The following is a 110,978-nucleotide window of genomic DNA, read 5'->3' on the forward strand; positions in this document are numbered from 1 at the left end:
GCCCGTCCGGGTTCGGCGTCGACGAGGGTGAGGGAGTCGATGAGGCCCGCGAACCGGCCGGAGCCCAGCGCGCGGTAGACCAGGGGAACGCGGAATCCTCCGCCGCCGACAATTACAAGCTTCATGGTCCTCCCCTCCCAGGCCGCCCGGCCTACGAGTATTGTGCCGCACGCCGCGGCCGGCCTTCCGTCCGTCCAATGAGCGATGCCTGATGAGCGATGCCGTGAATCTTGCTACAGCGTGAACACGTAGATCCCCATGAGGCCATAACCGAGCAGATAGCAGACGCGGTACGGCCAGCGCCCTCCAACGACAAGCTGTTCGTCCAGCGGTTTCTCATGACGCCCACGCGGCGGTCGGGCCTTCTCAAACGGGAAGGCGTACCCACGCACGAACTGGGCGCCGACGACGCAGGCGGCCCCCGCGTAGGAGAAGAGGAACGGGCCGGAGAAAGACCCCCAGGGCGGCGCAATGATGCCAACGACGATCACGACGTAGTTCGCGACGGTGACGAGGTGCTCGAAGAACCGGTCGGTTCTCGAGCCCCGCTTTATGTAAGGGGGGATTTCGTGCGTGTTCAATGAGAAAGAAACGGCGAAGATGAAGATCAGCACTAGAGAAGGGATGACCCGCACCCCCAACGTGTAATCAAGTCCTCACCAGGTTGATTCGGAACCGGATGCCTCACTCGGCGTCACCCCTCGTACAACAATCGACTTCTCTCCCGCCGTCGCGCCGGTGCCAATCGGATCGCCAGCAGTGGCGACCCGCCTCGTCGATACAAACACAGTGCCGCGATCGATGAGGACGGATGGCCTCCCGCAGCGAAAAACTAGCCATAATCTGCGGTGAAAATGCGGCAGTGGGATTTCCGTGGCATTTCACGAACCTGCCTGCGTTCCACCTCCATCGGCTCCTATCGGTCGGGGGCAGCGAGTATTGTGCCCTACATGGCTAAGCAGCACCGCTTCGACCCCCTCGCCGGGCTGCGGTCTCCGGACGACCCCGAATTCGACCTCCTGCTGGCCGGCCAGGTCTTCTTCGACATCACCTTCACCGGGCTGGACCAGCTCCCGCGCCCCGGCACCGAGGTGTGGACCGACGGGATGGGTTCCAGCCCCGGCGGGATCGCCAACCAGGCCATCGCCGCGGCCCGCCTCGGCCTCCACACCACTCTCGCCGCCGCGTTCTCCGACGACGGCTACGGCCAGTTCAACTGGGACATCCTCAAGGACCAGGAGCACGTCGACCTCTCGCGCTCCCAGGTCTTCAAGAACTGGCACTCCCCGGTGACCGTCTCCCTCTCAGTGGAGCGGGACCGCTCGCTGGTGACCCACGGGCACGCCCCGCCGCTGAGCGCCTCCGAACTCATCGGTGTCCCACCGAGCTGCCGCGCCGCCATCGTCAGCGTCGGCGGGGAGCTCGAGCCGTGGGCGGCTGCCGCCACGGCCAACGGCACCCGGCTCTACGGGGATGTGGGCTGGGATCCCCACGGGGAATGGGCCCCGCAGGTCCTCACCACGCTCGGCCACTTCTACGCGTTCATGCCCAACGACGTCGAAGCGATGGCGTACACGCGCACCGAAGACCCCTGGGCGGCCCTCTACGCGCTCGCCGACCATGTCCCGGTGGCCGTCGTCACCGTGGGGCAGCAGGGCGCCATGGCCATCGACTCCCTCACCGGAGAGGAGGAGTGGGTACCCGCGCTGCCGGTCACCGCCTTCGATCCGACCGGCGCCGGTGACTGTTTCGGTGCGGCGTTCGTTATGGCCGACCTCGCCGGATTCTCCCTGGCGGACCGGCTGAGCTTCGCCAATCTGTGCGCGTCCCTGTCGGTGCAGGAGGTCGGCGGCTCCCTCGCGGCCCCCGGCTGGGGGGACATCGCCGACTGGTGGCACCGGACCAGTTCAACCCGCGACGGCGTCCGCCGCCAGTGGGTGCGCCGCTACGGATTCCTGGAACACCTCGTCTCCGATGTCCCCGTGGAGGCGGTGCGCCGCGCGTCAGCGACCATCGCCCGCCATTCCGATGCCTGAGGGGGACCCAACCGGCGACGGTGGCAGAATAGGGCAAGTGAGTTTTTCTTCCGCCCCCACCGAACGCACCGTCGAAGTTGACCTTGAGGCCATCCGGCACAACCTCCGGCACCTGCTCGAGGTGGCCAGTCCGGCGCGGGTCATGGCGGTCGTCAAGGCGGACGGGTACGGCCATGGTGCGGTCGCCGTCGCGAAGGCGGCGCTTGAGGCCGGAGCCTCCTGGCTGGGCACGGCGCACATCTCGGAGGCGCTGGATCTGAGGCGCGCCGGCCTAGACGCCCCGGTGCTGGCCTGGCTCCACACCCCGGAGAGTGATTTCGCGGGAGGCATTGAGCAGGGCATCGACATCGGGGTTTCCGGCTGGGAACTTGAGCACGTGGTGGCGGCGGCCCGCCGGCTCGAGCGGCCCGCACGCGTGCATTTGAAGATCGATACCGGGCTGGGCCGCAACGGCTGCTCTCCGGAGCTGTGGGGAGACCTCCTGGACCGGGCGCTCGAACACCAGGAGGAGGGCCTGCTGCGGGTGGTGGGGGTGTTTTCCCACCTCGCCGTCGCCGATGAACCGCACCGCCCCGAGACCGACGAGCAGCTGCGCCGCTTCCGGGACGCCGTGGCCGTCGCCGAGGACGCCGGCGCGGACCTCGAGGTGCGCCACCTGGCCAACACGCCGGGTACCCTCTCCCGCCCGGACTGCCACTTCGACATGGTGCGGGTGGGCCTGGGCATGTACGGGCTCTCGCCCTTCTCGGACCAGAGCGCGGAGGACCTCGGCCTGCGCCCGGCCATGACCTTCGCCACCGTCGTCGCGGGCTGCAAGGAGGTCCCCGCCGGCCAGGGGGTCTCCTACGGGCTGTCCTACCGCACGGAGCGGCCCACCACCCTCGGCCTGATCCCCACCGGCTACGGCGACGGCGTTCCGCGCATCGCCACCGGGGGACCGGTGCGGATCGACGGGCGCACCTATCCCGCCGTCGGGCGGATCGCGATGGACCAGTTGGTCGTCGACTTCGGCACGCAGGGCCTGGTCGGTACCGACCGGAGCCCGCTCGGCCACCGGGCGGTCATCTTCGGGGGCGCCGGCGACCCGCCCGTCGAGGAATGGGCCGCCGCCTCCGGGACGATCAACTACGAGATTGTCACGCGCATCAGCGGCCGCGTGCCGCGGACCTACCTCAACGAGGGCCCGGCCGGTGACTGAGCTGGCCCAACACTGGCTGCGCAGCCGGTTCGTCCATTCCGCCGCCGAACTCCAGGCCGTCGCCGAGGACCTGGGGCCGGCGCTGCAGGGCGGGGACCTGCTGATCCTCACCGGCGGGCTCGGGGCGGGAAAGACGACCTTCACCCAGGGTCTGGGCCGCGGCCTCGGCGTGCGCGGCACCGTCATTTCCCCTACCTTTATCCTGGTCCGCAACCACCCCTCCCTCACCGGCGGTCCGGGCTTGGTGCACGTCGACGCGTACCGGCTGGAAGGGACCGAGGAGGTCGACGACCTCGACCTTGACGCCACCCTCGATTCCAGCGTGACGGTCATCGAGTGGGGGGCCGGGCGCGCCGAACACCTCTCCGACAGCCGGCTCGAGATCACCATCACCCGGCCCACCGGCGCCGGAGCCGCGCCGGCCGGAAAGGCAATCACCACCGACTTCAGCGACGACGTGGACGAAGAACGGGAAGTGCGCATCGCAGGCTTCGGCCCCCGCTGGTCGGCAGGGCCGCCGCCCGGGCTGCTCGACTAGGCTGTTACGGTGCTTCTTCTTGCCCTGGACACCTCAGCCGCCGCCAGCGCCGCGCTTCTCGACGGTGACACCGTCATCGGCCGGTTCGCGAGCACCGACACGCGCTCCCACGCGGAGGTCCTCGCGCCCGCGGTCCAGGACCTGCTCCGTGACGCCGGCGTAGCAGGCCCGGACCTCGCAGCCATCGCCGCCGGGGTCGGTCCCGGACCGTTCACAGGCCTGCGGGCCGGCCTGGCCACCGCACGCACCCTCGCGTTCGTCTGGGGCGTGCCCCTGCACGGGGTCATGAGCCTCGACGCCCTCGCCTTCGAGGCCGCAGGGGACCCGGCGGTCGGCGGCGAGTTCCTCGTCGCCACCGACGCCCGCCGGCGCGAGGTGTACTGGGCCCGCTACCGGGGCCCGGAAGCCCCGCATGGGCTTCCGGTCCTGGTCGACGGCCCGCACGTAAGCCCGGCGGCCCAGCTGCCGCAGCTCCCGGTCTTCGGCGCCGGGGCCGGGCTGTACCGGGAGGAGCTGCACGCCGTCGATGCCTTCTCCACAGCGCTGCCCCATGCAGCCGCACTGGGCCGGACCGCCTCGGCCCGGCTCGCCGCCGGCGTGCCGCTGCTGGACACCACCCCGCTGTACCTGAGGGAATCCGACGCGAAGGTTCCCGGGGCCCGGAAGAAGGTCGGGTCATGAGCTTCAGCCTGAGGAACCTCGACTACGAGGACATCAAGACGGTCGGCGCGCTGGAGCAGGAGCTCTTCCCCGTCGACGCCTGGCCCCTGCAGATGTTTTACGAGGAGTTCTTCCGCCCCGACACCCGCCGCTACATCGTGGCCGAGGTGGACGGGGCGATCGTCGGCTACGCCGGCGTGATGATCATCGACACCACGGCCGACATCCAGACCATCGCCGTCCTGCCGGGCCACGAGGGCCGCGGCATCGGCACGGCAATGCTGCACGAGATGCTCTCCGAGGCCGCCCGGCGCGGCGCCCGGGAGGTGCTGCTGGAGGTCCGCGCCGACAATCCCCGCGCCCAGCTGCTCTACACCCGCACCGGGTTCGCGAAAATCTCGACCCGCCGCCGGTACTACCGCGACGGCGTCGACGCCTGGGTGATGCGCCGGGAACTGCCGCCCGAAGGCGCCCCCGGGGACGCCGGTCCGGAATCCGGCCCGAACGGCGGCGGCGTCAACGAAAACACCGGCGGCAACGTCAACGAAAACACCGCCGGGAACAGCAGCGGCACCGAAGGAGACCGGCCATGAACCACAGTGAACCGCTGGTGCTCGGCATCGAATCCTCCTGCGACGAGACCGGCGTCGGCGTCGTCGCGGGCACCCGGCTGCTTGCCAATGTCGTCTCCTCCTCCATGGACGAACACGTGCGCTTCGGCGGGGTGATCCCCGAGATCGCCTCCCGCGCCCACCTCGACGCGTTCGTGCCCACCCTGCAGCAGGCCCTCGCCGAGGCGGGGGTGGGGCTGCAGGACATCGACGCGATCGCCGTCACCACCGGGCCCGGGCTGTCGGGGGCGCTCATGGTGGGGGTGGCCGCGGCCAAGGCGCTGGCGGTGGCCACCGGGAAGCCCCTGTACGCGGTGAACCACCTGGTGGCCCACGTGGGCGTCGGCATGCTTGGAGGCACGTTCGCCGACGGCGTCCCGCCAAACCTCGGCGCGCTGCTCGTCTCCGGGGGCCACACCGAAATCCTCAAGGTGGGAAGCATCGCATCGGATGTGACGCTGCTGGGATCCACGATCGATGACGCCGCCGGGGAGGCGTACGACAAGACGGCGCGCATCCTCGGTCTCGGTTACCCCGGCGGTCCGGCCATCGACCGCATCGCCGCGCAGGGCGACCCGCGGGCCTTCCGGTTCCCCCGCGGCCTGACCCAGCCCAAGTACATGGGATCCGCCGAGAATCCCGGACCGCACCGCTACGACTGGTCCTTCAGCGGTCTGAAGACGGCGGTGGCGCGCAGCGTCGAACAGTTCGAGGCCAACGGGGAGCCGGTCCCGGTGGCCGACATCGCCGCGTCCTTCCAGGAGGCGGTGGTCGACGTCATCACCGCCAAGGCCGTCCTGGCGTGCTCGGAGAACGGCATCGCCAGCCTGCTGCTGGGCGGGGGAGTGGCAGCGAACTCGCGCCTGCGCGCCCTGACCGCCGAGCGGTGCGCCGCGGCGGGCATCGAGCTCACCGTGCCGCCGCCGTCGCTGTGCACCGACAACGGGGCGATGGTCGCCTCGCTGGGCGCGCAGATCGTCCTCAACGGCGGAACCCCCAGCGGCCTCTCCTTCGCCACGGACTCGGCGCTGCCGGTCTCGAGCATCCTCCTCTAGGACCCCGGCGGGGGCCGGGAGGCCGGGGGCTCAGAGACCGAGGGATTCGAGGACGGGCAGCTCTGCGCGGACGCGTGCACGGGCCTCCTCCGCGCTGGGCGCCTTCACCGCGATCTCGGCGAGCTTGCGCGCCTCGTCGAGGCTGACGCTGTTCAGCACCGCCCCGACCCCGGCCAGCGCCCGCGGCGTCATCGACAGCGTCGAGACGCCCAGGCCGACGAGCACCACGGCGAGCGCGGGGTCGGCGGCGGCCTCCCCGCACACCCCGACGGGCTTGGCGTTGCCCTCGGCGACCGAGCCCTCCACCGTGAGCCCGATCAGGCGCAGCACGGCCGGCTGCCAGGCGTTGTTCAGCGCCGCGAGGGAGCCGAGCTGCCGGTCGGCGGCCATGGCGTACTGGGTGAGGTCATTGGTTCCGATGCTGGCGAACCCCACCTCGGTGAGGATCGATTCGCTCATCAGCGCGGCCGAGGGCACCTCGACCATCACTCCGGGTTTCTTCAGCCCCGCCTCGGTGGTCATCGCCGCGAAGTCGGCGGCCTCCTCGGCGGTGGAGATCATGGGCGCCATCACCCAGACCTCGGCGGAGGACTGGCCCTCGGCGTCGGCGATGGCCTTGAGCTGCCGGGCCAGCACTCCGGGGCTGGTGATGTCCGTGCGGTAGCCGCGGACGCCGAGGGCGGGGTTCGGCTCGGTGCTGTCGGTGAGGAAGGGAAGGGGCTTGTCCGCGCCGGCGTCGAGGGTCCGGACCACCACCTTCTTGCCGGGGAAGGCGTCGAACACCCCCTTGTAGGCCTCCACCTGCTCGTCGTGCGTCGGTTCGCTGTCCCGGCCCAGGAAGCAGAATTCGGTGCGGAGCAGACCCACGCCCTGGGCCCGGGCCTCCGCCGCTCCGCGGGCGTCCTTGGCGCCTCCGACATTGGCCAGCAGCGGCACTTCGTGGCCGTCCGAGGTCCTGCCGGTGCCGTCGAATTCGGTGAGGGCCGCCGCGGCGGCGGCGTAGGCCTCGGCCGCGGCCTCCTCCTCGGCGCCGGGGTCCACGCTGATGGTTCCGGCAGCGCCGTCGACGTAGACGCGCGCACCGGTTTCGAGCTCGTCGACTCCCGTCGCGGCGACCACGGCCGGCAGGCCCAGGGAACGGGCGATGATGGCGGTGTGGGACTGCGGTCCGCCGCCGGAGGTGACCAGGGCCAGGACCTTCTCGGGGTCGAGGGTGGCGGTGTCGGCGGGCGCGAGGTCCTCGGCGATCAGGATGAAGGGAGTGTCCGAGGACGGGATGCCCGGCGCGGGCAGCCCGCGCAGCTCGGCCACGATCCGGGCCCGGACGTCGAGGACGTCGGTGGCGCGTTCGGCCATGTACCCGCCGAGATTGTGGAGCATCTCGGCCACCGAGGCACCGGCATCCCAGGCCGCGCGCTCGGCGGAGGTGCCTGCGTTGATGAGTTTGACTGCGCTCTTGACAAGCATGGGGTCGGTGGCCATCATGGCGGTCGCCTCGAGCACGGCGCGCGCGTCGCCGCTGGCCGTCTCCGAGCGCTGCTTCAACTCGGCCTGGACGGCCTTCGTGGCCGACCGCAGGGCCGCCGCGGCATCCTCGGGGGTTACGCCCTCCCGGAGCCGCTCGCCCTTGGGGGGCTCGCTCACGGGCTTCGGCATCTGGCGGATGGTTCCGATGACCCGCCCCGGGCTGACGCCTACTCCTGAGAAATTCCGCATTGAACGTCCTCATTTCCTCGCCGTGTGCGCATGGACTTCCACCGTACCCGCCCGGGCCGGGAAGCGGCATTGAAGCGTGTGACCCACTTCATATATCAACGCTATAGGTGTTACGGTAGCAGGCATGGATACCGCTGGCGAGCCCGCGCCGAAGACTAGGCTGCTGAGGGCAGCCGCGTCGCTGCTGGCCGAGTCCGGCGGTTCACCGGTATCAACGCGCCAGGTGACCCGGCTCGCCCGGGTCACCGCTCCCACCCTGTACCACCACTTCGGGGACAAGGAGGGCCTCTTTGACGCCGTCGTGGCCGAAGGTTTCACCCAATACCTCGAGGGTGAGCGCAACCTACCCAGCTCGGGGCAGCCGGTGGAGGACCTGCGCCGTCATTGGGACAACCACGTGCAGTTCGGTCTCGACCATCCACACCTGTACCTGGTCATGTTCGGCAATATCCGTCCGGAACGCCGGCCCTCAATGGTGGCCGAGGCCGAGGCGTTCCTCGAAGAAGTCCTGAAGCGGGCGGCCGCCGCGGCCCGCCTGGTCGTGCCGCCTGCCGAGGCGGCCCGAAGCCTGCTCGCAGCGAACATCGGCGTGACCCTCATGCTGATCGCCGAGCCCGCCTCAAACCGCAGCCTCGAACTGTCAGTGATGACACGCGAGGCTGTCATCTCCGCCATCGCGACCGATTCCGACTCGGACCCGGTCATCGACACCGAGGGCACCCCTTCGGTGGTGGTCGCGGCCATCGCGTTGAATGCCGCGCTGCAGGCATCGCACCCCGACCAGCTCTCCAGCTCCGAGCTGAAGCTCTTCCTCGAGTGGCTCCAACGGATTTCCACCCGGACGGGCTGACAAGAAACCGATTTATCCATCACTCCCCGCACTGACGCAGGGACAACGGTTAGGAACGCACGTGGCAACACAAGCAGAAGCGGCGCCCCGCACCAGTGCGAGGGTCCGCGTCCAAAAATTCGGGACCTTCCTGTCCGGAATGATCATGCCCAACATCGGGGCCTTCATCGCGTGGGGCTTCATCACGGCACTGTTCATCCCTGCAGGGTTCTTCCCCAACGAGTCCCTGGCAGCCCTCGTCGGCCCCATGATCACCTACCTGCTCCCGCTGCTCATCGGCTACACCGGCGGACGCATGGTGCACGGGATCCGCGGCGGCGTCGTCGGCGCGGCGGCCACCATGGGCGTCATCGTGGGCACCGACATTCCGATGTTCATCGGGGCGATGCTCATGGGCCCGCTGACGGCTTTCATCATGAAGAAGCTTGACGGACTCTGGGAAGGCAAGATCAAGCCCGGTTTTGAGATGCTCGTCGACAACTTCTCCGCAGGCATCGTCGCGGCCGTAATGGCGGTCTTCGGGCTCCTTGCCATCGGGCCGCTGGTGACCGCCTTCAGCAATGCCGCGGGGGCCGTCGTCGACTTCCTCGTCACGAACGGGCTGCTCCCCTTCACAAGCATTTTCATCGAGCCCGCCAAGGTGCTCTTCCTCAACAACGCCATCAACCACGGCATCCTCACGCCGCTGGCGACGGAGCAGTCGCTGGAGAACGGCAAGTCGATCCTGTTCCTGCTCGAGGCCAACCCCGGCCCCGGCTTCGGCATCCTCTTGGCCTACATGGTCTTCGGGCGCGGCATCGCCAAGGCGTCCGCTCCCGGCGCGGCCCTCATCCACTTCGTCGGCGGCATCCACGAGATCTACTTCCCCTACGTGCTGATGAAGCCGATCATGATCCTCGCCGCCATCGGCGGCGGCATGGCCGGTATCCTCACCCTCGTCCTCACCGGTGCGGGACTGCGCTCCCCGGCAGCCCCCGGCAGCATCATCGCCGTGTACGCTGCGACGGCCTCCGACAGCTACGTCGGGGTCACCCTCTCGGTGCTGCTCGCCACCGCGGTATCCTTCCTGATCGGTTCGGTGATCCTCAAGACCACCAAGAACCCCGCCGATGACGACGACAGCCTCAGCAACGCCACCACCAAGATGGAAGGCATCAAGGGCCGCAAGAGCTCGGTCTCCGGCCTGATCGGAGCCAAGGGAGAGGCGCCCGCCGGCCCGATCCGCAACGTTGTCTTCGCCTGCGATGCAGGCATGGGCTCCAGCGCTATGGGAGCTTCCGTGCTGCGGAACAAGTTTAAGGCAGCCGGCCTGACCGATGTGAAGGTCACCAACTCCTCGATCGCCAACCTCACCGATTCCTACGACCTGGTGGTCACCCACCAGGACCTGACGGACCGGGCCCGGCCGCTGACCGCCGCAGCAACGCATGTCTCCGTGGACAATTTCATGAACAGCCCGCGGTACGACGAGATCGTCGACCTCGCCCGCAGCCAGCGCGAGGGCGACGGCACGCCTGCACCCGACAGCGGAGCGCCCGACCTTTCGGAGCAGGCCCAGCCCGCGGGCGGGGAGGTCCTCGCTGAGCGGAGCGTCGTGCTGCAGGGAAGCGCGACCACCCAGGCCGATGCCATCAACGAGGCCGGCCGGCTCCTGGTGGACCGGGGCGCGGTTGAGGAAAGCTACATCGCCGCTATGCACGAACGCGAGCAGTCGGTGCCGACCTACATGGGCAACTTCCTCGCCATTCCGCACGGCACCAACGCCGCGAAGGAATACATCAAGCGCTCGGCCGTCTCGATCGTGCGTTACCCCGAGGGCATCGACTGGAACGGCAAGCAGGTGAAGTTCGTCGTCGGTGTCGCCGGCGTCAACAACGAGCACCTCTCCATCCTCTCGGCCATCGCGCGCGTTTTCTCCGACAAGGAGCAGGTGGCCCGCCTCGACCGGGCCGAAAGCGTCGATGAGGTCCTCGCTCTCTTCGGGAAGGTGAACGCCTAGTGAAGGCCGTGCACTTCGGGGCAGGCAACATCGGCCGCGGCTTCGTGGGGCTGCTGCTCCACGAAGCCGGCTACGAGGTGGTGTTCGCCGATGTGGCCGAGGCGCTGATCGACCAGCTCGCCTCAACGCCCTCCTATACGGTCCACGAGGTCGGAGAGGAACCCACCGACAAGACGGTGGACAACTACCGGGCCCTGAACTCGCGCGCCGAGGAGGCCGCGGTGATCGAGGAGGTCGCCACCGCCGACATGGTGACCACCGCCGTCGGACCGGGGGTGTTGAAGTTCCTGGCTCCCGTGATCGCGGCCGCCATCGCGCGGCGGTCACCGGACGCGCAGCCGCTGCAGGTGATGGCGTGCGAGAACGCGATCAACGCCACCGACCTGCTGCGGCAGGCTGTGGTGGACGCGTACTCGGGTGACCGGAGCGGGCTGGACACACGGGCGGTCTTCGCGAACACCGCGGTTGACCGGATCGTGCCGAACCAGGCGCCCGGGCAGGGCCTCGACGTGACGGTGGAGACCTTCTACGAGTGGGTCATCGACCGGACGCCGTTCGCGGGCAGCGAGCCGCGGATCCCCGGGGCCACCTACGTGGACGACCTCGCCCCGTACATCGAGCGCAAGCTGTTCACGGTGAACACCGGGCACGCCGCCTGCGCCTATTTCGGCTACGCGGCAGGGGCAGAAAAGATCTCCGATGCCATGGCGGACTCCGAAGTGGCGCGCCGGGTGCGGGCCGTGCTGGAGGAGACGAAGCAGCTGCTGGTCACCAAGCACGGTTTCGCCGCCGACGAGCAGGAGGCGTACGTGCAGAAGATTCTGCGCCGGTTCTCCAACCCGCACCTGCCGGACACGGTGGTGCGGGTCGGACGGGCACCGCTGCGCAAGCTCGGACGCCACGAACGCTTCGTCGGCCCCGCGGCCGAACTCGCCGAGGGCGGCACGCATCCGGCCGCCCTGCTGGCGGCGATGGAGGCGGCCCTGGTCTTTGATGACCCGGCAGATCCGGAAGTCGAGGAACTCGCCCGCATCATCGGGGACAACCCGGCGGAGGACGCGGTCACCCGGATCACGGGCCTGGACGAGGGGCACGTCCTGTTCCCCTCGGTCCTTGACCTCGTGAAGGCCCGAGCCGCGGTGTAGGCCCGGCCGGCCAACCGGCGCAGGTCAAGGCGGAAGTGCTCCCTCTCCGGTCCGGAGGGGAAGCACTTCGGCGTTGGGGCCTCGGGATCAGCCGGAGGCGGCCCGGTGGGCGGCCTCGATTCCATCCAGGATGAGCCCAAGCCCGAACGCGAATTCATCCCCATAGGCATAGCCGGGTTGAAGGATATGGGTCTGCGCCATCTCGGCGAGGTGGGGGAAAGCTCCGGACATCATGTGCTGCTGGGCGAGGATGCTTTCGGTTGCCGTGTTGACGTTCCCGGCCTCGCTGAGCGGCAGGGAGGCCTCCTGGAGAGCGAATCCGTCGACGTAGCTGTCGAGCAGCGACACCGCGTGCGCGGTGAGCGTCATCGAGAATCCCGCGCCGCGCAGGCAGGCGATCACGGCGTCGAGGTGCCTCAGCGTTGCAGTGCCCGGTGTGGAGCGCATCAGGCTGATCGCCCACGGGTGCCGGGCCCAGGCGGCGCGGGCGGAGTGCGCGCGGTCCTCCATCGCCGTCCGCCACGGGGTATCCGTCGAGGGCAGGGCGATTTCGTCGAATACCAGATCGACCATGCCGTCGATGATGTCGTCCTTGTTGTTCACGTGGTAGTAGAGCGACATGGCCTCCACTCCCAGTGCCTGGGCGAGCCTGCGCATGCTCAGGGACTCGAGGCCGCCGGCGTCGGCAAGGTCCACGGCCACCCGGACTGCCCGCTCCCGGGAGACCGGATCCCGGTGGGCCTTCGGACTTCGTGTCGATGCCATCCTTCTCCCTCCATGGATTCCCGCAGCCGGTTCCTACCCGTTCCTCCGAAAGCCTACCTTACGGCGTAAGGTGAGAGCAGTTCCGCACCTTACAGCGTCAGGTAAGCAGTGCGGCCCCTACCACGGGACGGCGCGCCAGGCCATCGAAAGTGGATGCGCTGCGGAGGGGGCAAATGCCGGCGGCGGGGGAGGGCTGCGGCGGTACGATCGGCGGAAGATCCCGGTGCGACGGCACGGACACCACAGCAGGGAGGATGCCATGACCAGCGAGACGCCCGACCCGGCGCAGGAAATCGACAGCAGCGACGTCGAAGCCATCCAGAACGACGAGGGCCTGATTCAGGCCGACCGGGTGGACCTGATCACCAGCCAGCTCGAGGAAGAGGACGCCGACCCGGACCGGGATCCGCCCGCCTCCTAAGCAACGCAGGACCCCGGGGCGCCTGTCCGCTTGCTGCCGGGTTCCTGCCGGCATGCGGCGGGATCAGCCGGCGGCGTCAGCGGTTGAGGAAGGCGCTGACCCGGTCGGCGAGCCGCGCGGGGTCGACGTCGTGGCCCTGACCGTCAAGGAGGTCGAATTCGGCCCCGGGAACCAGCTCCGCGATGCCGCGCGCACCCCACTGCAGGAAGTCCGGGGAGGCGCCGCCGGCCAGGGACAGGGTGCGGGCGGTGATGGAGGCCAGCTCGGCCGGGATGCTGCTGTCGCCCATCACGGCGTCGTCGTATCCGAGGGTGGGGGCGATGGCCGTCATCCCCTCCCAGGCGGGCGAGGACTTCATCTGCTCCACCGCCGGGCCGGGTACTCCGACCCGGGCCAGGAATGCCGTCACCGCGCCGTCGCGGTCTCCGCCGCTCAGCGCCGAGCCCAGTTCCGCCGTATAGGCGAGGGCCGCCGGCCGGGCGGGCTCGGGCATGAAGGGCACCTCGTACACGATGAGGTCGGTGACCTCCCCGCCGAGGCGGGCGGCCGCGAGAGCGGCCAGCGCGCCTCCGGAGGACATGCCCACGAGGGCGGCCGGAGCGCCGACCGCAGTGATCAGGGCCGCGATGTCCTCGATCTCCCGATCCACGGCATAGGGAAGGGTGTCGCCGCTGGCGCCGCGGCCCCGGCGGTCGTAGAGCGCGACGGTGCACGTCGGCGCCAGCCCGGGGGCGACTGCGCGCATTGGACCCGCACCCCGGTGGCACATGGCACCGTCGATGAGGATGACCGTCGGGCCTGTCCCCTGGGTTTCGTATCCAATGCGGGTTCCGTCGGAGGAGTGCACCTCGCTCATCGGGTGGTCCTTTCCGGAAGGGTCGGTTCCGCGCCGGCGTCCTGGCCGGACAGTTGCTTCTTCATCTGGATCGCGGTGGTCGTATAGCCGAGCTGTTCGTAGAGCCGCTGCGCGGGCTGGTTGTGCCCGAAGACGTTGAGCCCGAGGGAGGTCGCACCGCCGCGGCGGGCCTCCTCCTCGGCCAGCAGCATGGCCTGCCGGCCCACGCCCCGGTGTCGAAACGGTTCGTCAACCTCGATGTCGTACACCCACCACGCAGCCTCTTCCGACTCCGTTGGCCCGATCCAGAGGTAGCCCACGGGTGATCCGTTGGCCATCAGGTGATAGACACGATGGCCGGGCGCGGGGCGTCCGGCGGGGAAGAACGCCTGGAGCGAGCGCTCGGCGTTGGCCCGTGCCTGCCCGGGTGTCTCCCCGGACCTCATCCGCTCGGCGATGTAGGCGCTCATGCTGCCGGCAAGCCAGCGGCCGAGCCGTTCCGCGGGCATGAGGGAAAGGGTGATCTGCATGGCTGATCCTTTCACGCAGGCTCCCCGGGCACCAGAGCGCCCGGAGCCGGTCCCGGCGCCGGCCGTTGGCCCGCCGGGGAAGGCCGCAGCGACCGGGCGTTACCGGCGCAGCTGGTCGACCATGTCCATGACGACGGCGCGCAGGTTGCCGCCGTTCTCCTCGGCAACCCGGCGCTGGCGCTGGTACCCGGCACCCCGGCTCAGGATCGTCTCGACGTCGGCCAGTTCGTCACTGCAGCCCAGCTTCGCGGCGACCGGCTCCAGCCGGTTGAGCACCTCCGTGAGGTGCTCGGTGACGAGCTGTTCCTTGCCGGAGGCATCGAGGATGATGATGGCGTCGAGGCCGTACCGGGCGGCCCGCCACTTGTTCTCCTGCACATGCCACGGCGGCATCGTGGGGATGGCCCGGCCGGCGTCGAGCTGGGAGGAGAACTCGTCCACCAGGCACTGGGTCAGCGCGGCCACCGCTCCGACGTCCTGAAGGGTGGAGAGCCCGTCGCAGACGCGCATTTCCACGGTGCCGAGATTGCCGACCGGTCGCACGTCCCAGCGGATCTCGCTCACCGAATCGATGACCCCGGTGGTGAACATGTCCGAGACGTACGCCTCGTAGGCCTCCCAGTCCGGAAACTGGAAGGGCAGCCCGGCGGTGGGAAGCTGCTGGAACATCAGCGCCCGCTGCGAGGCGTATCCCGTGTCCTCCCCGCCCCAGAAGGGGGAGGAGGCCGAAAGCGCCTGAAAGTGGGGGAAGTAGTTGATGAGCCCGTCAAGCACCGGCAGGGCCTTGTCCCGCGAATCGAGCCCGACATGGACGTGCACGCCGTAGATCACCATCTGGCGGCCCCACCACTGGGTGCGGTCGATCAGCTTGAAGTAGCGTTCCTTGTCCGAGACGGGCTGGGAACGCGGAGCGCTGAAGGGATGGGACCCGGCGGAGAACAGCTCGACGCCCATCGGATCGGTGACCTCCCGCACCGCGGCCAGGGACCTGCTCAGGTCCGCCTTCGCCTCGGCGACGGTCGTGCAGACGCCGGTGACCAGTTCGACGGTGTTCAGCAGCAGCTCCTGCTTGATGTGGGGGTGTTCCTCGTCGTCCTGAAGTTCGGGGTGGTTGGCCGTGACGCCCCGCAGGACCTCCTCGGCGGCCGACACGAGCTCCCCGCTGTTCCGGTCGACCAAAGCCAGCTCCCACTCAACGCCCAGGGTGGACTGGGCTGAGCGTGCAAAATCGATCTTCATGGGCTGGCTCCTGACCGGTACCGGACTGTGTGCTGGGTTTTCGCCTCGGCAGCGCGTCATCGCGAATGAGAACTGAGCCAATCGTAGTGCAGGGCCCGCACCAGCACGTGCGGCGAACGGATGGAACAATGGGCACGTGCCGATCCTCAATAAAGACATGACCCTGTGCATCTCCCTCGCCGCGCGACCCAGCAATATCGGGACCCGGTTCCACAACTACCTGTACGACGAGCTGGGGCTGAACTATATCTACAAGGCGTTCACCACCACGGACCTGCCCGCGGCGATCGGCGGCGTGCGGGCGCTGGGGATCCGCGGCTGCGCCATCTCCATGCCCTTCAAGGAGGACGTCATCGCCCTTGTGGACCGCATGGATCCCTCGGCGACGGCGATCGATTCGGTCAACACCATCGTCAACGATGACGGCGTGCTCACCGCGTACAACACCGATTACCTCGCCGTGGCCCGGCTGCTGGCCGACCACCGGGTGTCCACTGACCACACGGTGCTGGTGCGCGGATCCGGCGGCATGGCCAAGGCGGTTGTGGCGGCGGTGCGCGACTCGGGATTCCGGGACGTGACGGTCGTGGCGCGGAACGAGGAGGCCGGCCGGGCCCTGGCCGGGCTGTACGGGTTTGCCTGGCAGCAGGACGTCGGCTCCTCGACCGCAGGGCTGCTGATCAACGTCACCCCAGTGGGGATGGCGGGCCCGGACGCGGACGAGGTTTCCTTCCCGGCCGCCGCGATCGACGCGGCCTCGGTGGTCTTCGATGTCGTCGCGCTGCCCTCGGAGACCCCGCTGATCCGTGCGGCCCGGGCAGCGGGCAAGCCCGTGATCACCGGCGCCGAGGTCATTGCCCTGCAGGCTGAGGAGCAGTTCGTGCTCTACACCGGGGTGCGTCCCTCCCCGGAGCAGGTGGCCGCCGCCGGGGAATTCTCCCGGCAGGGCTGACGCGGCAAGCGTGCTGACCCGGCCGGCGCTCAGGCGAGCAGCTTCGCCAGGGGGCTGTCGGTGAAATTCTTCAGGAGCGTCCGAACGTCCTTGTACACCTCGGCGGCGCCGGCCTCGCGCAGTTCGGCCTCGCTGGTGCCCCCGGTGGTGATGCCGATGGTGGGAATGTCCAGCTCCGTCGCCGAGAACACGTCCCAGACCGAATCGCCGACGAACACCGCGTTGCCCGCCTCCAGGCCGCCGGCCTTGAGGGCCGCCTGCAGGATGTCGGGGGAGGGCTTGCTGTTCTCGGCGTCGGAGGAGCTCGTGGCGTCGGTGATGGCGGCGTCGGCGTCGATGACGCCGCGGAGCACCTCGAGCTCCTTTCCGGAGGCGGAGGAGGCAAGGACCACGACGAGGCCTTCGTCGAAGCAGCGGCCGAGCAGGTCGCCGGCGCCGTCGAACGCGCGCAGGGAGGGCCAGTAGGTCGAGAACACGGCGCCGTGCGTGGCGTCGAGTTCCCCGTCGAGGGAGGCGTCGCGGTCCTCGCCGAGCAGGTGCGCGACGAGCTTGTCGCCGCCCATGCCGATCGCCCGGTGGATCTCCGCCATCGGCACGTCATGCCCGAAACGGCGGAAGGCCTGCCACCAGGCGATCGTGTGCTGGTAGTTCGAGTCGACGAGGGTGCCGTCGACGTCGACGAGGACACCGCGGCGCGGTGATGCTGGCTGGGGGGTCATGGCTGCCACCTTAGCTGTCCGGGGGTTTCTCCGAGTCTAGTGAGTCCGTACCTGCGGCCGGAGGAATTCTGCGGCTGGCCCGTGGGGCGGCCGTCCTATACGGAATGGCGGGCGGGGAATTCTTCGAGTTCTTGAATAGTTGTTCAATAACTGACAGGCGGCAGCGCGGCCGACATCCCCGAACGAACGTTCCAATCGAACGTTTCCAACCCGAGAAGAGCCTCAATGAACTCCAGCACAGCCACCGCGCAGGACGCACCGCCAGCGCCCTACGGTTCGCCCCGCACCCGGTCGCCCTGGTGGGGTGTGGCCTCCCTGTCCGTCGTCCTCTTTGCGATCGTGACGAGCGAATTCCTTCCGGCGAGCCTGCTCTCCCGCATGTCCTCGGATCTCGGCATCTCCGAGGGCCTCGCGGGCCAGGCAGTGACCGCCACCGCTGTCGCCGCGGCGGTCACCGGTCCCGCCATCGCGCTGGTGCTGCCGCGCCTTGACCGCCGGATCGCGCTGATCGGGCTCGTGGTCCTGGCGGCGGTGTCCAACCTCCTGGTCGCCCTGGCCCCGTCCTTCGCGGTGCTGCTCACCGCGCGGCTCCTGCTCGGGGTGTCGGTCGGAGGTTTCTGGGCGCTGGCCATCGCCGTCGTCGCCGCCCTCGTCAGCCGCGAAAGGATCGGCCGCGGCATGATGGTCGTCAACGTCGGCGTCTCCCTGGCCACGATCCTCGCCGTTCCCCTCGGGCTCGTGCTCGGCGAGCTGTGGGGCTGGCGCGTCCTGTTCCTGCTGGCGGCCGCGGCGAGCGTTGTCGGCCTCGTCCTGGCCTCGGCCTGGCTTCCGCCGGTGGCGCCCGAACCCTCACCGGGCCGGGCCTTCCTGGCGACCCTCCGGTCGCCGCTGGTAATCGTCGGAATGGTCGGCATGTTCCTCATCGCCGGCGGACATTTCGCCGGCTTCACCTACATCCGCCTGGCCGGTGACCTCGTCGCCGGGCTCAACGCCGAGGGATTCGCCCTGGCGCTGGCCGCCTTCGGCATCGCCTCGTTCGTGGGCAACCTCGCCAGCGGCCCGGCCGCCGACGGCGCGCTCCACCGTTCCGTCGTCGTTATGGGCGCGGCAGTTGGCATCGCGACCATCCTGTGGGCCACCCTGGGCAGCAGCCTTCCGGTCGCTGTCGCGGCCATCGTGCTCTGGGGACTCGGCTTCGGCGCCATCCCCACCCTTATCCAGTCCTGGATGGCGCGGGCTCACCCGGAGAGCCTCGAATCGGTCTCCGGGGTCACCGTCGCCGCCTTCCAGCTGGCCATCGGCCTCGGCGCGGCGGTGGGCGGGGTGCTCGTCAACAGTTTCGATGTCCGGGCGGCGCTGATCGCCGGTGGCGCGGCCGCCTTCCTGGGCGGTGTGCTGCTCGGAGTGGTGCGGACCCGCAGGCTTGGGGCCTAGCCGGCCGCTGGGGCCGGGTGCGCCGGGACGGGCTCGACGACGATGGCCACGCGGTCATCGCCGATGCGGGTCAGGACCAGCGTGGCCTTTTTCCGGGCCTTCCCGGAGCCGCTGAGCAGCTGGCGCCGCACCTCCTCGGGGGTGACGGAGGTTCCGCGCTTCTTGATGTCGAGGACGCCGATGCCTTCGGCGCGCACCCACTGCTTGAGGGCCTTGAGATTGAACGGGCGGGTCTCAACGATCCGGTAGGGGCGGGCGAACGGCGTCTCGTGAAGCTCCGGCGCGCAGATGTACGCGATCCGGGGATCGAGCAGGTGCCCGGAGAGCCGCTCCGCGACGTCGGCGACGAGGCCCGCCCGAATGACGGCTCCGTCCGGCTCGTACAGGTAGCCCTCCGGCGGGCCGACGGGCGCCTCCGGGCCGGCGCCGAAGTCCTCGGCGCTGGTCAGCTCCGCCGCGCCGTGGGCGCTGAGCACGAGGGCGGCGCGGCGCACTCCGGGCCGGCGCAGCGCGTTGAACCACAGGGCCGCCTCGGTCACGTCGCCGTCCACGGAGACCCACTGGGCCTCGCAGTCCGCCGGTACCGCCTCGTGCGGGATGCCGGGGCCAAGCTTCACCCCGACGGGCGTGCCTCGGGCGGCGAGGTCCTCGACGAAGGACAGCGGGGGAGAAAACGCCTCGGGGTCGAAGAGGCGGGTGGTACCCGAGGTGGAGGTGCTGCGGCGGGCCGGATCCAGCCAGACGCCGTCGTACTTCGTCACATCCACGGCGGACGCATCGACGTTCAGCACCGACGCGTTCGGCCAGGGGAGCAGGTTCATGGTCGCGGCGGCCGCGGTGGTCTCGTCGAGCTCGACGGCGGTCACCTCACGCTCCAGGGTGGCCAGCGCCATCGAGTCCGCGCCGATCCCGCAGCCCAGATCGGCCACCCGCACCAGGTCCGCGGTCACGAACCGCTGCGCGTGGTGGGCCGCGACCCGCAGCCGCGTCGCCTGCTCCAGGCCCGCCTGCGTGAACACCATCCGGTCCGCGAACCCGCCGAACTTCGCGTGGGCCTTTGCCCGCAGGCGGCACTGGGTCAGGGCCGCCGCCACGACCTCGGGGGCGTGGCCGGCCCGGCGCAGCTGCTCGCTCAGCTGCAGGCTGCCGGCCTCCGAGTACGGGCCCAGCGAGTTCAGCAGCTCCCAGCCCTGGGGCGTGAGGATCGGTGCGATGGAGTCGGTGACGGGGTTCTCGGAAGCCATGATCCAACCCTAGGCGACGTACCCGGCGGTGCGCTCCGTGCTCCGGGGCGCGGGGCGCGCTCCGAAAACCCGCGCGTTCTGGCACTCGCCTTGACCGAGTGCTAACCAGTGCATAAAGTCAGGGTTGGCACTTTCAGTAGGAGGGTGCTAATCCCGAGGAAAGTGCCGGCCGGCACCGCGACGACGGCCAGTGCGGAACCAACGGCCTTCAATCCATTAGTAACGAACGCAAAGGAGAGCCCGAGTGTCGGTCTCTATTAAGCCTCTTGAGGATCGTATTGTTGTCCGCCCGCTGGAAGCCGAGCAGACAACTGCTTCCGGTCTGGTCATCCCGGATACCGCTAAGGAGAAGCCCCAGGAGGGCGAGGTTGTAGCTGTAGGACCGGGCCGTGTCGACGACAACGGCAACCGCGTTCCCGTCGACGTCGCCGAGGGCGACGTCGTCATCTACTCGAAGTACGGCGGAACCGAGGTCAAGCACGGCGGCCAGGAATACCTGGTGCTCTCGGCGCGCGACGTCCTGGCGGTCGTCGTTAAGTAAGCTTTTTCCGATGAAGACCCCGGCCAGTACTGGCCGGGGTCTTCTCACTGCACCAGCCTGAAAGGAACAAACCATGGCAAAGCAGTTGGAGTTCAACGATGCAGCCCGACGCGCACTCGAGGCCGGCGTCGACAAGCTTGCAAACACCGTCAAGGTGACCCTTGGCCCGCGCGGACGCAACGTCGTGCTGGACAAGAAGTGGGGAGCGCCCACAATCACGAACGACGGCGTCACCATCGCCCGCGAGGTCGAACTCGATGACCCCTACGAGAACCTCGGCGCCCAGCTGGCCAAGGAAGTCGCGACGAAGACCAACGACGTCGCCGGTGACGGCACCACCACGGCCACCGTGCTCGCACAGGCCCTGGTCAAGGAAGGCCTGCGCAACGTTGCCGCGGGCGCCGCTCCGGGACAGCTCAAGCACGGCATCGAGGTCTCGGTCGAGGCCGTTGCCGCGCGCCTGCTGGAGAACGCCAAGGAGGTTGTCGGCCACCAGACCGCCAGCGTCGCGGCCATCTCCGCCCAGAGCACCGAAGTCGGCGACCTGCTCGCCGAGGCCTTCGACAAGGTCGGCAAGGACGGCGTCATCACCATTGAGGAATCCTCCTCGACGGTGACCGAGCTCGTCCTCACCGAAGGCATGCAGTTCGACAAGGGTTACCTCTCGCCGTACTTCGTGACCGACGCCGAGCGCCAGGAAGCCGTCCTCGAGGACGCGCTGATCCTGATCAACTCCGGCAAGATCTCCTCCCTGGCGGAATTCCTTCCGCTGCTGGAGAAGGCCCTCCAGGCCGGCAAGCCGCTGTTCATCATCGCCGAAGACATCGAAGGCGAAGCGCTGTCCACCCTCGTGGTGAACAAGATCCGCGGCACCCTGAACGCCGTCGCCGTCAAGGCGCCCGGCTTCGGCGACCGCCGCAAGGCCATGATGCAGGACATCGCCACCCTCACCGGTGCGCAGGTCGTTTCCCCCGACCTGGGCCTGAAGCTGGACCAGGTCGGCCTTGAGGTGCTGGGCTCCGCCCGGCGCATCACGGTCACCAAGGACGCCACCACCATCGTCGACGGCGCGGGCGAAGCCTCCGACGTCGCCGACCGCGTGGCGCAGATCCGCGCCGAGGTCGAGCGCACCGATTCCGACTGGGACCGCGAGAAGCTCCAGGAGCGCCTCGCGAAGCTCTCCGGCGGTGTGGGTGTCATCAAGGTCGGTGCCGCCACCGAGGTTGAGCTGAAGGAAAAGAAGCACCGCATCGAAGACGCCGTCTCCGCGACGCGCGCCGCACTCGATGAGGGCATCGTCGCAGGCGGCGGTTCCGCACTCGTCCAGGCTGGCAAGGCCCTGGACACCGACAGCCGCGTCCTCGCCCTCGAGGGCGACGCCGCAACCGCCGTCGGTCTGGTGCGCCGAGCCCTGGCGCAGCCGCTGCGCTGGATCGCCGAGAACGCCGGCCACGAGGGTTATGTCGTCGTCGCGAAGGTCTCCGAACTCGAAGACGGGCACGGCTTCAACGCCGTCACCGGCGAGTACGAGAACCTGATCGACGCCGGCATCATCGACCCGGTCAAGGTGACCCGCTCGGCGCTGCGCAATGCAGCCTCGATCGCCGCCCTGGTCCTGACGACCGAGACGCTCGTCGTCGAGAAGCCCGCTGAGGACGACGAGGACGGCCACGGCCACAGCCACTAGTCCCCGCACGACAGGGCCCGCCACCGGGCCCTGCCGGCAGGCAGCAAACACCCCGGCCGGGTCCACCGGCCGGGGTGTTTCGCTTAACGGGCACCACCCAACGGATGCGGTCCGCCCTCGGCACACCCGACCCGATTGCTCCCGGCCAGGGGCCGGCCGGGGCCCGGCGGCAGCGACTGGAGGGGACCCGGAGCCCCTCCAGATCACGAAACGGTAAACTGGAGCATTGTGCCGCCGCTTCCTGTGGCACACCGGGCGCTCCGCGGCGCCGACAGGCCAAGCGAAAGGGTCGATGTGGGTGCAACCAAGACCGCGCCGGAGGAGAACCTTCCCGCGGCCCCCGCAGCGCGCCAGCGGCGTCCCGAGGTGCAGGGCCTGCGCGCCCTCGCCGTCGTCATGGTGGTGCTCTACCACGTGTGGCTCGGCCGGGTCTCCGGCGGCGTCGACGTGTTCCTGCTGATCTCCGCCTTCCTGCTTACGTTCTCCTTCGTCGGCAAGGTCGAGTCGGGCCGGCCGCTGCAGCTGCTGCGGTACTGGCTGGGCCTCTTCCGGCGCCTCCTGCCCGCCGCCGTCGTCGTCCTGGTGGCTGTCCTGGCCGCAACGGCCGTGCTGGCCCCGCCCTCCCGGTGGCCGGGAATCTTCGACCAGACGTGGGCGTCCCTGCTGTATGTGCAGAACTGGGAACTTGCCGCCAACGCCGTGGATTACTACGCCCAGGACGACAGCAACGCCAGCCCCCTGCAGCACTTCTGGTCCCTCTCCATCCAGGGCCAGGTGTTCCTGCTGTGGCCACTGCTGTTCGCCGTCTCCGCCCTCGCGGCGCGGGCCGCCCGGCGGCGCTATCGCACCGTCCTCATCGCCGTCTTCTCTGCGGTCTTCGCCCTGTCCCTCGCCTTCTCGATCTGGCAGACCACGCACCACCAGGCGGCCGCATACTTCGACACCCGGTCCCGGTTGTGGGAGTTCGCGCTGGGCTCCCTGATCGCGCTGCTGCTGCCATATGCCCGGTTCGGAATGCGTACCCGGGTGGCGCTCGGCTGGGTCGGGCTGGCCGCCATGCTCAGCTGCGGGCTGCTGCTGCAGGTGCAGCAGCAGTTCCCCGGCTGGATCGCCCTGTGGCCGACCCTGGCCGCCGCCTGCATCCTCGCAGCCGGCCGCACCGGGAGCCGCTTCGGCGTCGACCGCCTGCTGAGCGCGGCACCCCTGGTGCGCCTCGGCGACAACTCCTACGCCCTGTACCTGTGGCACTGGCCGATCCTCGTCTTCTGGCTCCTGACCGCCCGCAAGCCCGAGGCCGGACTGCTCGACGGCGCGCTCGTGATCGCTGCGTCGCTGCTCCTCGCCTTTGCTACCACCCGGTTCGTCGAGGTACCCGTGCGCTCATGGTCCTGGCCCACGCTGCGCAGGCGCCGCACCGGGCTCGTGGTAGCCGCGGCCCTGGCCGTCGTCGCCGTGCCCCTCTCGGGGTGGGAGCTGCAGGTCCAGGCCCAGGAAGACGCCGCCCGGATGCAGACGGTGGACGACAACCCCGGCGCGCGGGCGCTGGCCCCCGGGTTCGAGTACCGCGGGGCCGAGGACGCCGTGATCCTTCCCCTCGCCAGCGCCCTGGGCGACGAGTGGGCCGAGTACGACGGCCCCTGCGAAGGCACCCTGGTCCCCACCGACCCCCGGATTGAATTCTGCTCCCAGGCCGGCAACGCCAAGTCGCCGGAGCGCACCGTACTGATCCTCGGCGACTCCCACGCCCAGGTGTGGCTGACCGCGGTGGGCGCCCTGGCCACCGAGCGCAACTGGAACGCCGTCCTGGTGCACAAGCCCGCCTGCCGGTTCGGGGCGGAATCGCCTGCTACGAGCCCTGAGTGCAATGCGCACAACGCCGCGGCCCTCGACTACGCCCTCGACCTCGCGCCGGACGCCGTGCTGACGGTCGGATCCAAGACGGACTGGAGCTCGCCCGCGGAAACCGTCCCGGACGGCTACGCCGCCGGGGTGCAGCCCTTCCTTGACCGGGGCATCGAGGTCGTGGCCCTGCGCGACACCCCGCGGTTCGAGTTCGACATGGCCAAGTGCATCGAGCTCAACAGCGGCGATCCCGACGCCTGCGCCCTGCCCCGCTCCGAACTTCTCGCCCCGGAGTCCCCGCTCGAGCAGGTCGCCCGGGACAATCCCGGAATCGGCGTGCTGGACCTGACCGACCAGGTCTGCACCGACACCTCCTGCCCGGGCCTGATCGGGAATGTGCTCGTCTACAAGGACCGCGACCACCTCACCAGGACCTACGTCAAGACCATCCAGCCGGTCTTCAACGAGCGGTTCCTCGCCCTCACCGGCTGGTGAGCCGCCGACGGCTGGTGATCACCCGTCGCCAGGACGCCGTCGTGCGGTCGGGGGAAGTCGTGCGGTCGGGGGAATAGGGCGCGGCGAAGATTGGTTTTAGAATGGTTAACAGCCGGACGGCAGAGCCGCCGATGGCACCCCACCCGCGGTGACACCCCCGAAAGAGGACTATCAGTGACCCTGTCTGAGCAGAACGAACCCCACGATCCCTTCGGATTCATTGGCCTCACCTACGACGACGTGCTGCTGCTTCCCGGCCACACCGACGTCATCCCGTCCGAAGCCGACACCTCCTCGCGGGTCTCCAAGCGGATCTCCGTCCAGACCCCGCTGCTCTCCGCCGCCATGGACACCGTCACCGAGGCGCGCATGGCCGTCGCCATGGCCCGCCAGGGCGGCCTCGGCGTGATCCACCGCAACCTCTCGATCGCCGATCAGGCCGAGCAGGTCGACCGGGTCAAGCGCAGCGAGTCGGGCATGATCACGAACCCGCTGACCATCGGCCCCGACGCCACCCTCGCCCAGCTCGACGAGCTGTGCGGGCAGTACCGCGTCTCAGGCCTCCCGGTCGTCGACGACTTCGGCCACCTCCTCGGCATCGTCACCAACCGCGACACCCGCTTCGTCTCGGAGCAGGACTACCCGCACCGTCTGGTGCGCGAGGTCATGACCAAGATGCCGCTGATCACCGGCCGCGTGGGCATCAGCGGGGATGAGGCCATCGCGCTGCTTGGCACGAACAAGATCGAAAAGCTTCCCCTCGTCGACGACGAAGGGATCCTGCGCGGACTGATCACTGTCAAGGACTTCACCAAGGCCGAGCAGTACCCCCTGTCCACCAAGGACGACGACGGCCGCCTCCGGGTCGGTGCCGCCATCGGCTTTTTCGGTGACGGCTGGGAGCGCGCGATGGCCCTCGTCGACGCCGGTGTCGACGCGCTCTTCGTCGACACCGCCAACGGCCACAGCGCCGGGGTCCTGGAGATGGTCGCCCGGCTCAAGGCCGAGAAGTCCCTGGCGCACGTTGACATCATCGCCGGGCAGGCGGCCACCCGCGCCGGCGCCCAGGCCCTGATCGACGCCGGCGCCGACGGCATCAAGGTCGGCGTCGGACCCGGCTCGATCTGCACCACCCGCGTCGTCGCCGGCGTAGGGGTGCCCCAGGTGACCGCCATCTACGAATCCGCCAAGGCGGCCATCCCCGCCGGCGTGCCCCTCATCGCCGACGGCGGCCTGCAGTACTCGGGCGACATCGGCAAGGCGCTGGTGGCCGGAGCGGACACCGTGATGCTGGGCTCGCTCCTCGCCGGTTCGGCAGAGGCCCCCGGAGAGCTGATCTTCGTGAACGGCAAGCAGTACAAGACCTACCGCGGCATGGGTTCGCTCGGCGCCATGCAGACCCGCGGGAAGAACACCTCCTACTCCAAGGACCGCTACTTCCAGGCCGACGTCAGCGGGGACGACAAGCTCATCCCCGAGGGAGTCGAGGGCAGGGTCGCGTACCGCGGGCCGCTGGCCTCGGTGGCATACCAGCTGGTCGGCGGGCTCCGCCAGACGATGTTCTACACCGGTGCACGTACCATCCCCGAGCTCAAGGCCAAGGGCAAGTTCGTGCGCATTACTCCGGCCGGGCTCAAGGAGTCCCACCCGCACGACATCCAGATGACAGTGGAGGCCCCGAACTACGGTTCGAAGTAGGTTTCCGGCCCACCCGGTCGTTTAAGCAGGAGGCCCCCGCCACCCACCAGGGTTGCGGGGGCCTCTTCGTGCGTAGGGGTCGGGGCAGCCCGCGCCTCGCCGACGCCGCCCGGACTCCTATTCGGGAATCGGCACCGCACTGCCGCTGACCGAAACGCGCGCGTCCGTGGGGGAGACGTCGATCTCGAGGGTGCTCGGCCGTCCCATGTCCTGGCCCTGGAGGATCGTGATCCGCTGCGGTGCGGTGATGAGTCCCAGTTCCCGCAGGTAACCGCCCAACGCTGCAGCGGCGGCGCCGGTGGCCGGATCCTCCACCACCCCGCCGACGGGGAAGGGATTGCGGGAATGGAAGGTGACGGGGTTCTCGCGCCAGATCAGCTGCAGCGTGGTCCAGCCCCGCTCGGTCATGAGCCTCCCAAGGCCGTCGAAGTCGTAGTGGAGGTCGGCGAGGCGTTCCCGGCTGCGGGCCGCCAGCACCAGGTGCTCGTTTCCGGCGAAGGCCACCTGGGCCGGAAGCGCTGGATCGAGATCATCCGGCGCCCACCCGAGTGCGGCGAGGGCCCCGGCGGTCTCCGCGGCGGAGGCCGCCCGGCTCCGCGTCGGTGCACTGACCAGGGTGGCCCGGTGGCCGGAGGCCGTGCCGGCCGTTGAGACGGCGATATCCCCGACGGGGGTGCCGAACATCAGGTCTCCGGGCCCGATCCGCTCCGCCAGCGCAACGCCCGTGGCGATGGTCGCGTGGCCGCAGAACGGCACCTCCGCCAGGGGGCTGAAGTACCGAAGGGTGTAGTTCCGCCCGTCTCCGGGCCAGACAAAGGCCGTCTCCGAATATCCCAGGTCGGCGGCGATGCGCTGCATTCGGCTCTCGTCCAGTCCGGTGGCGTCGAGCACGACGCCGGCAGGGTTCCCGCCGGCGGGGTCGCTGGTGAAGGCGGCGTACCTCAGAATCTCCATGGCACTACTTTGCCCCACCGGCCCCGTCCCGGGGGAGTACCGCGGCCGGCGGGGCCGGCGGCGGTTCGGCCTCGGTTCGGTCGCCAGCGTGGCAAGGTGCTGCGCGGCGGCTCCCCGACGGAGGCGCCGCGCACCGGCCTACTCCCTTCCGGCGAGGAACCGCTCCAGGGCAGCCAGGTCGTCGGTGTTGATGTGGTCGACGCCGGCGGTGAGCAGTTCTGCCCACACCGCCTCGCGGGCGGGTCCGGGCAGGTCCGGAGTTGCCCAGAAGCGGACCCGCGCGCCCTGTGCGTGGGCGGCCGCGACGTAGGCCGTCAGCTTCTCCCGCTCCGCGGCGGGCATTGCGCCGGCCCCCTGCCAGGAAAAGAGCTGCTGCCAGTTGTTGCTGATCAGCGGCATGAGTTCCGCGGGAAGGGCGCCGCCAAGATCCGCCGCCCGCCCATCGTAGAAGCCGAACCGCTGTTCGGCGGCGCTCATGACGGACAGCGGGCGGTTTCCGCTGATCACCGCGGTCACGGCCCCCGGTTTGGTCTTCCCGTGCGTGTAGCGGGTGAGCATCGTGCGGTGCTCGGCGAGTTCCTCCTCGATCGCGGCGTAGGTCGCCGGGCCCTCGCTCTTGATATCGATGAGCAGCTGAAACTCCCCCTCCCACCCCGGGTACACGCTGCCTCCATGGCCCTTGACCAGCGCATCGAGGGGCCCCAGGTACAGGCTTTCGAGGGTCGCCCCCGCGCGGACGTCCTCGCGGTCGTGCGCGACGAGGAGTTCGCCGTCGACCAGCCAGACATCGGCCTCCACGCTGGTGAACCCGTGCCCGAGCGCATCGTAGAGCGGGCGGTCGTGTTCGTAGTCATTGTGGGCGTGGGCGGCGGCGCGGGGCACGCCCAGGTCGACGTCGTCCTGTGCCGCCGGGGCCGGTGCGGTGCCCAGAGCGGTGAGGGCGGTGAGGGCTGCCGCCAGTGCGGCCGTCCTTCGAAGGAGCATGGTCTTCCCTTTCGTTGCTGGCCCCGGGTCCGGGGCACCCTCACGCTAGGAGCCAGGGATGATCGATTGGCCTCCAGCAGGTGACGCGCCGGTGAACTCGGGAAGGACGACGCCGATGCGGGAAGAAACCGGGTCCAAGGGCCCTGTCGAACGCTCGGTCCCCGGAGCAGGATATGCGCAGGGCAGGCAGCGGAGGAGGGTCCATGGCCATCGACAATGACATCTACAACCGCCTCGGCGAGACCTGGTGGGACGAGGACAACGTCCTGAACATCCTCCACGGCAGCTGCACCCCGGGACGGATGGCCTACTTCCGTGAGGTCCTGCGGACGTTGCTGTTCGGCACCTACGCCGGCCGAACAGCGTTGGACGTCGGCTGCGGCTGCGGCTTCCTGGCCGAGGAGTTCGCCCGGCTGGGCTTCTCGGTCACCGGTGTGGACCCGTCCGAGGTGGCCATCTCCGCCGCCCGGAAGCACGCAGGACAGGCCGGGCTGAGCATCCGGTATGTCGTGGGCACGGGGGAGGAGCTGCCGGTCGGCAGTTCAACGTTCGACGTCGTCTACTGCTGTGATGTGCTCGAACACGTCACGGACCTTCCGCGCGTCCTTGAGGAGGCCGCCCGGGCCCTTCGACCGGGGGGCCTCTACCTGTTCGACACCATCAACCGGACCCGGACCAGCAGGTTCCTCGGCATCAAGGTCATGCAGGACTGGTCCCTCACGAAGGTCACCGACGCCGCCCTGCACGACTGGAATCTGTTCATCACGCCGGATGAGCTGACCGCCCAGCTCTCCCAAACGGGGCTCGGCGTCGAGGAGATCGCCGGGCTGGCGCCCCGGGCCCCAAAGCCGGTGGTGCTCAAAAGCTTCTACGACGCCCGCAGGGGCCGGATCAGCTACGGGGAACTCAGCCGGCGCCTGGATTTCGGCAGGGTCAAGAACACCCGGGTTTCCTATATGGGCTACGCCCGCAAGCCGGCAGCGGCCGGGACCTAACAGCGCCGGGAGGCACCGATGGCAACGTATCTTCTCTGCAGCTCCCCGATCTACGGGCACGTAGTGCCCCTGGTCGAGATCGGCCGGTACCTGCGCAGCCAGGGGCACCAGGTGGGCATGCTCACCGGTGCCCGGTTCGAGGATACCGTCACGGGTGCCGGCCTGAGGTTCCTCCGGCTGCCGGAGGCCTGCGACTTCGACGACCGGGACCTTGACCTCTCCTTCCCGGGGCGCGTCGGGAAGAAGGGGCTGGCCCGGCTCCGCTTCGACATGGCGGAAGTCTTCATCAAGCCCATGCCCCAGCAGTACCGCGCCCTGCGGGAGGAGCTCGACCGGACCCCCACCGACGCCGTCCTGGCCGAATCCAGTTTCACGGGCGCCGTCGTCCCGCTGCTGCGCGCGGAACCGCGCCCGCCGATCCTCTTCAGCGGGATCATCCCGCTCGCCTTCTCCAGCAGGGACACCGCCCCCTTCGGTCCGGGCCTGCCGCCCCTGCCGACGAAGGCCGGGGTGCTCCGCAACCTGATGCTCAACACCCTGATCCAAAAGGTCGTGTTCCGGCCCACGCACCGGGCGGCGAACCGGCAGATGAAGGCCGCCGCGGGGGTGCCCCTGCCCGTCCACTTCCTGGACGCGGCCTCCCTCGCGGACCGGTTCCTGCAGTTCACCTGCCCCGGCTTCGAATACCCCCGCAGCGACCTGCCGGCCAGTGTGCGCTTCGTGGGCCCGGTCCTTCCCACCGGGAGCGCTGATTTCACGCCGCCGTCCTGGTGGGGCGACCTCCGGGCCGGGCGCCCGGTCATCCACGTCACCCAGGGCACCATTGACAACAAGGACCCGGGCCGGCTCATCCTGCCCACGCTCCGGGCCCTGGCGGACCTGGACGTCCTGGTGGTCGCCACCACCGGCGGTGCGCCCCTGCCGCCCGGTGACGTGCCGCCGAATGCCCGCGTCGCCGGTTTCCTACCGCACGAGCACCTGCTGCCTCTGGTGGACGTGATGATCACCAACGGCGGATACGGCGGAACCCAGCGCGCGCTGGCGGAGGGCCTGCCGGTGGTCGTCGCCGGGGACCGCGAGGACAAGCCCGAGGTCGCGGCCCGGGTGGCCTGGGCCGGGGTGGGGATCAACCTGCGCACCGGCTCGCCGTCGCCTCGGGCGATCCGCAAGGCCGTCCGGCGGGTCCTGTCCGACCCCTCCTACAAGGAGGCGGCTGGACGGCTGGCCTCGGAGTACGCGCGGTATGCCGCATTGCCGATGATCGCCCGCGAACTCGAGACGGCCGAGGCAGGACCGCTCGGGGGCCGCGGTGACGCGGCCCGCCGGGGCCGTGGCCGGAAGGGCTTCGCCCTTGTCTCAGCGGCCCAGCTGGCCCTCGGTGTCGCAGGATTGCACCGGGCGTTGAGGAAACGCACGGCCTACGACATAGGATTTCTCCGTGGCTCAACGGACACCATCGAGCGTGACCAGTGGTTGACCGGCACGAACCTCTCGGCGCCCGGTGGAATGCTCGTGCTCCAGGCGGTCTGCACCGCCGCCCTGTTCCGGCGGCCCAGCCGCGCTGCCGCGAGAACCCTGGGCATCCTTGGAGCCATCATGACGGGCGGTTACCCCGCGGAGCGGTCGGTCCGGGCCAGCTGGCGGCGGCCCGACGACGGCGTGGCGCCCCTGACGGCGGCGGCGGCACTGCTCGCGGCGCTCATGGCGGCCCTGGGCTTCCGGACCGCCGGGAGGTAGCCCCGGCCGGCGGCGGGTGCGCACGCCGTGGCTGAGCGCTCCGCCTCGCGCCTGGCCCTCGTCCCGTACGCCCGCGCCGTCGGGCGCATCCTGGCGCTGAGCGCCAAGGCTTCGCCGGGCGCCGTCGTCATGAAGGTCCTCGGCTCCCTGATCGGGGCCGTGCTGCCGTTGGTCACGACCTACTTCGCGGCGCTGACGACGACGGCGCTCGCCGAGGCCTACGCCGGTGAGCCCGAGGCCGGGCAGCGGGCCGTTCTCTATGTGGTGATCACCGCTGTGCTGGGGCTGTTCTGGGGCGCCTTCACCAGCGTCGACCGGTACATCCAGCAGGTCCTCAGCTTCAGGGTCGGCGCCATCGTGGGCGATTCGATGTACGAGAGGTTCCTCGCGCTGGAGTTCTGGCGCTACGACGACAAGGAGACGGTGGACCTCTACGACCGGGCGCGCCGGTTCTCCGACTCCTACCCCCGGGTCCTCGACCGGATCGCGGCCATCTTCACCCAGCTGGTCTCGGTGGTGCTGGCCATCGGGGCGCTGCTGCTGGTCAGCTGGTGGGTGGCGCTGATCGTCCTGATCGCGATCGTGCCCAGCGTGTATCTGCAGTTCCGCCTCTCGCGGGAGCAGATGGCGCACTGGAACACGCAGGTCGACTCCCGCCGTCAGCGCCGGATGATCGAGACGAACATCATGCGCCCGCAGTACATCGCCGAGATCCGGTTGTACGGGGTGGTGGACTATCTCATGCAGCTGCGGTCGCGGCTGCGTGACGCCGATGAAAAACGGCGGCTCGACTTCCAGCGGCGCTATATCCCCAAGCAGTTGCTCGCCGACGCGCTCCAGTACGGCGCGGAGGTCATCGCGCTGCTCTGGGTGGTCGGGCAGATCATTGCGCGGGCGCAGCCGGTGGGCCAGTTCCTCTACATTCAGCAGATCGTCAGCCGGGCCCTGAGCACAGCCAACGACCTCGTCAGTTCGCTCAGTTCCATTGACGAAGACCTGGCGAACCTGAACGACTACGAGCTGTTCATGGGGCTCCCGGTCCCGGCCGCGACGGGTGAACCGCTGTCCGGGCCGCCTTCGCGCGTCGAGCTTGAGGACATCCACTTCACCTACGCGGGCAGCGACCTGGAAGTGCTCAAGGGCATTTCGATGACGATCGAGCGCGGCCGGCATATCGCCATCGTGGGGGAGAACGGGGCGGGGAAGTCGACGCTGATCCGCATCCTCGCCGGGCTCTACGTCCCGAGCGCCGGCAGTGTACTGCTCGACGGGCGGGACCTGCGCACCGTTGGCACGTCCTCCTGGCACCGGCACCTCGCGGTCATGTCGCAGGACTTCCTGAAGTACGAGTTCGCCACGGCGGGGAACAATATCTTCTTCGGCGACGTAGGCGCCCCCCGGGACGAGGAGCGCATCGAACGCGCGGCCGCCGATGCGGAGGCCGCGGACTTCATCCGCCGGCTGCCGAACGGATTCGAGAACCATGTCAGCAACTGGATGGAAGACCCGCGCGGGCGCAAGGGCAGCGGGCTGTCCGGCGGGCAGTGGCAGCGCCTGGCGATGGCCCGCAACTTCTACCGGGATGCCCCGTTCATTGTCATGGACGAGCCGACCTCGGCCATCGACGCCCTCGCGGAGCACCGGATCTTCACCCGGCTCTTCGAGGACCGGTCCCGCACCATCGTCGCCATCAGCCACCGGCTCGCCACGATCGAGAAGGCCGATGTGGTCTACATGCTTGAGGACGGGCGGGTGGTGGAGTCCGGGACGCACCGCGAGCTCGTGGCGCTGCGCGGCCGCTACTACCGGATGTTCGAGAGCCAGCTGCAGCCCACGGTTCCCTGAGGCCCGGCCGCAAGCCCACACCGACCCGCAGCCGAATTAAACCAAAAACCGGCCCCGCGCCGGGAAGGCGCGGGACCGGTTCAGGTGCTGCTGGGAGCCGGGTGCTGCTACGCGTCGACGACGATCGCGGTGATCACCGGGGTGCGGTTGTAGAACCGGCGCATCCAGTTCGCCGTGGCCCGCTCGATGACGGCCTCCGGGTCCAGATTGCGGGCTCCGCGGCCGCCCTGGCGGCCCGACGGGCCGTCGGTGAGGGCCTTCTCGACGGCGGTGCCTGCCTTGTCGAGGTCGGCCGGATCGCAGGAGAAGCCCTGGATGAAGAACTCCGGGGGCTCGGCCATGGTGCCAGTCTCGGCGTCGATGATCGCCAGGACGGTCACCGAGCCTTCCTCGGCGAGCCGGCGGCGCTCGCGCAGGGTCTCTTCCGTGATGCCTCCGACGCTGGCGCCGTCGACGAACACAAGCCCGGCGGGCACCTTGCCCGAGACGGTGGCGCGTCCGCGTTGGAGGTCGACGGTGACGCCGTCCTGGGCGATGATCACGTTGCGGGGCTCCACGCCCGTCGCGACGGCGATCTCGGAGTTGGCGCGCAGGTGGCGCCATTCGCCGTGGACCGGCATGACGTTGCGCGGCTTGACGATGTTGTAGCAGTAGGCGAGCTCGCCGGCGCTGGCGTGGCCCGAGACGTGCACCTTGGCGTTGCCCTTGTGGACGACGTTGGCGCCGATCTCGGTCAGGGCGTTGATGATGCCGTAGATGGCGTTCTCGTTGCCCGGGATCAGTGAGCTGGCCAGTAGGACGGTGTCGCCCTCGCTGATCTTGATGGCGTGGTCGTTGTTGGCCATCCGGGACAGTGCCGCCAGCGGCTCGCCCTGGGAGCCGGTGCAGATCAGCACGACCTTGTGGTCGTCGCTGCGCTCGAGCTTCTTGAAGTCGACGAGCAGGCCCTGCGGGATCTTCAGGTAGCCCAGGTCCGCCGCGATGGTCATGTTGCGGACCATCGAGCGGCCCACGAAGGCGACCTTGCGGCGGTGCTGGTGGGCGGTGTCGATGATCTGCTGGATCCGGTGGATGTGGCTCGCGAAGCTCGAGACGATGATGCGCCGCGGAGCGGTGCGGAACACGGCGTCGATCGCGGGGGCGAGGTCCTTCTCCGAAGTGGTGAAGCCCGGCACGTCGGCGTTCGTGGAGTCGGTGAGGAACAGGTCCACGCCCTCCGCGCCGAGGCGTGCGAAGGCGCCGAGGTCGGTGATGCGGCGGTCAAGCGGGAACTGGTCCATCTTGAAGTCGCCCGTGTGCAGCACCATGCCGGCGGCGGTGCGGATCGCGACGGCGAGGCTGTCGGGGATCGAGTGGTTCACCGCGACGAACTCGAGGTCGAATACGCCCAGAGTGCGGCGGTCGCCTTCCTTGACCTGGATGGTCTTGGGGGTGATGCGGTGTTCCTTGAGCTTGGCCTCGATGAAGGCCAGGGTCAGCTGGGAACCGACCAGGGGGATGTCCGCGCGTTCGCGCAGCAGGTACGGAACGCCGCCGATGTGGTCCTCGTGGCCGTGGGTGAGCACGACGGCGACGACATCGTTGATGCGTTCGCGGATGTAGGAGAAGTCGGGCAGGATCACGTTGACGCCGGGCTGGTGGTCCTCGGGGAACAGGACGCCGCAGTCGACGATGAGCAGCTTGCCGCCGAATTCGAAGACGGTCATGTTTCTGCCGATTTCGCCGATGCCGCCGAGGGCGACGATGCGCATTGCGCCCTTGGCGAGTGTCGGGGGAGTTTTCAGTGCGGCGGGTGTTTTATTCACGAATTGGTATTCTCTCGTCGATGTCGCGGCGGGCGGGCCGCCGCGTGGAATGGTCGTGCTCGAAGGGTGTTGCTCTAAAAATAATTCCGCGCAGTCCGCGGGACCGGTCGGTGCTGTTCCACCGGGTGGAGCGGTGCGAACCTCCGGGGCCCGGTGGCTGCGCCGGGTCGAATGGCCGAGGGAAACCGCCCGCTTCGTTGCGGTGCGGGGGTGCCGGCGCCCGCAGTTCTGCTGCCCGGCCGGTGTTTCACAGCGGTGTTCCTTTGTGCAACTCTATTCCGTACGGGGGTAAGAGGGTTAATTGGGTCGGCCCGGCGGGGGCACGGGAGCGGGCCGGAGGCCGGACAATATGCCCTGATGAGAGTGCCGTGCAGGGCTGGGATAACCTAGAGCAGTGACTTACGAGATTGAAATTGGCCGGGCCAAGCGTGGACGCAGGGCGTACTCCCTCGACGATGTCGCCGTGGTGCCCTCCCGGCGCACCCGCGACCCGCTCGATGTGTCGGTGAGCTGGCAGATCGACGCCTACCAGTTCGAGATGCCCGTCATCGCGGCGCCCATGGATTCGGTGATGTCGCCGGCCACCGCGATCGCCCTGGGCCGGCTCGGCGGGCTCGGCGTGCTCAACCTCGAGGGCCTGTGGACCCGCTACGAGGATCCGCAGCCGGTGCTCGATGAGATCGCTGGGCTCAGCACCGAGAACTTCAGCCCCGCCGCGACCGCGCGCCTGCAGGAAATCTATGCGGCGCCCATCCAGGCCGACCTCATCACGAGCCGGCTGGCCGAGATCCGCGAGGCCGGCGTGACCGTCGCCGGGTCGCTGACCCCGCAGCGCACCCAGCAGTTCTACAAGACCGTCCTCGCCGCCGGCGTCGACATCTTCGTCATCCGCGGCACCACCGTCTCCGCCGAGCACGTGTCGAAGAACGAGGAGCCGCTGAACCTCAAGCAGTTCATCTACGAATTAGACGTCCCGGTGATCGTCGGCGGCGCCGCCGGCTACACCCCGGCCCTGCACCTGATGCGCACCGGTGCCGCCGGGGTCCTCGTGGGCTTCGGGGGAGGGGCGACGACGACGACGCGGCGGGCCCTCGGCATCCACTCCCCGCTCGCCTCGGCCATCTCCGATGTGGCCGCGGCCCGCCGGGACTACATGGATGAATCCGGCGGACGCTACGTCCACGTCATCGCCGACGGCGGCATGGGCGCCAGCGGCGACATCGTCAAGGCCATCGCCATGGGCGCCGACGCCGTCATGCTCGGTTCGGCCCTGGCCCGCGCCGAGGAGGCGCCGGGGAAGGGCTGGCACTGGGGCCAGGAGGCCCACCACGCCGAGCTTCCCCGCGGCGACCGGTTCAACCTTGGAACCGTCGGCCCGCTGAAGGAAGTGCTGTGGGGCCCCTCCCACCACACCAACGGCACGTCGAATCTGATCGGGGCGCTGCGCCGGGCCATGGCGACCACGGGATACTCGGATCTCAAGGAGTTCCAGCGGGTGGAGGTTGTCCTTTCACCCTATGTTTCGAACGATTGAGTGCGCTCCGGGCGGTTGAGTGCCTAAGGTTGGGGTACGCAGAACTCAACGTTTCGGAGGGTTACGGCCATGGCAGCAGGCGCACTCAGTCCCCAGTACCGCAGCGAGGCGCTTGAGGCGCTGAAGGCCACGAGCCGGCCCGGCGGAGAACTCGACATCCTGATCGTCGGCGGCGGGGTGGTGGGCGTCGGCTCAGCCCTGGACGCGGCGACGCGCGGACTGACCACCGGCATCGTCGAGGCCCGCGACTGGGCCTCCGGGACTTCCTCGCGGTCCTCGAAGCTGATCCACGGCGGCCTGCGCTACCTCGAGATGCTCGACTTCGCCCTGGTGCAGGAGGCGCTGAAGGAACGTGGGCTGCTGATCCAGCGGATCGCCCCGCACCTGGTGAGGCCGGTGCCGTTCCTCTATCCGCTGGGCAAGCGCTTCGTCGAACGCCCCTACGTCGGGGCGGGCATCGCCCTCTACGACGCCCTGAGCATCGGCGGCGGGCACTCCCGAGGGGTGCCGTTCCACAAGCACCTCACCCGGCGCGGCACGCTGCGCGCGGCGCCCAGCCTGAAGAAAGACGCGATGGTCGGCTCCATCCGCTACTACGATGCCCAGGTCGACGACGCCCGGTACGTGGTGAACATGACCCGCACCGCCGTGCACTACGGGGCGCACGCGGCCAACCGGGTCACGGTGGTCAACTTCCTGCGCGAGGGCGAGCGGGTGGTCGGCGCCCAGGTCAAGGACCAGGAGACCGGCGAGGAGTTCAGCATCCGCGCCAAGCAGGTGGTGAACGCCACCGGAGTGTGGACCGACGAGACCCAGGCGATGGTGACGGACCGCGGGCAGCTCAAGGTCCGGGCCTCCAAGGGCATCCACCTCGTGGTGCCGCGCGACCGGTTCCAGTCCACCGTGGGCCTGATCCTGCGCACCGAGAAGTCGGTCCTGTTCGTCATCCCGTGGGGACGCCACTGGATCATCGGCACCACCGACACCAAGTGGGACCTCGATAAGGCCCACCCGGCGGCGTCGTCGCAGGACATCGACTACATCCTCGAGCACGTGAACCGGGTGCTGAACCGCCCGCTGACCCGCGAGGACGTCGAGGGCGTCTACGCGGGGCTGCGTCCCCTGCTGGCCGGGGAGAGCGACTCCACCGCGAAGCTCTCCCGCGAGCACATCGTCGCCCACCCGGTGCCCGGGCTCGTCGTCGTCGCCGGCGGCAAGTGGACCACCTACCGGGTGATGGCCAAGGATGCCGTCGACGAGGCCTCGCGCGCCCTCGACGAGCGGGTTCCCGAAAGCTGCACCGACTCCGTTCCCCTGCTCGGCGCGGAGGGGTACAAGGCAGCGTGGAACATGCGGGCGAGGATGGCCGAGGCCGCGGGGATCCATGTGGCCCGCGTGGAGCACCTGCTCCAGCGCTACGGCACGCAGGCCGACTCGGTCCTTGAGCTGATCAAGTCCGACCCCGCGCTGGGCGAGCCGCTGCCCGGCGCCGACGACTACCTCGCGGCCGAGGCGGTCTTCGCCGTCACCCACGAGGGCGCCCGTCACATCGAGGACATCCTCACCCGCCGCACCCGGATCTCCATTGAGTCCTGGGACCGCGGCGTGTCCGCGGCGCCGGTCGTCGCCGAGCTGATGGGGCCGCTCCTGGGCTGGAGCGAGCAGCAGGTCAACCGCGAGGTGAAGCACTACCTCGCCCGCGTCCAGGCGGAGCGGCTCAGCCAGGAACAGCCCGACGACGAGTCGGCGGACAGCGCCCGCACGGGTGCTGAGGACATCGTCCCGGTAAGCTAGGGAACGGCCGCGGCCGCGGTACGAACACCGCAGGGCATCGGCGGCCGCGGGCACGATGAGAGGCACAAATTGAGTGAGCTGTCCCTGGAGCTGCACGAGGCCGGGCTGACAACCCCGGACCTGGTGATCCTCGAAATGGAGGCCGAGTCCAAGGAGGACGCCAGCGCGCAGCTGGCCGCCCGCATGCACGCCGCGGGCAGGATCACGGACCTCGACGCGTTCCTCGATCAGGTCAACTCCCGGGAACACCAGATGGCCACCGGCCTGCCCGGCGGGGTCGGCCTGCCGCACGCGCGCAGCGAGTATGTCTGCCAGACCTCCATCGGGGTCGGCATCACCAAGTACGGGCACAGCCTCGACTTCGGCGCGGTTGACGGCCCCGCCACCCTGGTGCTGCTGATCGCCACCCCCGCCTCGTCGTTCTCCGAGCACCTGGAGGTGCTGGCCACCATCGCCCGCAGCCTGTTCAAGGAGAACTTCCGGGACTCCCTGCGGAGGGCCCACGACGCCGAGGTCATCGCGGAACTGATCAACTCCTCACTGGTGTTCTTCGACCACTGAGGGAGCCTGGCCGCGCCCGTTACTCGGTGCGCCAGGAGCGCCACAGCGAGGCGTAGGCGCCGTCGAGGGCCAGCAGTTCCTCATGGGAGCCGAGCTCGGTGATGTTGCCGTCCTCGACCACCGCCACCCGGTCGGCGTCGTGGGCGGTGTGGAGGCGGTGGGCGATGGCGATCACCGTCCGGCCTTCAAGGACGACACTGAGCGAACGCTCGAGGTCCCGCGCGGACTGCGGGTCGATGAGCGAGGTGGCCTCGTCGAGGACCAGGGTGTGCGGGTCGGCCAGGATCAGGCGGGCCAGGGCCAGCTCCTGCGCCTGGGCCGGGGTCAGCTCGTGGGCGCCGGAGCCGACCTCGGTGTCGATCCCCTCCGGCAGGGTGGCGGCCCAGGACAGCGCGCCCACCGACGCCAGCGCGCCGGTGATCTCCGCTTCGAGGGCATCGGCGCGCCCCAGCCGCACATTGTCGGCGACCGAGCCGACAAACACGTGGTGCTCCTGGGTGACCAGGGCGACCTCGCGGCGCAGGTCGTCGAGGGGGCGGTTTACCAGCGGCACCCCGCCGACGGTGACCGACCCTGAGGTGGGCGGGTGGATCCCGGCGATCAGGCGGCCGAGCGTCGACTTGCCGGCACCCGAGGGCCCGACGACCGCAAGGCGCTCCCCGCGCCGCAGGGCCAGGTCCACGCCGTGGAGCACGTTGTGCCCAGGCCGGTAGGCGTAGGTCGCCCCGGAGACGCGGATGTCCTCGTTCGCCGGCGCTTCGTCCGTCGCGGTGCGGTCTGGCGGCACCTCCTTCACTCCGATGATCCGGGCCAGCGACGCGGCCCCGACCTGGATCTCGTCGGTCCACATGATGAGCAGGTCGACGGGATCGATGAGGCGCACAGCCAGCAGGGCCACCGCCGCGACGGCCCCGGGGGTCACGATGTCGAGCGAGGCCAGCCAGCCGCCCCACACCAGCACCCCGGCGACCGGCAGCCAGAACGCGATGTCCGCCGCGGGGAAGAGGACGCTGCGCAGCCACAGCGTGTAGCGCTCGGCGCGGTAGCTGTCCGCCACGGCGGCGTCGATGGTGGCCCTGCGCGCACCGCCCAGGCCCAGCGCGTCCACGGTCCGCGCCCCTTCGATGGTTTCGGTCACGGCACCGTTGATCACCGCGTAGGTCTCGCGTTCCCTCTGGTACCCGGCCGAGGAGCGGGTCAGGTACCACCGCGTCACCGGGTAGAGCAGGGGAAGGCCGGTCAGCAGGGCCACCGACAGCAGCGGGGAGGCGACGACGGCGGCCGCCAGCGTCAGCACGATGGTCACCGCCGACACCACGACCTGCGGCACGCCGAACCGCACCGTGTGCGACACGGCGTCGATGTCGTTCGTGGTGCGCGCCACCAGGTCGCCGGTGCCGGCCTTCTCCACCGTCGACAGCGGCAGTGCGGTGACCTGCTCCATGAAGTCCTCCCGCAGCCGGGCGAAAACGCGTTCGCCGAACACCATGCCGGACCGCACAGCGAACCGGCGCAGGAGGGACTGCAGGAGCAGGGAACCGAGCATCGCCAGCGAAACCCAGGTGATGAAGTCCCGGGTGGTGCCGGCGAGGACGGCGTCCACGACGACGCCCAGCAGCAGCGGACCGGCGAGCCCGGCCACGGCCGAGCCCACGTACAGGGCCACCACGGCCGCCAGGCCGCGGCGGTGGTGGCGGATCAGGCGGGCGGCCTCGGCTCGAACGGCACGTGCGCCGGCCACCGGGAGGCGGTCCGGTTCCCCGCCGCGCTGCCCGGCGTCCGGGCCGGTGCGGGTTGCTGTATCACTCACTGCGGATCACAACATTTCGATAGTTCGGATTGCCTGCCATCAGGTCGCGGTGCGGACCGGCCGCGCTGACCCTGCCGTCCTCGAGGAAGACCACCGAGTCCACGACGCCCAGGAGCAGGGGACTCGCGGTCACCACCAGGGTGGTGAGGCCGGGGTGGGCCCGCTCCCTGCGGAAGCCGGCGGCGATCCGGGACTCGGTGTGAGCATCGACGGCGCTCGTCGGCTCGATCAGGATCAGGGTCTCCGCGCGGGTCAGCAGCGCCCGGGCCAGCACGATGCGCTGGCGCTGGCCGCCCGAGAACCCTCGGCCGCGCTCGGTCACCGCGGTGTCGAGTCCGTCCTCCACCCCGTCCAGGATGTCCAGGGCGCTGGCGGCCTGCAGGGCGTCGAGGATCGCGGCGTCGTCGTGGCGCTGCTGCGGGTCAAGCTGGGACCGCAGGGAACCGGTGAAGAGCTGGGGTGCCGCCTCGCTGACGACGATGCGGCGGCGGATCTCCACCAGCGCCACCGCGCCCAGGCCCACGCCGCCCCAGCGGACGCCGTCCGCGCCGTCCGCGGCGTCGTCGAAGCGTCCGAGCCGGGTGGCGACGGCGGCTGCGCCGGCGGGGTCGGACGAGACCAGTGCGGTGATCCGGCCCGGCTCAAGGGCCAGCCCGCTCGCAGTGTCCAGCAGGGCCGCGCCGGGCGCCGGGGGCGGCACCGGCGCCGGGGCGTCGGAGACCGAGGATTCCACCCGGAGCACGGCGAGGATCTTCCGGGCCCCGACCTGGGCGCGGATGGTCCGCGACACGGCGTCGGCCGCGGTGCGGATCGGGGTCACGAGGAACACCGAGAAACCGTAGAGCGCCACCAGCTCACCGGGAGAGATGGTGCCGTCGAGCACCAGACCGGCACCGACCCAGGTGAACACCACGCTGAAGGCACCGGCGATGAACACCTGGGACGCTTCGAGGTCGGCGAGGGAGCGGGCCACGCGGATGCCCGAATCACGGGTCGCCGCGGAACGGGCACGGTAGCGGCGGACGAAGATGTGCTCGCCGCCGATGCCGCGCAGCACGCGCAGCCCGGCGACGGTGTCGGCCCCCACCGCCGTCATCTTCCCCGAGTCGGCCCGCTGCTCGCGCTGGCGGGCCTGCAGCGGGCGCACCACGAACAGCAGCAGGGCGCAGCACGCCGGAACGCCGGCCAGCACCAGGAGCCCCAGTTCGGGGGAGGTGCCGAAGATCAGGGCGCTGACCACGAGCCACGCCGCGAAGGCGCCGGCCAGCCGGGCCGAGACGTCGAAGATCTCCCCGAGCCGGAAGGTGTCCGACGCGGCGGTCGAGACCACCTCGCCGGTGGAGAGGGTGTTCGGCAGGGCGTCACCGGTGCGGGTGACGTGGTGTCCGACCAGCTGGACCGACCGGAAGGAGGCCTGGAGCCAGTTGCTGACGGCCACGCGGTGCCCGAAGGTGTCGGCCGCGGCCTGCACCACCATCAACCCCAGCAGGATCAGGACCTCAACCGCGAGGGCGCGGGCGTTCCCGGCCAGGATGCCGCGGTCCACAGCCCGGCCGAGGAAGAAGGGCATGAGGGCCTGCGCCACCATCCATACGGCGCCGAGCAGGGCGCCGGCGGCCAGCGTGGCCTTCTGCTTCGAGGCAAGCCACACCAGGAACCGGGTGGGGGAGCGGAGGTCCGGAGGGCCGGAATCGGGGTAGGGAAAGGAGCGCACGAACAGTCATCCTAGACCGGTTTCCACCCCATTGATAGAGGTTTCCCAATCGCTTCGGCGGAGGCAGAAACGGGCGGCTCCCACGCTCCCTCCGGCGATGCTCTGGATATCCGCAGGATCGGCGCAGTATTTCAGTAGGAATTCCACGCTGTTTTTGCACCTCGCTATTTCGGCCCTGAACGTGGTCTTACTGTTGGAAAACCGGGAAATTCACCGGCCAACGCCTCCGGGGAACCGGGCCCCGGCCGGCGAAAATCCACAGCCACCGGCGCGGATTGCAAATCGTGTTTATGAGGGGATGTCCGAGTTGAACCGTGAAGAACGCAACAAGATGATTGTGGAGAATCTTCCGCTGGTTGGATATCTTGTCTCGGAAATCTGCGCACGGTCCCCGCACCTCTCCCGCGAGGACCTCGCCGGTGCCGGCGCCCTCGCGCTCGTCTCCGCCGCCCAGTCATTCGACCCTTCCTATGGCGTGCGGTTCGGCACCTTCGCCCGGCGGCGCATCCTTGGCGCCTTCGCCGACGACATGAGGGCCTCCGACTGGGCCAGCCGGGACACCCGCCGTCGGATCAAGGAGACCCTCGCGGTGTCCGAACTGCTCACCGGGGCGCTGCAGCGCAACCCCACGGTCGGTGAGATCGCCGAGGTGCTGGGCGTGGGACGGGACGCGGTGGCCGCGACCCTGGCCGACGCCTCACGCACCGTTTCCACACTCGACGAGAACGCGCCCGAGTCGCTCACCGCGGTCATGGCCACCCCCGAGGAATCCCTGCTGGTCTCCGAGCAGGCCCAGTATCTGCGGGCCGCGGTGCAGGCCCTGCCCGACAAGATGCGCTACATCATCGAGCAGACCTACTTCGAGGACCGCCCGGTTAAGGACCTGGCCGAGGAGTTCGGGTCCACCCACTCGGCGGTGTCCCAGCAGCGGGCCGAGGCCATCCGGTTGCTGCGCGACGGGATGGCTGCGGTGTATTCCGACACCGACGGCGCCGCACCCGCGCCGGAGTCCCGCGTCGCCCCCGCCCGGCGCACCGCCTATCTCAATTCCCTCGCGGCCCGGACCCGGGGTGGATCCACCCTGAGCGCCCCGGTGCGGCTGGCCGCCATGGCGCCTGTTTCCGCCTGAGGCCCCGGCGTATGCCGCAACGCCTGTTTTCGCCTGAGGCCCCGGCGTATGCCGCAACGCCCCCGGAGCCTGGAAGTCTAGGAGCGGGCGTCCGGCTCGGCGTCCGGTTCGGGGTCCCTACGGCCCAGCAGCGCCTTGAGCTGTGATTCGGCATCCGCATCGGAGACATTGGCCGAAAGATTCGCTTCGATCACGGCCTGGAGAATCTCACCGCGCTGGATCTTAACGCCCCGCGGCGCCTCGATCCCAATCTTGATGCCATCACCGCGCGATTCGAGAATGGTAATGACGATATCCTCGCCGATATGAATTTTCTCGTTGAATTTCCGCGTTAGTACCAGCACAGTGAAAGCCTATCTTTGAATCCGCGTCGGAGGGAAAACTGCGGTCTGGTGGGCGGCCGAAGACGGGCCCGCGGGCCGCGCAGGAACCTCCGGGGCGTCGTCCACCCAACTGACCGGAAAGCGCAGCGCCTGAACCGTATCGGGGGTGGCGGTGTCCCGGCGGGAGAAGGCAGCAACGGCGTCGGGTTCGGCCACGGCCTCCACCGCCTCAACCCACGACATCGTGTCCCCGTGTTTGCGGGTGGCATCCACCGCCAGCCACAGCTGGTCGAATCCCACGAGGGCCAGCGCGGGCAGGTGGACAAAGGCCTCGGAGGGGTAGCCCAGCCCGAAGGCGACGACCACCGGCGCCCCGGCGAGCACCCCGGCGGCCCGCGCTTCGGTGGCCGCGCGCCGGTCGGCCACGTGCGCCAGCCCCTCGACCCGAAGCGCCCCGGCCGTCAGCAGGGCCGCCGGAGCCGCGGGAGCCAGCAGGGACCGGCCGGCCTCGAGGGCGTCGCGGCCGGGCCCTGCCACGACGATGAGGTCGCCCGGGCCGTCCAGCGGCCACGGCGGCCGGTGGGCGCCCGCGGCGGCAGTGGCCGGGGTCGACCCCGCGGCACCCGCGGCAGGGTCGACGGCGGACTCCAGGTCCTTCAAAAAGGAGGAGAACTCTCCGGATTCCGTTGACACCGGCACGGCGTTGAGCGCCGCCTCGGCGGTGTCCGCGTCCGCCAGCAGGGCGGCGATGCCGGTGCGCTTGACCACCGGAAGGGGATCGGTCGACGGGGCGGCGGCGTCGGGCAGATCGACCGTGACCTCGTAGTGGTGGCGGGCCAGGAATCCGCCCAGCCCGCCCACCGTGACGGCCTCGGCCCGCACGATTACGGCCTCGGGTCCGTACTCGGCCCGGACCTGCCGGCGGAGCACCTCGATCGACGGGCCGCTAAGGTGAAACCTGTTCAGCGCCACGGACCACTCCTATCGTCTCGATGGGCACGTTGGCCGCCTGGGCCTCCTGATAGGACAATACCGGCAGTCCCCCCACCCGGGCGGAGACCAGCCGGCGCACCGCGGGGCGGATCAGCGGCGCGCAGACCAGGACGGGCTCGTGTCCCTGGTGACCGGCCGCCGCCACGGTGGCGTGGAGGGAGGCCAGGACCGCCTCGATGCGGTTGGCGTCGAGGAGGATCTGGCTGCCTCCTTCAGCGGGGCGCAGGCCCTCGAGCATCGACTGTTCGAGGCCCGGCTCGATCATGACCACGCTCAGCTGGCCGCCGCTGAGATGACGCACCGCCAGCGCCGGCCCCAGGGCGCGCCGGGCCGCCTCGATGAGCCCCTCGGGGTCCGTTGAGACCTTGGCCCGAAGGGTGAGCGCCTCGAAGATGCGCGGCAGGTCGTTGATGGGCACATGCTCCTCGAGCAGGCCCTGCAGGACCCGCTGGACCTCGGCGAGGGAGAGCAGCCCGGGGACCAGTTCGTCGACCGCCGACGGGCTTGCCTCCTTGACGCTTTCGGTGAGCAGCCGGACGTCCTCGCGGGTCAGCAGGCGCGCCGCATTGGCCGTGACGATCGAGGAGAGGTGGGTGATGAGCACCGAGACCCGGTCGATGACCGTCGCCCCGGTCATCTGGGCGCTGTGCGCCATGCCGGCCGGCACCCATTTGCCGGGCAGCCCGAACACCGGTTCCATGGTCGCGGTCCCGGGGAGGGCGTCGAGCGCATCGCCCAGGGCGAGCACCTTGCCCGCCGGGGCCTCCCCGCGGCCGGCCTCCACCCCGCCGATGCGGATGGCGTAGGTCCCCGGCGGCAGGTCGATGCTGTCGCGGGCGTTGACCGGCGGCAGCACGAACCCGAGGTCCATGCCGATCTTCTGGCGCAGGCTGCGCACCCGGGCCAGGAGGTCGTCCGAGGCGCCGGTGACGGTGTCCACCAGGTCCGCCGCCAGCAGGATCTCCAGGGGCTGGACGCGGAGCCTGCGGATGAGCTCCTCGGGCGACTCCGGGGCGGGTTCGGCGGCAGCGGAGGCCTCCCGCTGGGCCGCGGCCGCGGCGGCGGTCTCGGTGGCCTTGATCTTCCGCGAGGCGAAGATCAGTGCCCCGCCGATGAGCAGGAACGGGAGTTTCGGCATGCCCGGGATCAGGGCCAGGGCCACGGCCGCCGTGCCGGCGATCAGCAGGGCGTTGCGGGACTGGGCCACCTGGTTCGAGGCGGTGGTGCCCATGTCGGCCTCGGCGTTGGAGCGGGTCACGATCATGCCCGTGGCCACCGCCATCAGCAGCGCCGGGATCTGGGTCACCAGTCCGTCGCCGATGGTGAGGATCGCGTAGGTGCGCAGCGCCTCGACGGCGGGCATGCCGTGCATGGCCATACCGATGGCGATCCCGCCGACCAGGTTGATGATCAGGATCACGATGCCTGCGATCGCATCGCCCTTCACGAACTTCGAGGCCCCGTCCATGGCTCCGTAGAAGTCGGCCTCGGCGGAGACCTCGGCCCGGCGCTCCTTGGCCTGTTCGTCGGTGACCAGGCCGGCGTTGAGGTCGGCGTCGATGGCCATCTGCTTGCCCGGCATCGCATCGAGGGTGAATCGCGCGCCGACCTCCGCGACCCGCTCGGCGCCCTTGGTGACGACGAGGAACTGGATGACCACGAGGATCAGGAAGACCACGCTGCCGATGATGATGTTTCCGCCCACCGTGACCTGCCCGAACGCCTCGATGATCTTCCCGGCGTGGGCCTCCCCGAGGATCAGGCGGGTCGAGGCGACGTTCAGTCCGAGGCGGAACAGCGTGGCCACCAGCAGCAGCGAGGGGAACACCGAGAAGTCGAGGGGCTTCTGGACGAACATCGAGGTCAGCAGCACCACCAGCGCCAGCAGGATGTTTGCGGCGATCAGGAAGTCGAGCAGGCCTGCGGGAACGGGCACGATGAGCAGCATGATGATGCCGACCACGCCGATCGGCACCGCGAGGCGGGCGAGCTTGGAATTCATGGTGCGCTCCTTCGGGGGAGGACTCGGGGGTGGTGGTGAGGGGCGGGGGTCTCAGTCAAGGAAGGACCCCTTCCGGAAGGCCCGGTGGATGCCGGCCGCGCTGCCGCGCTGCTTCAGCCGCAGGACGAAGGCCAGGACCCCGGCGACGGCGGCGTAGAACTCGGCGGGGATCTCCTGGCCCAGGTCGCAGGCCCCGTGCAGGGCCCGGGCCAGCGGGATGTCCTGCACCAGCGGGACCTTCTCCTGTTCGGCCTTCTCCCGGATCTTCAGGGCCACCGGGCCGGCCCCCTTGGCGACGACCCTCGGCGCGGAGACCCCGGCCTCGTACTTGAGGGCGACGGCCACGTGGGTGGGGTTGACCAGGACGACGTCGGCCCCGCCGACGGCGGCGATCATGCGGTTCCGCGACAGGGCCATCTGCCGGGCGCGCCGCTGGGACTTGATCAGGGGGTCGCCGTCGGTGCTCTTGTTCTCGTCCTTGACCTCCTTGCGGGTCATCCGGGTCTTCTTCCGGTTCCGCCGGCCGACCACGAAGACGTCGGCGAGGGCGAGCACCACTCCGGCCAGGACGGCGAAGCGCAGCAGCGCGGCCACGCCCCCGCCGGTGGCCGAGAGCAGAGCGGCCACCGACATCCCGCCGGCGCTCATCAGGGTGGGCATGAGTCCCTGGACCACCCAGTACAGCACCGCTCCGAGGACGGCGGTCTTCAGCAGCGCCTTCACCCCGTTCCAGAGGGCCTGCGTTCCGAAGGTGTTCTTGACCCCGGTGACCAGGTTGAACTGCTCGAACTTGCCGCGGAACTTCTTGAACTGGATCCCGCCCTGGCCGGCCGCCCCGGCCAGGACCGCTCCGACGACGGCGAGCAGCATCGGAAGCAGCGTTCCGGCCATCGAGGCCAGGGCCTCGCCGAGGACGCCCAGGGCGATGCCGGGCTCCGGCGCCGCCGCGATGGTGCGGACGCTGAAGAGCTGGTCGGCGGCCGCGTCGGCGCCCCGGGAGATGGTCGAGGGAAGCATGACCGCGGCCGCGCCGATGCCGAGCCAGGCGGTCAGGTCGGAGGACTTGGACAGCTGCCCCTTCTCGCGGACCTCCTTCATCCGCTTTTCGGTGGCCTGTTCGGTCCGTTCCTGGGAGGAATCGTCGGCCATCTATCCCACACCTCCCAGCAGCGCCAGCGCCTCCTGTGTGAGCGCGGACACGACCCGCGGCAGGGCGAGCATGATGACAGAGCCGAGGACGAGGGCCAGCAGAATCTTCAATGGGAATCCGAGGGCGAACGCGTTGAGGGCCGGGGCGACCCGGTTGAGCAGGCCCAGGCCGACGTCGGAGAGGAAGAACACGACGAGCAGCGGCCCGGCGATCTGGACCGCGGCCAGGAACATCCCGGTGAACGCGGTGATGATCGCCGCGACGGGGTCGGTGAGGAAGACCCCGCCGCCCAGCGGGATGGCGGTGAAGCTGCGGATCAGCCCGCCGAGGATCAGCTGGTAGGCGTCGGAGGAGAACATCAGGGCCAGGGCGGTCATCTGGAACAGCCGGGTGAACTGGGCGCCGTTGATCAGCGAATGCGGGTCGAAGGCCTGGGCCATCTGAAACCCGCTCATCAGGTCGATCAGGCCGCCGGCGGACTGGATCGCGGCGAAGACCAGGTACACAAGGAAGCCCATGAGCACCCCGGCGCCGATCTCCAGCACGAGCGCGCCGAAAAACGCCGCCGTGCCGCGTTCGGTGTAGCCGGGGGTGACGGCGGGGGAGACGGCCAGTGCCAGCCCGAGGGCCAGCATGACCTTGATGCGCGCCGGAAACGCGGTATAGGAAAACGGCGGGGCGATGACCAGGAAGGACACCATGCGCACGCCGGCGAGCATCACCGGTTCAAGCCAGCCGAGGTTCAGCGCCAGTTCCACTCAGCCTCCCTCGAGCAGCGAGGGGATCTTGTCGAACAGGGCGTGGGTGAAGGACACCATCTCGGAGATCATCCAGTGTCCTGAGATCAGCAGCACGACGCCCACGGCGGCGGCCTTGGGGACGAAGGAGAGGGTGACCTCCTGGATCTGGGTGATCGACTGCAGCAGGGAGATCCCGAACCCCACGGCGAGCGCGGTGATCAGGACCGGCGCGGCGAGCTTGGCGGAGATCCACAGGCCCTGGAGGCCGATGTCGAGGACGGCGTTGGTGTCCATGGCTCAGGCGTAGCTTCGGATCAGTGCGGTGACGATCAGGCCCCAGCCGTCGACGAGGATGAACAGCAGGATCTTGAACGGCAGGGAGATGATCACCGGGGGCAGCATCATCATGCCCATGGACATCAGCGCCGAGGACACGACGAGGTCGATGACCAGGAAGGGGATAAAGATGACGAAGCCGATGATGAACGCGGCCCGCAGCTCGGAGATCATGAACGCCGGAATCAGGGTGGTCAGCGGCACGTCCTCGGGGGTGGCCGGGTTGTCCATCCCGGCGGCCCGGGTCATCAGGGCGATGTCCTCCTCGCGGGTGAACTGGAGCATCCACTGCTGGATCGGGCCGGCGGCCTCGGTGTAGGCCTCCTGGAACGTGAAGTCGCCGTCGAGGTAGGGCTGCACGGCGCCGCTGTTGATGTCCCCCAGCACCGGGCCCATGATGAAGAACGAAAGGAACAGCGCCAGCCCGGCGATCACCTGATTCGGCGGGATCGAAGGCAGGGACAGGGCGTTGCGCGTCATTACCAGCACCACGAAGATCTTCGTGAACGAGCTCATCATCAGCAGCAGGGACGGCGCGACGGTGAGCAGCGTGATGCCCAGCAGCGTGACCACGGCCGAGGAGGGGGTGCCGTTGGGGCCGTTGATCACCACTGACCCGTCGCCGTCCGGCGCGGAAGGATCGGTGGGCGGGGCCGGAGGCGCCGGGTCCACCGGTGCTGTGGGGTTCAGCGGATCAGGTGAGGCCGGGGCGGGGGCCTCGGGGGCCGGCTGCAACGGGGCCGGATCGGCCGGGGCGGGGACCACGGGCGCGGGAACGGGCGGCTGCGGCGGAGGAAACTGGACGGCGGAGGCGGCGGGCGCCTGCAGGAGCAGCAGGAGCACCCCTGCGGCGAAGGCCAGCAGGGCCAGGGGTAACCGGAGTGCGGCGCGGCGCGGCGGCAGGCACCTCACCCCTTCGGCCCGCCGAGGCCGGCGGTGAGGACCTGCTTCAGCGCCGCCGGCGACAGGATGGACCCGGTGGGCGCCGGTGAGCGGTGCTTGCCGGCGGTGGCCTGGTGCAGGACGCGCGAAAAGGCCTCGGCGCCCTGCCCGGCGGTCTCCGGGGCGGGGGCATCCGAGGTGGACAACACGGTGACCGAGTGTTCGGTGACGCCGAGCAGGAGGCGCTGGCCGCCGGTTTCGACGACCACGACGGAGGCCTTGGAGCCGACGCCCTGGCGGGCGAGGACCGTCAGCAGCCTCTCACCGGTCGCCGTACCGGCCGTACGCCGGGCGTACCGGTGCGCGAGCACAAGGACCGCCAGCACGGCGCCCAGGGCGAGCAGCACCCTCAGGATGAGGATGAGTGAATCCATCGTCAGTTGACGCCCTCTGCGACGTCGAGGATCTTGGTGATGCGCACGGCGAAGTCCTGGTCCACCACGACGACCTCGCCGTGGGCGATCAGCCGTCCGTTGAGCAGGACATCCGCGGGGGCGCCGGCCGACCGGTCAAGCTCAACCACTCCGCCGGGCTCGAGGTTGAGCACGTCGCGCACCGACATCCGGGTCCGGCCGATCTCCACGGTCAGGGCCATCTCCACGTTGTTGATGCGGCCGAGCTTGCCGACCACCGAGTCCCCGGAGACCGGCGTGGGGTTGAGGGTTCCGTACTCGCGGACCCGGATGGCGAACCAGCCCGCCGTCCCGCCGCCGGAGGTCAGTTCGAACACCGTCGTCTCCGGGTCGGCGAACAGCGCCGACGCGTCCTCGATCAGGGCCTCGCCGAGCACTCCTCCGCCGAGCACTCCGGCCGCCGCCTCGAGGGCGGGGCGCAGCACGTCCTTGAAGGAGACAAGCGGGGTGTCGGTGCCGGCGGCAGCGACGAGGGATCCGGTGCCCTCGAGCACGACGGCGAGGTCCGCCGAGCGGCTCCCGACGTAGGCGGCGGTCACCGCGCCGGCCGCGCGGGCGGCAGCGGCGGTGCGGTCCGGGGCGGGAACCGCGCTGACCGGGGCTGCGGAGGGAAGCAGCCCGATCAGCGCTTCGGCGGCGGAGTCCTTGAGGGTGGCAACGGAAACGGTCATGCGGGGTTCTCCTCGGTATCGACGATCTGGGCCGCCAGGCGGGCGCCGTTCCGGCCCAGGCCGGCCCGGGCGATGCGCTGTCCGGCGATGCGGACCTCAAGGGGCCGCCGTTCGGGATGGTTCAGGGGAATCAGGTCTCCCACCGCGAGGCGGAGGATGGCCTCGGGCCTCACGGCCACCGGCATCAGGCCCACCGACACCTCGACGGGGACCCACGCCATCTGCTGGCGCAGCAGCTCCGCGGCGTTCTCGGGGGAAGTCGTCGGGTTCGTCGCCCCGAGCTGCGGCAGGACGGTCTCAGCCGGCAGGGCCACGGTCCCCTCGGCGGTGTTCTCCCCGACCCGAAGGGTGAAGGTGGCGACCACCATCAGGTCCGACGGTGCGGCAGCCTGGGCGAACTGGGCGTTGTACTGGATGGAGTTGAAATTCAGCGGCATGGGCAGCAGGGAACCGAAGGAGTAGCGCAGGTCCTCGAGGGCGTCTTCCATGAGCCGCTTCACGAGGGCCTGTTCGATCTGGGTGAACTTCCGGCCCGGCGCCGGCTGGCTGCCGTTGCCGCCGAGCATCCGCCCCACCCAGGCCAGCGCCGAGGAGGTCGGGAACTGGATGACCGCCTGCGGCTCGTAGTCCTCGAGCCGGCACAGCACCATGGCCGTGGTCGCGGGCAGGGAGGCGGCGTATTCGTCGTAGGTCTGCATCAGGACCTGGTGGGTGGTGACCTGCGCCTTGACGCGCACCTTCGCCGTCAGCTGCGTGCCCCACTGCCGGGCGAAGGTCTCGAAGGCCACTTCGAGGGCGCGGCTGTGCTCGCGGGCGAGCGTCGTGGGCCGGCGGAAGTCGTAGACCTCGACCGTGCGTGCGGGCTCGGGCAGGAGGGTTTCCTGAAGGTTGGAGGGGGTCACGATAATCACTATCGGCGGTCCGGCCCGGCCCGTAAGCCGTTGCCGCCTCCTCATCGGGCCGCAGCCCGTTCCGGGCGCCCGCCGCCGTCGAGCTGCGGTCGAGCCGTCGCCGTCACCGTCAAGCCATGCCGGATGCCGGATGCCAGCGCCGGGGACACCTGCCCGCCCGCAGGCGGACATCCGCCGTCAGGGGCGCTGTCCGACAACTTCCGGGATCAGGGACCGGACGCTCTCCGGCTGGTCGGAGAGAACGACGATGTCGACCCGGCGGTTCAGCCTCAGGTCGGCCTCCGTGCGGCCCTCGTTCAGGGGCCGGGACTCGCCGTAGCCGCTGGCCTCCATGCGGGTGCTTTCCACCCCGCCCTGCTCGACCAGGTGCCGGACGACATTGACCGCCCGCGCGGTCGACAGTTCCCAATCGAGGACGTAGCGGTCGTCGGGGAGCTTGGCGGTGTGGCCCTCCACGGTGACCTCCCGCGTCGTCGTCTGCAGTTCCGGCGCGGTCGCGTCGAGCACCCGCTGGGCGGCGTCCGTCAGTTCCGCCCGGTCGGGGTTGAAGAAGGTCTCCGAGCTGACCATGCGGACGGTGAGGCCGCGTTCGTCGAGGGTGAAGCGGACGGTGTCCTCAAGACCCTCCTTCGTCAGGGCGGCCGTGATGCGCTCCTTAATGGCCTCGAGGTCGTCCACCTCCTGGATGGCTAGCTCGAGGTCGGTGAGGTCCTCGCCCTCATCCTCGGCCAGCTCCGGCGGCAGGACGATGCCCTCGGCGGTGTCGACCTTGCCCACGTTCTCGACGCCGAAGCCGGTGGCCAGGGAGTTCTTGAGCTTCTCGAACTTCGCCACGTCCACCGAGGACATGGCGAACAGGACGATGAACAGGCACATCAGCACGGTGACCATGTCGGCGTAGGACACAGCCCAGCGCTCGTCGGCGTGGAACTCCTCGAGCTGGCTCGCGCGGTAGCCGCGGCGCGGGCCCCTACGGCTCACGCGGCCGCCTCAAGGTCGGAGGCGGTGGGGGGTCCTTCCTTCCGCTTCCCGCCCCGCTTATGGGGAGGAATCATGGCGGTGAGCCGTTCACCGAGGAGGATGGGCTGGGCCCCTTCCTGCACGGCGAGCAGGCCCTCCATCTGGAGGTTCATCTGTTCGAGCTCGAGCTCGGACAGCCGGGCGAGGCGCGCACCGATCGGCAGCCAGATGAAGTTGGCCGAGAGCAGGCCCCACAGGGTCGCCACGAAGGCCGCGGCGATCATGTGCCCGAGTTCCTCGGGGTTGGAGAGGTTCTCGAGGACATGGGTCAGAGACACGACCGTGCCGACGATCCCGACGGTCGGGGCGTACCCGCCGAGGCTGTTGTAGAACTTGGAGACGGCGTGGTTCGCCTTCCGGCGGGTGCTGATTTCGTCCTCGAGCAGGATGCGCAGGTCCTCGCCGTCGGTGCCGTCGGCGATGTTCTGCAGGCCGTTCTTCATGAAAGGATCGTCGGTTTCGGCCGCCTCGGCCTCAAGGGCCAGCAGGCCGTCGGCGCGGGCCTTCTCCGCGAACCGGATGATCTGGTCAACGCTGTCCTGCGGGGAGTCGGTCCGGCCGCGGAACGCCTTGGGCAGGGACTTCACCGCCTGGACGACATCCTTGATGGTCGAGCTGGCGATGCCGATGGCGATGGTGGCGCCAAGCACCAGGATCATCGGGGCGGGCAGCAGCAGGGAGCTGACGTGGGCGCCCTCCATGAAGATCATGGCGTAGAGGGAGCCGAACGCGAGGAGGAGACCGATCAGGGTTGCGGGATCCATGGCGCTACTTTCTGGGGCGCTGGCCGGCGGGACCGGGCAGGACGTCGTGCGGGTGGACAATGCTCAGGTGCGCCGGCTCCCGCCCGCTCTCGGCGCGGGCCTCCGTGCCGGTCGCCGGCCCGGTGAAGCTTCCCGCGGCGTCGCCGGCGTCGGCCAGGCGGTGGGCGTAGGTGAGGACCCGTGCGCGGAATTCCACGACGAGCGTGATCACCTCATCGAGGGATTCGGCGACGATGTGGCGCATCCCGTTGACCATGACGAGCGTGGTGTCGGGGCTGGCATGGATGCGCTCCACGAGATCGGGATTGATGCCGAACCGGTCTGTGCCGTTCAGCCGGGTCAGGACAATCATGGGTTCCGTTTCCGCGCGTTCTCGTGTCGGCGGCCCGGGCGGGCTGCTCCTTAGTAACAGTCGGCAGCCGAAGTGGTTTCGTAAGGTGCAGGGGCCCGGCCGGACGGCGGCCGTCGCATCCAGGGGTCGGCCCTGCGGGAGCGGTGCGGAGTCTCTGGCGTGCGGCCTGCCCTCCGCCGAAACTGCAGCTCTCCACGCATACGCGCCGCCGAAGGGTGGTTACGTGCCGTCTCGGCGGGCGGAGTCTCTGGCGTGCGGCGCGGAGGTGCCGAGCCGGGGCCTGGAATGCGCCGCTCCGGGATGCCGAAAGTGCCATCTCCGGGGAGCGTACGTGAGCCGCGCGCGTCATTTATGCTGAGCCGATGAGGAAGCGGGTGGTCTTCGCGGCGGCGGGATCGGTAGCTGCCGGACTCGCGGCGCTTCTGATTTGGCGAGGACCTCCTCTGCCGCCCGGCACCGTGAAAACAGTTGCTCGGATCCGCGCTGGCCCGGTGACGGGAGTCATCACCGGGGAATCCGGGTACGCCCGGTCCGGAGGGGTGCGGATCTGGTACGAGTCCATCCCTCCCGTCAGGCCCGAGAAGGGTGTTGTACTGCTCAACTCCTCCCTCGGAGTGGGCTCCCTATTTTGGCCGCCCGCGTTCCTCGGTGCCATGTCGGCGGCCGGATATCGGGTGGTCAGGTACGACCACCGTGGCGCCGGCGCGTCGAGTTGGATGACGGGCTGGAGCCGAAAGCATCCGTACTCTCTCATCGAGATGGCGAACGACGCGATTGCGGTGCTCGACGAACTTCGCATCGACCGCGTTCACGTGCTTGGAGTCTCCCTCGGAGGTTTCGTCGCTCAGGAAGTTGCAATCGCGCACCCCGAGCGCGTCCTATCCCTCACCCTCATGTCAACATCGGCGGACCCGACCGACACCTCGCTGCCCGGACCCCGGACCTGGCCGCTGATCCGGTCCGCCCTAGCCAGTCTTCCTCTGCTCCGGTACCACCTACTCGGCGGGGAATCGAATGTTGTGAAGGGGGTCCTCGCGGGGTTGGTCGCGCAAGGAAGTGACGAACCCGTCGACGTGGAGGCGTGGACCAGGATCGTTCTTTACGACCTGCGCGAACGCGGCGGGCTCAACCTCCGGGCGCTGCGGCAGCACCAGGCTGCCGTCGCCGTGACGCGCTCCCGATACCCGCTCTTGAACACGATTGCGGCGCCCACCCTCGTCGTACATGGGACCGCCGATGCCTTCTTGCCGATCGAACACGGCCACCGACTCGCCGCAGCTATTCCCTCTGCCCACGGTCTCTGGCTGGAAGACGCTGGTCACCCGTTCCCATATCCAGGCATGCCCCGAGTGATGAGGGCAATCATGAGCCACCTCGACTCCGCGGCAACTGCGACTGGTTGCTTGGGCGCTCCTCTGTGAACTAGAGTGAGTAAGTACTCACTTACCACGTTCGGTCCGCCTTGGGTGTTTCTTCAAGACCCGCGGACAGAACATGGTCCAGTGCAACGAAGAGGAGATAGTAATGAGTAGTTCTGGAGCAGATTCAGGCACGGTTCTTGTGACAGGTGCAACAGGTACGACGGGGAGTCGGGTGCTCAGGCTCCTTCTCCGAGCGGGAGTAGCGGCTCGGGGTGCAACGAGGTCTCCTGGCAGCAACCGCGATCTCGTGAAGTTTGACTGGTCGGATCCGACGACGTACGCCGCTGCCAGCAAAGGGTGCAGTGCCCTCTATCTCGTTGCTCCCGTTGCCGAGCCGGCAGCGCTCGACCTGGTCAAAGCCTTCACTTCTGTCGCGAAGGCAAACGGGGTAAAACGGGTCGTTGTCCTGAGTTCTTCCTCGCTTCCGACCGATGATGAGTCCATCGGGCATCCTCTGATCGAGATCGCGCGGTACGTGCGCTCCGAGTTCGAACAAGTCGCCGTCTTGCGGCCCTCCTGGTTCATGTCCAACGTGATCGGTTCCACACCGCTTGCACGCGCGATTCGTGACCGCGCCGTCGTTGTCTCCGCCACCGGCGAGGCGAAGGTGGCGTTCATCGATCCAGATGACATCGCCGAGGTCGCCGTGAAGATGCTGCAGGAGGACGAGGAAGCGTTCCCCGCCGGCGATGCTGTGCTGACAGGGCCCAGCACCCATAGCTTCCGTGAGGTGGCCTCGCTCATCTCGCGCGAGGTAGGGCACCAGATTTCTCATCTTGCCTTGGATATTGACGACTTTGCGTCGTTTTTGGTGGAGAGCGGTGTTCCCGCCATTCCTGCTCGTGAACTTGCCGCCTTGGACCGGGTCGTTGCCGCCGGCGCTGAGGATCGAGTCACAGACACCGTCGAACGGATCCTCGGGCGCCCGGCTCACCACCTCGAGCAGTACATCAGGTCACACGCCGATGAATTGCGGGACCGGGGAGGGGCGGGTCCCGACCGGGAAGCGGCGCGTGATGCACTGTCAACGATGGCGTGGCTCGTTGACCGGGGGCGGTGGCAGGACCTCGAAGCTCTCTTCACACAGGAAGTCAGCCTCGACTACTCACGCGCCCGAGGCACGAGCTCGATTATCAGCCGAACCGAACTCGTGAAGAACTGGCGGGAACGACTCGACCCGTTGGAGGCATCGCAGCATGTCCTCGGAGGCATTCGAGCGTCGGTGACTGGAGACGTTGCCCGCGTCTCGGCAAATGTACTGGCTTATCTCCTTGCTCGCCCGACCGACGGGGGAACCGGCGAACTTACAAAAAACGGAGGTCAGTGGGAAGTCGAAATGGTGGTCCGGGAGGGTAGTTGGAGAATTCAAAGCATGACGGCATCTCTGAGTTGGGCCGAGGGACGACAGGATGTCCTGGAGGGGGAACAGAGCCGCAGCTCACACGCCTGACCCTCGAAGACTGTCGGCCCAGGCGCTCCTTTCTTCCGGGGTGGGATCCAACGCATTGACACTGTTGATGAGCTGACCGATGGCAAGATATTGCTGGATTTCTACGTCCGTCGCACCAAGGCGCCGACGGAGAAAATCGACCTGGTCGGAATAGCATTCAGCCACGGCCTGACGAAGCGCCGGCACCGAGGATGCGGCGGTCGCATGAAGCAGGACCATCGCCGCATTTCGATCAATCCCCGTACGCGCAGCGCGTTCTCGTAATACATCACTTGCCGAGAACGGGCGTCCGGACGCCTCGAAGCTTTCAAGGCTTTCCAGGATCGCTGCCCTCAACCGCAGCTTGACCTCCTCAAGGACCGCGACAAAGAGAGCCTCCTTGCTCGGCCAGATCTTGTAGAGGTAACCCTCAGACAGATTGGCTGCTCCAGCGATGGCGGCTGTCGTCGTGCCGTAATATCCACGAACACCGAATACCTCAAGAGCTGCATCGATGATCTCGGCACGCCGTTCAGTGCTTGTGGACAATCGACGCGACTTGGCTTCCATTCTGGAAGGGTAGCAAGTGTGGGAGGCGGTGCCCGCCACGCTGCTTGAGCTCGGAACTGCTGCCGATGGGACCTTCACCGCGCGTCCCAGGCCCTCGAGGCCCTCGCGGACAGCGTGAGAAGGCCCCGCCCTTATGGGCAGGGCCTTCTCACGCTGTCTTGCGCTCCGGTCGATGCTTAGATGCTGTTGGAGATGCGCTCGTAATCCAGTTCGCCGTCTCGGGTCTGGACGCCGGCGGCGAGGAGTTTATCGGCCAGCGCGAAAACTTCGTCGCCGAACGCCGCGTAGAGGGCGGTGTTTTCGACGGCGTAGGCCTCCAGCGGCACGGCCGGCGCCATGGCGTTGACGGTTGTCTTGACTGCAGCGATGACCTCCGGGCGAAGCCGCGCGATGCGGCGCGCCAGTGCATCAACGTGTGCGTCGATTTTATCGGCGGGCAGGGCCCGATTGATCAGGCCGTACCGCTCGGCGAGCTCCGCGTCGACAAGTTCGGCACCCAGGATGAGTTCCAGGGTTCGGGCGCGGCCGATGAGGCGGGTCATATTCACGGTGCCGCCGCCGCCGGGAAGAATGCCCATCTGCACCTCGGGCTGGGCCTGTCCGGACCTGCCGATCGCCGCGAACCGCATGTCAAGGCTCATCAGGAACTCATTGCCCGCGCCGCGGGCGAAACCGGCGAGCTTGCCGATCGTTACCTGGGGCAGGTTCCGCACATCCTCGCTCAAAGCCTGGAGGATGTTCAGGCCCTCCGGGACATCCCAGCCGGGTGCGGCCGCGATGGCCGCGTTGGTGGCCGCTGGAAGGGCCTCGGGATCTGTCAGGTAGCCCATGTCCCCATGGGCGATGAAGAACTCCGGATCGGCCGACTGGAAGACGATGACCCGGACAGCGGCGTCGTCGTGCACCCGGTAGAGGAAGCCGCGCAGCGAGGGCAGCAGGACACCATCCATCAGGTTCAGCGGCGGGTGATTCAGCGTCACCGTGGCAATCCCCTCGTCGACGGAGACATGGAGTCCAGGCAGGTTGTCGTAAGTCAAAATATCTCGATTCGAAAGGGCCGCACGCAGCCGAAGGGTGGAGGCACCGCACCATGGGCACTCCAGCGTCGTTTGTGACACTGCGTATCACTATAGCGCGTGAATTTCATTCCTGAAACACAGGGTAGGATTGAGGCATGCCTCCTAGTCCTGTCAGTGTCCGAGCCATCAGTAAGCACGCCGTCCGGGCAGAGCTCGCACGCGTTGCGTTCAACGAGTTCTGCGCAACCGGCTTCAATCAGGTCACTTTCGCGGACCTGGCGGGGGCTACCGGAGTATCGCGAAGCACGTTCCTGCGGTACTTCACGAACAAGGAAGACGTCGTCCTGTTTCTCTTCGATCCGATCGGCGACACCATCGTCGAAGCCCTGGCCTCCGATGCCCGGTCGGACGATGACTGGCATGCGCTGCGTCGCGCGTTGAATCCGGTAGTGGACTTCCTGCTGCGGGACACAAGCGAAGTCATGGCATTCCTGGACCTGATCTACGAGACACCAGCACTCAGCGCTCGGTTCCGGGAGAAGCAGTTCGACTGGCGGCCGAATATTGTCCGCGCACTGCAACAAACCCATGCCGCACGGGATGAGTTATTTGTCACCCAGGTTCGGGTAGCGGCGGCGATGGAGTGCTTTGCGGCGGCGCTGGCGGTCTGGCGGGAATCAGAAGGGCGGGAGGACCTCTCGACGCTGATCGACACTTCCTTCAGCGCCCTGGATCCCGCCATCGCAGTTCAGACCAGTTAACCGGCTGCGCCGCTGCTGCCAACGTGCTGTAACCACCGTCCCGAAGCCCGCGAGTGCCGGGTCGTTGGCGCTGGATGCTGGTATCGGCGATGAACTGCGGCCAGGGCGGTCCCGGCGGCAGAATCCCCGGATCAGTTACGGCTTGAGGCACCAACCATGCCGGGACCGACCGACCAGCACATCCTCATCCTGCAACGGGGCCTGGCTGTGACGAAGGCGACGGGGAGCCAGTGTGCATGCTCGCCAGTGTCGCTGCACGATCACGATCGGCCGGCGTCGGCAGGGTGAGAATTTCTGCGCCGTCCTCGGTGATGGCGATGGTGTGCTCGCTGTGCGCCGCCCGGCTGCCTGTCGCACTGCGCAGTGTCCACCCGTCGGCGTCGGTGATGAGCGTGGCGGTGTCGGCCATCACCCACGGCTCCAGTGCGAGCAGCAGCCCCGGGCGCAGTGTGTAGCCGCGGCCCGGCCGGCCGGTGTTCGCAACGTGCGGGTCCTGGTGCATGGTTGATCCGATGCCATGGCCGCCGAACTCGGTGTTGATCGGGTATCCCGCCTCGCGGAGGACCGAACCGATGGCGTGTGAGATATCACCGATGCGGGCCCCTGGTCCTGCTGCGGCTATCCCTGCGGTGAGTGCCCGTTCGGTTGCGTTGATCATGGCGACGCTTTCCGGAGGCTTCGTGTCGCCCACGATGAAGCTGATGGCAGAGTCTGCTGCGATTCCGCCTTTGGTGATGGCAAGGTCCAGGGTCAGCAGGTCGCCGTCGGCCAGCGCGTAGTTGTGCGGCAGCCCATGAAGGACGGCGTCGTTGACCGACGTGCAGATGTAGTGGCCGAACGGGCCGCGCCCGAACGACGGTGCGTAGTCGACGTAGCAGGACGTCGCTCCCGCCTCGGCGATCATGGTCTTGGCCCACCGGTCGAGATCGAGCAGGTTCGTGCCGACCCTGCTGCGGTGCCGCAGCGTCTGCAGGACGTCGGCGACCAGGGCGCCGGTCTCCCTGGCTCGAGATAGTTCTGCCGGGGTGAGGATCTCGATCATGGGTGCACCTTCCGTGTATGACCAATAACTATACCGGTAAGAGTATCCCGGATAGGATCGACGGCATGGTCAGGTTGCCGCTTACTCCCGAAGATCTCGAACGTGGACAGAGACTGGGCGCGCTGATGCGTCTCGCAAGGGGAGAACAATCCATGCTCCACACGGCCCTGGCTGCGGGTGTCTCACCGGAAACCCTCAGGAAGATCGAGTCGGGCCGTGTAGCGACTCCCGCTTTTCCGACAATCGCGGCGATCGCAGAGGTTCTCGGGCTGTCCCTCGATGCAGTGTGGGCAGAGATCAACCGCCCGGAGAGCGGTGCGGACCCGGCCCGGTCCAAGGACGATGCGCGCGAACCGCTCGCCTCCTGAGCTCCGTCTCCGCGGCGGTGCAGGAGGCACGCAGCGGAACACAAAAGCAGGGCTTCATGGTCACCTCATGTCCCGGACGGCCGAAGGGTGTGGTCCTGATGGGCACTCTGCCCGGCCGGCCAATCCGGCAGGAGTCGAAGGCGCCGCACGTCAGTCGAGGATGGCGGTGGCTTCGACCTCAACGAGAACATCCGGTTCGAAGAGGGATTCGACTCCGATCAATGATGCGGGAGGCATCGGCAACGGCAGGGCGAGTTCCTCTGCGACGGAGTTGATGCCCGCCATGAAGGCATCAATCTTTTCAGGGGCCCAGCCCGTCACGTAAAAGGTGAGGCGGACGACGTCATCGAAGGTGGCGCCGGTGCTGGCCAGGCCTTGGTGGACGTTGCGGAGGGCCGAGGCGACCTGCCCGGCGAGGTCGCCTGGCTTCTGTGGTCCTCCGTCCTGGTTCGTGGCAACCTGACCGGCGATGTGCACGTGGCGGGTGCCGGTGGCGACGGCGACGTGGTGGTAAGGGGTTGAGGGCATCATGCCCTTAGGGGATGACAGGCGAACGCTCAATGGAATCTCCTTCAGTGCGAATTGGTATCCTTAAGGTACTTGGTATGTTTTGGACACTTCAACGAAACTAGGTTTCATGTCGGATACTGATCCCCATCCCACGGAGCGCTTCGAGCTGAGTGCGCCGCATCGTGAGCTGCTCGATCAGGTGCTCGATAAGTGGTCGCTGCAGGTGCTGGGAGAGTTGTGTGAGCGGCCCTGCCGCTTCAATGAGTTGCGCCGGGCCATCCCGGCAGTCACGCAGAAATCGTTGACCGGCACCCTGCGCCGGCTTGAACGCAATGGCGTTGTCGAACGCGTCGTTCTCGACGCGCGGCCGGTAGCGGTGGAGTACCGCATCACGGCGTTGGGCAAGACCCTTCGAGCGCCCGTCGATACGATCCTGGAATGGGCGGCGGTTCATCTGCCCGGCATTGAGGCGGCGCGCGGCCGCTACGATGCGGATGTCCGCTGACGCGGTGACAGGAGAAGGACAGTACGCCGTTCATCTCAAATCGGGCGTGACGCATGGATCGGTCACGGCTGGGACGCGGCGAAACCGCCCCTGCGGTGGGCAGCTTGCCTCCCGCTGCGGTGTGGCTGGGCGCGCTGTCCGACCTGGGCGGTGGAGGGGTCTTCGGTCATCGCCTCGCCGGTTAACGAGATGGTGCCCCTTCCCGCGGGCTGCGCCGGGGTAAGGGGCACCATCGTGAGGAGACAACTCGGGCTCCGGACATAACCCCGGAGTGAAGCCATCCTCGTAGTTCCTCGGGAGACAGCCGATTCTTCCGGAAATCTACCGCTTGAGGTTCGTCAGTTCCTGAAGGACCTCGTCCGAGGTGGTGATGACGCGCGCATTGGACTGGAAACCGCGCTGGGCCACGATGAGGTTCGTGAACTCCTGCGACAGGTCCACATTGGACATCTCGAGGAAGCCACTGGCGATGGTGCCGAATCCCGGCGAGCCGGCCGTGCCGAGCGCCGGATTGCCGGAGTTGGCGGTGGCCCGGAAGGTGGAACCGCCGGCCTTCTCCAGGCCGCCGGGGTTGGTGAAGGTGGCCAGGGCGATCTGGCCGATGACAATCCGGCTGCCGTTGCTGAACGCGCCGGTGATGCTTCCGTCCTTGCCCAGGGCGAAGGACTCGAGGGTGCCAGCGGCGCGCCCGTCCTGCGCCGAGACCTTCACCGTGCTCAGGCCCGCGAACCCGGTCACCCCGGTGAGGTCGACGTCGACCCCGCCAACGGTCAGCGCCCCGCCTCCCGTGAGCTTGCCGTCGGTGAAGGTGAGGGCGGTGGTGCCCGTCGCGGCGCCGTCGGCACCGTTGACGTTCCAGCCACCGGCGGTGCGGGTGAAGGTCAGGGACAGGGTGCGTACGTTGCCCGATGCGTCGTAGACCTTGACGTCGCGCACCAGGGAGGACCCGACGGCGGATTCGGCCGGGAGGTTGCCGTCGATGGTCGCGCTGCTGGTCGCCACGGCCGGGGCGGTGTTCTGACCCAGGACGATGTTGCTGACGGCTCCGCCCTTCTGCACGACGCCGTTGACGGCAGGCCAGCCCTGGAGGAAGGCGCCGTCGGGGGTGACCAGGCGCCCGCGCTCGTCGAAGTCGGCGTCGAAGGAGCCGGCCCGGCTGTAGACCTGCTGGCCGCCGGAGTTCAGGACGAAGAAGCCGTCGCCGGAGATCATCAGGTCCGTTGCCTTGCCGGTGGCCTGGGCGGAGCCCTGGGCGAAGTTGGTCGAGATCCCGGCGACCTGCACACCCAGGCCGATCTGGGCGGGGTTGGTGCCGCCGCGGTTGTCGTCACCGCCGCCGGCTGCCTGCTGCAGCTGCGAGAGGGTGTCCTGGAACTGCACGGAGGAGGACTTGAAGCCGTTCGTGTTGACGTTCGCGATGTTGTTGCCGGTGACATCGAGCATCGTTTGGTGGGAACGCATGCCGGAGATGCCGGAGAAGAGTGAGCGGAGCATGGTGCTTCCTTCCGAAAGAGGGAGAGTGCGGGTGGATGGTGCTAGGAGACGATGCCGGAGATTTGGTCCAGGGGGACCGTAGCGTCACCGACCTTGACGCGGGGGACGGCGCCTTCGAAGGACACCGAGGACGCGGTGCCGGTGACCTCCGTGCCGTCCTCCTTGGCGTAGCTGACCTTCTTGCCGATGAGCGCGGCCGCGGCCGCGCGCATCTGCAGGCCGAAGGCCTCCTCGCCTTGAGCGGAGAGTTCGGTGAGCCGCTCCATCATGGCCAGCTGCGTGGTCTGGCCGATCATGGCGTTGGTGTCCATGGGGGAGCCGGGGTCCTGGTGCTGCAGCTGCGTGACGAGCAGGGTCATGAAGACCTTGCTGTCCATCTGCTGCTGCGGCGCGCGGGACGGCGCCGTGGCGTACATCCCGCCGGGGGCCGGCGCTGCTACTGGGTCGATGGGCACGAGTTCTCCATTTCTCAGGCCATCACATTCAGTGAGGGCGCGTCGTCGGAAAGGCGGGGGCGGCGGTCGGGCTGCGGGGCGTCGTCGTCCCGGCCCGCGGGGGACCGGCCCGGGTGCTGCTGGGCGGGACCGCGCCGCGAGCCCTCCGCCCCCGGTTCGCCGGGCTGGTTGCGGGAGGACAGGTCGAGGCTGGCGTTCAGGCCGGAGCCGGCCAGGTCCCGCTTGAGCTCAGCGAGCACCGCCTTCAGGGCGTCCCTGCCTCCATCGGTGGGAGCGAAGAGCTCAACCCGGACGCTGCTGTCCGCACCGATGAGTGCCCGGACCGTCACCGGGCCGAGGTCCTCGGGGGTGACCTTCAGCACCAGAACGTGCTCGCCCGGGGCCTTGCCCGCCAGGGCCGTCACCGGACGGGACAGCTGGGTGGCGAGGGCGGCCGGCGGCGCGGCGGGGGCAGCAGGGTTCCCGGTACCCGGAACTGGAGATACGGCCGGCGCTTGGAAGCTGCCGGCGGGGGGCTGAAGGCCCGGGGCCGGCCCCTGCAGGTGCGGCGCGGTTCCCGCGGGGGCGGCCGGTGCAAGGCCGGCGGGCGCGGGGGCACCGGGGGCCGGGGCCGCCGAGGTGGGCGTGCCGGTGGCAGTGCCTGCGGCGCCGCTGCCTGCCGGGCCGGGGTGAAACGCCGCACCGGCGGAGGCCGGTGCGGCGGAATCGGGAGCCACGACCGTGCCGGCTGCGGAGACCGGCTGCGCGCCCGTGGCCGGCACCGGTCCGGGGGCACCGGACGGCTGAGCCGCGGGTGCACCGGAAGTGGTGCCCGCTCCTGACGCAGCGGCATGGGGTGCCGTGGCGGGTGCCTGCCCGGGCAGCACCGGGGGCGGTGGCGCCGGCGGCGGCATCCCGGATCCTGCGGCCGCTCCAGCGACGGCGGTTGCGGAAGCGGCTGCCGCGGCCGAGCCGGGAGCGGTTCCGACGGGGGCCACCGTTCCGGTACCGGGCAGTACCGCTGTGGGCACCACGCGGTTGGCGGAGGGTGCCGCGTCCGTGTCCGCTCCGGTCGTCCCGGGTGCCTGGGTGCCGGCCGATGAAAGCATGGTGTCGGTGTCGGTGGTTCCGGCGGCCGTGGTCCTCGCCGGACCGGTACCACCGCCTGCCGTGACGACGCCCGGTGTGCAGAATTCGACCCCGGCCTCGCCTGCCGACACCGTGCCGGCAGGAAGCGGATCGGCAGGAAGCGCGGGGGCGCCTTCGGTGGACGCGGCGGTGTCCTGTGCTGGGTGCTCGGAACCGCCGTCAGCGGGTTCGGCCCCGCCGGCAGGTGCACCTTCCGGTGCGGTGCGACCGACCGCCCCGGAAGTTTGCGGGCCAGTGCCGGGCCCGCTCACGCCTGCCTCACCGGGCGTCGTGCTTCCGGTGGGGCCGGTGCGGGAATCGGCAGGAGCGGAGAAGTCGGCCGGGCGGCGCGCTTCGGCAGGATCCGGACGCCCGGCATCGCGGTCGGCCTGAGCATTGCGGTCGGCCTGAGCATTGCGGTCGCCCGAGGGACGGGCGGCCCCGGCGCTGCGGTCGGACGCGGGACCCGGGCGCCCTGCAGGACGGGCAAGCGCCTCGCCGAGGGCCGAGGCGAAGGCCCCGGCCTCGCCGGCACCCGACCCGCTGCGCGGCCGGGCCGCCGGGGCCGACGCCGGTGCGGACGCCCCTGCCGTCCCGCGCAGGCCCAGCGCGGTGCCGCTCATCCTGCGGCTCCGGCGGACGCCGCACCGAAGGAGGAACCGGCAGGCAGGATCCGCCGGATGGCCGTGACGTTCGAATCGTTCTCCCAGGCGTCCCGGATCTGGATGGTTGAGCCGGGCTGGGGGGCGTCGACGGCCTTCCCGTTGCCCAGGTAGATCGACACGTGCCCGGTGTTGAAGGTGAACAGCAGGTCGCCGGGACGCGCCTCGGCCATCGACGCCACGGGCGTGCCCTGGTTGACCTGGTCCCAGGTGGTGCGGGGCAGCTCGTAGCCGAGGTCCCGGAAGACGTGCTGGACGAAGCTCGAGCAGTCAAGGCCGGCCGCCGGGTCGTTGCCGCCCCAGATGTAGGGCAGGCCCAGGTATTTCCGGGCCGCAGCCTCCACTGAGGACGCCGACCCGCCGTCTGCGCCTCCCGCGGCCGGGGCGGCCGGACCGGCCGGACCAGCGAGGCCGGGTACGCCGGGGACCGCGGACGCACCGGTGCCGCCGGCGGTCACCCCGGCGTTCGACAGCGCCTCAGCGAACACCGAGGCGTTCGCCGCCGCCTCGGCGGCCGCCGCGGGGGAGACCTGCCCGGCGCGGCCCGGGGCCTCCGCGGAGGCCGGGGCCCCCATTGAGGAATTGAGGGTACCGAGGGTGCCCTGGATCTGCTGGATCCGCTCGAGGGCGGTGGCCATGCTCATCGCCCGGCACCCCGCGCTGCATGCCGGGCCGACGAGGTGAGCTCATCGAGGAACAGCTGCTCGGCGCGGAGGTCGGCCGCGGCCTCGCGCACCGAATGCTTCGCCTCGAGTTTCTCCAGCCCGATCGAGCGCGCCCGGGCCGTCGAAAAGGCGGCCTGTGCCTGCTCGGCCGCTTCCCGGCGGGTGCGCTCGAGGGCCTCAAGATCCGCGAGCAGGGTGCGGGCCGCGGCCCGGGATGCGGCGATCGCCGCGAGGGTCTCGGGGCCCGTGGCCTCCGACGCGGTGGTCTCGAGGTCGATGCGTGCCTTCGCCTGCCGGTCGGCGGTTTCGGCGACCCTTGCGTTCGCCGCGGCGAGGTCGCCGGCGGCCTCGTCCTGTTCGAGCCGGCGCAGGCGGAGCAGCCCGGCGAGCCGGAAGGTCTGGGTCATGGAGTACCTCCGAGGGATTGGGCGAGGAGGGCGAGTCGGTTCCAGGCATCCGCCGTCGGCGTCTGGTCGTCCATGCCCTGCTGAAGGAAGGCGTTGATCTGGTTCTCGTGGGCCAGCGCCGCGTCGACGAGCGGGCTGGAGCCGCTGCGGTAGGCGCCGACGTCGATCAGGTCCTGAGCCTGGCGCCGGGCGGCGAGGACCTTCCGCAGGGTCAGGGCGAGGCTGCTGTAGTCCTTCGGGTTGACCTTCGAGGCGACGCGGGAGATGGAGCCGAGGACGTCGATCGAGGGGAAGTGCCCGGCCACGGCCAGCCGGCGGTCGAGGACGAGGTGACCGTCGAGGATGGAGCGTGCGGCGTCGGCGATCGGTTCGTTGTGGTCGTCGCCGTCCACCAGCACCGTGTACATGCCGGTGACCGAGCCCGAGGTGTCCGTGCCGGCGCGTTCGAGCAGCCGGGAAAGCACGGAGAAGGTGGACGGCGGGTAGCCGCGGGTGGCGGGAGGCTCCCCGACGGACAGGCCGATCTCGCGCTGCGCCATGGCCACCCGGGTCAGGGAATCCATCAGCAGCACGACGTCGGCCCCGCGGTCACGGAAGGACTCGGCGATGCGGGTGGCGGTGAACGCCGCCCGCAGGCGCATCAGGGCGGGTTCGTCCGAGGTTGCGACGACGACGATGGAACGGGCCAGGCCCTCGGCGCCCAGGTCGTCCTCAAGGAATTCGCGCACCTCCCGGCCGCGCTCGCCGACGAGCGCGATCACCGAGACCTCGGCGTCGGTGCCGCGGGCGATCATCGACAGCAGCGAGGACTTGCCGACGCCCGAGCCGGCGAACAGGCCCATCCGCTGGCCCTTGCCGATGGTGGTGAGGGTGTCGACCGCGCGCACGCCGGTGGCGAGCACGTCGGTGATCCGGGCCCGTCCCATGGCGCTGGGGGATTCCTTGTCGAGCGCCACGAAGCCGTCGGCCTCCACCGGGCCGCGGCCGTCGATGGGCCGGCCCAGCCCGTCGAGCACCCTGCCGAAGAGCCCGGCACCGGTGGGCACGAGGACGGCCGCCGTGGCGGCGCGCACGGGCAGGCCGGTGCCGAGGCCGCTGACCGGGGCGAGCGGCATGCAGCGCAGCCGGGGCCCCTCGGCGGCGACGACCTCGGTGATGACTTCCCGGCCGCCGTCGCCGACGGTCAGCAGGTCCCCGACGGCCCCGGCGAGCCCCGACACCTCGAGGCCGAGCCCGACGACGGAGGTCACGGTGCCGACCTGTTCCGGGGCGCCCACGCGGACGGCGGTGGCGAAGCGTCCGGCGTGCGGCCGCCACGCCGTCGTACTCATGCGGCACCGCCGGCGAGGGCGGCGCGGACCCGGGCCACCGCGGTGCTGATGCGGGCGTCGAGGAACCCGTCGGGGTATTCGGCCACGGCGTCACCGGCGGCCAGGGCCGGGTCGGCGACCAGCTGCACCTCCGGCGGGCACACCCCGGCCGCGGTCAGCCGCGCCAGGTCGGCCGGGTGGAGCCGCACGGTGTGGACGGCGAAGGGCAGGGGCGCGTTCAGCGCCCGGGCCACGATGGACCGGGTGGAGTTCCCGCCGTCGGCCAGCTCGTAGCCGATCACGGCCTCGGCCAGCTCGAACGCCGCGGCGGCGAGGGCGTCCTCGACGGAGTCGATCACCGGAACGGAGGCTGCGGTGAGGGCGGAGGCCGCCGAGCGCAGCACTCCGAGGGCCGCGTCGATGCGCGCGGCGGCCGTGCGGGCGGCCGCGAGCCGTTCCTCGTCGGCCTGCTCCGCTGCCGCGGCGGCATGGGCCGCCGCTTCCCGCAGGCCAGCGGCGTAGCCTGCGGCGTGGCCGCGGACTCGGCTTTCGGCCTCGAGGCGTTCGCGCTCGGGGTCGCGCAGCGAAGGGTAGGCGAGAGGGGAGAAGGCTTCCTCAGTAGACAAGGTCGTCCTCCTCGCCGCGGCGCACGGTGATCGAGCCCTCCGCCTCGAGGGCGCGGATTGCGCGCACAATGTCAGCGCGGGCCTCCTCGACCTGGGAGGCGCGCACCGGCCCGGTGGCGTTCATCTCGGCCTGGAGCATTTCCTTATTGCGCTCGGACACGTTCTTCTGGATGGTCTCGACGACGGCGGCGGGGGCCCCGCGCATAGCCACGGCGAGCAGGGCCGGATCGATGCCGCGCAGGATGGCCTGGATGTCGCGGCGTTCGAGCTTGACGATGTCGGCGAAGGTGAGCATCCGGGAGCGCACCTCCTCGGCCAGTTCCGGGTCGCGCTCCTCGAGTTCCTGGAGCAGGGCTTTCTCGATGGCGACGTCGGAGCGGTTGATGATGTCCACGAGGGGCTGGATGCCGCCGACGGTCTCGAAGGTCTTCCGCGGCGCGAGAATCGCACCGGCCCGAAGCTTGAGGATGTCGGCGACGATCGTGAGCGCCTCCGGGGACGCCGCGCCCATGGTGGCAAGGCACTGGGCGACGTCGGCGCGCTGGGACTCGCCCAGGCCCGCCAGCACCGCCGACGCCGTGTCCGGCCGGAGGTGGGCGAGCACGAGGGCGATGGTCTGGGGGAGCTCGCCGTCGAGGATGCCCAGCAGCTGGCCGGGTTCGGCGTTGGCGAGGAACTCGAAGGACTTCCCGGCCATGGTGGAGGCCATCCGGGTCATCAGCCCGGCGGCCTTCTCCTGCCCGAAGGACGCCTGGAGCAGGCCGGCGGCGAAGTCCCGCCCGCCCCGGGCGGGCCGCTTGCCCTGGACCGTCACCTCGTGGAAGTCGATGATGACCTTCTCCGCGGTGTCCGGGTTCACCGAGCGCAGCTTCACGATCTCCGAGGCGACGTCCTCGGCCTCGGCCTCCGTGAAGTGCTGCATCACCTGCACCGCCCGCTCTTGGGACATCTGCATCAGGATGACGGCGGCCTTCTGGATCCCGGTGAGGTCGATATCCGTTTCGCTCATACCGGGACCTTTTCGTCCATCAGGTCACGCAGGTAGTCGGCGGTCTTCTTCGGGTCACGGGCGGCGAGGGATTCGATCTCGTTGCGGGCCAGTTCGGCCGCGGCCGGTTCGGCCGGCGGCAGCGGGGCCGGGGCCGGGGCCGACGGCAGCACCACGCCGATTGACGACGTCGTGGGCGCCGGCTCGATCGGGGTGACGGCGGGCAGGTCAAGCTCGAACGGCGCCGCGAGCGGCCGCTCGCCCAGATCGATCAGCTCACGGCGCTGGCGGCGGTTCCGCACGGCGAAGACGATCACGACGATGAGCACCAGCAGCACGGCGCCAATGGCGTAGAACCCGGTGCGCAGCAGCTCGGCGTTCCGGGCGTCCTCCTCGGCGGCCTTGGCCTCGGCCAGGGCGGCGGCGGCCTCGTCGGCTCCGGCGGTATTGAACGGCAGGACCTCGACGGCGACGGCGTCCCCGCGCTCCTCGTCGATGCCGGCGGCGGTGTTCACCAGCCCGGTCAGGGCGGCCAGGTCGAGGCCGCGGGCGGCCTCGGCGTCAAGGGCCACCGAGACGGTCTGCCGGTTGAGGGAGCCGGCGGGGATCGCCGTCGTCTCGGTCGTCTTGTTGAGCGCGTTGTTGCGGGTGCTTGTTTCGGAGTCGAAGGTGCCGTCGCCGTTGCCGCCGTCGGGCACGGCGATGTTGTCCGGGCCCAGCACGCCGGCTCCGCCGCCGCCGGTCCCGGTGTAGGTCTCGGTGGTCGTGGACTCGTTCAGCGCCGGTGCGTCCTCGGGGGTGGTGAAGGTTTCCTCGAGCCGCTCCCCGGATTCGTTGTTCATGTCCGCGGCGACGGCGACCGACGCGTTGCCCGGGCCGAGCACCCGGTCGAGCATCGCCTGCACGGCGCCGGAGACGCGCTGTTCATAGTTGGAGGCCTGCTTGTCGGAGGAGCCGGTGGCGCCGACGCCCACGGCCGACAGGACGGTGCCGCGCGAGTCGATGACGGCCACGTTCTTGGCCTGCATCCCCTCGAGGGAGGCCGAGGTCAGGTGGACGATGGCCTGCACCTGGTCGTCGCTGAGTTCGGCGGCGCTGCGGGTTTCGACGAACACCGAGGCGGTGGGGTCGGCCTTTTCCTTGGTGAACACCGTGGCCTCGGGAATGGCCAGCTGCACGGAGGCGGTCTTGACGCCCTCCATCCCCTCGATGGTGGCGGCGAGTTCCCCTTCGAGGGCGCGCTTGTAGGTGACGGACTGCTGGAACTCGGAGGAGGTCACGCCCATGTCGTCAAGCAGTGAGTAGCCGCCGGTCGACTCCGAGGGAAGCCCCGCGGAGGCGGCCTTCAGCCGCTGGTCGTAGACGTTCGCCTCGGGCACGAGGATGGTGGAGCCGCCGCTGGTGATTTCGTAGGGCACCCCGTCGGTGCGCAGCTGCTCCACGATGATGCTTGCATCCTCCGCCTGGAGCCCCGAGAACAGGGGGGTGTAGGCGGGCTTGGTGAGCCAGGAGGTGAGCAGCACCGAACCGAGGACGAGCACGGCGACCCCGAGCAGGGCCAGGGTCTTCTGGGCCAGGGAGAATTCCCGAACCGTCCCGGCCACGCGCGCCATCGAGGCCGGCAGGAGGGAGGCCATCAGGCCTGCATCCGCATGATCTCATTGAACGCGTCGACGCCCTTGTTGCGGACGGCGGCGACGAGTTCAAGGGACACCGCGGCCCGCGTCGAGGCGATGGTGGCGTCGTGGATGTCGTCGAGGTTCCCGCTGGCGGCCTTCAGCGACAGGGTGTCGGACGCACCCGAGAGTGCCTGCACGTTGTCCACGGCGGCGGTCAGGACTGAGGCGAAGGCCGACCCGTCGGTCGAAGGGGCCGGGGCGGTGGCGGGCACGTAGCCCGTGGCGGTGATCGCCTGGACGGGGGTCAGCGGTGCGGGGGCCATCAGGACCTTCCAATCTGGAGTGCGGCTTCGTAGGTGGTTTTGGCGCGGTCGACGACGGCGGCGTTGGCCTCGTAGCCGCGCTGGGCCATGATGAGCATCGACATCTGTTCGCCCATGTCGATGTCGGGGTAGCGGACGTACCCATCCTCGTCGGCCAGGGGGTGGTCGGGTTCGTGGACCATGCGCCCCTCGGCGTCGCCCCACTCCGCCCCGCGGACGTACACCCCGCCGACGCCGGCGCCTTCCTGCGCGACGATGTAGCGGGCCTGGAAGGCAGCACCGTCGGTGCTGGTGGCCGTGTTGATGTTGGCGAGGTTGTCCGACACGGCGTCGAGCCACTTGCGGTGCACGGAGAGGGAGGTCCCGGCGATGCCGATCGCGTCGAAGGTCATCAGTGGGTCCTCATCGCCGTGCGGACATTGTTGAACGTTCCTTCAACGGCGCGTGCCGCGAACTGGTAGCGCAGCACCGTGTCGATATTCGAGAGGGTTTCGGTGTCGAGGTTCACGTTGTTCCCGTTCAGCTTCGTCGGCTCCAGGGACCGCTGCATCTCGCTCTGGGCTGCGCCGCTGCCGGCGCGGACGGAGGCGGTCAGGGCCTCTTCGAACTTGACGCGGCGTGCGGTGTAGCCGGGGGTGTTCACATTGGCGATGTTGCTGGCGATGGCCTTTTGGCGCAGCGCCAGCCCGTCGAGCGCACTGTGAAGTCCCAGAGAGGTGATGGATTCGAACACGGCGGCCTGCCTTGAGGTGGAGGTGCAGGCCGGTCGACGGCCTGGGGAGGTGAGCAACGGCTGCTCACCAATATCTATCGGCGTCGGCTGCGGATTGGTAAGGAAACTTCCCGAGAGAATCCGGGTTCCGCCCGGGAGCGACGCAGCTGAACCCGGACCCTGACGCTGGACGGCGCCGCCGGTCCCTGAAACCCTTGGAAACGTGGCAACCGAGGACGACGTGCGGCGAGTGTGCCTTTCCCTGCCGGGAGTCACCGAACGGTCGAGCTGGAACCAACCGGCGTGGTTTGCGCGCACCCTGATCGCCCGGATGTGGGCCGAGGGCGTGCTCACGGTGAAGACGCAGGAACGCGACGCGCTGCTCGCGGCCGATCCGGACACGTACTACATCACGCCGCATCACCGGCGATCGCCTGAACTGGTCCTGGTCCGCCTCGCCCGCATTGACGTCCGGGAACTGGAGGAGCTGCTCGAGGAGTCCTACCGGATCGGGGGAGGCAGGCCCTCCTGATCAGCTGCCGGCGCCATGCGGGCCGCCTCCGCCGTTCCCGAGCCGGACCCCTCCCGGCGTGTTGCGGATGCGGGTTGTCGAGTGCTCAGCCCGTGACGTCGAGGCTGCCCGTCCTGGCCAGATCGGCTGAGGCTGACTCCACGGCCCCGAGATGGCGGGCCACCGTCGCCCGCGCCTGACCCAGTGCGGCCAGTGCGTCCATCTGGGCCTCATTCACGCGGCGCGCATGCTCGCGGAGGTCGGCCGGCAGCGGGCCCAGGCCCTGCGGCGGTTCCCAGGCGGCGATGGCGGGAGCGGGAAGCTGCGGGTCGGAGGCGGCGCGCTGGGCCTCGAAGACGACGTCCTCGAGCTGGGCCAGCGCCGCGGTCCAGCCTGCACGCCCGAGGGCGCCGGCCCCCTCGGCTCCCGCGGCGTCAGGCCACACCAAGGCTCCCGGCGGATCGGGCCGGATCCCAGGAGTTCTGGGCCGGCAGGGATGCCGAGGCCTCGTGCCAGGCCTCGCGCAGCGGCTCGAGCAGGGCGATGCATTCCCGGGTGGCCTGGATGTCGCGGTGCATGTTGGCCGCCATCAAGGCGTTCGACACATAGGTGTAGAGCCCGAACAGGTTCTCCGCTCCGTCCCACGCGTCCTTCTTCAGGGACGAGGACAGCTCGGCGATGATCTCCTGCGCGTGGAGCAGCTGCGCCGACGCGGCCTGCCAGTTCTCGGCCGCCTGCGCCTGTTCGGCACGGGCCAGGTCGAGCAGCAGCCGGTCGTAGAGCATGGTGAGCAGCCGTGCCGGTGTCGCGGAGAGGACCGATTCCCGCAGGTACTTCCGGCGCTGGTCGATGGAGGTGTTCATCATCATTTCTTTCCGTCACTTCCCTGGGTCGGCAGTGTGGCGAGCTGGGCGGTGAGCCAGCTGGACTGCGCGTTCATTGCCTGCATCGCCACTTCGAGCGCCGCGTAGGTGCTCTTCAGGCGTGCCTCGCGCGAGGCGAGCCGGATGTCCCAGTTCGCCACCTGATCGTTGAGTTCCCGGACCTGGCCCTCGCCGCTGGTGATCTTCGAGGCGATCACACCGCCGTACTTATCCGACGCCGTCTTCCCCGCCGCTTCGAGGCGCGAGCCGATGGTGCGCACGGCTGCGTCCACCGCCGCGGGGTCCTTTGCCAGCGCGGCCTTGAACTTGGCGGGGTCGAACTCCATGGTGCCGTTCTTGGTGATGCTGATGCCGTATTCGGACGGCGAGACACCGCCGATGGGGGCCGACGCCGCCGTGAGCAGGCTCTGGCCGATGCTCCGGACCGCGCTGTCGGTGGTGAACACCCCGAGGGTGGTGACCGGCTTGCCGTTTGCGTCGGGCGTGGTCGAGGTTTTCTGCTTGCTGGTGATGTAGGCGAGCACATCGTTGAGGCCCTTGACCAGTGCTTCGGCCTTGGCCGCTATGCCGTCGGCGTCCTGGGCGACGCTGACGGTGACAGGCGTCGCCGAGACCGCCGCAACGGTGACGGAGAGGCCGGTCTGCAGGTTCGCGAAGGTGTTGGTGCCCGAGGTGACCGGCTGTTCAGCGGCTGTTCCCTTCCACAGGGTGATCTGGGCGTCCTGGGCCGATTGAATCTGGGTGAAGGTTCCCGCGGTCCCGGAGAGCGTGAAGGCCCCGGCCGCGCCGGTGGCCTTGGAGGTGAGCTGGAGCCGGTAGTTGCCGTCACCGGTGGAGACTTTGGTGGCGGTGACGTTGGCGGTTGAGGCGTTGACTGCCTGAACGACGTCGTCGAGGCTCGTCGACGCGGCGGTGACCGTGACGGCGGTGCCGTTGGCGCCGGTGATGGTCAGGGAGGTGTCCGGCCACTGGGTGAGCGGGGCCGAGACGGAGCTCTGCTTGGTGGCGAGCCGGTCGATCGTGAATTCCACCGAGCCGGCGGCGGCGCCGGTGCCTGCGGAGGCCGTCGCCGCGGTCGAGGTTGACGTGGCCGTGAACAGGGAAAGGGCGCCTGGCTTCGCGGCGGCCGTTGACAGCGTGGTGAGATTGGCGATCCCGGTATTGAGCGCCTTCAGGGCGTCGACGGTGGCCTGGGTGCGCACCGATTTGTTGTAGAGGATGTTCTGCGGGATGCGTTCGATGTCCATCATGGCCTTGATGAGCGCCGTCGTATCCAGCCCGCTGGCCAGCCCGTCCAGTGAAAGTCCCACGAGTGTTCTCCTCCGAAGCGTCGATCTGGGTATTGAGGGTGAACAGGAACCGCCGGCGGCGGCACAGGCGGGCTGGGGTGCCCCGCCCGGCTGCCACCGGCGGTTCCGTTACGAAGCAGTCGGTTTAGCCGAGGAGCTTCAGGACGCTCTGGGTGGACTGGTTGGCCTGGGCGAGCATCGAAACGCCGGCCTGGGAGAGGATGTTGGCCTTGGTGAACTTGACCATCTCCTCCGCCATGTCGGTGTCGCGGATGCGGGATTCGGCGGCGGCCAGGTTCTCCTTGGAGACCGCGAGGGACTTGCCCGCGGACTCAAGGCGGTTCTGGGAAGCACCCAGCTCCGAACGCTGTGCCGAGACGGCGGCGATCGCGACGTCCAGTGCGGCGACCGTGGTCGTCGCGCCGGCCGAGGTGGCGACGTCGAATCCGGTTGCCCCGGCGACGCTGGAGAAGACCGGGCCGGCGCCGTTGATGCTGGCGTTGGCGTCGCCGAGGTTCACCGAGATGGTGTTGTCGGCGGCACCGTCGGCGCCAACCTGCAGGCTGATGACACCGGCGGTTCCAGCGGTACCGTCGAGGAGCTTGATGCCGTTGAAGTTGGTGGACGAGGTGATGCGGGCAAGTTCCTCACCGAGGGCATCGGCTTCGGTCTTGATCGCGGTGCGCGACGACGCGTTGTTCGAGTCGTTGCCGCCCTGGACAGCCAGGTCGCGCATACGGTGCAGGATCGAGTGGACCTCGGTCAGTGCGCCTTCAGCGGTCTGGATGACGGAGATGCCGTCCTGGGCGTTGCGCTGGGCAACCCCGAGGCCCGAGACCTGCGAGCGCAGGCCCTCGGAGATGGACAGGCCGGCAGCGTCGTCGGCAGCACGGTTGATGCGGAGGCCGCTGGAGAGCTTCTCCAGGGACTTGCTCAGGTCGTTCTGCGTGTTGGACAGGGCGCGGAAAGCGTTGTTCGCCGCGGTGTTGGTATTGATCTGCATACCCATGATCTATTCCTCCATGAATTGTTGTGTAGCGTCGGGCCCATCCTTGGGCCTTACGCAGAGAACAATCGGCGGCTCCGGCGGCGGCGTTAGCAGGATGCGAAAAGTTTTTTCCCATAGGGCTCGAGCCGGGCTCGACGGCGGCGCCGCACCTTACATCGGCCGGCATCCCGCCGATGGTTTCTACGTAAGGTGCGGCAGCAGGAAGCGACCGCTGAGCCAATCTAGGAGAGTCTTAGGCACTATGGGAATCCAGGAGCTATCAGCCCAGCTCTGGCATGAGCGTGAACTGCTTGAACTTCTGATGTTCAAGCTTGAGGAGGAGCAGCTCCTGCTCACGGCCGGGAAGACGCGCTGGCTGCAGCATGCAACCCGCGAGGTCGAGGGCGCCGTCGCCCTGCTGCGGGCCAGCGGCCTGGCACGCGACGTCGAGGTGCTTAATGTCGCGGCCGAGTGGGGTGCCGGGGAGAACGCAACGCTGCGCGAACTGGTGCAGCACGCACCCGTTGGCCCCTGGGCGGACATCCTCTCGCGGCACCTGCAGGTGATGACGGAGCAGACCGAGCGCATCAAGGAGCTCCGGGACGCCAACGCCCAGTTCCTCCGCGCCGCGGCCCGGTCCACCCAGGAGGCCCTCGCCGGGCACCGTGCGGAGGCCGGCACCTACGATGCCCGCGGCATGACCGCCGGCGTCGACACGTCACGGCTGATCGACACGAGGGTATGAGGGAGGCGTCATGGGCAGCACATTCGGAGCACTGAACACCGCGCTGAGCGGACTGAACGCCGCACGCCAGGGCTCGGCCGTGACCGGCCAGAACATCGCCAACGCCGCCACCGAGGGGTACACCCGCCAGCGGGTCACCACCTCGCCGATGGGCCCGCCCGCGCGCGTCGGGCTCTTCTCCTCGGGCGTGACGCCGGGCCAGGGCGTGCAGGTCGACGGCATCCGTCGCCTGGGTGACATCTTCCTCGACGCCAGGGTCCGGGCGACTTCGGCCGACGCCGGGTTCGCCGGGGCGCGGGTCAAGGCGCTCGACGGGCTCGAGGGGATCCTGCAGGAACCCGGCAAGAACGGCACCTCCGCCGCGCTGCAGAAGTTCTGGACCTCGTGGCAGGACGTGGCCAACAACGCCGGGGCGCCGGCGCCGTCCGGGGTCCTGCTCGAGGAGGCCGGCGCCCTGGCGGCCAAGCTCGCCCACGGGTACACCCAGATCGAGGCGCAGTTCTCCACGGACCGGCGGCAGCTGGACCTGCTTACCTCCGAGGTCAACGCCGCCGCCGTCCAGGTGGCCGGACTCAACGCCGGCATCCGCTCCGCCCTGAACGCCGGCGCCTCCGCGAACGAGCTGATCGACAAGCGGAACCTGCTCACCGCGGACATCGCCTCCCTCGTCGGCGGGACCGTCCGGCCCCTCGGCGACGGCACGGTCGAGGTGCTCGTGGGCGGGAACGTGCTCGTCTCGGGTGACTCCGCCAATGCCCTGCAGGTCAGCGGAGGCTACCGGCTCGAGGACGCTGCCGCCGCCCCGGTCCGGCTCGAATGGGCCCACCGGCCCGGCAGCGCCGTTCCGCTCGACGGCGGCAGGATCGGCGGGATGGTCTCGACTCTCGCCCCGGCCAACGGCAAGGCGGCCGGCGGCGACCTCGCCGAGGCCGCGGCCGCGTACGACGCCTTCGCGGTGCGCCTCGCGGAATCGGTCAACGCCGTCCACCGCGGGGGAGAGACAGCCGACGGCCGCACCGGCCTCGACTTCTTCCGGTTCGATCCGGCGCTGCCGGCGGCCAAGGGCCTGCGGGTCGCGGCGGCCTCCGCCGCGGACCTCGCCACGGGCCGGCCCGGCGCCGGCGGAAAGGACGGCTCCAACGCGGACGCCATCTCCCAGATCCGCCATGCCGCCGACTCCCCGGACCGGCTGTGGAGCGGCTTCGTCACGGCATTGGCTGTCACGGCGCGTGCCGACAACCAGCGCGAGGATCTCGCCGGGGTGGCCGCCGCGTCGGCCCTCGGCCTTCAGCTGTCCCAGTCCTCGGTCGACATCGATGAGGAGAGCGTCAGCCTGCTCACCTATCAGCACGCCTACCAGGCGTCCTCGCGGGTGATGACGGCCATCGACGAGATGCTCGACGTCCTCATCAACCGCACCGGATTAGTAGGAAGGTAACCAATGCTCAGCCGCGTCACCAACACCACCATGACGAACACTGCCCAGCGCAACCTGCAGGCCAGCATGATGCGCCGCGCCGAGGCCCAGGAACACGCAATGACCCTGAAGCGGATCAGCAGGCCCTCCCAGGACCCCATGGCCGCGGCGGATTCACTCCGGGTCAAGGCGGACCAGCAGTCGGCCGCCCAGTACACCCGGAACATCGACAACGGCAAGGGCTGGCTGACGGCCCTTGACTCCGCCCTGTCCAACACCAGCAAGCTGATGACGCGGGTGCGCGAGCTGACCATTCAGGGCGGCAACGAGACCCTGTCCCCGGCCGCGCGCAATGCGATCGCCGTCGAAGTCGAGGGGCTGAAGCGGGACCTGCTCGGGCAGGCCAACACTCGGTTCCTCGGGCGCAGCGTCTTCGCGGGCAACTCCGATGCGGAGGCCGCGTTCACCGGCACCCCGCCGGTGTTCACCGGAGCCCCCGGCAGCACCGTCGAGCGCCGGGTGGGTGAGGGGCAGACCATCCGGGTCGACGCCGACGGCGCCGCCGTGTTCGGCAACGGACCCGGTTCGGTCTTCGACCTGCTGGACGGGATCGCCGCCGACCTCCGCGCCGGCATCAGCACCTCGGCCCGCCTCGGCGCCGTCGACGCCCAGTTCAATCGAGTGTCGGCCGGCCAGGCCGAGATCGGGGCGCGGCATTCGCGCCTGCTGAACGCCGAGGACACCAACAAGGTCCAGGTGGCGGCGCTCGAGGAGCAGCGCGCGGGCATCGAGGACCTCGACCTGGCCGAGATGCTCACCAACCTCAAGATCCAGGACCTGAGCTACCAGGGCGCCCTGAGCGTCACTTCGAAGGTGCTCTCGCCGACCCTCTTGGACTTCCTCCGATGAGCGCTGCCGTGAGCTTCACCGCTCCTCCGCCGGGTTTCGAACCCCACGTCGAGTTCACCCTCGCCGCCATCGACGGCGCCGACGGGCTGTATTCGCTGACCGCGGCCGACGACCGCGGGCTGCGGGTCTTTGTCGTGGATCCGGCGATCTACCTGCCGGAGTATCTTCCCCGGTTCTCGGCAGAACTCCTCGAGGCGATTGGCCTCGGGTCCGCACAGGACCCGCAGGTGCTCGTGGTGGCCCGCCCCGGCGGGGAGGCCACGACCGTCAACCTCCTGGCGCCGGTGCTCCTCAACCCCGCGACGGGGCAGGGCTCACAGGTGATCCTCAGCGACCAGCACTGGCCGGTCCAGGCCGAACTGCGCGCCTGAGGTTCCGCGCCGGGTGACGGCCTCCGCCGCGGCCCTCCGCCCCCGGGGTCCTCAGGGGCGGAACACGATCCGCACCCGCGGATCGGCGGCCGGGCCGCTGATGAAGGCGTCGACGGGAACCGGATCGAGGATCTCGCGGAAGCCCTCGGCGTCGGCCTCGGGGGCGAGCGCCCCCGCCGCGGGCTCCGGGCGGGGCGCCGCGCCGGAACGGGCAGGGCCGGAGCGGGCTGTGCTGCCGAAGGTGGCGACGCCCACCGGCTGGGAGATCAGCGCCGGGATGTTGGCGGTGAACCGGTCAAGGACGTAGGTTCCGGTCCGGCTCTCCCCGGTGCGCGGGTCGGTGTACTCGACCCGGACCGGCACGCGGATGTTGTTCCGGTCGCGGTCGAAGTGGGTCTGCGGGCGCACCGCGACCACCCGGCCCGACGCCCGGGTCCCCTTCCGCCGCGGAGCCGCCTCCTGCTGCTGCGGGCGGGGCCTGCGCAGCAGCAGGGCCGTCCCTCCGGTGAGCAGGGCAAGGCCGACGGCGGCGGTGAGGGGAATCCAGATTTCCACCCGGCCATCCTAAACCGGCCGGACGGCAGCTCTGCCCATTCCGCATTGCGGGCCGGCCCCGCCGGCCGCACACTGTAAGGGTCCTAAAGCACACCAGAGATGGGGAGCAGCACATGGCCAGCAAAGTCTTCATCAACCTTCCGGTCAGCGATGTGGAGAGGTCCAAGGCCTTTTACACCTCCCTGGGCTGGACCCTGAACCCGTCCTTCAGCGACGAGAATTCCGGATCGCTCGAGGTCAACGACAGCATCTACGTGATGATCCTCAGCCACGAGCACTACCGGCAGTTCACCGACAAGCAGATCGCCGACACCTCGGTGACGTCGGGGGTCATCAACGCCCTCAGCGTCGACGACCCCTGGGAGGTCGACGCCTTCCTCGACCGGGCCCTGGCCGCCGGCGCCGCCGAGGGCAAACCCCAGGACTACGGCTTCATGCGGTCCCGGAGCTTCAGCGACCCGGACGGCCACGCGTGGGAGGTCTTCTGGATGGACCCGATCGCCTCTTCGGGCGACTGGGACGCCGTGCAGGAGAAGTACCCGCAGGCCCCTCAGGTCCCGTCCTGAAACCTGCCCGCCGGGCCGGCCGCCCGGCGCACCGCCGGCCGGACCTCCTGCTGTTAGTGGTGCTTGGAGGTTCGCTGGGCACCCTCGCCCGCTATGGCCTCGACCTGCTCCTTCCCGCGCCCGGCGGGCTTCCCCTTGCCACCTTTCTCATCAATCTCTCGGGGGCGTTCCTGCTCGGCTGGCTGCTCGAGCGCCTCGCCGCCGCCGGCCCCGACACCGGCCGGCTCCGGGCGGCGCGGCTGACCGCAGGCACCGGGTTCCTGGGCGGTTTCACCACCTACAGCGCACTCACCGTGGAGGCCGTGCTGCTGCTTGACGCCGGGCGCACGGCGCCGGCCCTGCTCTACCTCGCCGCGACGTTCCTGCTCGGCGCCGGAGCTGCCGCCTGCGGTGCCGCAGCGGGGTCGGCGGCCCGACGGCGCCCGGACGCCGAGCGGTTGCCGGCCGACCCGCGGCAGGGGGGTGTTCCGTGACCGGTGCCGTGTTCGCGATCGCAGCCGCCGGAGGCCTCGGCGCCGGCGCCCGGTTCCTCCTCGACGGGATGATCTCCTCCCGGATGCGCTCCGGGTTCCCGCTCGGCACCGTGCTGATCAATATCTCCGGATCGTTCCTGCTGGGACTGCTCGCCGGGTTCGCCGCGTCCGCCGCCCTCGAGCGGTCCGTCGTCCTCGTTGTCGGCACGGGATTCCTCGGGGGCTACACGACCTTCAGCACCGCGAGCGTCGACACCGTCCGTCTCCTGAAGGCCGGCCGGTGGAGGCTGGCCCTGCTCTCGGGCCTCGGAACCCTGACCGCCGCCCTGGGCGCGGCGGCCGCCGGCTTCGCCCTGGCCGCGGCCTGACGGCTCCGAGGCCGTCGGCGCAGGTACCCCCTCCTTGTGCTCGATAGGTGAAGTGTGCTTCACTAATTGAACGCGGAGGGGAGTATCCCCCAGTGTCCCGTCGTCAGTCCGGCCGCCCCTGAGCGGCTCGGCGGGACAGGCTCCATCACGAGCCGGGAAAGACCTCCAGTTAGTTGACCTGACTGGAAAGGCAAGACCCCATGACTGTTCCCTTCTGGGCCTGGCTGGCAGTGATCGGCGTGATCGTCGCCATGCTCGCCATCGACCTGTTCGCCCACCGCCGCGCCCACGTGATCGGCGTCCGGGAGGCCGCCCTCTGGTCCGCCGTCTGGGTTGCCTTCGGTGTCGCCTTCGGAGCGCTCATCTGGCAGGTGTACGGCGCCGAGTTCGGCCAGCAGTACTTCGCCGGATACCTCATCGAGAAATCCCTGGCCGTCGACAACGTCTTCGTCTGGGCCATCATCTTCAGCTACTTCGCCGTCCCCCGCGAATACCAGCACAGGGTCCTGTTCCTCGGGGTCCTGGGTGCGCTCGTCTTCCGCGGCATCTTCATCGCCGCCGGCTCCGCCATCATCGCCTCCGCCGGCTGGGTGCTCTACCTGTTCGCGGCCTTCCTGCTCTACACCGGCTACCGGATGATCCGCCAGCGCAACGAGCACATGGAGCCCGAAAAGTCCCGTGCCCTCAAGCTGTTCCGCCGCTTCGTCCCGATGACCGATGCCTTCCACGGCCAGCGGTTCCTCATCCGGAAGAACGGCGTCCTCCTCGCCACCCCGCTGCTGGCGGTGCTCGTCCTCGTCGAGGTCACGGACATCATCTTCGCTGTCGACTCCATCCCGGCGATCTTCGCCGTCACCGACGAGGTATTCCTTGTCTTCACCGCCAACGCCTTCGCCATCCTCGGCCTGCGGGCAATGTACTTCCTGCTCGCCGACCTGATGCACCGCTTCATCTACCTCAAGGTCGGCCTCGCGCTGGTGCTGATCTGGGTGGGCATCAAGATGCTCCTGAAGATCGACATCTTCTACATCCCCACCCCGATTTCACTGGCCGTGGTCGTGACCATCCTGGCCGTGTCCATCGGTGCCAGCCTGCTCGCCACCCGCGGACAGGCCCGGCAGCCGCTGGCGTCCCCGGTGAACCCTCCGTTCCGGGTCGCCGATCCGGCCGAGACGGCCGAACTGGACCCGCTGTGGCGGCGTCCGGTACCCGCCGGAAAGGGCTCAGGACCCGACGGTGGTTCGACCCTCTAACGGGGAGCCGGACGCCGATCCGGCCGCAGGACAGGGAACCCCGCCGGTGCGCTCCGACCGGCGGGGTTCGCCCGCGTCGCACCCTTGGACCTTCCTGACCCACCACGGCCACGTGCTGCTGGCCGTGGCCGGCGATCCGGACATGCGGGTCGCCGACCTGGCGGACCTGGTCGGAATCAGCCCCCGCGCCGCGCTGTCGATCCTCAAGGACCTCGAGACCGCCGGATACCTGCGCCGGATCCGGATGGGGCGGCGAACCCACTACGTCATTGAGCCGCACCGGCACTTCCGGCACCCCGCCACGGCCGGCCACGAGGTCGACGAACTCATCAATCTGTTCACCGGGCACGCGCCGGCCCCCGGCGGCGCCCCCGCCGCCGGGTCGTCCAGCCCGGGCGCTGTCCGCCCCCATTAGTTTTTCTACACGGGTGCGAAGTACCTTTAATGGGTGCTGAAGACCGCGCTCAAGCCCCGCTGGATCCTGACGCTGATCCTGGTGATGGCCCTTGCCGCGGTCTTTGTCCTGCTCAGCCAGTGGCAGTTCTCCAACTCCCGGCAGCAGGGGCCCGAGGCTCCGGCCGCCACCGAAACCGTCCGCCCGCTGACCGGCGTGATCGCCCCCGGCTCGCCCCTGACGGGAACCTCCGCCGACCAGATGGTCTCGGCCGAGGGACAGTTCCTGCCCGGCACCCGCCTCCTGGTCCGCGAGCGGCTCCAGGACGGGCGCGAGGGGCTGTGGCTGATCTCGGCGTTCGCCGTCGACGGCGCCCCGGGCTCCACCGCGGAAGCCGGCGGCGAAGCGCAGGAACCGGTGGTCATCCCCGTGGTGCATGGGTGGGTGCCCGACGCCGGCGCCGCGGCGCGCGTGCCCGAACTCACCGGCCCGGCCGCCCTCACCGGACGCCTCCTCCCCGCCGAGGGTCCGGTTGCCGCGGATCCCGTGGAGGGCCAGGTGGCCGCCCTGGCCACCGCGGAACTCGTCAATGTGTGGGACCGTCCCTCCTATGCGGCCTTCATCGCGTCCGCCTCCATCACCGTTGACGGAGAGGCGGTCCCCGTGCCGGCGCCGCTGGCGGCCGTGGAGGTGGCGCCCCAGCCGCAGGAGCGGCCGGTCAACTGGCTCAATATCTTCTACGCCGTGGAATGGGTCGTCTTCGCCGGTTTCGCCTTCTTCCTCTGGTGGCGGCTCGTCGCCGACGACTACCGGCGGAGTTTCGAGGACGACGAGGACGACGAGGACGACGAGGACGACGAGGACGACGAGGACGGACTCGGGGACCAGGACGAAGAGCCCGCCGCGGCCGGCGCCGGCAGCACCCGGAATGACTTCGACAACGACACAGCGTCGGATGAACCGGCCGCCGAGGTCCCCGCCGAAGCAGACGACGACGGCGCCGCCCGCCCCGGCGCCACCCACCCAACGGAAGCAGGAACACGTGAATAAGCAAGGCACCTCCCCGAAGCCCGCCGCGAAACGGAGGTTCGGGGGGACCCACGCCCAGATCCGCTCGGCCCTCAGCTTCTACAAGCTGCTCGCCTACGCCACCGGTGTCATGCTGCTGCTCGTCGTCGTCGAAATGGTGGCCAAGTACGGGTTCAATGCCGAGATCGTCGCCGGCGGCGGGGCGGGCCTGCAGTTCCTGTCCGAGGCGGAGGCCGACGCCTCGGGCGGCTTCAACCTCTCCAAAGCGGTGCTGATCGTCCACGGCTGGCTCTATGTCGTGTACCTGATCGCGGACTTCCGGCTGTGGCAGTTCCTCCGCTGGCCGTTCTCGCGCTTCCTCCTGATCGCACTCGGCGGAGTGGTGCCGCTGCTGTCCTTCATCGTGGAACGGCGCGTGCACCGGGAGGCCGAGGCGGACCTCGCCTCCCACCCCGAAGCGGCCCCCCGCTACTGACCGGCCGGCCCGGCGCGGGCCCAGCGGCCGGCCTGGCGGCACTGTGGGACCGGGTCCGCAGCCGGGCCCGTCCCCTGCCAGCCACCGGCCCGTCACCAGGTCACCGATCGTCCGGGGACCGGGGGTGCCAATGTGCGGGGCGCACCCCGCCGCGACTATTGTTAATGCGTGACTACACCTCCCCCCAGTCCTGAACACCGCCCGGTCCTCGTCGTCGATTACGGCGCCCAGTACGCCCAGCTGATCGCCCGGCGCGTGCGGGAGGCAGACGTGTACTCGGAGATCGTGCCCTCGAGCCTCACCACCGAGCAGATCCTGGCTAAGAACCCGGTGGCGATCATTCTCTCGGGCGGCCCGGCGAGCGTGTACGCCGAAGGCGCCCCCAAGGTGGAGGCGGACCTGTTCGAGGCCGGTGTTCCGGTCCTGGGCATCTGTTACGGGTTCCAGGCCATGGCTGCGGCCCTCGGCGGCACCGTCGCGAAGACCGGGCTGCGCGAATACGGGTCCACCGATGTCACCGCCGAAGGGGAAGCCCGCTCGATCCTCAGCGGCACCCCGGAGAACCAGAACGCGTGGATGAGCCACGGCGACAGCGTCCAGGCGGCTCCGGCCGGGTTCGAGGTGCTGGCCAGCACCGCCGGCGCACCGGTGGCGGCCTTCGCCCACGAGGAGAAGAGCCTGTACGGGGTGCAGTGGCACCCCGAGGTGAAGCATTCCCGGTACGGCCAGCGCGTCCTCGAAAACTTCCTGTTCGAGGGTGCGGGCCTCCGCCCCAACTGGACCACCGGGAACATCCTCGAGGAGCAGGTCGAGCGGATCCGCGCCCAGGTCGGGGACGCCCGCGTCATCTGCGGCCTCTCCGGCGGTGTTGACTCCGCCGTCGCCGCGGCGCTCGTGCAGCGCGCGGTGGGGGACCAGCTCACCTGCGTCTTCGTCGACCACGGGCTGCTGCGCGAAGGCGAGGCCGAACAGGTCGAACGGGATTTCGTGGCCGCGACCGGCGTCAAGCTCTACGTCGCCAACGAGCAGGAGCGCTTCCTCAAGGCGCTCGAAGGGGTCTCTGACCCCGAGACCAAGCGCAAGATCATCGGACGCGAGTTCATCCGCGCCTTCGAGGAGGCCGAGCGGGCCATCATCGCCGAGGCCGAGGCCCACGGCGAAAAAATCCGCTTCCTCGTCCAGGGAACCCTCTACCCCGACGTGGTGGAGTCCGGCGGCGGCGAGGGCGCGGCGAACATCAAGAGCCACCACAACGTGGGCGGGCTTCCCGAGGACCTCCAGTTCGAACTGGTGGAGCCCCTGCGCACCCTGTTCAAGGACGAGGTCCGCGCCGTCGGAGCGCAGCTGGGGCTGCCCGCCGAGATCGTCGGGCGCCAGCCGTTCCCCGGCCCGGGACTCGGCATCCGAATCGTCGGCGAGGTGACGCACGAACGCCTCGAGCTGCTGCGCAAGGCCGACGCCATCGCCCGAGCCGAACTGACCGCCGCGGGACTGGACAACGAGGTGTGGCAGATGCCGGTGGTCCTGCTGGCCGATGTGCGCAGCGTGGGCGTGCAGGGCGACGGGCGCACCTACGGCCACCCGATCGTGCTGCGCCCGGTCTCCAGCGAAGATGCCATGACCGCCGACTGGTCCCGCCTGCCCTACGACCTGCTGGCCCGGATCTCCAACCGGATTACCAATGAGGTGGAGGGCGTCAACCGGGTGGTCCTCGACGTGACCAGCAAGCCGCCGGGAACCATCGAGTGGGAGTAGCCCGCGGCCGCTGACGGTTCTCCAACCAGCGGATTTCGCCGTGCGCCGCGTTGCTATGCGGCCGCTTCGGATTCATTTCGGATAGCTTGGAAGATATGCCAATTTGGTCAAGATCAGCGCGTGACGATGCAGGGAAGAGGACAGCCGTGCCAGAGCAGGACTCCGGGGATTCGGCTGAGGATTTCCTCCTGCCCTGGCTGGATCAGCTCGGTCCCCAGGTCTCCGGGGACACGCTCCTGCATTTCCGGCCCTCCGCCGGCACGAGCATCGACCTGACCCACGCGCACCCCTCCGGGCTGGCCCAGCTGCTGGCGGGACGCCGGACCCGGCTCTCGACCCTGCTGCGCGATCCGGTGCAGTACAACGCGGCGAAGTCGGCGGCCCGTGCGCTGCGGGCGAAGATCTTCGAACTGGGCACCGAACGCGGCATCGACGTCGGCCACCTCGCGGCAGGGACCGCGTCCTGGCGCACCGTCGACGACGCCGGCCGGTCGGAGACGCTCAATGCCCCGGTGCTGCTGACCGGAATGTCACTCACCGTCCACCCCTCCCAGGACGACTACGAGCTGCAGCTGACCGAGCAGGCACGCCTGAATCCGGCGCTGGTGCGCCACTTCGGCGACATCCAGGGCATCCACCTCGACGCCGAGGCGCTGCCCCGGCTCGCCTACGGCACCGCCCGGTTCGATCCGCACCCGGTGCTCGACCGCCTGCGGCACCTCACCGACGGCGTCCGCGGGATCTCCGTCGAACACCGCCTGCTCGTCTCCACCTTCGCCGACCTCGCCGACATCGTCGAGGACGAGGCCATCCAGCCCGACCACCCCGTCCTGTCCGCCCTGCTGTCGGCCGCCCGCGACGGGGGCGTCGAGGTGACCGAGCCCGAGGCCGACTTCAGTCCGGTCGACGAGCGCGACCCGGCCGATGAACTGCTGATCCTCGACGCCGACACCGCCCAGCAGGGCGTCCTTGACCTGATCGGCGCCGGGCATTCGGTGGCGGTCGCCACGCCGCCGGGCACTGGACAGACCCAGACGGCCCTCAACGCCGCCGCGTTGCTGGCCGGCCAGGGCCGGAGCGTCCTCGTCAGCGCCGAGCGCCGTGGAACCCTGCACGAGTTCGTGCAGGACCTCGAAGCGCTCAACCTCGGCTCCCTGGTCCTCCAGCTCAACGGGCAGGTCGACCCCCAGCAGCTCAAGGACAGCGTGATCCGGGCGATCGTGCGCAACGAGAAGGCCGCCGCGCCGTCGGTGGAGACCCTTCACGCGACCCTCGTAGGGCACCGGCATAAACTCCTCGAGCACGTGCGGTCCCTCCACAATGTCCGCAGCCGCTGGAACTGCTCGCCGTACCAGGCCATGCAGTCCCTCGCCGCGCTCACCGCCCTCGATCCGGCACCCTCGACGACGGTGCGGCTGAAGCGCAGCGTGCTCGACAACATCGCCGACCGCGCGGAGCTGGCCACCCGGCTGCGGCGCGCGGCGGAGCTCGGCAGCTTCAGCAAGGCCTCGACCGAGAGCCCCTGGTTCGGGGCGCAGCTGCTGAACCGCAAGGAGACCGAGCACGCCCACGCCCTGGCCTCCGACCTGTCCCGCGACATTCCGCTGCTGCGTGCGAAGGTGCTGCGCGTCGCCGAACACTCCCACATCACCCTGGGCAGGACCTTCCGGGAATGGGGGGAGCAGCTCGAACTGCTCGTGGCGGTCCGCGCCAGCCTCGACAAGTTCACCCCCGACATCTTCGACCGCCCGGTGACCGACCTCATCTCGGCCACCGCCCCCTCGTCCTGGCGGCGCGAGCGTGCCATCGAGATGACTTCGATGACCCGCTCACGGCTTCGGCGGGTCGCCAAGGAGTACGTGCGTCCCGGGGTGCACATCGCCGACCTCCACTCCTCCCTGGTCGACGTCCAGGACCAGCGCACGCTGTGGACGCGGTACGCCAAGACCGAACGCCACCCTTCGGTGCCGACCGGCCTGGCCGAGATCAACAGCTTCTACAAGGGCGTCCAGGGCCGGCTGGAGGAACTCAGCCGCATCCTCCGTGCCGCCCAGGGCACCCCGGATCTGCCCTCGTGTGAGCTCGATGACCTTGAGAAGCGGCTCGCGGCCCTCGCCGCGGACCGGGAAACCCTCGAGGCGCTCCCGGAGCGCACCCTGCTGCTCGACGAGATGAGGGAACACGGGCTCGGCGAACTGCTCGAGGACCTTGCGGCGCGCGAGGTGTCCGAGGACCGGGTTGCCGACGAGCTCGAACTGGCCTGGTGGCAGTCGGCCCTCGAGGCCATGATCAGCGGGGACGATTACCTCGCCATGTCCGACGGCGCCAGCCTGCGCCGTCTGGAGGCCGAGTTCCGGCTCGCCGATACGGCCCATATCTCCTCCGGGGCGGCCCGCCTGCGGTGGCGCCTGGCCGAGCGGTGGAACACGGCGATCGCCGCGCACTCCGCGGATGCCGAACGGCTGCGCAGCCACCTGCGGGAGGACACCCTCACGCTCGAATCGTTCAGCGCGCTGCACCCCGACCTCACCACGGCGCTGCTCCCCGTGTGGGCCGTCAGCCCCCTGATGGCGCCGATGATCCTGCCGGACGGCGCCGCCTTCGACTCCCTGCTGCTGCTCGACGGGGAATCGGTATCGCTGCAGAGCGCCGTCCCGGTGATCGCCCGGGCCCGCCAGACCGCCGTCTTCGGGGACACCCGCCTTGCCGGGCCGACGCGCTTCAGCATCGAAATCCAGTCGCCCGAGCGCCCGCGCACCGAGTCCGACCCGCTGCCCAGTGCCTACGAGGAGCTGCGTGCCGTCTTGCCGGAGCGCTCCCTGGCCGTGGTCTACCGGGGAGTGGACCGCGCACTGGGCAGCTACCTCAGCGCCACCTTCTACGAGGACCGCCTCACGCGGCTGCCGCAGGCCTCCGAGGTCTCCGGGGCCGGCCGTGGCCTGGTCGTCGAATACCTTCCCGACGGCACCGGCATGCCCAGTTCGGACCACGAGGGCGTCGAGAGCGTCTCGGCGGAGGTGAACCGGGTGGTGGACCTCGTCTTCGAACACATCCGGCACCGGCCCAGCTTCTCCCTGGCCGTCGTCACCACCAGCCCCCGGCACGCCGCCCGGGTGGGGGAGGCGATCCGCCTGCAGATGGCGAACTTCCCGTGGGCGAATGATTTCTTCGCCCCCGGCCGGGAGTCCTTCCGGGTGGTCCCCGTCGACCGCGCCGCGGGCCTGGTCCGCGACGACGTCATCTTCTCGCTGGGATTCGGCCGGACGCCGCACGGGCGGGCGCTCCACTCCTTCGGTCCGCTGTCCGGCCCGGACGGCCGCCGCAAGTTCGTGATGGCCATGACGCGTGCCCGCCGCAGGCTGCACGTGCTCTCCTGCTTCCAGCCGGCGGACCTCGACCCCGAGCGGCTGACCAACGGAGCGGCCGACTTCTACGAGCTGCTCCGCAGCGAACTGGCACCCTCCTCCGCTCCGGCCGGGAAGCAGGCCCCGGACAACGCGGACCCGCTGGTCGCCGACCTCGTCGAGCGGCTGCGTGCCCGCGGTGCCGAGGTCAAGGACTCCTACGGCGGCGTCCTCGACATCGTGGCCACCCGGCCCCCGGCGGCAGCGGCCCCGGAACGCGACTACCCGGTGGCGCCGCTGGCGATCGAGTCGGACGGCACGGCCCGCTACGGGGCGATGACCGTGCGCGAGCGGAGCCGGCTCCGCCCCCAGCAGCTGGAGCGCATGGGCTGGCGGTACATGCCGCTGTGGACCATCGAGGTCTTCACCGATCCGGAGGGCTGCGCCGAACGGGCGGCCCGCGAGCTCGGCCTTGACCTGCTCGAAGCGAACGAACCGCCCCGGACCCGAAGGGACGCACTGCGGATGAGGAAGAACGAAACCGACGAGGGCCGCGCCCCACGGCCGGCCGCCGCGGTGCCCGGCGCGGACGACCCGGTGCTGCCCAAGACCGCAGCAGAGGACGATCCCCGCGCCTGGGGCGACTCCCGGACCGACAGCGACGAGTGGCTCAAGGAACAGCGCCCGCCGCACTGGAGCTAACCCGGCCCGGCCGGCTCAGCGTCCGGCGGTCAGGACCAGGTGGACCTGGCCCGCGGTTGAGGATCCGGCAAGGGCGGCGGCATCCTCCGGGGAGGCGGCCACCACCACCAGTCCCGCCTCGGCAGGGGAGGCGGACCAGGCCGACGACGGATCCTCGCCGGGTGAGCTCCACAGCACCGCGAGGTTCCGTGCGATCACTTCGGAGGCGGCGGCCGTCTCGTAGCCGTTGCCGGTGCTCACCACGACGTCGACCCGCTGGCCCGCCCCCACGAGCCGGACGGTTGAGGGGTCGGCCGGGCGCAGCGGCACCGCGACGGTTCCGGGGGCGGTGCCGGTGAGCAGCCCGGGTCCGACGAGCCGGGTGTCGGTGATGATGTCCCCGCGCCGCAGGGGCGCAGCGAGCCGTTGCCCGAGGAGGTCCTCCCGCCGCGTCTGCGCTCCCGGCGGGACGGCGCTCGAGGGAAGGGCCAGGATCCTCAGGTCCGCTGCAGCCAGGACGGTGCCCGCAGCGAGGTCGGAAGCAGCGGCGATGACCGGGGTGCCGGGTTCGGCGCGGGGCAGGAACGCTTCGACGCAGGTGCCCGCCGCCGCGCACAGCAGCACCGCGGCCAGCAGCCGGCGGTGCCGGAGCAGGGCCCTGCGCATCCAGGGAAGCCGAAGCGTTCCGCCCGGCCGGCGCTGCGTCGAAAACATGAAGACCACCCTAGGGCGGCGGCTTGCGCCGCCGGCCCCGGGGTGGTCTATGTGGAAAAGCCCGGGATCGGCCTGGTGGTCAGGAAGCGGCCTTGCCCGCCGCGGGCGCGGCGGCGGCGGCTCCGGAGTCGGCCTTCTTGGCCGGCGCCTTTGCCGCAGCCGGTGCCGGCTTCGCGTCGGAAGCGGCCGGCGTTGCTTTCGGGTCGGAGGAGGAGCGGGTGTCGCGGGAATCGTTGCGGTAGAACCCGGAGCCCTTGAAGACGACGCCCACGCTGTTGAACTTCTTGCGCAGCACACCCGAGCAGACGGGGCAGACGGTGAGCGATTCGTCGGAAAAAGCCTGCTGGATGTCGAAGGTATGGCCGCAATCCTTGCAGGCGTACGCGTAGGTAGGCAAAGGTCTCTCCTGGAATTCGACTTCTCATGGGCGCGCCCTGCCAAGGCGGATTGGCACTCTAGGGCGGCGAGTGCTAAGTCTACACCGATGCCGGGGGTGTCCCGAATCCGTGGTATGCGCCCGGGGTGAACACGCCGTGCAGCGGCACGTCGTGAAGCTCCACCGGGAAGCTGCCGGCGGCGACGAACTCATCGGGGTAGACCATGCCCGCGGTGGGCACCCTGGGGCGCTCGATGGAGAGTTCGGCGAGGAACCGGTCGTAGTAGCCGCCGCCCTGGCCGAGCCGGTAGCCCGCGGCGTCCACGGCGAGGCCCGGCACCAGGACCAGGTCGAGGGCGGCCAGCTGCTCCAGGGGAGTACGGGTGCCTTCCGGTTCCATCACCGGTGCCCGGGGCGACTTCACCAGTGGGACCCCCGGCCACCACCGGCTCCAGGAGAGCCGGTAGTCGGGCTCGCAGATGGGCACAATCACCGTGTGACCCAGGCCGGTCAGGGTCTGCAGCAGCTCCTCGGTCGAAGGCTCCGGCGGCACACCCAGGTAGGCCGCAATCACAAGGGATTCCTCCGTGCGGTTCGGCCCGGTCAGCCGGGGCAGCTGCTCGGGCACCGCCTCGGCGAGCCGCCGGGACAAGGCCTCCCGGGCCTCCGGGGCCCGGTGCCGGCGCCGGGCGCGCAGGTCGGCTCGCACCTGAATTTTGGAGGGTACCGCCGGGTCGATATTCATGCACCTATTGTGCACAGCTCCCAGAATGGGCCTGCGCGTTATGTAGTGTGGTCCCATGACTTTGCGACCAAAAGTGAACAAGGCCGTCATTCCCGCCGCCGGCCTGGGAACCCGCTTCCTGCCGGCAACCAAGGCGATGCCGAAGGAAATGCTGCCCGTGGTGGACAAGCCCGCCATTCAGTACGTTGTGCAGGAGGCAGTCGACGCCGGGCTCCATGACGTCCTGATGATCACCGGGCGTAACAAGCGGGCGCTTGAGGACCACTTTGATCGCGTCCCCTTCATTGAGCAGACCCTCCTCGAGAAGGGCGACCTGGAGAAGCTTGCCGCGGTCCGCCTGCCCTCGGAGCTCTGCGACATCCATTACCTGCGCCAGGGCGATCCGAAGGGCCTCGGGCACGCGGTCCTGCGCGCCAAGCAGCATGTGGGCAGCGAGCCGTTCGCGGTGCTGCTCGGCGACGACCTGATCGATGAACGCGACCCCCTGCTCGAGACCATGATCGAGATCCAGCAGAAGACCGGAGGGTCCGTCATTGCCCTGATCGAGGTCGATCCGGCGCAGATCAGCTCCTACGGTGCCGCGGACATCTCCGCCATCGAGGGCGAGGACTACGTCCGCGTGAATAAGCTCGTCGAGAAGCCGCCGGTGGACGAGGCGCCGTCGAACCTCGCCGTCATCGGCCGGTATGTGCTCCACCCCCGCGTCTTCGACGTCCTGGAGACGACCGAGCCCGGCCGCGGCGGCGAGATCCAGCTGACCGATGCGCTGCAGACCCTTGCCGCGTCCGACGGCGAGGGAGCCGGGGTCTACGGGGTGGTCTTCCGCGGCCGCCGGTACGACACCGGGGACAAGCTGAGCTACCTCAAGGCCGTTGTCACTCTGGCTGCCGAGCGCGACGACCTAGGCCCGGACCTGCGCGTCTGGCTGAAGAACTTCAGCCAGGACATGACGGGCTAGCCCTTCCGTGTGGGCGGAAAGTGGCTGGCCGGTCTCCCTCAGCAGCGGGAATCTGACCCTCAGGCCCATCCGACACGCGGACCGGCGCGAGTGGACGGCCGTCCGGCGGCACAATGCCACCTGGCTTGCGCCCTGGGAGGCGACGAATCCGGAACCGGGGGGGTACCTGCCGGACTACCACGAGATGGTCCGGGGGCTCAAGCGGCAGGCCCGCGCGGGCACGGGGCTTCCGTTCGTCATCACCGAGCGCACCGACGAGGGGGGCCGGGCGCCGCTGGTGGGCCAGTTGACGGTATCAAGCATCATCTGGGGATCAGCAATGACGGCGACCCTGGGCTACTGGGTCGATTCCCGCCGGGCCGGCCGGGGGATCGCCCCGACGGCGGTGGCGCTCGCCACGGATTACTGCTTCAGCACCCTGGGCCTGCACCGGATGGAGATCAACATCCGGCCCGAGAACAGGGCCAGCCTGCGCGTTGTGGAGAAGCTGGGTTTCCGGGACGAAGGACTCCGCCCGAGGTACCTCCACATCGCCGGACAGTGGGCCGATCACCGGAGCTTCGCCCTCACCGTCGAGGAGGTGCCGGAGGGGCTGCTTGAGCCGTGGCTTGCCCGGCAGCGGGCAGGTGGATAGGGCAGTGACCGGTACGGCCTGCGGACCGGTCGATGGAACGCCGCCGTGGGCTCCGACACACCCGTCCGGAATGCGCCGCGGGGGCCCCTGTTTCTCCTACGTTTAGAACGTGGACTTCTCCCTGAACAGCTCGGTGGTACTGGCGGCAATCGTCGGTCTCTGGCTGGTGTGGGTGGTCCCGTTTTTCCTCCGCCGGAGCGGCCCCGTGCCCGCCCCGGCGGCGGCATCCACACCGACTGCAGGGGAACATCCTCCCCAGGGGAGCATCATGGAGAAAACGGCCACCGCCGGCAGCGCATCCGCACACCGGACCGGTTCGTCGGCCGTTCCCGGCCGCCGGCCTGCCCTGAAGATCCGCCGCGGGCGGGCAGCGGTCGCCCTGGTTGGAGCCGCCGCACTGCCGGCAGCCCTCGTAACTCTGGTCCTCGCGGTGATTTCCGTCGTGTCCTTCTGGTGGCCCGTCGCCGCCGTCCTTATTGTCGCCGCGGCCGTCGCCACCCTGCGCACCCTGGCGGTACGCGACCGGCGGGCCCGGGTGAATGCCGCCTTCGCCGCCGCCATGTCCTCCCGCCCGCTCCACCAGGCCCCGCCGTCGACCGGTGACGCCGTCCTGCCGGGCACCGCCACACCGGAAGCCGGCGGCAAACCCGCCCCGGTCCGCCCGACCACCGTGTTCGACGCCGAGAAGCCCGCCGGTGCGATTGAGGCGTCCGCTGGAACCCCGGACACACCCGCGGCCCGCCTGACCGCGGCCGACCTCAAGGCAGCAGCCCTGGCCGTCGCCGCAGCAGGCGTGCCGGTGGCCGACGCGCCCGCGGCATCGACCCAGGCTCCGGTACCCGGCACCGACCCGTGGGAGCCGGTCGAGGTGCCCCTGCCCACCTATGTCGCGGCCGAAAAGGCGCAGCGCTCGGCGCCGGCACCCCTGGAGCTGCCCGCGGAGCCGAAGCCGACCGTCCGGACCCCGATCAAGAACTCGGCCCCTAAGGCGGCGAAGGAAGCCGCGGCGCCGGCTCCGGCCGGGACCCGCCTCAACCTCGACGACGTCCTGCAGCGCCGCCGCGCCTGACCGTCCCCGCGGCCGGCGCTGAGGGTGCCGGCGTCAGGCCTTGAGGCGCCCGGCGTCGGGCTTTGACGGGCCTGGCGGCCCGTCCGCGCCTCCTGTACGCGGCTATAGCCGGGGCAGCACCGAGGTGGTCATCGTGAGCACGGGCGTGCCGTCGACCTCCTCCAAGGCGAGGGACGCCTGCAGGCTGGAGAATCCGGCGAGCGATTCGGCGTGCGTGCCGCCGCAGGGAATGTGGACGGAGCCCTCGGGCAGGTCGCACTCCCAGTACCGGCGGTCCGTGAGCCGCTCTCCATCGCGGGCGATCCGGATGGCCCCGCCCGATGCCAGCCATCCGGAGAGGGTTTCGTTCAGGGCGGCTTCGACCGGCGCCGGATCGAATCCCTCGGTGATGAAACCCTTGCGCCGCAGGGAGCGGCCCAGCCGGTAGACGTCCAAAGAGCCGTACTCGGTGATCGTGGAGGTCTCGATCGCCACCGCATCGAAGTTCGACGTGCCGAGGGCGTCGGTCGGAACCTCCTTTTTCCACCGGTCGGCCAGCGCCCGGTTCAGGGCGAGTGAGGCGAGATGGCACCCGGTGTGCCCGGCCGAGAGGGCCGCCCGGTGCGTCCCGTCCACCCGCACCACCGCGCGCTCACCTTCGGCCGGCGGCGGTCCCTGGATCAGGTGCGCCACCACGAAGGCCCAGCCTTCCGTGCCCTTGCGCACGGGGATGCCCGCTCCGAGGAACAGTTCCCTGCCGTCCGTGGCGCCGACCACGCAGTCCGTGATGGGCAGGCTGGACCCGCCCACCTCCAGGACCGCCCGGTCCGGGCCCTGGTCGGGCCATGCCGCGTCGACGGGGTGGCAGGCCGTCGCGTCGAGCAGCACGGCCACGGAGCCGTCCGCCCGCTCCTCGACGTGCAGGATTGTGGATTCCGAGGTCAGCGCCCCGGCGGGGTAGCTGACGGCCGTGTCGGAGGATGGCAGGCTCATTGGTTCCTTCGGGGGTAGTGACGCTGAGGTCGTGGTGGATGCGGAGGTCGGGTGGTCTCGGGTAGTCGACCCGGCGGGCGGGTCCGGAGGGAATGGGCGCGGTGCGGCCGCGGCCACACCGCCGGTGGCCGGGCGGGGCTCAGGTGCCGGCGGAAGCGTCGGTGAGCCTCTGCAGGAGCGGCTCGGTCCGGTAGGGGATGTGCTCGTGCAGGGCCAGGACCGTTTCGGTGCGGATGACGCCCTTGATCCGCAGGATCGAGCGGAGACCCGACTGCAGGTGGTGGGTGTCCGTCGCCGCGACCCTGCACCAGACGTCGCCGCGGCCGGAGATCTCGTGGACCTCCAGGACCTGGCTGAGCTTGCGCAGCGCCGCAATGACACCGTCGAGTTCGCGGTGGGACACCTCGATGGTTACGAAGGCCACCACATCGTAGCCAAGGGCCTCGAGGTCCAGCTCGCGCCCGCTGGCCCGCAGGGTGCCGGCCCGCAGGAGCCGCCGGATCCGGCTCTGCGCCGTATTGCGGGCGATTCCGAGGGTCTCGCTGAGCTCGCTGATCTGCACCCGCGGGTCCCGGACCAGTGCAAGCAGCAGCCGCAGGTCCAGGGCATCGAGTTTGCTCATGAAGCTCACTTCCCATCAACTTCGGCCGTCCGTGTTGCCGCTTTTGCTCAACTTGCCCGGCTCGGCTGTCTCTAAAGCTTCAAGATAGCCCATTCTGGAGACTGCCGCCCCACCGGGCGCCGCACGGGTTTGGGAAAAGGAGCGGGAAGTACATGAGTGTCCTGCGTGAGCTGCGCATGCAGCCATCCGCCGCGGCGCGCTGGAGCTGGGACGCCTCGCTCGCTGCGCGGCTGGTCCTCGCGGTCACCGTCATCTCCACCCTGCTGATCGGCGCCAACCTTGCCACCCCGCTCTATCCGCTGATCTCCGCGAACCTGGGCCTCACCTCGTTCGACATCACGATGGCATTCTCCGCCTACGTCCTCACGCTCGTGGCGGGGCTGCTGCTGGTCGGCCACTGGTCCGACCACATCGGCCGGCGGGCGGCCCTCGTCCTGGCGGTCCTGGTCGGGCTGCTCGGAGCCGCGGTCTTCGCCGGCGCGTCCTCGCTGGGCGGACTGGTTCTGGGACGGTCCCTGCAGGGGGCCGCGGTGGCCCTTGCCACCGGCGCCAGCTCGGCCGCGCTGCGCGACCTGCTGCCGCACCGCCCCGACTGGGCGTCGCGCTTCACGCTCCTGGCCTCCGCCGGGGGAGTGGCCGCCGGTCCGGTGATCGGCGGCGCGCTGTCGCTGCTGCCGGATCCCACCCGGACGCCGTTCCTCGCCTACACAGCGGTGCTCGCGGTGCTGCTCCTGCCGCTCCTGCTCCTCCGCGCCCGCCCGGCGATCCAGCCGGCCGCCGCCGCACGCCCCCTCACCGCCCTGCGTCCGCGCCGCCCCACCGTGTCGCGTGCTGCCCGCAACTCCTTCTGGATGGCCGCCGCCGTAGGTTTCTTCAGCTTCAGCATCTTCGGGTTCACCCTGAGCCTCGCGCCCACATGGATCGCCTCGCTGGCCGGGACCGACGCCCGGCCCGTCATCGGAGTCCTGGCCGCACTGGTGCTCGGCGCATCGGCGGTGAGCCAGCTGCTCTTCCTCCGCGGCCGGTTCGTAGTGCCCGCCGGACTGGCCGCCATGGCCGCAGGCGTGGGCCTCCTCCCGGTGGCGGGCGCGCAGGGAAACCTGCCCCTGCTGATCGGCTGTTGCGTCGCCGCCGGCCTGGGGCAGGGCATGGCCTTCCGGGTCGTCTTCAACCGGGTCTCGCTGCAGGTGGAGGCGGCACTCCACGCCCAGATCATCAGCACCCTCTACGTCATCACCTACCTCGGCAGCGCGGTGCCCGTCCTTGGCCTCGGTGCCGCCGCCGCTTTCTGGGGCATCGACCCCGCCGTCGCGGGCTATGCCGCGGTGGTCGGCGGCGCCTGCACCGTCCTGGCCGCGGTGGCCCTCGTGGGTGCCCTGCGCCGGCCCGCCATGCCAGGCCCGGAGCGGCCCGCCGGCTGACACCGGGACCGGACCGGCTGACACCGACCGGCTGACCCGGATTGGCTGCCCCCGATTGGCTGACGCCGGGCGGCAGGGACCCCTGCCCGCGCGGACGGGCGGCCGCACCCCGCCGCCCGCGGCGGTGCCGTGCCGGAGCCGGCCTGGCCGGTTTGTTTTGTAGGCTGGTCGGTATGCAGCCCCACGAGCCGGACGCCGGCGCCCCCGAGGAAATGGTCGGACTCGATATCGGCGGCTCGAAGACCCACGGAATCCTCTGGCGGGGCACCGTGGTGGCAGCCGAGGCGAAGGCCGGCAGCGCGAACGTGCAGAACGTCAGCGCCGCCGAGGCCTCCGACAACCTCGCGCAGCTCTTCGCCCAGCTCGGCGGGCGGCGGATCAGCACGGTCATCGCCGGCTCCGGAGGCATCGACACGGAGGACGACGCCGCCCGGCTGCGCGGACTCATCGCGCCCTTCGCGCCGGGCGCGGACATCGACGTCGTCCACGACACCCGCCTGATCCTGGCCGCGGGCGGGGCGGCCACCGGCATCGCCGTGATCGCCGGTACCGGATCGGCAGCGTGGGGGATCACCGCAGACGGGCGCGAGGCGCGCTCCGGGGGCTGGGGCTACCTCCTCGGCGATGAGGGAAGCGGCTACTGGCTGACCCGCGAGGCCATCCGCCGCACGCTGCGCCGCTTCAACCTCGCCCAGGAGGCGAGCGCGCTCGGCCGGCGCATCCTCGAGGCGAACTCGGTGACCTCCCCGACCGAACTCATCGGCCTGTTTCACTCCGACCTGGGCCGCCGGCACTGGGCCTCCCAGTCGCCGGTGGTCTTCGCTGCTGCCGCCGCCGGTGACGATGAGGCGCGTTCCCTCATTGAGACGGCCGGCGCCGACCTGGCCGGGCTGGTCGCGGACATCGTGTCGGTCATCGGCGTGCCCGGCCCCGTGGTTATCGGGGGCGGCCTCGCCGTGCACCAGCCAGTGCTCCAGCAGGCTATCCGGCGCCCGCTCGCGGCGGCCGGCGTCACCGACGTGGTGTTTCTGACCCAGGATCCGGTGCTCGGGGTCGACTTCCTCCGCCGGACCCGCAGCGGCGGGTCCGCGGCGGGTGAAGCGGCCCCGCTCTAGACTGCTCCGATGAGCGAAGTCGAAACCGGACCGCCGGCCTGGGATGTCCGGGTCGGCGCCTACGGCGTGATCGTTGACGGCAGCCGGATCCTGCTGGCCCATTGGAATGAGAAGGGCGCCTCGGGCTGGACCCTGCCCGGCGGCGGCCTGGAGTTCGGCGAGGATGCCCCGGCGGCCGCCGTCCGTGAGATCCGGGAGGAGACCGGGTACGACGCCGAACTGGGGAACCTGCTCGGGGTGGACAGCTTCTTCGTTCCCCCCGAGCGCCGCCTCAGCGGCACCCCCCGCCCGCTGCACGCCCTGCGCATCATCTACGCGGCCCGCGTGGTCTCCGGAGCGCTCACGCACGAAGCCGGGGGGTCGACGGACGAGGCCGCATGGGTGGAACTGGGCGAGGTGGGTGCCCTGCGCCGGGTGGAGCTGGTCGACGTCGGGCTCCGGCTCTATTCCCAGCAGGCCGGCCGCGGATTAGCATAGGCACCGGCGGCGCAGGGCCGGAACGGGCCGGTCGCCTGAGGGGAGGCCCGGACCGTTGGCCACGCTTGAGGACTACGGATACACGGACGGGGTGCGCGGCCGTTTCGAATCCCACTTCCACGCGCCCTTTCCCGCCCCGCGTCCGGCTGCGGACCCCGGGCACGCGCCCGAGCTCGAGCCTGTGCCCGTGACGGAGCAGGAGCGGCTGCGGCCCGCCCGCGTGGTGCGCGTGGACCGCCGGCAGCTGCTTGTGGCGGAGGCCGGCAGGCTCGTGAGCGTTCCGGCCGCCGGGTCCGCGGCCATCGGTGACTGGGTGGCGCTGAGCGGGAGCCCCGACCAGGTGGAAGGGGTGCTTCCCCGCACCGGGGTCCTGCAGCGCAAGAAGGCCCACGAGCCCTTGTCACAGGCCCAGGTCGTCGCGGCCAATGTGGAGGTGGCCCTGATCGTGGTGCCCATCGACCGGCCCCTCTCAACGAACCGGCTGGAGCGCACCCTCGTGGCCGCCAGGGACTCGGGGGCGCGGCCCCTGGTGGTGCTGACCAAGGCGGACCTCACCGGCGTGCACGACGCCGTGGTGGGCGCCACAGTACAGCAGGCGGGAACCGCCGAGGTGATCACCACCTCCGCCCTGACCGGGGACGGCTGCGACACCCTCGCCGACGGCCTCCGGCCCGGGGAGACCTGCGTGCTGATCGGACCATCGGGGGCCGGAAAATCCTCACTGGTCAACGCCCTGGTGGGTGAGCCGGTGCAGGACACGGGCCGGGTGCGGGCCGGCGACGGAAAGGGCAGGCACACCACCACCGCACGCACCCTGATCCCCCTGCGGGGCGGTGTGGTGCTGATCGACACGCCCGGGCTCCGCGGATTCGCCCTCTGGGACGCCGACGAGGGGCTTGACGCCGAATTCGGCGACATCACCGACCTCGCCTCCGGCTGCCGGTTTCGAGACTGCGCCCACGACGGCGAACCAGGGTGCGCCGTCGCGGCGGCCCTCGCGGACGGATCGCTCGAACCACGCCGCTTTGCCAGCTATCAGCGGATGGCCAGCGAGCTGGCGGCCCTGCACCGGCGCCAGGACGCGGCTCGCCCCCGTCCTGCCGGGCACGGCCGGCCCGCCGGGCGCCCCCGGTAGGCAGCCCCTCCGCCTGCGCTCGGTAGGCATGCCCTCCGCCTGCGCTCGGTAGGCATGCCCTCCGCCTGCGCTCGGTAGGCAGCACCTCCGCACGTCCGACCGCCTGCGCTCCGCCGGCGCCCCGGCGCCATTCCAATGTGATGACCTTCACATTCGACGAGATAGGGCAGTACGGAACCTTGATTGCCGCGAACCCCTCGCTAGACTTCTAATTTGAACCGATTGACAAGACCCAGTCCGGTGGTGATGGGCCGGTCAGCCGGCAGGCTCCTGCCACGAAAGGCAAGGCTCCAATGACATCCGAGACTTCATCGCGCAGCGTAGGGGGCGCGGCCCGCAGGCCGATGATCGAACTGCGCGGAGTGACCAAGACGTATCCCGGCGGCCAAACAGCGGTAAACAACCTCAGCCTGGACATTGACCGCGGAGCCATCACTGTCCTCGTTGGCCCTTCCGGCTGCGGCAAGACCACCACCATGCGCATGATCAACCGCATGGTGGAGCCGACCTCCGGGGCCGTGTTGGTCGACGGAGAGGACATCGCGGACCGCAAGGCCTCCGACCTGCGGCGCTCGATGGGGTACGTCATGCAGTCCTCCGGCCTCCTGCCGCACCGCACCGTTCTGGACAACATCGCGACCGTGCCCCGGCTTAACGGCGTGCCGAGGAAGGACGCGCGGGCCCGCGCGACCGAACTGCTCGAAGTCGTCGGGCTCGCGCCGGACCTCGGCCGGCGCTATCCGGCTCAGCTGTCCGGCGGCCAGCAGCAGCGCGTCGGGGTCGCCCGGGCGCTCGCCGCCGACCCGCCGATCCTGCTGATGGACGAACCGTTCAGCGCCGTGGACCCCGTGGTGCGCCAGGAACTCCAGGAGGAACTGCTGCGCCTGCAGCGCGACCTGGCCAAGACCATCGTTTTCGTTACCCACGACATCGACGAGGCGACCATCCTCGGTGACAAGGTCGCCGTCCTGAACATCGGGGGAATCCTCGCCCAATACGCCACCCCCGAGGAAATCCTGCGCGCGCCGGTCAGCGACTTCGTGGCGGGCTTCGTCGGGCGCGACCGCGGATTCCGCCACCTGTCCTTCCAGGAGGGCGAGGGCGTGCGCATCCACCCCATCCAGACCATCGAGGTTGACCGGCTTGGTGACCCGGACGCGGCCGTCACCTCCCCGTGGACCCTCGCCGTCGACGCCGGCGGCCGCCCCGAGGGGTGGGTGCCGCAGAACCAGCGCTCCGCCATCCGGAACACGGCGGACCTCGTTCCCGGCGGGTCCCTGTACCGGCGCGGGGACACCCTGCGGCGGGCGCTGGACGCGGCACTCTCAGCGCCCTCCGGCCTCGGCGTGGCCGTCGATGACGAAGGGCGCGTCGTGGGGGCGGTCCGGGCCGGCGAAATTCTCGAACTCATCGAGGATGCGCGGGTCAACCGCGGCCGCGCCAACCACAACACGGCGGTGTAGGGGATGGACTGGTTCCTCGCGAACATCGACTTCATCGCCGGCCTCACCGGCCAGCATCTGATCCAGTCCGTGGTGCCGCTGGTCCTCGCAGTGGTTTTTGCCGTGCCGCTGGCCCAGCTGGCCCGGCTGAACCGCACGGTCGGCGGGGTGATCCTGACCCTGTCCTCGATCCTCTACACCATCCCGTCCCTGGCGATGTTCGTCTTCCTGCCCCTGATCCTCGGCACGAGCATCATCAGCCCGATCAACGTCATCGTCGCGCTGACCATCTACGCCGTGGCCCTGCTCGTGCGTTCGACCCTCGATGCCCTGGAATCCATCGACGACGGCGTACGCCAGGCCGCCGTCGCCATGGGCTTCACCCCGGTGCGGCGCTTCCTCACGGTCGACTTTCCCCTGTCGATCCCGGTGCTCTTCGCCGGGCTGCGGGTCATCTCGGTGACGAACATCTCGCTGGTCAGCGTGGGGGCGCTGATCGGCGTCTCGAGCCTCGGGACGCTGTTCACCGACGGGCTCTTCCGGTCCTTCCCCACGGAGATCGCCGTCGGCATCCTCATCACGCTGGTGCTTGCCCTGGTCATGGACCTGGTGCTGGTCGCGCTGGAGCGGCTCGTCACCCCGTGGCGCCGGCAGGCCCCGGCGAAGGGACGCGCCCCCGGAACCGTCGCGGTCGAAGCGTACCGGGTGGGTGCCTGATGGATTACACAAGCGACAACCTGTTCGCCCAGATGGGTCAGTGGCTGGTTGCCCCCGAGAACTGGTCGGGGGAGCGGGGGATCCCCATGCGGATTCTCGAGCACCTGGGCTACACCGGCCTCACCATGCTCATCGCGCTGGCGATCGCCGTCCCAGTCGGGCTGTATGTGGGCCACACCGGCAGGGGGCGGGTCGTCATCGTCTCCGGGATCGGAATCCTGCGGGCGCTGCCGACCCTCGGCATGGTCTTCCTGTTCGTGCTGCTGGCCGGGCTTGGCCTGCTGCCGCCGATCTGGGCACTGGTGCTCCTCGCGGTGCCGCCCGTGCTCAGCGGCGTCTACGCCGGCATCTCCTCGGTGAACCGCGACACGGTCGACGCCGCCCGGGCCATGGGCATGAGCGAGGCGCAGATCCTTTTTCGGGTCGAGGTGCCCAACGGGCTGCCCGTCATCCTGGGCGGGGTGCGGGCGGCGGTGCTGCAGGTCGTGGCCACCGTCGCCGTCGTCGCCTACATCAACCTCGGCGGGCTGGGCGTGTTCCTCGTCGAGGGCACCCAGCTGCGCGACTACGGGCGCCTTTTCGGAGGTGCGGTGGTCATCGGCGTTGTCGCCATCGCCGTCGACCTCCTCATGGCGCTGGTCCAAAAATTTGCCGTTTCACCGGGGCTGCGGGCACGCCGCGCACCGGTGCGGACACAGGATTCTGGCCGGCAGAAGGCCGTCGCCAGTGCACAAGGAGGAACAACATGACGAACCTGTCAGTACACCGCGCCGGACGGCGCGCTTTGACGGGGCTGGCCCTGACGGGCCTGCTGGCGTTGACTGCCTGCGGTGCGAACAGCGACCCCGCGGCCGAGCCGGAGGAAACTTCGGGCGGCGGCGGTTCCGTTGTCATCGGGTCTGCGGACTTCCCCGAAAGCCAGATCATCGCCGAGATTTACGCCGGCGCGCTGAAGGCCGAGGGCATCGACGCGAGCACGAAGCTGAACATCGGGTCCCGGGAGATCTACTACAGCGCCGTTGAGGAAGGCTCGGTCGACATCGTGCCCGACTACAGCGGCAACCTCCTGCTGTTCGTGGATCCCGAGGCGACGGCGGAGTCTGCCGAGGACATCGCGGAGGCCCTGCCGGATGCGCTCGAGGCGAAGTCGGCGGACGTCAACCTCGGAATCCTCGAACCGTCCGAGGCCGAGAACAAGGACGCGATGGTGGTGACTCCGGCCACCGCCGAGGAATACGGACTGAAGTCCATCGCGGACATGGGCGAGGTCTGCGGTGAGCTCACGATCGGTGCCCCCAGCACCTTCCAGGAGCGCTCCTACGGCCTGCCCGGCCTTAAGGAAAAGTACGGCTGCGAGCCGGGAGGCTTCGAGTCGATCAACGACGGCGGCGGGGCCGTCACCCTGGAGGCGCTCCTCAACGATGACGTCCAGGTGGTTGACATCTACACCACGACCCCGTCGATCGAGGACAACGACCTCGTGGTCCTTGAGGACCCCGAGAACCTGTTCATCGCCCAGCAGGTTCTTCCGCTGGTCAACCTCGACACGGTGAACGAGGACGCCCGGAACGTCCTCAACGAGGTCTCGTCCCAGCTGACCACCGAGGACCTCATCGACCTCAACCGCCAGGTCAGCGGCGACGAGAAGCGCAATCCGGCAGACGCGGCAGCGGACTGGCTGGAGGAAAAGGGCCTCGCCGGCTAGGAGTCCGGGCAACCGGTCTCCCCGGCGGGCAGCACCTTCGGCAGGGACACGACGGGTCCCTGCCGAAGGGGCGGTGGTCCCCGGCGTGTTCCTCATCGCCGCGGGCCTCCTCACGAGCCGGTGCACGATCCGCCCCGCCGGCGAAAACGGCGGGGCGGATCGTGGACCGGTGGCACTACAGGAACCTGGCCGGCGGTCCGCCGCCGCCAGCGGACTCGGAGGAACACCATGAAAAATCTTTCTGCCCTGCACGCCGGACGGCTCACCCTGTCGGGGCTGGCCCTGACGGGCCTGCTGGCGGTGACGGCCTGCGGCGGGAACAGCGACCCCGCGGCCGGACCAGGTGGCGATGGGGCCGGCGGCTCTATCGTCGTCGGATCGGCTGACTTCCCCGAGAGCCAGATCATCGCCGAGATCTACGCCGGCGCCCTGAAGGCCGAGGGCATCGACGCGGGCACGAAGCTGAACATCGGGTCCCGGGAAATCTATATGGCGGCCGTGGAGGAGGGCTCGGTCCACGTCGTGCCCGACTACAGCGGCAACCTCCTGCTGTTCGCCGACCCCGAGGCGACGGCGGAGTCCGCCGAGGAGATTGTGGCGGCCCTGCCCGAGGCGTTGGACGCCCGGATCCCCGATGCCAACCTCGGAGTCCTCGAGGCCTCCGAGGCCGAGAACAAGGACGCGATGGTGGTCACCAAGGAGACGGCCGAGAAATACGGCCTAAAGTCAATGGCGGACATGGGCGAGGTGTGCGGGGAGCTTATCATCGGCGCGCCGGGCACGTTCCGCGAGCGCTCCTACGGCCTGCCCGGACTGAAGGAGAGGTACGGCTGCGAGCCCGCAGGGTTCGAAGCCATCAACGACGGCGGCGGAGCCATCACGCTGGAGGCGCTGTTGAACGACGACATCCAGGTGGCCGATATCTTCACCACCACGCCGTCCATCGTGGACAACGACCTCGTGGTGCTCGAGGACCCCAAGAACAACTGGCTCGCCCAGCAGGTCGTGCCGGTGGTGAACCTCGACACCGTGGGAGAGGACGCCAGGGCGGTCCTCAACGAGGTTTCGGCCGAGCTGACCACCGAGGACCTGATCAACCTCAACCGCCAGGTCAGCGGGGATGAGAAGCGCAACCCGTCCGACGCGGCGGCGGGCTGGCTTGAGGAGAAGGGCCTGGCCGGCTCCTGACTCCGGCCGGCGCGTCTTCGGGGGCCCGGTACGCGGCAATTCCGCGTACCGGGCCCCTGCTGTGGCATCCTGAACGAATGGCAAAGTACAGGCAGTCCGACAAGCTCCACAATGTGCTCTACGACATCCGGGGGCCGCTGCTTGAGCACGCGAAGATCATGGAGGCCCAGGGCCACCGGATCCTGAAACTTAACATCGGCAATCCCGCGCCGTTCGGCTTCGAGGCCCCCGACGCGATCCTCGTGGACATGATCCGCAACCTGCCCAAGTCCCAGGGGTATAGCGACTCCCGGGGGATCTTCTCGGCCCGGACCGCCGTCGTGCAGTACTACCAGGGCCGCGGCATCCAGAACATCGACATCGACGACGTGTACCTCGGCAACGGGGTCAGCGAGCTGATCACCCTCTCGCTGCAGGCCCTGCTCAACAACGGCGACGAGATCCTCGTGCCCACCCCCGACTATCCGCTGTGGACGGCGTCGGCGAGCCTGGCCGGCGGCACCGCGGTGCACTACCTGTGCGACGAGGAGAACCACTGGTGGCCCGACCTCGAGGATATGGCCGCCAAGATCAGCCCTGCCACCAAGGGGATCGTGCTGATCAACCCGAACAACCCGACCGGCGCGGTCTACCCGCGGCACGTGATCGAGGGCGTGGTGGCGCTGGCCCGCGAGCACGGTCTGATCATCTTCGCCGACGAGATCTACGAGAAAATCCTTTACGACGACGCCGTGCACGTGAACGCCGCCTCGGTCACCGGCGACGACGTGCTGTGCCTGACCTTCAGCGGGCTCTCCAAGGCCTACCGCATCGCCGGGTTCCGCAGCGGCTGGATGGCCATCTCCGGCCCGAAGGAGGACGCCGAGGACTACATCGAGGGGATCAACCTGCTGGCCAACATGCGCCTGTGCGCCAACGTTCCGGCGCAGCACGCCATCCAGACGGCCCTCGGTGGCTACCAGAGCATCAACGATCTGATCCTGCCCGGCGGGCGGCTCAAGGCGCAGCGCGATAAGGCCACCGAACTTTTGAACGCCATTCCCGGGGTGAGCTGCGAGCCCGCGGCCGGCGCCCTCTACCTCTTCCCGCGCCTCGACCCCGAGGTGTACCCGATCCGGGATGACGAGAAATTCGCCCTTGACCTGCTCAAGCAGCAAAAGATCCTGATCTCGCACGGACGGGCGTTCAATTGGATCAACCCGGACCATTTCCGGATGGTCACCCTGCCCAGCGTCGAGGTCATCGAAGACGCCGTGGGGCGGCTCGCCGAATTCCTAGGGTCATATAAGCAGTAACACCAACGGCAAGGAGACACCATGGACCGTTCCGTGTTCGATACGGACCCGCGCACGCTTCTGTTTGCCGGGCCGGACTTCCGGCTCGCGGATGCGGACCCGCAGTCCACTCCCGGCTTTCAGCACGGCAAGAAGAAGGGCAAGGCCGCGCTGGAGAAGGGGACGAAGGCGCTGTCCCACGCCCAGGAGCAGCTGTTCGCCGAGAGCCGCCAGGGCGGGGGCTCCTCGGTGCTGCTGATCCTGCAGGCGATGGACACCGCAGGCAAGGGCGGTATCGTGCGGCACGTCATCGGGGCCGTCGACCCCCAGGGCGTGCACCACCACGCCTTCAAGGCCCCCACCGCCGCCGAACGCCGGCACGACTTCCTGTGGCGGATCCAGAAGCAGCTGCCCGGCCCGGGCATGATCGGCGTCTTCGATCGTTCACACTACGAGGATGTGCTCGTCCACAAGGTCCGGGGGCTGTCCTCGGCGGAGGAGGTCGAACGCCGGTACGGTGCGATCACCGAGTTCGAGGAGGGACTAGCCGCCGCCGGCACGCGGGTGCTGAAGGTCATGCTCCACATCAGCAAGGAGGAGCAGAAGCTCCGCCTCGCCGAGCGCCTGGACCGGCCGGACAAATACTGGAAGTACAACCCCGGCGACGTCGACGAACGCGCCCACTGGGAGGACTACCAGGAGGCCTATGCGACGGCGATTGCACGCACCAGCACCCCCGAGGCGCCCTGGTACGTGGTGCCCGCGGATGCGAAGTGGTACGCCCGCCTGGCCGTCCAGCAGCTGCTGGCCTCGGCCCTGGCCGACCTGGAACTAAGCTGGCCGGAGGCGCACTTCGACGTGAAGGCCGAAAAGCAGCGCCTGGCCGCGTCCTAGGGGGAGGGCCGGGTGCCGTTCTCGGCCCGGTCTCGCGCCGCGGCAAGGCGCTTCTTGGCCCCTTCGAGCCAGTCCTCGCAGCGGTCCGCCAGCGCCTCGCCGCGCTCCCACAGGGCGAGCGACTCCTCGAGGCTGACGCCGCCGGCCTCGAGCCTGGACACGACGTTCACCAGTTCCTCCCGTGCCTGCTCATACGACAGGGAGGAGATGTCTCCAGGTGCGGTTTCGGCCGGCTGGCTCATGGGTTTTCCTTTCCTGGCGGCTCCGGGCTTTCCGGTGCCGCCGTCGTGCGGGTGGCGGGTGGCTCCCCGGGGGAGCCCCCTGAGGTGGGGTCGGGCAGAGTGCCGGTGGCCCGGGCGGACAGCCGCCCGACCGCCACCTTGATCGATAGGTCGGTTCCGGCCGGCACCGTCGCCGCCTCGAGCACCACGCTCCCGTCCCCGCGCTGCACGACGGCGTAGCCGCGGTCGAGGGTGTTCTGTGGTGAGAGGGCGCGCACCTGGGCGCGCAGGTGCCGCACTCCATCGGCGTGACGGGTGACGGCGGAGTCCACCGAAAGGTGCGCGCGGTTGCGCAGCCGTTCGATGTCGGCTTCGCGCACGTCGATCATCCCCTCCGGCCGGGCCAGGGAGGGCCGGGACCGCAGCTGGTTGAGTCCCTCGGTTTCCCTCGCCAGGAGCTGCCCCAGGGAGCGGGTGAGTGCCGACCGGGCCTGGCCGATCCGGTTCAGCTCCTCGGCCACATCGGGGACAACCCGTTTGGCGGCGTCGGTGGGGGTGGAGGCGCGCAGGTCGGCCACCTCGTCCAGCAACGGCCGATCCGCTTCGTGCCCGATGGCGCTTACGACCGGGGTGTGTGCGGCGGCCACCGCGCGGACCATCTCTTCGCTGCTGAATGGCAGGAGGTCCTCGAGCGAGCCGCCGCCACGGGCAATGATGATCACGTCGACGTCGGCGAGGGCGTCGAGCTCCGCGAGCGCCGCAGTCACCTGGGGGACGCAGCCGGGGCCCTGGACGGCAACCTCGCGCACCTCGAAGTCCACGGCCGGCCAGCGCAGGGCGGCATTGCGCATCACGTCCTTCATGGCGTCGGAGCCGCGGCCGGTGATGAGGCCGATGCGGTGCGGCAGCAGGGGGAGCCGCCGCTTGCGCTGGGCCGAGAAAAGGCCCTCGGCGCTCAGCAGCCGCCGCAGCCGCTCGATCCGGGCCAGCAGGTCCCCGAGCCCGACCGGGCGGATGTCCCGGGCCTGCATGGACAGCCGTCCCGTTTTGACCCAGAAGTCAGCCTTCAGCTGGGCGACCACGCGGGTGCCCTGTTCAAGGGGCAGGGCGAGCCGGTCCAGGACACTGCTGAAGACCGTGACAGAGAGGGACACTTCGGTGTCGACGTCGCGGAGGGTGAGGAAGGACAGCCCGTTGCGGCGGTTGAACTCGATCACCTGGCCCTCGACCCAGGCGGCCGGGGCACGCTCGATGTGGGCCTTGAGCTTCTCAGACAGGACATGCAGGGGCCACGGGGTGGCCGCCGAGGTCTCGCCGGCCGTGGCAGGCAGGGTCGAGTGGGTTCCCGGTTCAACGGCCGCCTCGGTGCGGCTCCCGGTCGGCACGGTGCCTTCGGTGGTCATCGGCGCGCTGCTCCTCACCTTGCTGTCTGGGTGCCGACGCTGCGGCTGTGGCCCGTCCGCGTCGGCAACGGGGCCCGTCCTGTCCACGGACTTATGTCTACCAGCTTCCCACGACACCGCCGAGCCGGGGTGCCGGATAGGGAGAGAGGGCCCGCGCGGGCGGCCCGGGCGCGACTGATCTGTGCCCTCCGGGCCCAAAAGGGCATAACCTGATCGTCACGCACCCAACCGACCCCAAGGACCCTATGCGCACGCTGGCCTCCGCCTTCTTCGCCCTCGCCGCGCTGGCGCTCACCGGAGGGGCCCTGACCGCGGCCTGGACCGAGAGCCGCCTCGTCGACGAGCAGGGCTTCGTGGACCTGGCCGGGCCCCTCGCCAAGGACACCGAATTCCAGCAGGCCCTGACCGGGGCGCTCGCCGGGGAGGTGTCGAGGGGCGCCGGGCTGTCGGGGCCCCTGCAGAACCTGGTGCGCCCTGCCATTGAGAACGCAGCCTCCTCCGTGACCCGCATGTCGGGGTACCCGCGGGCCTGGGAGGAGACTCTGCGCATCTCCCACCGCTTGACCCTCTCTCGAGCGCCGTCAGACCCTGGTGCGCAGAACCCGGCCGTGGTATCCCTCGATCTGAAGCCCCTGGCCGGGCTGCTCTCCCAACAGGTCGGGACCGGGCTGGGCTTCAACGTGCCGGTACCCTCCAACACGACGGTGGAGGTCGGGCGGCTCGAGCGCGGCGGTGCGCTGAGCCTGGTGAGCAGGATCGCCCAGCTCTGGCCCGCGTTGGCCTGGGGCGCCGGGACCTGCGCGGTGCTCGCCCTGGCTCTCGCCCGGAAGCGCTCGACGACCCTCGCCCTCCTGGGAGCCGGCGGTGCGGGCCTCGGGGTCCTTGGCTGGCTGGGGGCCGGACTGATTCCGGACGCCGCGGCCGGAGCTGCCGGGTCCAGCGCCGTCGCGCGGATTTTCGTCCGCGGCTTCGCCGGCAGGGTCTCTGCCGACCTGGCCGAGGCCAGCCTGCCTGTTCTCGCCGGCGGGGCGATGGTGCTGGCCGTGGGGGTGGCCCTGAGGTTCACCTTTGGGCGGCGGCGGAGTATGCGCTAGACCACACCCGCGCCCCCGGTGGGCCCGTTGTCGAATGAAACCGTTAGCATTGAACCATGACCAGCACAGCAGTTCAGGTCCCCATGCCCATGGTGCCCCGCCGGCGCCGCTCTCCCGAGGACGTGCAGGCCGCTGCTCCAGTCGAGGGCAGGCGTCAGGTGCTGCTTGCGGCACCGCGCGGCTACTGCGCCGGAGTCGACCGTGCGGTCATCGCCGTCGAGAAGGCGCTCGAGCACTACGGTCCGCCGGTCTATGTCCGCAAGCAGATCGTCCACAACCTCCACGTGGTCTCGACCCTCGAGGCGAAGGGCGCCATCTTCGTCGAGGAAACCGACGAGGTCCCCGAGGGCGCGCTGCTCGTCTTTTCCGCCCACGGCGTCTCACCTGCCGTGGTGCAGTCCGCCGAAGACCGGGGCCTGCGGACCATCGACGCCACGTGCCCGCTGGTCACCAAGGTTCACCGAGAGGCCCAGCGCTTCGCCCGCGACGACTTCGATATCCTCCTGATCGGCCACGAAGGCCACGAGGAGGTCGAGGGGACCGCCGGCGAGGCCCCTGAACACATCCAGATCGTCAACGGCCCCGAGGACGTCGACAAGGTCCACGTCAGGGATCCCGAACGGCTGATCTGGCTCTCCCAGACCACCCTGAGCGTCGACGAGACCATGCACACGGTGAACCTGCTCAAGGAGCGGTTCCCGACCCTGCAGGATCCGCCCAGCGACGACATCTGCTACGCCACCTCCAACCGGCAGGCGGCGATCAAGAAGATTGCCCCGACCTCGGACCTGGTGATCGTCGTCGGCTCCGCCAATTCCTCGAATTCGGTCCGGTTGGTCGAGGTCGCCCTCGAGTACGGAGCGAAGGCCGCGCACCGCGTGGACTTCGCCAACCAGGTCGATGAGTCCTGGTTCGAAGGCGTTCGGACGGTCGGCGTTTCCTCGGGCGCCTCGGTCCCCGAGAATTTGGTCCAGGACGTGCTGCGGCTGCTCGCCGAGTACGGCTACGGCGAGGTCGAGGAAGTTGTCACGGCCCAGGAGGACATCATCTTCTCCCTGCCGAAGGAGATCCGCTCAGCCCTGAAGGCGATGGGCGATTCCTCGCAGGGACGGG

General features: G+C 69.7%; 113 protein-coding genes (2 of these 113 running past the window's edge). 58 read left to right on the forward strand and 55 right to left on the reverse strand.

The features are described from left to right. Positions 1–125: the 5' end (the start) of a family 4 glycosyl hydrolase gene (locus GVV86_RS01675; RefSeq protein WP_159801019.1), read on the reverse strand. Its footprint begins 1,234 nt before the window's first position; only the first 125 of its 1,359 coding nucleotides appear in the window; the start codon lies at positions 123–125; its stop codon lies off the left edge, out of view. A gap of 108 nt (positions 126–233) precedes the next feature. Further along, positions 234–614 carry a hypothetical protein gene (locus GVV86_RS01680; protein WP_210252871.1) on the reverse strand — a complete coding sequence of 127 codons (381 nt, stop codon included), beginning with the start codon at positions 612–614 and terminating at the stop codon, positions 234–236. Between the two features lie 336 nt (positions 615–950). Between GVV86_RS01680 and GVV86_RS01685 the strand changes: the two genes are divergently transcribed. Genes GVV86_RS01685 through tsaD form a run of 6 tightly spaced genes read left to right on the forward strand, consistent with a single transcriptional unit; the run spans position 951 to position 6,098 of the window. Beyond that, positions 951–2,036: a PfkB family carbohydrate kinase gene (locus GVV86_RS01685; RefSeq protein ID WP_159617626.1), complete on the forward strand. Its 1,086-nt coding sequence runs from the start codon at positions 951–953 to the stop codon at positions 2,034–2,036. Further along, the gene (gene alr / locus GVV86_RS01690) at positions 2,029–3,234 is read left to right on the forward strand and encodes an alanine racemase (RefSeq protein WP_159801021.1); all 1,206 of its coding nucleotides are present in this window, start codon (positions 2,029–2,031) and stop codon (positions 3,232–3,234) included. The genes GVV86_RS01685 and alr overlap by 8 nt, the downstream gene beginning before the upstream one ends. Next, positions 3,227–3,772 carry a tRNA (adenosine(37)-N6)-threonylcarbamoyltransferase complex ATPase subunit type 1 TsaE gene (gene tsaE, locus GVV86_RS01695; protein ID WP_246669840.1) on the forward strand — a complete coding sequence of 182 codons (546 nt, stop codon included), beginning with the start codon at positions 3,227–3,229 and terminating at the stop codon, positions 3,770–3,772. Before alr ends, tsaE begins: the two co-directional genes overlap by 8 nt. 9 nt (positions 3,773–3,781) lie before the next feature. Further along, positions 3,782–4,453, forward strand: coding sequence for a tRNA (adenosine(37)-N6)-threonylcarbamoyltransferase complex dimerization subunit type 1 TsaB (gene tsaB / locus GVV86_RS01700; RefSeq protein ID WP_159801023.1), 672 nt, complete (start codon positions 3,782–3,784; stop codon positions 4,451–4,453). After that, the gene (gene rimI, locus GVV86_RS01705) at positions 4,450–5,025 is read left to right on the forward strand and encodes a ribosomal protein S18-alanine N-acetyltransferase (protein ID WP_159801025.1); all 576 of its coding nucleotides are present in this window, start codon (positions 4,450–4,452) and stop codon (positions 5,023–5,025) included. Before tsaB ends, rimI begins: the two co-directional genes overlap by 4 nt. Further along, positions 5,022–6,098, forward strand: a complete 1,077-nt coding sequence (tsaD, locus tag GVV86_RS01710; RefSeq protein WP_159617621.1) for a tRNA (adenosine(37)-N6)-threonylcarbamoyltransferase complex transferase subunit TsaD — start codon at positions 5,022–5,024, stop codon at positions 6,096–6,098. The genes rimI and tsaD overlap by 4 nt, the downstream gene beginning before the upstream one ends. Before the next feature lie 30 nt (positions 6,099–6,128). Here the strand turns inward: tsaD and ptsP are convergent, their stop codons facing one another. Further along, entirely contained in the window at positions 6,129–7,814 is a 1,686-nt protein-coding gene (gene ptsP, locus GVV86_RS01715) for a phosphoenolpyruvate--protein phosphotransferase (RefSeq protein WP_159801027.1), read from the reverse strand. A 124-nt stretch (positions 7,815–7,938) separates the two neighbouring features. Between ptsP and GVV86_RS01720 the strand changes: the two genes are divergently transcribed. The 3 genes from GVV86_RS01720 to GVV86_RS01730 all read left to right on the forward strand — a co-directional run bounded on the left by GVV86_RS01720 (position 7,939) and on the right by GVV86_RS01730 (position 11,808). Beyond that, a complete protein-coding gene (locus tag GVV86_RS01720) occupies positions 7,939–8,664 on the forward strand; it encodes a TetR/AcrR family transcriptional regulator (RefSeq protein ID WP_159617619.1) in 726 nt (241 codons plus the stop codon). Between the two features lie 61 nt (positions 8,665–8,725). Next, positions 8,726–10,663, forward strand: coding sequence for a PTS mannitol transporter subunit IICBA (locus GVV86_RS01725; RefSeq protein ID WP_159617618.1), 1,938 nt, complete (start codon positions 8,726–8,728; stop codon positions 10,661–10,663). After that, complete coding sequence (locus tag GVV86_RS01730) at positions 10,663–11,808, forward strand: mannitol-1-phosphate 5-dehydrogenase (RefSeq protein ID WP_159801029.1); 1,146 nt, start codon at positions 10,663–10,665, stop codon at positions 11,806–11,808. Before GVV86_RS01725 ends, GVV86_RS01730 begins: the two co-directional genes overlap by 1 nt. A gap of 87 nt (positions 11,809–11,895) precedes the next feature. On the opposite strand, the gene GVV86_RS01735 is transcribed toward GVV86_RS01730, so the two are convergent. Beyond that, positions 11,896–12,573, reverse strand: a complete 678-nt coding sequence (locus GVV86_RS01735; protein ID WP_159801031.1) for a TetR/AcrR family transcriptional regulator — start codon at positions 12,571–12,573, stop codon at positions 11,896–11,898. Positions 12,574–12,832: 259 nt separating this feature from the next. Between GVV86_RS01735 and GVV86_RS01740 the strand changes: the two genes are divergently transcribed. Beyond that, complete coding sequence (locus GVV86_RS01740; protein ID WP_159617615.1) at positions 12,833–12,994, forward strand: hypothetical protein; 162 nt, start codon at positions 12,833–12,835, stop codon at positions 12,992–12,994. A 76-nt stretch (positions 12,995–13,070) separates the two neighbouring features. Here the strand turns inward: GVV86_RS01740 and GVV86_RS01745 are convergent, their stop codons facing one another. From GVV86_RS01745 to GVV86_RS01755, 3 genes are all read right to left on the reverse strand, one after another. Next, on the reverse strand, positions 13,071–13,850 hold the full coding sequence (locus GVV86_RS01745) for an alpha/beta fold hydrolase (protein ID WP_159801033.1): 780 nt from the start codon (positions 13,848–13,850) through the stop codon (positions 13,071–13,073). After that, entirely contained in the window at positions 13,847–14,359 is a 513-nt protein-coding gene (locus tag GVV86_RS01750) for a GNAT family N-acetyltransferase (protein ID WP_159801035.1), read from the reverse strand. The genes GVV86_RS01745 and GVV86_RS01750 overlap by 4 nt, the downstream gene beginning before the upstream one ends. A gap of 99 nt (positions 14,360–14,458) precedes the next feature. Further along, a complete protein-coding gene (locus GVV86_RS01755) occupies positions 14,459–15,598 on the reverse strand; it encodes a glutamate--cysteine ligase (RefSeq protein ID WP_159617612.1) in 1,140 nt (379 codons plus the stop codon). A 136-nt stretch (positions 15,599–15,734) separates the two neighbouring features. Here GVV86_RS01755 and GVV86_RS01760 point away from each other — a divergent pair, with 136 nt between their 5' ends. After that, positions 15,735–16,550, forward strand: coding sequence for a shikimate 5-dehydrogenase (locus tag GVV86_RS01760; RefSeq protein ID WP_159801037.1), 816 nt, complete (start codon positions 15,735–15,737; stop codon positions 16,548–16,550). Positions 16,551–16,579: 29 nt separating this feature from the next. Here GVV86_RS01760 and GVV86_RS01765 read toward each other — a convergent pair whose 3' ends face one another. Then, entirely contained in the window at positions 16,580–17,269 is a 690-nt protein-coding gene (locus GVV86_RS01765; protein ID WP_159801039.1) for an HAD family hydrolase, read from the reverse strand. 225 nt (positions 17,270–17,494) lie between these two features. On the opposite strand from GVV86_RS01765, the gene GVV86_RS01770 reads away from it, so the two are divergent. Then, the gene (locus GVV86_RS01770) at positions 17,495–18,703 is read left to right on the forward strand and encodes an MFS transporter (protein ID WP_159801041.1); all 1,209 of its coding nucleotides are present in this window, start codon (positions 17,495–17,497) and stop codon (positions 18,701–18,703) included. On the opposite strand, the gene GVV86_RS01775 is transcribed toward GVV86_RS01770, so the two are convergent. Next, on the reverse strand, positions 18,700–19,947 hold the full coding sequence (locus tag GVV86_RS01775) for a THUMP-like domain-containing protein (protein WP_159801043.1): 1,248 nt from the start codon (positions 19,945–19,947) through the stop codon (positions 18,700–18,702). The genes GVV86_RS01770 and GVV86_RS01775 overlap by 4 nt on opposite strands. A 244-nt stretch (positions 19,948–20,191) precedes the next feature. Between GVV86_RS01775 and groES the strand changes: the two genes are divergently transcribed. The 4 genes from groES (at position 20,192) to guaB (ending at position 26,210) form a co-directional block, all read left to right on the forward strand. Beyond that, positions 20,192–20,488, forward strand: a complete 297-nt coding sequence (gene groES, locus GVV86_RS01780; protein WP_087076694.1) for a co-chaperone GroES — start codon at positions 20,192–20,194, stop codon at positions 20,486–20,488. Between the two features lie 73 nt (positions 20,489–20,561). After that, the gene (groL, locus tag GVV86_RS01785) at positions 20,562–22,175 is read left to right on the forward strand and encodes a chaperonin GroEL (protein ID WP_159617607.1); all 1,614 of its coding nucleotides are present in this window, start codon (positions 20,562–20,564) and stop codon (positions 22,173–22,175) included. Between the two features lie 294 nt (positions 22,176–22,469). Beyond that, positions 22,470–24,512: an acyltransferase family protein gene (locus GVV86_RS01790; protein ID WP_246669841.1), complete on the forward strand. Its 2,043-nt coding sequence runs from the start codon at positions 22,470–22,472 to the stop codon at positions 24,510–24,512. 174 nt (positions 24,513–24,686) lie between these two features. Then, positions 24,687–26,210, forward strand: coding sequence for an IMP dehydrogenase (gene guaB / locus GVV86_RS01795; protein WP_246669842.1), 1,524 nt, complete (start codon positions 24,687–24,689; stop codon positions 26,208–26,210). 117 nt (positions 26,211–26,327) lie between these two features. Here guaB and GVV86_RS01800 read toward each other — a convergent pair whose 3' ends face one another. Next, positions 26,328–27,164, reverse strand: coding sequence for a PhzF family phenazine biosynthesis isomerase (locus GVV86_RS01800; RefSeq protein WP_159801044.1), 837 nt, complete (start codon positions 27,162–27,164; stop codon positions 26,328–26,330). A gap of 138 nt (positions 27,165–27,302) precedes the next feature. Next, positions 27,303–28,148, reverse strand: a complete 846-nt coding sequence (locus GVV86_RS01805; protein ID WP_159801046.1) for a phosphatidylinositol-specific phospholipase C/glycerophosphodiester phosphodiesterase family protein — start codon at positions 28,146–28,148, stop codon at positions 27,303–27,305. Positions 28,149–28,351: 203 nt separating this feature from the next. Between GVV86_RS01805 and ubiG the strand changes: the two genes are divergently transcribed. The 3 genes from ubiG to GVV86_RS01820 are packed head-to-tail and all read left to right on the forward strand — an operon-like array spanning position 28,352 to position 32,725. Next, the gene (ubiG, locus tag GVV86_RS01810; RefSeq protein ID WP_159617604.1) at positions 28,352–29,143 is read left to right on the forward strand and encodes a bifunctional 2-polyprenyl-6-hydroxyphenol methylase/3-demethylubiquinol 3-O-methyltransferase UbiG; all 792 of its coding nucleotides are present in this window, start codon (positions 28,352–28,354) and stop codon (positions 29,141–29,143) included. Between the two features lie 18 nt (positions 29,144–29,161). After that, positions 29,162–30,880: a glycosyltransferase gene (locus tag GVV86_RS01815; protein ID WP_159801048.1), complete on the forward strand. Its 1,719-nt coding sequence runs from the start codon at positions 29,162–29,164 to the stop codon at positions 30,878–30,880. Between the two features lie 27 nt (positions 30,881–30,907). Then, positions 30,908–32,725: an ABC transporter ATP-binding protein gene (locus GVV86_RS01820; protein WP_159801050.1), complete on the forward strand. Its 1,818-nt coding sequence runs from the start codon at positions 30,908–30,910 to the stop codon at positions 32,723–32,725. 107 nt (positions 32,726–32,832) lie between these two features. Here GVV86_RS01820 and GVV86_RS01825 read toward each other — a convergent pair whose 3' ends face one another. Continuing rightward, positions 32,833–34,476: a ribonuclease J gene (locus GVV86_RS01825; RefSeq protein WP_159801198.1), complete on the reverse strand. Its 1,644-nt coding sequence runs from the start codon at positions 34,474–34,476 to the stop codon at positions 32,833–32,835. Between the two features lie 448 nt (positions 34,477–34,924). Between GVV86_RS01825 and GVV86_RS01830 the strand changes: the two genes are divergently transcribed. The 3 genes from GVV86_RS01830 (at position 34,925) to GVV86_RS01840 (ending at position 38,419) form a co-directional block, all read left to right on the forward strand. Then, positions 34,925–36,064 carry a GuaB3 family IMP dehydrogenase-related protein gene (locus GVV86_RS01830; protein WP_120164870.1) on the forward strand — a complete coding sequence of 380 codons (1,140 nt, stop codon included), beginning with the start codon at positions 34,925–34,927 and terminating at the stop codon, positions 36,062–36,064. Between the two features lie 69 nt (positions 36,065–36,133). Then, entirely contained in the window at positions 36,134–37,858 is a 1,725-nt protein-coding gene (locus GVV86_RS01835; RefSeq protein ID WP_159801052.1) for a glycerol-3-phosphate dehydrogenase/oxidase, read from the forward strand. Positions 37,859–37,927: 69 nt separating this feature from the next. Further along, positions 37,928–38,419 carry a PTS sugar transporter subunit IIA gene (locus tag GVV86_RS01840; RefSeq protein ID WP_159617600.1) on the forward strand — a complete coding sequence of 164 codons (492 nt, stop codon included), beginning with the start codon at positions 37,928–37,930 and terminating at the stop codon, positions 38,417–38,419. A gap of 19 nt (positions 38,420–38,438) precedes the next feature. On the opposite strand, the gene GVV86_RS01845 is transcribed toward GVV86_RS01840, so the two are convergent. Further along, the gene (locus GVV86_RS01845; protein ID WP_159801054.1) at positions 38,439–40,229 is read right to left on the reverse strand and encodes an ABC transporter ATP-binding protein; all 1,791 of its coding nucleotides are present in this window, start codon (positions 40,227–40,229) and stop codon (positions 38,439–38,441) included. Then, positions 40,222–41,943 (reverse strand): ABC transporter ATP-binding protein, encoded by a 1,722-nt coding sequence (locus tag GVV86_RS01850; protein ID WP_159801056.1) that lies wholly within the window; start codon positions 41,941–41,943, stop codon positions 40,222–40,224. The genes GVV86_RS01845 and GVV86_RS01850 overlap by 8 nt, the downstream gene beginning before the upstream one ends. Before the next feature lie 307 nt (positions 41,944–42,250). On the opposite strand from GVV86_RS01850, the gene GVV86_RS01855 reads away from it, so the two are divergent. Continuing rightward, on the forward strand, positions 42,251–43,072 hold the full coding sequence (locus tag GVV86_RS01855; RefSeq protein ID WP_159617872.1) for a sigma-70 family RNA polymerase sigma factor: 822 nt from the start codon (positions 42,251–42,253) through the stop codon (positions 43,070–43,072). Between the two features lie 77 nt (positions 43,073–43,149). Here the strand turns inward: GVV86_RS01855 and csrA are convergent, their stop codons facing one another. From csrA to GVV86_RS01920, 13 genes are all read right to left on the reverse strand, one after another. Then, on the reverse strand, positions 43,150–43,416 hold the full coding sequence (gene csrA / locus GVV86_RS01860) for a carbon storage regulator CsrA (protein WP_159617598.1): 267 nt from the start codon (positions 43,414–43,416) through the stop codon (positions 43,150–43,152). A gap of 9 nt (positions 43,417–43,425) precedes the next feature. Further along, a complete protein-coding gene (locus GVV86_RS01865) occupies positions 43,426–44,367 on the reverse strand; it encodes a hypothetical protein (RefSeq protein WP_159801058.1) in 942 nt (313 codons plus the stop codon). Further along, positions 44,342–46,390, reverse strand: coding sequence for a flagellar biosynthesis protein FlhA (locus tag GVV86_RS01870; protein ID WP_159617596.1), 2,049 nt, complete (start codon positions 46,388–46,390; stop codon positions 44,342–44,344). The genes GVV86_RS01865 and GVV86_RS01870 overlap by 26 nt, the downstream gene beginning before the upstream one ends. Positions 46,391–46,441: 51 nt before the next feature. After that, entirely contained in the window at positions 46,442–47,539 is a 1,098-nt protein-coding gene (locus GVV86_RS01875; RefSeq protein ID WP_159617595.1) for an EscU/YscU/HrcU family type III secretion system export apparatus switch protein, read from the reverse strand. Then, positions 47,540–48,298, reverse strand: a complete 759-nt coding sequence (locus GVV86_RS01880; protein ID WP_159801060.1) for a flagellar biosynthetic protein FliR — start codon at positions 48,296–48,298, stop codon at positions 47,540–47,542. Beyond that, positions 48,299–48,574, reverse strand: a complete 276-nt coding sequence (gene fliQ / locus GVV86_RS01885; protein WP_159617593.1) for a flagellar biosynthesis protein FliQ — start codon at positions 48,572–48,574, stop codon at positions 48,299–48,301. 3 nt (positions 48,575–48,577) lie between these two features. Continuing rightward, positions 48,578–49,306 carry a flagellar type III secretion system pore protein FliP gene (fliP, locus tag GVV86_RS01890; RefSeq protein ID WP_246199730.1) on the reverse strand — a complete coding sequence of 243 codons (729 nt, stop codon included), beginning with the start codon at positions 49,304–49,306 and terminating at the stop codon, positions 48,578–48,580. 218 nt (positions 49,307–49,524) lie between these two features. After that, positions 49,525–49,932: a FliO/MopB family protein gene (locus GVV86_RS01895; protein WP_159801062.1), complete on the reverse strand. Its 408-nt coding sequence runs from the start codon at positions 49,930–49,932 to the stop codon at positions 49,525–49,527. A gap of 2 nt (positions 49,933–49,934) precedes the next feature. Further along, positions 49,935–50,642, reverse strand: a complete 708-nt coding sequence (gene fliN, locus GVV86_RS01900; protein WP_159617590.1) for a flagellar motor switch protein FliN — start codon at positions 50,640–50,642, stop codon at positions 49,935–49,937. Continuing rightward, entirely contained in the window at positions 50,639–51,544 is a 906-nt protein-coding gene (locus tag GVV86_RS01905) for a flagellar motor switch protein FliM (protein ID WP_246669843.1), read from the reverse strand. The genes fliN and GVV86_RS01905 overlap by 4 nt, the downstream gene beginning before the upstream one ends. A 186-nt stretch (positions 51,545–51,730) precedes the next feature. After that, the gene (locus tag GVV86_RS01910) at positions 51,731–52,534 is read right to left on the reverse strand and encodes an OmpA/MotB family protein (RefSeq protein WP_246669844.1); all 804 of its coding nucleotides are present in this window, start codon (positions 52,532–52,534) and stop codon (positions 51,731–51,733) included. Next, a complete protein-coding gene (locus tag GVV86_RS01915) occupies positions 52,531–53,337 on the reverse strand; it encodes a motility protein A (protein WP_159617588.1) in 807 nt (268 codons plus the stop codon). The genes GVV86_RS01910 and GVV86_RS01915 overlap by 4 nt, the downstream gene beginning before the upstream one ends. Before the next feature lie 4 nt (positions 53,338–53,341). Further along, positions 53,342–53,689, reverse strand: a complete 348-nt coding sequence (locus tag GVV86_RS01920; protein WP_159617587.1) for a flagellar FlbD family protein — start codon at positions 53,687–53,689, stop codon at positions 53,342–53,344. A gap of 362 nt (positions 53,690–54,051) precedes the next feature. Here GVV86_RS01920 and GVV86_RS01925 point away from each other — a divergent pair, with 362 nt between their 5' ends. Both GVV86_RS01925 and GVV86_RS01930 read left to right on the forward strand, forming a co-directional pair. After that, positions 54,052–55,110: an alpha/beta fold hydrolase gene (locus GVV86_RS01925; protein ID WP_159801066.1), complete on the forward strand. Its 1,059-nt coding sequence runs from the start codon at positions 54,052–54,054 to the stop codon at positions 55,108–55,110. A gap of 103 nt (positions 55,111–55,213) precedes the next feature. Continuing rightward, a complete protein-coding gene (locus tag GVV86_RS01930; RefSeq protein ID WP_159801068.1) occupies positions 55,214–56,560 on the forward strand; it encodes a nuclear transport factor 2 family protein in 1,347 nt (448 codons plus the stop codon). On the opposite strand, the gene GVV86_RS01935 is transcribed toward GVV86_RS01930, so the two are convergent. After that, positions 56,549–57,109, reverse strand: a complete 561-nt coding sequence (locus tag GVV86_RS01935; RefSeq protein ID WP_159801070.1) for a TetR/AcrR family transcriptional regulator — start codon at positions 57,107–57,109, stop codon at positions 56,549–56,551. The genes GVV86_RS01930 and GVV86_RS01935 overlap by 12 nt on opposite strands. A 176-nt stretch (positions 57,110–57,285) precedes the next feature. Next, positions 57,286–58,146: an enoyl-CoA hydratase/isomerase family protein gene (locus GVV86_RS01940; RefSeq protein WP_159801072.1), complete on the reverse strand. Its 861-nt coding sequence runs from the start codon at positions 58,144–58,146 to the stop codon at positions 57,286–57,288. Positions 58,147–58,283: 137 nt separating this feature from the next. On the opposite strand from GVV86_RS01940, the gene GVV86_RS01945 reads away from it, so the two are divergent. Further along, positions 58,284–58,889: a TetR/AcrR family transcriptional regulator gene (locus tag GVV86_RS01945; protein WP_159801074.1), complete on the forward strand. Its 606-nt coding sequence runs from the start codon at positions 58,284–58,286 to the stop codon at positions 58,887–58,889. A gap of 184 nt (positions 58,890–59,073) precedes the next feature. On the opposite strand, the gene map is transcribed toward GVV86_RS01945, so the two are convergent. Further along, the gene (gene map, locus GVV86_RS01950; RefSeq protein ID WP_159801076.1) at positions 59,074–59,931 is read right to left on the reverse strand and encodes a type I methionyl aminopeptidase; all 858 of its coding nucleotides are present in this window, start codon (positions 59,929–59,931) and stop codon (positions 59,074–59,076) included. A 65-nt stretch (positions 59,932–59,996) separates the two neighbouring features. Between map and GVV86_RS01955 the strand changes: the two genes are divergently transcribed. Continuing rightward, positions 59,997–60,299, forward strand: a complete 303-nt coding sequence (locus GVV86_RS01955) for a helix-turn-helix transcriptional regulator (protein ID WP_159801202.1) — start codon at positions 59,997–59,999, stop codon at positions 60,297–60,299. A 150-nt stretch (positions 60,300–60,449) separates the two neighbouring features. Here GVV86_RS01955 and GVV86_RS01960 read toward each other — a convergent pair whose 3' ends face one another. Continuing rightward, a complete protein-coding gene (locus GVV86_RS01960; protein WP_159801078.1) occupies positions 60,450–60,860 on the reverse strand; it encodes a Rid family hydrolase in 411 nt (136 codons plus the stop codon). A gap of 76 nt (positions 60,861–60,936) precedes the next feature. On the opposite strand from GVV86_RS01960, the gene GVV86_RS01965 reads away from it, so the two are divergent. Continuing rightward, positions 60,937–61,314 carry a winged helix-turn-helix transcriptional regulator gene (locus GVV86_RS01965; RefSeq protein WP_159617579.1) on the forward strand — a complete coding sequence of 126 codons (378 nt, stop codon included), beginning with the start codon at positions 60,937–60,939 and terminating at the stop codon, positions 61,312–61,314. A 321-nt stretch (positions 61,315–61,635) separates the two neighbouring features. Here the strand turns inward: GVV86_RS01965 and GVV86_RS01970 are convergent, their stop codons facing one another. Genes GVV86_RS01970 through flgB form a run of 12 tightly spaced genes read right to left on the reverse strand, consistent with a single transcriptional unit; the run spans position 61,636 to position 71,703 of the window. Continuing rightward, the gene (locus GVV86_RS01970; RefSeq protein ID WP_159617578.1) at positions 61,636–62,808 is read right to left on the reverse strand and encodes a flagellar hook protein FlgE; all 1,173 of its coding nucleotides are present in this window, start codon (positions 62,806–62,808) and stop codon (positions 61,636–61,638) included. A 41-nt stretch (positions 62,809–62,849) separates the two neighbouring features. After that, positions 62,850–63,263 carry a flagellar hook assembly protein FlgD gene (locus tag GVV86_RS01975; RefSeq protein ID WP_246199698.1) on the reverse strand — a complete coding sequence of 138 codons (414 nt, stop codon included), beginning with the start codon at positions 63,261–63,263 and terminating at the stop codon, positions 62,850–62,852. 14 nt (positions 63,264–63,277) lie between these two features. Beyond that, positions 63,278–64,993: a flagellar hook-length control protein FliK gene (locus tag GVV86_RS01980; protein WP_159801080.1), complete on the reverse strand. Its 1,716-nt coding sequence runs from the start codon at positions 64,991–64,993 to the stop codon at positions 63,278–63,280. Next, positions 64,990–65,676: a C40 family peptidase gene (locus GVV86_RS01985; protein ID WP_159801082.1), complete on the reverse strand. Its 687-nt coding sequence runs from the start codon at positions 65,674–65,676 to the stop codon at positions 64,990–64,992. Before GVV86_RS01985 ends, GVV86_RS01980 begins: the two co-directional genes overlap by 4 nt. Next, entirely contained in the window at positions 65,673–66,104 is a 432-nt protein-coding gene (locus tag GVV86_RS01990; RefSeq protein WP_159801084.1) for a hypothetical protein, read from the reverse strand. The genes GVV86_RS01985 and GVV86_RS01990 overlap by 4 nt, the downstream gene beginning before the upstream one ends. Next, positions 66,101–67,435, reverse strand: a complete 1,335-nt coding sequence (locus GVV86_RS01995) for a FliI/YscN family ATPase (RefSeq protein ID WP_159801086.1) — start codon at positions 67,433–67,435, stop codon at positions 66,101–66,103. The genes GVV86_RS01990 and GVV86_RS01995 overlap by 4 nt, the downstream gene beginning before the upstream one ends. Further along, positions 67,432–68,040, reverse strand: a complete 609-nt coding sequence (locus GVV86_RS02000) for a FliH/SctL family protein (RefSeq protein ID WP_159617573.1) — start codon at positions 68,038–68,040, stop codon at positions 67,432–67,434. The genes GVV86_RS01995 and GVV86_RS02000 overlap by 4 nt, the downstream gene beginning before the upstream one ends. After that, positions 68,030–69,049: a flagellar motor switch protein FliG gene (gene fliG / locus GVV86_RS02005; protein ID WP_159801088.1), complete on the reverse strand. Its 1,020-nt coding sequence runs from the start codon at positions 69,047–69,049 to the stop codon at positions 68,030–68,032. The genes GVV86_RS02000 and fliG overlap by 11 nt, the downstream gene beginning before the upstream one ends. Continuing rightward, positions 69,046–70,665 carry a flagellar basal-body MS-ring/collar protein FliF gene (gene fliF, locus GVV86_RS02010; protein WP_159617572.1) on the reverse strand — a complete coding sequence of 540 codons (1,620 nt, stop codon included), beginning with the start codon at positions 70,663–70,665 and terminating at the stop codon, positions 69,046–69,048. Before fliF ends, fliG begins: the two co-directional genes overlap by 4 nt. Then, positions 70,665–70,970, reverse strand: a complete 306-nt coding sequence (gene fliE, locus GVV86_RS02015; protein ID WP_159617571.1) for a flagellar hook-basal body complex protein FliE — start codon at positions 70,968–70,970, stop codon at positions 70,665–70,667. The genes fliF and fliE overlap by 1 nt, the downstream gene beginning before the upstream one ends. After that, positions 70,970–71,362, reverse strand: a complete 393-nt coding sequence (locus tag GVV86_RS02020; protein ID WP_159617570.1) for a flagellar basal body rod protein FlgC — start codon at positions 71,360–71,362, stop codon at positions 70,970–70,972. Before GVV86_RS02020 ends, fliE begins: the two co-directional genes overlap by 1 nt. Further along, positions 71,362–71,703 carry a flagellar basal body rod protein FlgB gene (flgB, locus tag GVV86_RS02025; RefSeq protein WP_159617569.1) on the reverse strand — a complete coding sequence of 114 codons (342 nt, stop codon included), beginning with the start codon at positions 71,701–71,703 and terminating at the stop codon, positions 71,362–71,364. Before flgB ends, GVV86_RS02020 begins: the two co-directional genes overlap by 1 nt. A gap of 202 nt (positions 71,704–71,905) precedes the next feature. Between flgB and GVV86_RS02030 the strand changes: the two genes are divergently transcribed. Next, positions 71,906–72,214 (forward strand): MmcQ/YjbR family DNA-binding protein, encoded by a 309-nt coding sequence (locus GVV86_RS02030; RefSeq protein WP_159801090.1) that lies wholly within the window; start codon positions 71,906–71,908, stop codon positions 72,212–72,214. Between the two features lie 85 nt (positions 72,215–72,299). Here the strand turns inward: GVV86_RS02030 and GVV86_RS02035 are convergent, their stop codons facing one another. From GVV86_RS02035 to GVV86_RS02050, 4 genes are all read right to left on the reverse strand, one after another. Beyond that, positions 72,300–72,638: a hypothetical protein gene (locus GVV86_RS02035; RefSeq protein WP_159801092.1), complete on the reverse strand. Its 339-nt coding sequence runs from the start codon at positions 72,636–72,638 to the stop codon at positions 72,300–72,302. After that, entirely contained in the window at positions 72,628–73,062 is a 435-nt protein-coding gene (gene fliS, locus GVV86_RS02040; RefSeq protein ID WP_343206278.1) for a flagellar export chaperone FliS, read from the reverse strand. The genes GVV86_RS02035 and fliS overlap by 11 nt, the downstream gene beginning before the upstream one ends. Further along, a complete protein-coding gene (gene fliD / locus GVV86_RS02045; RefSeq protein WP_159617566.1) occupies positions 73,059–74,387 on the reverse strand; it encodes a flagellar filament capping protein FliD in 1,329 nt (442 codons plus the stop codon). Before fliD ends, fliS begins: the two co-directional genes overlap by 4 nt. 124 nt (positions 74,388–74,511) lie before the next feature. Beyond that, positions 74,512–75,375 (reverse strand): flagellin N-terminal helical domain-containing protein, encoded by an 864-nt coding sequence (locus GVV86_RS02050; protein WP_201291322.1) that lies wholly within the window; start codon positions 75,373–75,375, stop codon positions 74,512–74,514. A 241-nt stretch (positions 75,376–75,616) separates the two neighbouring features. On the opposite strand from GVV86_RS02050, the gene GVV86_RS02055 reads away from it, so the two are divergent. Genes GVV86_RS02055 through GVV86_RS02070 form a run of 4 tightly spaced genes read left to right on the forward strand, consistent with a single transcriptional unit; the run spans position 75,617 to position 78,796 of the window. Continuing rightward, entirely contained in the window at positions 75,617–76,099 is a 483-nt protein-coding gene (locus GVV86_RS02055; RefSeq protein WP_159617565.1) for a flagellar protein FlgN, read from the forward strand. 10 nt (positions 76,100–76,109) lie between these two features. Then, on the forward strand, positions 76,110–77,537 hold the full coding sequence (gene flgK / locus GVV86_RS02060) for a flagellar hook-associated protein FlgK (protein ID WP_159801094.1): 1,428 nt from the start codon (positions 76,110–76,112) through the stop codon (positions 77,535–77,537). 3 nt (positions 77,538–77,540) lie between these two features. Continuing rightward, positions 77,541–78,425, forward strand: coding sequence for a flagellar hook-associated protein FlgL (gene flgL / locus GVV86_RS02065; RefSeq protein WP_159617563.1), 885 nt, complete (start codon positions 77,541–77,543; stop codon positions 78,423–78,425). Beyond that, positions 78,422–78,796 (forward strand): flagellar assembly protein FliW, encoded by a 375-nt coding sequence (locus tag GVV86_RS02070; RefSeq protein ID WP_159801096.1) that lies wholly within the window; start codon positions 78,422–78,424, stop codon positions 78,794–78,796. The genes flgL and GVV86_RS02070 overlap by 4 nt, the downstream gene beginning before the upstream one ends. A gap of 51 nt (positions 78,797–78,847) precedes the next feature. Here the strand turns inward: GVV86_RS02070 and GVV86_RS02075 are convergent, their stop codons facing one another. Continuing rightward, on the reverse strand, positions 78,848–79,351 hold the full coding sequence (locus tag GVV86_RS02075) for a hypothetical protein (protein ID WP_159801098.1): 504 nt from the start codon (positions 79,349–79,351) through the stop codon (positions 78,848–78,850). Between the two features lie 113 nt (positions 79,352–79,464). Between GVV86_RS02075 and GVV86_RS02080 the strand changes: the two genes are divergently transcribed. The 9 genes from GVV86_RS02080 to GVV86_RS02120 all read left to right on the forward strand — a co-directional run bounded on the left by GVV86_RS02080 (position 79,465) and on the right by GVV86_RS02120 (position 89,710). Then, positions 79,465–79,917: a VOC family protein gene (locus GVV86_RS02080; protein WP_159801100.1), complete on the forward strand. Its 453-nt coding sequence runs from the start codon at positions 79,465–79,467 to the stop codon at positions 79,915–79,917. A 56-nt stretch (positions 79,918–79,973) separates the two neighbouring features. After that, positions 79,974–80,390: a fluoride efflux transporter FluC gene (locus tag GVV86_RS02085; RefSeq protein ID WP_246669845.1), complete on the forward strand. Its 417-nt coding sequence runs from the start codon at positions 79,974–79,976 to the stop codon at positions 80,388–80,390. Next, entirely contained in the window at positions 80,387–80,758 is a 372-nt protein-coding gene (crcB, locus tag GVV86_RS02090) for a fluoride efflux transporter CrcB (RefSeq protein WP_159617560.1), read from the forward strand. The genes GVV86_RS02085 and crcB overlap by 4 nt, the downstream gene beginning before the upstream one ends. A gap of 200 nt (positions 80,759–80,958) precedes the next feature. Beyond that, positions 80,959–82,011 carry a TerC family protein gene (locus tag GVV86_RS02095; protein ID WP_159617559.1) on the forward strand — a complete coding sequence of 351 codons (1,053 nt, stop codon included), beginning with the start codon at positions 80,959–80,961 and terminating at the stop codon, positions 82,009–82,011. After that, complete coding sequence (locus GVV86_RS02100) at positions 81,995–82,426, forward strand: winged helix-turn-helix domain-containing protein (protein ID WP_343206279.1); 432 nt, start codon at positions 81,995–81,997, stop codon at positions 82,424–82,426. Before GVV86_RS02095 ends, GVV86_RS02100 begins: the two co-directional genes overlap by 17 nt. Before the next feature lie 33 nt (positions 82,427–82,459). Beyond that, positions 82,460–83,455 (forward strand): SURF1 family protein, encoded by a 996-nt coding sequence (locus GVV86_RS02105; protein WP_159801102.1) that lies wholly within the window; start codon positions 82,460–82,462, stop codon positions 83,453–83,455. Beyond that, on the forward strand, positions 83,448–83,909 hold the full coding sequence (locus tag GVV86_RS02110; RefSeq protein WP_246669846.1) for a DUF3817 domain-containing protein: 462 nt from the start codon (positions 83,448–83,450) through the stop codon (positions 83,907–83,909). The genes GVV86_RS02105 and GVV86_RS02110 overlap by 8 nt, the downstream gene beginning before the upstream one ends. 168 nt (positions 83,910–84,077) lie before the next feature. Beyond that, a complete protein-coding gene (gene guaA, locus GVV86_RS02115; RefSeq protein ID WP_159617556.1) occupies positions 84,078–85,664 on the forward strand; it encodes a glutamine-hydrolyzing GMP synthase in 1,587 nt (528 codons plus the stop codon). Between the two features lie 95 nt (positions 85,665–85,759). Further along, positions 85,760–89,710 (forward strand): DUF4011 domain-containing protein, encoded by a 3,951-nt coding sequence (locus GVV86_RS02120; RefSeq protein ID WP_159801106.1) that lies wholly within the window; start codon positions 85,760–85,762, stop codon positions 89,708–89,710. Between the two features lie 15 nt (positions 89,711–89,725). Here GVV86_RS02120 and cpaB read toward each other — a convergent pair whose 3' ends face one another. The 3 genes from cpaB to GVV86_RS02135 form a co-directional block, all read right to left on the reverse strand. Next, complete coding sequence (cpaB, locus tag GVV86_RS02125; protein WP_246199695.1) at positions 89,726–90,403, reverse strand: Flp pilus assembly protein CpaB; 678 nt, start codon at positions 90,401–90,403, stop codon at positions 89,726–89,728. A gap of 79 nt (positions 90,404–90,482) precedes the next feature. Further along, positions 90,483–90,800 (reverse strand): FmdB family zinc ribbon protein, encoded by a 318-nt coding sequence (locus tag GVV86_RS02130; protein WP_159617554.1) that lies wholly within the window; start codon positions 90,798–90,800, stop codon positions 90,483–90,485. 79 nt (positions 90,801–90,879) lie between these two features. After that, positions 90,880–91,524 (reverse strand): 5-formyltetrahydrofolate cyclo-ligase, encoded by a 645-nt coding sequence (locus GVV86_RS02135; RefSeq protein ID WP_159801108.1) that lies wholly within the window; start codon positions 91,522–91,524, stop codon positions 90,880–90,882. Positions 91,525–91,579: 55 nt separating this feature from the next. Here GVV86_RS02135 and galU point away from each other — a divergent pair, with 55 nt between their 5' ends. The 3 genes from galU (at position 91,580) to GVV86_RS02150 (ending at position 94,185) form a co-directional block, all read left to right on the forward strand. Next, positions 91,580–92,482, forward strand: coding sequence for a UTP--glucose-1-phosphate uridylyltransferase GalU (gene galU, locus GVV86_RS02140; protein WP_159617552.1), 903 nt, complete (start codon positions 91,580–91,582; stop codon positions 92,480–92,482). 7 nt (positions 92,483–92,489) lie between these two features. Then, positions 92,490–93,116 carry a GNAT family N-acetyltransferase gene (locus tag GVV86_RS02145; protein WP_159801110.1) on the forward strand — a complete coding sequence of 209 codons (627 nt, stop codon included), beginning with the start codon at positions 92,490–92,492 and terminating at the stop codon, positions 93,114–93,116. A 109-nt stretch (positions 93,117–93,225) separates the two neighbouring features. Next, positions 93,226–94,185 carry a hypothetical protein gene (locus tag GVV86_RS02150; RefSeq protein WP_159801112.1) on the forward strand — a complete coding sequence of 320 codons (960 nt, stop codon included), beginning with the start codon at positions 93,226–93,228 and terminating at the stop codon, positions 94,183–94,185. 102 nt (positions 94,186–94,287) lie between these two features. Here the strand turns inward: GVV86_RS02150 and GVV86_RS02155 are convergent, their stop codons facing one another. Continuing rightward, positions 94,288–95,157, reverse strand: a complete 870-nt coding sequence (locus GVV86_RS02155) for an alanyl-tRNA editing protein (protein WP_159801114.1) — start codon at positions 95,155–95,157, stop codon at positions 94,288–94,290. A gap of 139 nt (positions 95,158–95,296) precedes the next feature. After that, positions 95,297–95,779, reverse strand: a complete 483-nt coding sequence (locus GVV86_RS02160) for an Lrp/AsnC family transcriptional regulator (protein WP_201291323.1) — start codon at positions 95,777–95,779, stop codon at positions 95,297–95,299. Between the two features lie 152 nt (positions 95,780–95,931). On the opposite strand from GVV86_RS02160, the gene GVV86_RS02165 reads away from it, so the two are divergent. The 11 genes from GVV86_RS02165 to GVV86_RS02215 all read left to right on the forward strand — a co-directional run bounded on the left by GVV86_RS02165 (position 95,932) and on the right by GVV86_RS02215 (position 107,147). After that, positions 95,932–97,200 carry an MFS transporter gene (locus GVV86_RS02165; protein WP_159801118.1) on the forward strand — a complete coding sequence of 423 codons (1,269 nt, stop codon included), beginning with the start codon at positions 95,932–95,934 and terminating at the stop codon, positions 97,198–97,200. Positions 97,201–97,373: 173 nt separating this feature from the next. Beyond that, positions 97,374–98,315, forward strand: a complete 942-nt coding sequence (locus GVV86_RS02170) for an N-acetylglucosamine kinase (RefSeq protein ID WP_246669847.1) — start codon at positions 97,374–97,376, stop codon at positions 98,313–98,315. A 9-nt stretch (positions 98,316–98,324) separates the two neighbouring features. Continuing rightward, on the forward strand, positions 98,325–98,792 hold the full coding sequence (locus tag GVV86_RS02175) for an NUDIX hydrolase (protein WP_159801120.1): 468 nt from the start codon (positions 98,325–98,327) through the stop codon (positions 98,790–98,792). Between the two features lie 55 nt (positions 98,793–98,847). Further along, a complete protein-coding gene (rsgA, locus tag GVV86_RS02180; RefSeq protein ID WP_246199694.1) occupies positions 98,848–99,927 on the forward strand; it encodes a ribosome small subunit-dependent GTPase A in 1,080 nt (359 codons plus the stop codon). A gap of 344 nt (positions 99,928–100,271) precedes the next feature. Continuing rightward, complete coding sequence (locus tag GVV86_RS02185; protein WP_159617863.1) at positions 100,272–101,390, forward strand: ABC transporter ATP-binding protein; 1,119 nt, start codon at positions 100,272–100,274, stop codon at positions 101,388–101,390. Positions 101,391–101,393: 3 nt separating this feature from the next. After that, a complete protein-coding gene (locus GVV86_RS02190) occupies positions 101,394–102,086 on the forward strand; it encodes an ABC transporter permease (protein ID WP_159617544.1) in 693 nt (230 codons plus the stop codon). Then, on the forward strand, positions 102,086–102,835 hold the full coding sequence (locus tag GVV86_RS02195; protein ID WP_159617543.1) for an ABC transporter permease: 750 nt from the start codon (positions 102,086–102,088) through the stop codon (positions 102,833–102,835). Before GVV86_RS02190 ends, GVV86_RS02195 begins: the two co-directional genes overlap by 1 nt. Next, positions 102,832–103,791 carry an ABC transporter substrate-binding protein gene (locus tag GVV86_RS02200; RefSeq protein WP_159617542.1) on the forward strand — a complete coding sequence of 320 codons (960 nt, stop codon included), beginning with the start codon at positions 102,832–102,834 and terminating at the stop codon, positions 103,789–103,791. The genes GVV86_RS02195 and GVV86_RS02200 overlap by 4 nt, the downstream gene beginning before the upstream one ends. Positions 103,792–104,019: 228 nt before the next feature. Continuing rightward, positions 104,020–104,979 (forward strand): ABC transporter substrate-binding protein, encoded by a 960-nt coding sequence (locus GVV86_RS02205; protein ID WP_159617541.1) that lies wholly within the window; start codon positions 104,020–104,022, stop codon positions 104,977–104,979. Between the two features lie 77 nt (positions 104,980–105,056). Then, positions 105,057–106,274, forward strand: coding sequence for a pyridoxal phosphate-dependent aminotransferase (locus GVV86_RS02210; protein WP_159617540.1), 1,218 nt, complete (start codon positions 105,057–105,059; stop codon positions 106,272–106,274). Between the two features lie 21 nt (positions 106,275–106,295). Further along, positions 106,296–107,147 carry a PPK2 family polyphosphate kinase gene (locus tag GVV86_RS02215; RefSeq protein ID WP_159617539.1) on the forward strand — a complete coding sequence of 284 codons (852 nt, stop codon included), beginning with the start codon at positions 106,296–106,298 and terminating at the stop codon, positions 107,145–107,147. On the opposite strand, the gene GVV86_RS02220 is transcribed toward GVV86_RS02215, so the two are convergent. Continuing rightward, positions 107,144–107,389, reverse strand: a complete 246-nt coding sequence (locus GVV86_RS02220; RefSeq protein WP_159617538.1) for an exodeoxyribonuclease VII small subunit — start codon at positions 107,387–107,389, stop codon at positions 107,144–107,146. The genes GVV86_RS02215 and GVV86_RS02220 overlap by 4 nt on opposite strands. Then, a complete protein-coding gene (gene xseA / locus GVV86_RS02225; protein WP_159617537.1) occupies positions 107,386–108,771 on the reverse strand; it encodes an exodeoxyribonuclease VII large subunit in 1,386 nt (461 codons plus the stop codon). Before xseA ends, GVV86_RS02220 begins: the two co-directional genes overlap by 4 nt. A gap of 245 nt (positions 108,772–109,016) precedes the next feature. On the opposite strand from xseA, the gene GVV86_RS02230 reads away from it, so the two are divergent. Beyond that, positions 109,017–109,865 (forward strand): hypothetical protein, encoded by an 849-nt coding sequence (locus GVV86_RS02230; protein ID WP_159617536.1) that lies wholly within the window; start codon positions 109,017–109,019, stop codon positions 109,863–109,865. Between the two features lie 56 nt (positions 109,866–109,921). Then, positions 109,922–110,978 carry the 5' portion of a 4-hydroxy-3-methylbut-2-enyl diphosphate reductase gene (locus GVV86_RS02235; RefSeq protein ID WP_159617535.1) on the forward strand. Its footprint extends 41 nt past the window's final position, so only the first 1,057 of its 1,098 coding nucleotides appear in the window; it begins with the start codon at positions 109,922–109,924; its stop codon lies beyond the right edge, outside the window.

The sequence above is a fragment of the Arthrobacter zhaoguopingii genome, assembly GCF_009828595.1.
Lineage (GTDB): Bacteria > Actinomycetota > Actinomycetes > Actinomycetales > Micrococcaceae > Arthrobacter_D > Arthrobacter_D zhaoguopingii.

Bases quoted from the DNA above. Each gene is read 5' to 3' on its own strand.
- GVV86_RS02210 (WP_159617540.1), top strand. From the start codon at position 105,057: ATGGCAAAGTACAGGCAGTCCGACAAGCTCCACAATGTGCTCTACGAC.
- GVV86_RS02120 (WP_159801106.1), top strand. From the start codon at position 85,760: ATGCCAATTTGGTCAAGATCAGCGCGTGACGATGCAGGGAAGAGGACA.
- GVV86_RS01740 (WP_159617615.1), top strand. From the start codon at position 12,833: ATGACCAGCGAGACGCCCGACCCGGCGCAGGAAATCGACAGCAGCGAC.
- GVV86_RS02170 (WP_246669847.1), top strand. From the start codon at position 97,374: ATGCAGCCCCACGAGCCGGACGCCGGCGCCCCCGAGGAAATGGTCGGA.
- GVV86_RS01955 (WP_159801202.1), top strand. From the start codon at position 59,997: ATGGTCAGGTTGCCGCTTACTCCCGAAGATCTCGAACGTGGACAGAGA.
- GVV86_RS01985 (WP_159801082.1), bottom strand. From the start codon at position 65,676: ATGAGCATGGCCACCGCCCTCGAGCGGATCCAGCAGATCCAGGGCACC.
- GVV86_RS01980 (WP_159801080.1), bottom strand. From the start codon at position 64,993: ATGAGCGGCACCGCGCTGGGCCTGCGCGGGACGGCAGGGGCGTCCGCA.
- GVV86_RS01770 (WP_159801041.1), top strand. From the start codon at position 17,495: ATGAACTCCAGCACAGCCACCGCGCAGGACGCACCGCCAGCGCCCTAC.
- GVV86_RS01800 (WP_159801044.1), bottom strand. From the start codon at position 27,164: ATGGAGATTCTGAGGTACGCCGCCTTCACCAGCGACCCCGCCGGCGGG.
- fliN (WP_159617590.1), bottom strand. From the start codon at position 50,642: ATGACCGTTTCCGTTGCCACCCTCAAGGACTCCGCCGCCGAAGCGCTG.
- GVV86_RS01990 (WP_159801084.1), bottom strand. From the start codon at position 66,104: ATGACCCAGACCTTCCGGCTCGCCGGGCTGCTCCGCCTGCGCCGGCTC.
- galU (WP_159617552.1), top strand. From the start codon at position 91,580: ATGACTTTGCGACCAAAAGTGAACAAGGCCGTCATTCCCGCCGCCGGC.
- GVV86_RS02155 (WP_159801114.1), bottom strand. From the start codon at position 95,157: ATGAGCCTGCCATCCTCCGACACGGCCGTCAGCTACCCCGCCGGGGCG.
- tsaD (WP_159617621.1), top strand. From the start codon at position 5,022: ATGAACCACAGTGAACCGCTGGTGCTCGGCATCGAATCCTCCTGCGAC.
- GVV86_RS01805 (WP_159801046.1), bottom strand. From the start codon at position 28,148: ATGCTCCTTCGAAGGACGGCCGCACTGGCGGCAGCCCTCACCGCCCTC.
- GVV86_RS01825 (WP_159801198.1), bottom strand. From the start codon at position 34,476: ATGCGCATCGTCGCCCTCGGCGGCATCGGCGAAATCGGCAGAAACATG.
- fliS (WP_343206278.1), bottom strand. From the start codon at position 73,062: ATGATGATGAACACCTCCATCGACCAGCGCCGGAAGTACCTGCGGGAA.
- GVV86_RS01745 (WP_159801033.1), bottom strand. From the start codon at position 13,850: ATGAGCGAGGTGCACTCCTCCGACGGAACCCGCATTGGATACGAAACC.
- GVV86_RS01750 (WP_159801035.1), bottom strand. From the start codon at position 14,359: ATGCAGATCACCCTTTCCCTCATGCCCGCGGAACGGCTCGGCCGCTGG.
- GVV86_RS02135 (WP_159801108.1), bottom strand. From the start codon at position 91,524: ATGAATATCGACCCGGCGGTACCCTCCAAAATTCAGGTGCGAGCCGAC.
- GVV86_RS01965 (WP_159617579.1), top strand. From the start codon at position 60,937: ATGTCGGATACTGATCCCCATCCCACGGAGCGCTTCGAGCTGAGTGCG.
- cpaB (WP_246199695.1), bottom strand. From the start codon at position 90,403: ATGTTTTCGACGCAGCGCCGGCCGGGCGGAACGCTTCGGCTTCCCTGG.
- GVV86_RS01755 (WP_159617612.1), bottom strand. From the start codon at position 15,598: ATGAAGATCGATTTTGCACGCTCAGCCCAGTCCACCCTGGGCGTTGAG.
- GVV86_RS01895 (WP_159801062.1), bottom strand. From the start codon at position 49,932: ATGGATTCACTCATCCTCATCCTGAGGGTGCTGCTCGCCCTGGGCGCC.
- GVV86_RS01685 (WP_159617626.1), top strand. From the start codon at position 951: ATGGCTAAGCAGCACCGCTTCGACCCCCTCGCCGGGCTGCGGTCTCCG.
- GVV86_RS02070 (WP_159801096.1), top strand. From the start codon at position 78,422: ATGAGCGCTGCCGTGAGCTTCACCGCTCCTCCGCCGGGTTTCGAACCC.
- xseA (WP_159617537.1), bottom strand. From the start codon at position 108,771: ATGACCACCGAAGGCACCGTGCCGACCGGGAGCCGCACCGAGGCGGCC.
- GVV86_RS01815 (WP_159801048.1), top strand. From the start codon at position 29,162: ATGGCAACGTATCTTCTCTGCAGCTCCCCGATCTACGGGCACGTAGTG.
- flgK (WP_159801094.1), top strand. From the start codon at position 76,110: ATGGGCAGCACATTCGGAGCACTGAACACCGCGCTGAGCGGACTGAAC.
- GVV86_RS02055 (WP_159617565.1), top strand. From the start codon at position 75,617: ATGGGAATCCAGGAGCTATCAGCCCAGCTCTGGCATGAGCGTGAACTG.
- GVV86_RS01935 (WP_159801070.1), bottom strand. From the start codon at position 57,109: ATGGAAGCCAAGTCGCGTCGATTGTCCACAAGCACTGAACGGCGTGCC.
- GVV86_RS02205 (WP_159617541.1), top strand. From the start codon at position 104,020: ATGAAAAATCTTTCTGCCCTGCACGCCGGACGGCTCACCCTGTCGGGG.
- GVV86_RS01765 (WP_159801039.1), bottom strand. From the start codon at position 17,269: ATGACCCCCCAGCCAGCATCACCGCGCCGCGGTGTCCTCGTCGACGTC.
- fliE (WP_159617571.1), bottom strand. From the start codon at position 70,970: ATGGCCCCCGCACCGCTGACCCCCGTCCAGGCGATCACCGCCACGGGC.
- GVV86_RS02160 (WP_201291323.1), bottom strand. From the start codon at position 95,779: ATGAGCAAACTCGATGCCCTGGACCTGCGGCTGCTGCTTGCACTGGTC.
- GVV86_RS02215 (WP_159617539.1), top strand. From the start codon at position 106,296: ATGGACCGTTCCGTGTTCGATACGGACCCGCGCACGCTTCTGTTTGCC.
- rimI (WP_159801025.1), top strand. From the start codon at position 4,450: ATGAGCTTCAGCCTGAGGAACCTCGACTACGAGGACATCAAGACGGTC.
- GVV86_RS01925 (WP_159801066.1), top strand. From the start codon at position 54,052: ATGAGGAAGCGGGTGGTCTTCGCGGCGGCGGGATCGGTAGCTGCCGGA.
- GVV86_RS01970 (WP_159617578.1), bottom strand. From the start codon at position 62,808: ATGCTCCGCTCACTCTTCTCCGGCATCTCCGGCATGCGTTCCCACCAA.
- map (WP_159801076.1), bottom strand. From the start codon at position 59,931: ATGATCGAGATCCTCACCCCGGCAGAACTATCTCGAGCCAGGGAGACC.
- GVV86_RS02230 (WP_159617536.1), top strand. From the start codon at position 109,017: ATGCGCACGCTGGCCTCCGCCTTCTTCGCCCTCGCCGCGCTGGCGCTC.
- GVV86_RS02185 (WP_159617863.1), top strand. From the start codon at position 100,272: ATGATCGAACTGCGCGGAGTGACCAAGACGTATCCCGGCGGCCAAACA.
- fliQ (WP_159617593.1), bottom strand. From the start codon at position 48,574: ATGGACACCAACGCCGTCCTCGACATCGGCCTCCAGGGCCTGTGGATC.
- GVV86_RS01735 (WP_159801031.1), bottom strand. From the start codon at position 12,573: ATGGCATCGACACGAAGTCCGAAGGCCCACCGGGATCCGGTCTCCCGG.
- GVV86_RS01775 (WP_159801043.1), bottom strand. From the start codon at position 19,947: ATGGCTTCCGAGAACCCCGTCACCGACTCCATCGCACCGATCCTCACG.
- alr (WP_159801021.1), top strand. From the start codon at position 2,029: ATGCCTGAGGGGGACCCAACCGGCGACGGTGGCAGAATAGGGCAAGTG.
- GVV86_RS02220 (WP_159617538.1), bottom strand. From the start codon at position 107,389: ATGAGCCAGCCGGCCGAAACCGCACCTGGAGACATCTCCTCCCTGTCG.
- GVV86_RS01875 (WP_159617595.1), bottom strand. From the start codon at position 47,539: ATGGCCGACGATTCCTCCCAGGAACGGACCGAACAGGCCACCGAAAAG.
- fliG (WP_159801088.1), bottom strand. From the start codon at position 69,049: ATGAGCGAAACGGATATCGACCTCACCGGGATCCAGAAGGCCGCCGTC.
- flgL (WP_159617563.1), top strand. From the start codon at position 77,541: ATGCTCAGCCGCGTCACCAACACCACCATGACGAACACTGCCCAGCGC.
- GVV86_RS01945 (WP_159801074.1), top strand. From the start codon at position 58,284: ATGCCTCCTAGTCCTGTCAGTGTCCGAGCCATCAGTAAGCACGCCGTC.
- fliF (WP_159617572.1), bottom strand. From the start codon at position 70,665: ATGGCCTCCCTCCTGCCGGCCTCGATGGCGCGCGTGGCCGGGACGGTT.
- GVV86_RS02165 (WP_159801118.1), top strand. From the start codon at position 95,932: ATGAGTGTCCTGCGTGAGCTGCGCATGCAGCCATCCGCCGCGGCGCGC.
- GVV86_RS01870 (WP_159617596.1), bottom strand. From the start codon at position 46,390: ATGAATTCCAAGCTCGCCCGCCTCGCGGTGCCGATCGGCGTGGTCGGC.
- GVV86_RS02175 (WP_159801120.1), top strand. From the start codon at position 98,325: ATGAGCGAAGTCGAAACCGGACCGCCGGCCTGGGATGTCCGGGTCGGC.
- GVV86_RS02080 (WP_159801100.1), top strand. From the start codon at position 79,465: ATGGCCAGCAAAGTCTTCATCAACCTTCCGGTCAGCGATGTGGAGAGG.
- GVV86_RS01920 (WP_159617587.1), bottom strand. From the start codon at position 53,689: ATGATTGTCCTGACCCGGCTGAACGGCACAGACCGGTTCGGCATCAAT.
- GVV86_RS01930 (WP_159801068.1), top strand. From the start codon at position 55,214: ATGAGTAGTTCTGGAGCAGATTCAGGCACGGTTCTTGTGACAGGTGCA.
- GVV86_RS02020 (WP_159617570.1), bottom strand. From the start codon at position 71,362: ATGACCTTCGACGCGATCGGCATCGCCGGGACCTCCCTCTCCGTGCAC.
- GVV86_RS02095 (WP_159617559.1), top strand. From the start codon at position 80,959: ATGACTGTTCCCTTCTGGGCCTGGCTGGCAGTGATCGGCGTGATCGTC.
- GVV86_RS02050 (WP_201291322.1), bottom strand. From the start codon at position 75,375: ATGGGTATGCAGATCAATACCAACACCGCGGCGAACAACGCTTTCCGC.
- GVV86_RS01835 (WP_159801052.1), top strand. From the start codon at position 36,134: ATGGCAGCAGGCGCACTCAGTCCCCAGTACCGCAGCGAGGCGCTTGAG.
- groL (WP_159617607.1), top strand. From the start codon at position 20,562: ATGGCAAAGCAGTTGGAGTTCAACGATGCAGCCCGACGCGCACTCGAG.
- GVV86_RS02200 (WP_159617542.1), top strand. From the start codon at position 102,832: ATGACGAACCTGTCAGTACACCGCGCCGGACGGCGCGCTTTGACGGGG.
- GVV86_RS01720 (WP_159617619.1), top strand. From the start codon at position 7,939: ATGGATACCGCTGGCGAGCCCGCGCCGAAGACTAGGCTGCTGAGGGCA.
- GVV86_RS02195 (WP_159617543.1), top strand. From the start codon at position 102,086: ATGGATTACACAAGCGACAACCTGTTCGCCCAGATGGGTCAGTGGCTG.
- GVV86_RS01915 (WP_159617588.1), bottom strand. From the start codon at position 53,337: ATGGATCCCGCAACCCTGATCGGTCTCCTCCTCGCGTTCGGCTCCCTC.
- GVV86_RS01995 (WP_159801086.1), bottom strand. From the start codon at position 67,435: ATGAGTACGACGGCGTGGCGGCCGCACGCCGGACGCTTCGCCACCGCC.
- GVV86_RS02190 (WP_159617544.1), top strand. From the start codon at position 101,394: ATGGACTGGTTCCTCGCGAACATCGACTTCATCGCCGGCCTCACCGGC.
- ubiG (WP_159617604.1), top strand. From the start codon at position 28,352: ATGGCCATCGACAATGACATCTACAACCGCCTCGGCGAGACCTGGTGG.
- ptsP (WP_159801027.1), bottom strand. From the start codon at position 7,814: ATGCGGAATTTCTCAGGAGTAGGCGTCAGCCCGGGGCGGGTCATCGGA.